This is a genomic window from Pseudomonas sp. ZY71 (assembly GCF_036542145.1).
Classification (GTDB): Bacteria; Pseudomonadota; Gammaproteobacteria; order Pseudomonadales; family Pseudomonadaceae; genus Aquipseudomonas; species Aquipseudomonas koreensis_A.
The window spans coordinates 6,190,322-6,301,907 of record NZ_CP144274.1 but is presented as its reverse complement, the minus strand read 5'-3'; the positions used below and the strand labels follow the sequence as shown (position 1 = coordinate 6,301,907).

Genomic DNA, 111,586 nt, shown 5'->3' with positions numbered 1-111,586 from the left:
AAACGTGAATCGACTCGTCAACACCGGCGGTTTTCACCACGCAGCCATCGAGGGCGATGTTGCCGTACAGCACGGCCAGGCCACCTTCTTGCGAATAGGCGTGCTCGAAGCTGCGGATGCAGCCGTTTTCACGGTCGTCATCCAAAGTTTCCCAGCGGGTCGACTGGCTGAACGCCGTCTGCGTCGGGATACCGGCAGGGCCGGCCTTGAAGAAGTGATGCACCGCTTCATCGGTGGTCTGGGTAATGTCCCATTTGGCGATGGCTTCTTCCATGCTGCGGCTGTGCACGGTCGGCAGGTCGGTGTGCAGCAAGCCGCCACGGGCCAGCGAACCGAGGATGCTGAAGATGCCGCCGGCGCGGTGTACGTCTTCCATGTGGTACTTCTGGATGTTCGGCGCGACTTTGCACAGCTGCGGAACGGTGCGCGAAAGACGATCGATGTCGCGCAGGTCGAAATCGATTTCCGCCTCTTGGGCAGCAGCGAGCAAGTGCAGGATGGTGTTGGTCGAACCGCCCATGGCGATGTCGAGCATCATCGCGTTCTCGAACGCCTTGAAGTTGGCAATGTTGCGCGGCAATACCGATTCGTCGTTCTCGCCGTAGTAGCGTTTGCACAGTTCGACGATGGTACGGCCGGCCTGCAGGAACAGCTGTTCGCGGTCGCTGTGGGTGGCGAGGGTCGAACCGTTGCCCGGCAATGCCAGGCCCAATGCTTCGGTCAGGCAGTTCATCGAGTTGGCGGTGAACATGCCGGAGCACGAACCGCAGGTCGGGCAGGCACTGCGCTCGTACTCAGCGACTTTCTCGTCAGAAGCGCTTTCGTCGGCGGCGATTACCATGGCATCGACGAGGTCGAGACCGTGGGACGCGAGTTTGGTCTTGCCGGCTTCCATCGGGCCGCCGGAAACGAAGATCACCGGAATGTTCAGGCGCAAGGCAGCCATCAACATGCCCGGGGTGATCTTGTCGCAGTTGGAAATGCACACGATGGCGTCGGCGCAGTGGGCGTTGACCATGTACTCGACGGAGTCGGCGATGATTTCGCGGCTCGGCAGCGAATACAGCATGCCGTCGTGACCCATGGCGATGCCGTCGTCCACGGCGATGGTGTTGAATTCTTTCGCTACACCGCCGGCGCGTTCGATTTCGCGGGCGACCAGTTGGCCTAGATCCTTCAGGTGCACGTGGCCCGGTACGAACTGGGTGAAGGAGTTGGCAATGGCGATGATCGGCTTTTTGAAGTCGTCATCTTTCATCCCCGTGGCGCGCCACAATGCGCGGGCACCGGCCATGTTGCGGCCGTGGGTGGATGTTTTCGAGCGGTAATCTGGCATGGAGCACTCCGGGCGGCTAATCAGGTATCAAAAGGGAGTGAGCTTCTATTGACGTCTGGAACACTCAGAAATGACCGTGTGTCCGTGAAGTTGCCGATGACGTTGCGGGATCGCCGCTGGTCTCAGCCTGAGCTCATAAACCCGCCGGGGGATGAATGGCGATGAATCAGCCGATTCTACACCGCTGGCGTCTGGAGGGAATGGCGCAAAGCATTGTTCCAGTGCAGACGGCGTGTGTGGGATGACGACCGGCGGGTTTAATCACCGCCGGCCTGTGCAACGACATTGGCCTCTACGTTTCTTGCGCGGCGGCTGAGTCGGTTGTTGAGCACCAGCGCTGTCGCGCTCAATAGCACAAAGCTGTAGCCCAGCGTTGATTGCAGATTGGCCGGACTGAGGCTGATCAATGCGCTGATAAGCCCGCCACAAATAAAGATGATCGTGCTGCCCGCCGAGGCCGAGGTGCCGGCGTTTTCAGGAAACAGGCCCATGGCCCGAGAGGTGGCGGCGGGACGGGCGATGGTGGTGCCCGCCGTGCAGATCAGCATCGGAATCAACACAGTGGCCGGCGCCAGCGCATGATTGGCCGCCAGGTACAGCATCGCCAGTCCCGACAGCAGTATCAGGCTCAGTCCGGTGAGGATTTGCTGAACCGGCGTGATGCGTCGATTCAGCACGGCGGCAAGGATGCCACCGACAACGTAGGCAGCACCGTAAACCAGCAGGATCAGCGAAAAGTCATAAGGCGCGAGCTGCAATTGATCCATGAAGATCAACGGCGAAATCACGATGAAGGAGAAGTGGCAGGCGAAGGCAAACGCTGAAATCAGCCAGTAACCGACAAATTCGAAATCCCCCAGCACGCGGCGGTAGGACTGAATGAAACCGAGGCGCACGCCACTGTTAGCCGGTCGGCTGTTCGGTAAAAACAGCCAGGCCTTGATCAACACCGTTGCGGACAGCGCGGTAAACACCCAGAAGCTGCCGCGCCAGCCGAGTGTGGCCTGCAGAAAGGTGCCCGCCAGCGGTGATACCGAGATGAATATCCCGGTGGCGGTGACCATCAGGATCCGCAAACGATCGCGTTCCTCACCTTCGAACAGATCCTGCACCAGCGCCTGGGACAGCACGAAACATCCACAGCCCAAGGCCTGCATCACTCGAAAGACCAGGAACAGCGAGTAATCGGAGGTCATCACGCAACCGAGCGCGCCAAGCATCGATACGCTCATGCCGGCGAGTAACAAGCCCTTGCGCCCGATCACGTCCGAGAGTGGGCCGATCAGGACCTGAGCAAATGCGATCCCCACGGCGAACAGACTGATTGACAGTGCGATGTCTGCCGGTGAATGGCGAAAGTGCGTCGCCAGTGCCGGAAAGGAAGGAAGCAGCACATCCAGTGGAAACACGCCCAACAGCACCATGGCCAGTAACAGGCTGACAGCGGCGCGGCGTTGTCGGGTGGCTGCCACGGATTTTCCTTTATCCATCGATCAGTCCTGCCTTGGCGAAAAGTTTCTGGTTATGGGGAAGGGCAAAAAAACCGGCCTTGCGCAGTGCATCCAGCGTAGCGATGGAACCTGATCGTGCACGTGCACGATTGGCGTGCACCGTTGCCATGCTGCCGACAATTTCCATCACGTCGCTGTCAGCAATGCCGGCTCCACGCAAGCTCTGTTGTAGCCAGCGTTCGTCCGCCTCGAAAAAAATTCCGATGATTTCCAGCAGTGTTCTGCTCGTAAAGGTGCGCTGGCGGCTGTTCATCGACAGCCAGAAGTAATGGAACGCTTCGGCGAAGTAGCGACTGTGGCGGGCTTCGTCGGCCAGATGGTCACGCAGCATGTCGTTGACGCTGGACACCAGACTGTCTCGGCAGACGTCCAGCAGCTCCCGGGCAATGATGGTTTCCGAGACGAAACCCAGCAGAAACCATGCCAGTGCCCGGCTCTTTTCTGGCGTGCGGGCAATCAGCGCATTCAGGCGGGTGATGCGCTGCGGAGTCGCCGGCCGTCCGGTGATTCCATAGAAATTGGCGATCTGCTCAGCGAGCCGATTGGAGAACAGCGCGTGGTAACCCTCGTCGGTGTAGAGCTGCAGCGCCGCGTGCTTCATCGGCAGAGGCACATAAATGGGCAGTTCCCGGTGCACGATGACTTCCACGGCACGATTGACGATGCGGTGTTCGAGCAGGGTGGTGTAATCGAGAAAGTGCACCAGGTGGTTGGCTGACAGCCGGTGCAACACATCGCGCCCCGCCGCCTGAATGGCCGGATGTGCCAGATAAGGCAGAAACGCCGGTGGAAACCAATGGCGGGTTTGCAGTTGCAGCGGCACATCGTCGGGCAATTGATAATCATGGGTACTGCTGCGCACGGAGGCACGGCTGTCCCAGTCTCCCAGGGTGAATTTGAGCGCCCAGGACACCGGTGCTTGATCTGCGTCGGTAATCGACTGGGTCATGCTTGCCCCTCGCGCAACAGATCGCGCATTTCGTGACACATCACTTGCCCGTCGCTTTCTCCACAGCCAACAAAAAACAGCGGCTGTTCAGCGCTGCCCTCGATATTGAGGAGTGCTTCGACCTGCTGGTCGGCAAACGCGCCGGTCAGCCAGGTATTGAGGCCCAGTGCTGTGGCGACCAACTGGAAGGTTTGCGACAGGTGACCGGCCTCGACGAAGGCCATGCGATAGGCGCGCGAGTGTTCGTACTTCCACCAGAGCCGGTCGAAACGGGCGGTGATGAACAACCCCAGCGGCAGGTTGTTGATGAAATGCTGACCGCCGAGCAGGTGGCCCAGCGCTGGTTCAGGTAATGGACTGACCCGGCTCAAGGTATGGTCGGCCGGATGGTAGACATAGATGCCGGGATCCAGGCCGTCGACGTTCTGCACCAGCAGGAAGCCTTCGCAAGCGTTCAGGCCGCCGGCGGAAGGACTGCTGCGACGAGCGCTGAGTCCGACGGCGATACTGTCGTCGCGATCATTGTCACGTTCGTGGAGATAACCGAGGGAAAGGTAGAGCAGGGTGCCGACGTCATTCAGCGTTATTGCTGCGCCTGTGTAGCTGCGGCAGGTTTTGCGCTGGAGCAGAACATTTCCAAGGCTGTCGTCATTCAATGCGCACGGCGCGGGCAGGGCGATACGCTGCTCGGGTGCGGGCGTCGGGCGGGCTGTAGTGGGCTGAGGGGTGGCCAGTACCTCGTTGCAGTGCGCCAGATATTGTCTGGACCACTCGTGAATATTCTGTGGGGTATGTTCGCAGGGAATGTTTTGCGTGCCGATGTGATAAATCTTCGACAGTTCATCCCAACCCCATTGCGGACTGTCTATTTTTGAAATGGTTAGAATGCCCGCGCTTAATAGTTGTGTGTCTATTATGTTGTGGGTGTCGAAAAGTTTCGGGTTGTGGATTAGTTGTGCAAGTCGATTGGCATAATCCAGATCGAGTTCATGCTGTGTATGGTTTTTATAGTTCCACACAATTTGCCCGGGTGAGCGCGGCAATATAAATAAGTAAGGGTTGATGTACATATCTGTCAGTTCACTCTGGAAAAAGTCAAAAGGACGCCGGGGTGCCGGCACTTCCCAGCGTCCTGACTTACTTAGCGGGCTTTAGGGGCAACCAGAAAAGCCAGGTTCGCGATTTTTTTACTTTCCAGAGAAATACTTTTCATGATGTGAACTCCTTGTTCATTGATGGTTGAAGTCACCTCGTGGTGACAACTTCATAATAGTTTGTAATGGATTATTGGCAAGCGGATATTAAGTAGGAAATTTCCAGTAATTTTGTCGGAGTAATCTTTAGCTGGAAATGCACTTGTAGGGTAAGTTTCAGTGATTAAAGGATGTAAGGAAATATCCTGCACGTCAGCAAGAAAATAATTGTAGGAAGTCTTGAGGAATAGCGAAGAGGCAGGGCTGCGTGCAAAAAAAAGGGAGCCTGCTGGCTCCCCTCATATCCGCGTGTATCAGCTGTTGGGCAGCAGGCGGCAGGTGATGCTCTTGATGTAGCGCGTTTCGGCGATGGCCGGGTGTACCGGGTGATCCGGGCCCTGACCGCCACGCTCGAGCAACTGGATGTTGCGATCCAGATGACGGGCGCTGGTCAGCAGGATGTTCTGCAGGTCATCTTCCGGCAAGTGCATCGAGCACGATGCGCTGACCAGGATGCCATCCTTGTTGAGCAGGCGCATGGCTTGCTCGTTCAGGCGGCGGTAGGCGCCTTCGCCGTTTTTCATGTCTTTCTTGCGTTTGATGAATGCCGGCGGATCGGCAACGATCACGTCGAAGCGTTCTTCGCTGGCTTTCAATTCTTTCAGGGCTTCGAAAACGTCGCCTTCGATGCAGGTCATCTTGTCGGCGAAGCCGTTCAGCGCGGCGTTGCGCTCTACGCCGTCGAGGGCGAAGGCCGAAGCATCGACGCAGAACACTTCGCTCGCGCCGAACGCGGCAGCCTGCACGCCCCAGCCACCAATGTAGCTATAGAGGTCGAGGACGCGTTTGCCTTTGGCGTAAGGGGCCAGGCGGGCGCGGTTCATGCGGTGGTCGTAGAACCAGCCGGTTTTCTGACCCTGAATGACCGGGGCTTCGAACTTCACGCCGTTCTCTTCCAGCGCCACCCACTCCGGCACCAGGCCGAACACGGTTTCGACGTAGCGGTTGAGGCCTTCAGCATCACGGGCCGCGGAGTCGTTCTTGAACAGGATGCCGCTTGGCTTGAGCACTTGGGTCAATGCCGCGATCACGTCATCTTTATGTGCTTCCATGGTCGCCGAGGCGATCTGGACCACAAGGATGTCGCCGAAACGGTCAACGACCAGGCCTGGCAGTAAGTCGGAATCGCCGTAGACCAGACGATAGAACGGCTTGTCGAACAGACGCTCGCGCAGCGACAAAGCGACGTTCAGGCGGTGCACCAGCAGCGACTTGTCCAGCGACAGCTTGATGTCGCGCGACAGCAGGCGGGCGCAGATCAGGTTGTTCGGGCTCATCGCTACAATGCCCAGCGGCTTGCCGCCGGCGGCTTCGAGGATGGCTTGATCGCCGGCCTGGAAGCCGTGCAGAGGGGTGGCGGCTACATCGATTTCGTTGCTGTAGACCCACAGGTGACCGGCGCGCAGGCGACGGTCGGCGTTGGCTTTGAGGCGCAAGCTAGGCAGGGACATGACGTCGCTCCGGAAAAAAGAGCGGGAGTATAGCGTGTTGCGACTTGTGCCGGGTTTGATGAGCGATGAAACGCTGATGGCCCTTTCGCGAGCAAGCTCGCTCCCACAGGGGATTTGTGGCGGACACAAGACCAATGTGGGAGCGAGCTTGCTCGCGAAGCGGTTTTGACTTCTACGCCGACAGTGCGTCGATCAGCTCTTTGTTGAACGCCGGAATATCATCCGGCTGACGGCTACTGATCAGGTGACCATCCTTGACCACTTCTTTATCGACCCAATTGGCTCCGGCATTGACCAGGTCGTCCTTGAGCGTCTTGTAACTGGTCATGGTTTTGCCGTTGACCAGCCCCGCCGAGATCAGCAACCAGCCGCCATGGCAGATCACCGCAATCGGTTTGCCGGCCGAGGCGCCGGTCTTGACCAGGTGCTGGGCATCCTGATCGATGCGGATGGTGTCGGAGTTCTGCACGCCGCCCGGCAGGACGATCGCGTCGTACTGTTCGCTGCTGGCGCTCTGGAAGGTCTGATCGACCTTGAAATCATCCGCCGGTTTGTCGTGGTTCCAGCCTTTGACCTTGCCGGCCTCGGTGGAAAGGATGTCGACCTGGGCGCCGGCTTGCTCCAACGCTTGCTTGGGACCGGTCAGTTCGACCTGCTCGAAACCGTCTGTTACCAAAAAAGCGACGCGCTTGCCGTTGAGGGAAGTGGCCATCGATAAGCTCCTGAGTCTGTGGGAGTTTGCCGCCGCAAGGGATCGGAGTGATCCGTTGGGCATTACAGATTCCGAAGCCGTGGCCTGAATGAAAGTTCCTGACAATTGCCCACTGGTGTGTCGTCGCGCGGTTTTTAGAGGTTAGAATCGCCGCCTGTCCCAGAGTGTGTACTTATGTCCCAAGAGCTGACCACCGAACAGATTCAACAATCGCTGCAAGGCATCAGTGTGCCTGCGCAACCGCAGATCATGGTGGATCTGCAAATGGAGCAGTACATGCCCGACCCCGACCTGGAGGTGATCGCCAAACTGATCGCCCAGGATCCAGGGTTGTCCGGCTCGCTGCTGAAAATCGTCAACTCGCCGTATTACGGTCTGAGCAACAAGATCACCTCGATTCAGCGCGCAGTGAACCTGCTGGGCAGCCGATCGATCATCAACCTGATCAACGCGCAGTCGATCAAGGGCGAGATGAACGACGACACCATCGTCACCCTCAACCGTTTCTGGGACACCGCCCAGGACGTGGCGATGACCTGTCTGACGCTGGCCAAACGTATCGGTACTCAAGCCGGCGACGAGGCTTACGCCTTGGGTCTGTTCCACGATTGCGGCGTGCCGTTGATGCTGCAGCGGTTCCCCAATTACATGACGGTTCTGGAAAAGGCCTACGCCAATGCCGGCGCCGAATGTCGCGTAGTGGACACTGAGAACAGCGAGTTCAACACCAACCACGCCGTGGTCGGCTACTACACCGCCAAGTCCTGGCGCTTGCCGGAACACGTCAGTGCGGCGATCGCCAATCACCACAACGCCTTGGCAATTTTCAGCGATGAGTCTTCGCGCAACAGCCAGATGAAAAACCTGCTGGCGATCCTGAAAATGGCCGAACACATTTGCGCTTCGTATCGCGTGCTGGGCAACCAGACCGAAGATTTCGAATGGAACGCCGTCGGCCCGCTGGTACTCGACTATGTAGGGCTGTCGGATTACGACTTCGAAACGCTCAAACAAACGATCCGCGACCTCGGCGCGCATTGATTCGAGGACGCCATGCCTGAACTGCCGGAAGTCGAAACCACCCGTCGCGGGATTGCCCCGCATCTGGAAGGCCAGCGCGTCAGTCGGGTGATCGTGCGTGATCGGCGCCTGCGCTGGCCGATCCCGGAAGACCTCGATGTGCGCCTGTCGGGGCAGCGCATCGTGCTGGTCGAGCGTCGTGCCAAGTACCTGTTGATCAACGCCGAAGTCGGCACGTTGATCAGTCATTTGGGCATGTCGGGCAACTTGCGTCTGGTCGAGGTCGGCTTGCCGGCGCTCAAGCATGAACATGTCGATATCGAGCTGGAATCGGGGCTGGCCCTGCGCTACACCGATCCGCGACGGTTCGGCGCGATGTTGTGGAGCAATGATCCACTCAATCACGAACTGCTGATTCGTCTCGGCCCGGAACCACTGACCGATCTGTTCGATGGCGAGCGCTTGTTCCAGCTGTCGCGCGGGCGTTCGATGGCGGTCAAGCCGTTCATCATGGACAACGCAGTGGTCGTGGGCGTCGGCAATATCTATGCGACCGAAGCGCTGTTTGCTGCCGGGATTGATCCGCGCCGCGAGGCGGGAGGGATTTCCCGGGGGCGATACCTGAAACTGGCGATCGAGATCAAACGCATTCTTGCCGCTGCCATTGAGCGTGGCGGGACGACGTTGCGTGATTTCATCGGCGGTGACGGTCAGCCTGGCTATTTCCAGCAGGAGCTGTTTGTCTATGGCCGTGGCGGCGAACACTGCAAGGTCTGTGGCACTGGCTTGCGTGAAGTGAAGCTGGGCCAGCGTGCCAGTGTGTTCTGCCCGCGCTGCCAGAGCTGAGGCAAAAAGCTGAAAAAGTCCTACGGTCTATAGTGAGTTGTCTCACTGTTCAGCCCGAAGGATCGTGCCATGAAGTCCTTGCAAGTCCTCTTTGTTGCGCTGCTGCTGTGTTCCAGTCTGGCTGTTCAGGCCACGGAAAACGGCAGCGGTGACCCGCGCTACACCATCCAGAATCCACCGGCCTACGCGATGATCGGCGACTTGCTGATTGCCCGACCTTTATTGGTGGTGGCGACGGTGATCGGTGCGGGGGCGTTTGTCGTGTCGTTACCGTTTACCGCGCTGGGTGGCGGGATTGGCGATGCCGGGCAGGCGTTGGTGGTCGATCCGGCGAAGGCCGCTTTTGTACGGTGCCTGGGGTGTATCGGGGAGGGGTTTGAGCAGCGTGAGTGAGCTGATCAGGGTTTAACTGTGAGGCTGACGGCCTCATCGCGAGCAGGCTCACTCCTACAATTGAAATGCGTTCCAATGTAGGAGTGAGCCTGCTCGCGATGGCGTCGGTACAGGCGCTGAAAAATCAGGCCTTGCCGGTAATCTTGCGGTACTTCTCCATCAACTGTTCTTCAGTCTCCGGATGCGCCTCGTCCAGCGGAATGCAATCCACCGGGCAGACCTGTTGGCACTGTGGTTCGTCGTAGTGGCCGACGCACTGGGTGCACAGGTTGGGGTCGATCACGTAGATCTCTTCGCCCTGGGAGATGGCGGCGTTCGGGCACTCGGGTTCGCAGACGTCGCAGTTGATGCAATCGTCGGTGATGATCAGGGACATGCTAACTCCAGCCGGGGCGGCAGGCCCGGGCGCTATAAATCAATGCGCGCAATTGTGCCGCATTGGCGCGCGCAGTGCACGCTGCTGCGATCAAGGGCTGTAATCAACAGCCAGGATCGCAGCCCGAGCCTTCGGCAGCTCCTACTTTTTAAAGCGTAGGGTCAGCGCGTCAGCCACGGCCGGGTGGACGAACTTGCTGATATCGCCGCCCAGCGCAGCAATTTCCCGTACCAGCGTCGAGGAAATGAACGAATAACGCTCGGACGGGGTGAGAAACAGACTCTCCACATCCGGGGCCAATTGGCGGTTCATGTTGGCCAGCTGGAATTCGTATTCGAAGTCCGACACCGCACGCAAACCACGCAGGAACACGTTGGCGTTCTGCTCTTTGGCGAAATGCGCGAGCAGCGTCGAGAAGCCGACCACTTCCACGTTCGGCAGGTGTTTGGTGACCTCGCGAGCCAGTTCGACCCGTTGTTCCAGCGGGAACAGCGGGTTCTTTTTCGGGCTGGCAGCGACCGCAATGATCACGTGGTCGAACAGGCGCGAGGCGCGTTCGACCAGATCGCCATGGCCCTTGGTAATAGGGTCGAAGGTACCTGGGTACAACACTCGGTTCATCGCGTCGTCCTGGCGGGAGTCCGTTGGGGAGTCGGATGGTATCGCAGCCGTCCCGGTCGGCCAAGTCGCCTGTTGGGTAAGAAAGCACTATAGACGATGGCAATAATCGGTTTTTTCACGGGTTTCTCAGCCGATCGACGAGGGATGTCGCCAGTTGCGCAGTGAGGCCATACACCGACAGCTGCGGGTTGGCGCCAATGCTGGTGGGGAACAGCGAGCCGTCGTGAATCGACAGATTAGCCAGTTGATGATGCCGTCCGAGACTGTCGGTGACCGCGCTTTTCGGGTCTTCGCCCATCGCGCAGCCGCCCATGACATGCGCGCTGCCGAGCCGGGTGCGATACAGCTCAAGGCTCAAACCATCGATCAGCGTGCGCGCTTCGGCCAGGGTTTTCACGTAACGGGCGTCGGCGTGCATCGGCATCACCGATTTTGCGCCGCCGGCGAACTGAATCTCGGCCATGACCTGAAAGGCCCGGCGCAGGCCTTCCCAGGCGTAGGGCGAAACCTGATAGTCGAGCACCGGCGAACCATCGCCACGTAATTCGACTGCACCACCGGTGCTGTCCGGGTGAAAACCGTCGCGCAGCAAGGCCAGCATGGCGTGGGTGTGTGGCAGGTCAGCCATGTGTTGCGCGCTTTCCTCGCCAAAGCCGCCGAGCAGGGTGGCCGCCAGTGCCGGGTGCAGCGGTGGTACTTCAAGTTTGAAGGCCATCGGCCCGGTGGTGCCGTCCTTCCATTGGAAATGATCGGAATAGATCGACTGCGGCGCCCCGTAAAACGGGTTGATGACTTCGTCGAAGCGCGCGGCGGACATGTTCACCGGGTGCAGGAAGGTACGTTTCCCCAGGGTTTTATGCGGGTCCGGAGCGTCCGAACGCAGCAATAGCGCCGGGCTGTTGATGCCGCCGCCGGCCAATACGTAATGCCGCGCCTTGACGCTGATCTTGCGCCCGGTCGGTTCGACGCAGCGCTCATCCATCGCCACGCATTGCAGGCCAGTGACTTTGTCGCCGTTGATCAGCAGTTTCTCCGCGCGAGCGAGATAAAGCAGCTCGCCGCCCTTTTCCAGGGTCGCCGGAATGGTCGTGACCAGCATCGATTGCTTGGCGTTGGTCGGGCAGCCCATGCCGCAATAGCCGAGGTTCCAGCAGCCGCGCACATTGCGCGGGATCACGTGCCAGCTGTAACCGAGGTGTTCGCAGCCTTTGCGGATCACATCGTTGTTGGCATTGGGCGGGACCATCCACGGCGCGACGCCGAGGCGCTGCTCCATTTTCTCGAACCACGGCGCCATCTCGGCGGGGCTGTGGCCTTTGACGTTGTGTTCCTTGGCCCAGTGTTCGAGGGTCGGCTCCGGGGTGCGAAAACTCGAGGTCCAGTTGATCAGCGTCGTGCCGCCGACCGCGCGCCCTTGCAGGATGGTGATCGCGCCGTCCTTGCTCATGCGGCCGATGCCTTCCTGATAGAGGCTGCTGTAGGCCTGGTCTTCAAGCATCTTGAAATCGGAGCTGGTTTTCAGTGGGCCTTCTTCGATCAGCAGGACTTTATAGCCAGCGGCGCTGAGGATTTCCGCCGTGGTGCCGCCACCGGCGCCGCTGCCGATGATTGCTACGTCGGCTTCCAGGGTGAGGTCGTCGCTCAACTGTGCGCCGTTGTAGGTTTTCCAGCCTCGGGCGAGGCCTTCGCGGAACGGGTCGGGTACGGGCATCGGTCAGGTTCTCTTGTTTTTGTTGTTCTGGCGGGCCTCATCGCGAGCAGGCTCACTCCTACATTTGGAATGCGACCCCCTGTAGGAGTGAGCCTGCTCGCGATAGGTGCGACTCAGTCTCAGACCGAAGGCGGGCCGGGATAACCGCAATGCGCCCAAGATTCTGCGCGGGTATACCAGGCCATCATCACCATCTGCTGCAACGAGCTATGCCCCATACGCAACAAACTCAATGAACTGTTCTCCCAACGATCAAGAAAATGCCGCATCGCTTCGGCACTGGCATTTTCCCAACTGCCCCAGATCCCGGTGAGTGGCCCGCGCGTCACCGCCATGCCGAGGACGTCGAACAGCTGCCGGGTGAGTTTGAGCATTTCCGGCGACAGGTGATTAAGGCTGTAGTCCAGCGACTTGAGCGTGCCATCGACAGCGGCCGGCATCTTTTCGGCCACCACGGCGCCGTCGAGCATCACCGGAATCAGTGCGCGCAGAAACAGCAGATCGCCGTCACGCAACGAGACAAAACCGTTGGCCGCGACGCTCGACGAGCAGCCGCTGAGGCTGGCGCCGAGTCCGGCGGTGGCGAGAAACGCCGTGGCGCCGAGGCTGAACTTCAGCAGGCCACGGCGCGACAGTGCGGGTGTTTCGGTCAGGCTTGGGTGCATTATTTTTATTACCCGGCGGTGACGAAGGTTTAGCGAATGAACAGCTTCTGGATCAGTTTCTGAATCGATGTGCCGTAAGGCGGGTAAATCAGTCGGGCGGCGTTGAACCGCTGTTTGATCAGCACGCCTTTGGCTTTGCTGAAGGTCAGGAAGCCTTCGTGACCGTGGTAGTGGCCCATGCCCGAAGCGCCGATACCGCCGAACGGCATATCGTCCTGAGCCACATGCAGCAACGTGTCGTTCAGGCACACGCCGCCGGAATGGGTTTGGTGCAGCACCCGGTTCTGTTCGCGTTTGTCGTAGCCAAAGTAGTAAAGAGCCAGAGGACGTGGCCGCTGATTGATGTAAGCAAATGCCTGCTCGAGATCCTGATACGGCACGATCGGCAGCAGCGGGCCGAAGATTTCGTCCTGCATCACGGTCATCTCGTCGCTGACATTCAGCAGCACACTGTGCGGCATGCGTCGGCCCTGGCCCTGTTCGAACAGCGGAATCAACAGCGCGCCCTTGCTGGTCGCGTCGCTGACGTAGCCGTTGAGCCGCGCCAATTGGCGTTCGTTGATGATCGCCGTGTAGTCCGGATTGTCGGTCAGTGTCGGGTAAAAACCCTGCACCGCCTGGCGATAGGCTTCGACGAAGCCACCGACCCGATCTTCCGGCACCAGCACGTAATCCGGGGCGACGCAGGTCTGCCCGGCGTTGAGGGTTTTGCCGAAGGCGATGCGCTCGGCGGCATCCTTGAGCGGTACGTCGCGGGAGACGATGGCCGGCGATTTGCCGCCCAGTTCCAGTGTCACCGGGGTGAGGTTTTCGGCGGCGGCGCGCATCACGTGTTTGCCGATGCTGGTGGCGCCGGTGAACAGCAAGTGATCGAAGCGCAAACGGGAAAACGCCACGCCGATGTCGGCTTCACCGAGCACCACGCAGACCAGGTCTTCGGGGAAAATTCGCGCCAGCAACTCTTTCATCAGCAAGCCGGTGGCCGGGGTCGATTCGCTGAGTTTGAGCATCACTCGATTGCCCGCCGCCAAGGCGCCGACCAGTGGGCCGACGGCCAGATACAACGGGTAATTCCACGGCACGATGACGCCAATCACGCCGAGTGGCTGATAGACCACTTTTGCCGAAGCAGGCTGGAACGCCATGCCGACCTTGCGCCGCGAAGCTTTCATCCAGCCTTTGAGATGGCGGCTGGCGTAGTGAATGCCGTGCAGGCTCGGCATCAGCTCGGCGAGCAGGGTTTCATCGGCGCTGCGGTGACTGAAATCGGAGCTGATCGCCGCGATCAATGCCTGACGCTCGTTGCTGAGCAAATCACTCAGTGCCTTGAGCCATTGCTGACGCTGGGCGGCGGGTGGCATCGGATTGGCGGCATACGCGGCCCGCTGCGCCTCGAACAACCGGTCCAGCTCGGCCAGCGGTTGTTGCAGCGTTTGCAGGTAAGCAATGTCGGCAGTCATGGTCTGCTCCGGATTTATTGTAGTGATGAACTTTTTAGAGTCTATGCTCTAGAAAGTCAAATGACTTCCTTGCACAGCATTGTTTTATCCATTTCCGGTTAGGTCGTAAGATGCCCCCCAACGCACTCTGAATTAAAGCTCAAGCCATGGCCCCACGAATAAAAACCAGCGAGCGTATCGTGCTGAACAGCCTTGAGCTGTTCAATCAGCAGGGCGAGCGCAGCATCAGCACCAATCACATTGCCGCCCACATGGAGATTTCTCCGGGCAATCTGTACTACCACTTCCCCAACAAGCAGGCGATCATCGCCGTCTTGTTCAGTGAGTACGAAAGCCTCGTGGACAGCTTTCTGCGCCCACCGCAGGGGCGCGCGGCGACGGTCGAGGACAAGCGTTTCTATCTCAAGGAATTGCTCTCGGCGATGTGGCGCTACCGCTTTCTGCACCGCGATCTGGAGCATCTGCTCGACAGCGATCCGGAACTGGCCGCCCGCTATCGGCGTTTTTCCCAGCGTTGCGTGATTCAGGGCGCGGCGATCTACGAAGGTTTCGTCGCTGCCGGGATCCTCGACATGGATCGCGTGCAGATCGAATCCCTGACCCTCAATGCCTGGATCATCCTGACGTCGTGGGTGCGCTTCCTGTGCACCACCCGTGAAAACTCCAACCACCTCAGCGAACAAGCCATTAAACGTGGCGTGTATCAGGTGCTGGTGCTGGAAGCCGGGTTTGTCACTGAGCAGGCGCGAGACGAGGTCAATGCGTTGTTCGAGGAGTTCTACGTGCCGCTGGCCCAGGCCCTCGAAGACGTGAAATAAACCGTTCTGTTGAAATCCCTCAGGAGCCCGCTATGCCGATTGCGCAACTGATCAGCCCCGAAGCACTGGATGCCCGCAAGGCGCAGCCGGGGCTGGTGATTCTCGATTGTCGTTTTGCCCTCGAAGACCCGGACTACGGTCAGCGCAGCTATGCAGAAGGGCACATTGCCGGGGCGAGCTTCGCCGATCTTGAGCGAGACCTCAGCGGTAAAGTGGTCAAAGGCGTGACTGGCCGTCACCCGTTGCCCGAGCCGGCGGCGTTGATCGAGCGGCTGCAAGCGTGGGGCATCAACGCTGACAGCGACGTGGTTTTGTACGATGACGGTCCCGGTGCCTACGCGGCGCGGGCGTGGTGGTTGCTGGCGTGGCTGGGCAAGCGCGATGGCGTGTTCATCCTCGATGGCGGGCTCAAGGCGTGGCATGCGGCGGGGCTGCCGCTGAGTCTGGATGCGCCGACGGTTACCCGTGGCAATTTCAGTGGTCAGCCGGATATGAGCCTGCTGCTCAGCGCCGAGCAATTACAACAGCGCCTCGGCCAGCCAACGCTGACATTGATCGATGCCCGGGGCTTACCGCGTTTCAAGGGCGAGGTCGAGCCGATCGATCCGATTGCCGGGCACATTCCTGGCGCGCAATGCGCGGCATTCACCGACAACCTCGGCAGCGATGGGCGATTCCTGCCGGCGGATCAGCTCAAGCAGCGTTTTGCTGCGAAGCTCGGCGAGCGTTCGCCAGCGGATCTGGTTGCTTATTGCGGTTCTGGCGTGACGGCGTGTCACAACCTGTTTGCATTGTGTCTGGCGGGTTATCCGCTCGGATCGTTGTATGCCGGGTCGTGGAGCGAATGGATCAACGAACCGGCTCGCGGCATCGCCACTGGCGAATAGTCACCACACATCCCTGTAGGAGTGAGCCTGCTCGCGATAGCGGTGTGTCAGTCACCTTTACCTTTACTGACACACCGCTATCGCGAGCAGGCTCACTCCTACAAGGGAACGGCGTTGTCTGAAGGAAATTGTCGGGCGCTGCGGTACGCGGCGGGTCCGACGCCATATGCCTGCTTGAACTGCCGGCTCAAATGGCTCTGGTCGGCAAACCCCAATTGTGTGGCGACCTCCACGGGCAGGCAGCCGTGCTGCAGAAGTGCCCGCGCCTGGGCGATGCGTTGCTGCATCAGCCAGGTGTGCGGCGGCATGCCGGTGGCGCGGCGGAACACTCGGGCGAAATGGAAGGGCGACAGATTGACCGCCGCCGCCAGCTCTTCCAGTGACGGTGGCGCTGCCAGTTGTGCGTGCAGCAGTTCTTTGCCCAACAGCACTGCGCGGTGTTCCTTGCCAGCTCGACCGGGCACTGGCACCGCTGCATGGCGCTGCAACAGCCGCAACATCATCTCGCGCCACACCGTTTGCTGTTGCAGTGCGGTGGCCGGGCTTTCCAGCAAACGGTGCAACTGCGCAAAGCCGTTGACCAGATCCGCATCGCGATACAGTGTGGCGCCGAACGCCGGCAGGTTGCTGGTAGACAGTTCAAGCTCATCCAGCAGCGAAACGATTTGCGCGGTATCGGGATAAAACGCCCGATACAGCCAGCCGTCCTCGGTGCCCTTGTGCCCGGTGTGCAGCTCGTCCGGATTGATCAACACCAGTGTGCCGCTGCCAGCCAAATGTTCGGCGCCGCGATAGCGATAACGCTGGGCGCCGGCCATGATCATGCCGATAACGAATCCGTCATGCACATGCGGGGCGAAACGATGCTCGATGTAGCGTGCCGACAACAACTCGACCCCGGCCAGTGGCGCGGTTTGCCAGAAACGGATCGACTCGCCCTGATCGCTCATGCGGGCACGCGAGCCAGCCACTGCGGAATGCGTCGTTCCAGATAGTAGCCGGGCTGACGAATCGAGCCGTCGACGAAGCCGACATGTCCGCCACGTGCCTGCAGTTCGAAGGCAGTCGAGGCCGACAGCTCACTGGCCTGCGGCAAGCTGTGCGGGAATACGAACGGATCGTCCGCCGCCTGAATGATCAGGGTCGGCGTGCGGATTTCGCCGAGGAAGTAACGGCTCGAAGCGCGGCGATAGTAATCCTCGGCATCATTGAAACCGTGCAATGGCGCGGTTACCCGGCCATCGAAATCCCAGAAGGTGCGCATGTTTTCCAGCGAGCCAAGGGCTGCCAGCGCGGCGAGTCCGTCTTCGCGACCGTCATGCTGAAACTGCCGTTGCTTGTTCTTGATGTAGGCGACCATCTCGCGCATGAAGTGCGCTTGATAGACCTTGGAAAATCCCTGGCCGATGCGGTCGGCGCATTGATCAAGGCGAAACGGCACCGATACCGCCACCGCGCCGAGTACGCCACTGGCGCTACCGGTTTCCCCAAGATGTTTGAGCAGCACGTTGCCGCCCAACGAATAGCCGACGGCATACAACGGTGCCAGCGGTCGTTTCGCGCGCAGGTGCTTGATGGTTTCGGCGAGGTCCTCGCTGGCACCGGAATGGTAGCTGCGCGGGAGCAGATTCGGCTCGCCCGAGCAGCCGCGCCAGTTCAGCGCGACACTGGCCCAGCCTTGATCGGCCAAGGCCTTTTGGATACCCGCTACATAAGGCGAATTGGAAGAGCCGGTCAGCCCATGCAGCACCAGCACCAGGGGCGCATCGGCGGTGTGCGGGCCGTGCCAGTCGAGGTCGAGGAAGTCGCCATCCTCAAGCCACAGGCGTTCGCGTTCACGCTCGATATGCACGGTTTTGCGCCACAGCGGTCCCCACAAGGTTTGCAGGTGCGGATTGCCGAGGCCGAAGGCGGGGGTGAAGCGTTCTGACGAAGGGGGCACGATGGTTCTCGATGCAGCGCGGCGACCCTGTTGGAAGGGGCGCCGCCTATTCAGGCCGGTCGGTTAACCGGCGATCTCTGCCGTACGTTGCCACAGCGCGTAGTAAACCCGGCCGGATTTCTGTTCGCGGTGCAGGCGCCAGTTGCCCGGCAGGCCCAGCGTCGATGGCGCCGTTTCGCTTTCAGTGTAGATCCACGAGTCGGGCGCCAGCCACTGACGCTCTTCGAGCAAGGTGCAAACGGTTGGCAGCAGGTTCTGGTTGAACGGCGGGTCGAGGAATACCAGATCGAATGCACTGGCGGTCTGGGTTTCCAGATAACGCAGGGCATCAGCCGTTTGTACCTGACCGTTGGTGCAGCGCAGGGTGCCGAGGTGTTCTTTCAGGCTGGACACCGCAATGTTGCTGGCGTCCAGCGCTTGACCCATGGCGGCGCCACGCGACAACGCTTCGAGAAACAGCGCGCCGCTGCCGGCGAACGGATCAAGCACCTTGGCCCCTTCAACGTACGGTGCGAGCCAGTTGAACAGGGTTTCACGCACGCGATCCGGCGTCGGGCGCAGGCCCGGCGCGTCGGGGAAGCTCAGCTTGCGGCTGCGCCATTGGCCGCCAATGATGCGCAACTGGTTCACGCCGTTGTGGACGTTATGCGCAGGCTTTTTAGGGGTACGAGTCGCCATTAATGCTCCGGAACCCCGAGCGGTTGCTCGGCAGGTTTATCAGATGGGGCCGGTAACGGCTTTTGCGGCACGGTTGGACCCGCGGTGACGATGACCATTTTGTCCGTGCTCAGGTGTTTGTTCAGGGCGTCGCGGACTTGTTCCACGGTCAGGCTTTGCGACTGACGCATGAAGTCATCCAGATAGCTCAGCGGCAGATTATAGAAGCCCATCGCGCCGAGTTGGCCGACGATATCGGCATTGCTCGCGGTGGACAGCGGGAAGCTGCCGGCCAGCTCGCGTTTGGCGTCGTCGAGTTCTTTCTGCGTCGGCCCGGTTTTCAGGTAGTCGGCGAGCACGTCCTGCACCAGTTTCAGGGTGCCTTCGCTCATTTCCGCGCGGGTCTGCAGGTTGATCATGAACGGGCCGCGTGCCTGCATCGGGCTGAAGGCCGAGTACACGCCGTAGGTCAGGCCACGTTTCTCACGCACTTCGCTCATCAGGCGCGTGCCGAAACCGCCGCCACCGAGGATCTGGTTGCCCATCGACAGCGCCGCGTAATCCGGATCGTCCCGATCGATACCCAGTTGCGCGATCATCAGATTGGTCTGCTTCGACGGGAACTCGATGTGGTTGATGCTGGCCTTCGGTTCCTGCGGCTGAGCGATCTTCGCCAGCGCCGGGCCTTTCGGCAGGGCCGAGGAGACCTGATTGGCAATCGCCTCGGCTTCGGTGCGAGACAGGTCGCCGACCAGCGCGATCACCACGTTGCCGGCCGCGTAGGCCTTGGCGTGGAATTCACGCAATTGCGCGAGGGTGATCTTCGGCACGCTTTGCGGATTGCCGTCGCTCGAATGCGCGTACGGGTGATCGCCGTACAGACGCTTCATCAGCTCAAGGCTGGCGAGTTTGCCGGGGTTCTGTTTCTGGTATTCGAAACCGGCGAGCATCTGGTTCTTGATGCGCGCGAACGAGTCGGCCGGGAAGGTCGGTTTGCCGATGACTTCCGAGAACAGCTTCAAAGCAGGCTCGCGCTTGTCGGCAGCACTCAGGCTGCGCAGCGAGGCCAGCGCCATGTCCTTGAACGCACCGTTGCCGAAATCCGCACCCAGGCCTTCAAAGCCCTGAGCGATGGCGCCGACGTCTTTGCCGGCGACACCTTCGTTGAGCATCGCGTTGGTCAGCACCGCCAGACCCGATGCGCTGCCGTCCTGGCTGCTGCCAGCGGCGAAGATCAGGCGCATGTCGAACATCGGCAGCTCGTGGGCTTCGACGAACAACACCTTGGCGCCCTCGGCGGTGTTCCAGGTCTGTACGTCGAGCTTGCGGCTGGCCGGGGCCTTGCCGTCGAGTTCGGTGAGTGATTGCAGCTTCTGGCCGGACTTGGCGTTGTCCAAGGCTTCGCTGGCATTGCTGTCAGCGCCTGGCGTCAGGTACAGCGCGGCAGAGCCGATCACCGCTACGGCGATCAGGCCAAGCAGCAGGCGTGGGGATTTGCGCTTACTCATGAGTCGTCTCCAGTGGCAGGACGTGGGCGACGCTGAGACGTTCGCGGGTGAAATACAGCTTGGCGGCGTTCTGGATGTCTTGCGGGGTCACACTTTCCAGATCGGCGAGTTCGGTGTCCATCAGCTTCCACGACAGACCGACGGTTTCCAGTTGGCCAATCGCCGTGGCCTGGCTGGTGATCGAATCACGCTCGAAGACCAGACCGGCAATCACTTGCGCACGCACGCGCTCCAGTTCTGCGGCGGACGGCGCGGTGGTTTTCAGCTGTTCCAGCAGTTTCCACAGACCGGCCTCCGCTTGCGCCATGGTCTTTTTCTTCTGCGTGTTCGGGGTTGCCGACAGGGTGAACAGGCTGTCGCCACGGGTGTAAGCGTCGTAGCTCGACGAACCGCCAGAGACCAGCTCTTCGCCGCGCTCCAGTTGCGTCGGGATGCGCCCGCTGTAACCACCGTCGAGCAGCGCCGAGATCAGACGCAGAGCGTTGACCGAGCGCTTGTCTTCAGCCGTGGCAATGCTCGGTACGTTGAAGCCGAGCATCAAGCTAGGCAGCTGCGTTTGCACATGCAGGGTGATCTGGCGTTCGCCGGGTTCGGCCAATTCCAGTGGTTTTTTCGCCGGCGGCACGTCGCGCTTGGCGATCGGGCCGAAATAGCGCTGGGCGAGGGTTTTCACTTCGTCCGGAGTAACGTCACCGACTACGACCAGCGTGGCGTTGTTCGGCACATACCAGGATTGGTACCAGTGGCGCAGTTCTTCGACCTTCATGCGGTCGAGGTCGGCCATCCAGCCAATGGTCGGCGTGTGGTAGCCGCTGGCCGGGTAAGCCATGGCCTTGTAGCGCTCGTAGGCTTTGGACATTGGCTTGTCATCGGTGCGCAAGCGGCGCTCTTCCTTGATGACTTCGATTTCCTTGGCGAACTCGTCGGCCGGCAGGCGCAGATTGGCCATGCGGTCGGCTTCCAGTTCAAAGGCCACGCCCAGACGGTCGCGAGCCAGCACCTGGTAATAAGCGGTGAAGTCGTCGCTGGTGAAGGCGTTCTCTTCGGCGCCCAAGTCGCGAAGGATCAGCGACGCTTCGCCGGGGCCGACTTTCTCGCTGCCCTTGAACATCATGTGCTCAAGCGCGTGGGACAGACCGGTCTGGCCCGGGGTTTCGTAGCTGGAACCAACCTTGTACCAGACCTGCGACACCACCACTGGCGCGCGATGGTCTTCGCGCACGACGACCTTGAGGCCGTTGTCGAGGGTGAATTCGTGGGTCGGTTGCGGGTCGGCCGCCAAGGCCGAAAGGGGCAGGCAGACTGTGCTGAGCAGCAGGCCTGCGGCGCGGCGGGCTAGAGCATTCATTCGTTTTTTAACCTGTTGGGCTGCCCGCTTGGTCTTAGCGTCGGCGGGCGAGAGGGTGCTAGGATACTGATCCGTTTTACTGGCGACCACGCCTATCAGGTTTTCAGACCTGATCCGGCTGAATGGGTTTGCGGCAGAAAGCTGCGGTTTATCGACTAAACTTCGCTTTTTCGCCGAATTTGCCGGTTTAGTCCTTCGTTTATACGATTCTTTGGGGTGCCGCTGGCGCCTCGACAAAATGTTGCGCGTGAACAAGCTGGATGAAACACAGTCTGTTCTGCATCGAATATTTATTTGCCGGGGCGCCCTTATGGCGCGTCGCTACCGTGAGATAGCCGTCCTCCATGTTTGGTTCCAACGACGACAAGAAGACCCCAGCTGCGGCTGGCGAGAAGAAAAGCCTGTTCGGATGGCTGCGTAAGAAACCGCAGGAACCCGTCGTCGAACAGCCGCCGGTGATTCCTGAGCCAGCCCCTGCGCCGGCTCCAGTCATAGAAGAAGAGCCGGCACCGATTGTGCTGCCGATTGCCGAGCCGGTGCTGCAGCCGGTTGAGCCAGAACCCGAGCCCGAAGCGCCTGTGGCGGCTGAACTGCCGCTGACCCCGGCGGCCGAGCCGTGGCTGACTTTGCCAGTGGCGGAAGAGCCGGTGGCGTTGGTTGAAGAGGCTGCGCCGCACGTTACGCCAGTGATTCCTGCGCCTGCTGCGTTTGTGTCCGAGGTGGCGCCGGTGCCTGTGGTTGAACCGGTTGTCGAGCCTGCGCCGGTTGTTGCAGAGCCTGTGGTTGCTGAACTTGTTGTTCCTGAGTCTGTTGCTCCGGTGGTTGTCGCCCCCGTTGCCCCGGTCATTCAACAACCCGAGCCTGCACCTGCATCTGCACCGGTTGTCGCTGCTCCTGTTACTCCAGTTGAAGTGATTGCCGAGGCCCCCGTCGAAGCCCCGCGCACCGAAGAAACCAAAGCCGGTTTCTTCGCCCGTCTCAAGCAAGGCCTGTCGAAAACCAGCGCCAGCATCGGCGAGGGCATGGCCAGCCTGTTCCTCGGCCGTAAAACCATCGACGACGATCTGCTTGATGACCTCGAAACCCGTCTGCTCACCGCCGACGTCGGTGTCGAAGCCACCACGCAGATCATCCAGCGCCTGACCCAGAAGGTCGCCCGCAAAGAGCTGGCCGATGCCGACGCGCTGTACAAATCCCTGCAGGCCGAACTGGCCGCGATGCTCAAACCGGTGGAACAACCGCTGAAGATCGTTTCGCAGAACAAGCCATTCGTGATTCTGGTGGTTGGCGTCAACGGCGCCGGCAAAACCACCACCATTGGCAAACTGGCGAAGAAGCTGCAACTGGAAGGCAAGAAAGTCATGCTCGCCGCCGGTGACACCTTCCGCGCCGCCGCTGTGGAGCAATTGCAGGTCTGGGGCGAGCGCAACAAGATCCCGGTGATCGCTCAGCACACCGGCGCCGACTCGGCTTCGGTGATCTTCGACGCCGTGCAGGCCGCCAAGGCCCGTGGCATCGACGTATTGATCGCTGACACCGCCGGTCGTCTGCACACCAAAGACAACCTGATGGAAGAACTGAAAAAGGTTCGCCGGGTCATCGGCAAGCTCGACGCCGACGCCCCGCACGAAGTGCTGCTGGTGCTCGACGCCGGTACTGGCCAGAACGCCATCAACCAGGCCAAGCAATTCAACCAGACCGTCGAACTGACCGGTCTGGCGCTGACCAAACTCGACGGTACCGCCAAGGGCGGGGTGATTTTCGCCCTGGCCAAGCAGTTCGGCCTGCCGATCCGCTACATCGGCGTCGGTGAAGGCATCGACGACTTGCGCACTTTTGAAGCCGAACCCTTTGTCCAGGCACTGTTTGCCGAGCGGGAGCGTTCATGATTCGTTTCGAACAGGTCGGTAAACGCTACCCGAACGGTCACGTCGGCTTGCATGAGCTGAGCTTTCGAGTCCGTCGTGGCGAGTTCTTGTTTGTCACCGGCCACTCCGGTGCCGGTAAATCCACCCTGTTGCGCCTGTTGCTGGCGATGGAACGCCCGACCAGCGGCAAACTGCTGTTGGCCGGGCAAGACCTGAGCACCATCAGCAACGCGCAGATTCCGTTCCTGCGCCGACAGATCGGCGTGGTGTTCCAGAATCACCAGTTGCTGTTCGATCGCACGGTGTTCAATAACGTCGCCTTGCCGCTGCAGATTCTTGGCTTGTCCAAGGCCGAAATCGCCAAGCGTGTCGATTCGGCGCTGGAGCGCGTGGCACTTTCGGATAAAACCGATCTGTATCCGGGCGACCTGTCCACCGGTCAGCAACAGCGTGTCGGTATTGCCCGCGCGATCGTGCACCGTCCGGCCTTGCTGCTGGCGGACGAACCGACCGGTAACCTCGACCCGCGTCTGGCGGCGGAAATCATGGGCGTGTTCGAAGACATCAACCGTCTGGGCACCAGCGTGCTGATTGCCAGTCACGACTTGGCCCTGATCGCGCGTATGCGTCACCGCATGCTGACCCTGCAACGCGGCCGATTGATTGGCGACGGGGAGGCCGGCGAATGAGTGCGACTCGCAGTCCGAAGGTTTCCGAACGCGTGGCCCCGAAAGCCGCCGATCCGCAGCCGCCAAAGAAGAAAAAGCACGACGAGGACGATGGTCCTGACTTCGCCACGCTGTTCCGTGCCTGGGTCGAAAGCCATCGCGCCAGCCTGCTCGACAGCCTGCGTCGTTTGGGCAAACAGCCGATTGGCAGCTTCTTCACCTGCATGGTCATGGCGGTCGCGCTGAGTCTGCCGATGGGGCTTTCGCTGTTGCTTAACAACGTCGAACGTCTTGGCGGTTCGTGGCAGCGGGCGGCGCAGATTTCACTGTACCTGCAACTCGACGCCAGCCCTGAGCAAGGCGAGTCGTTGCGTGAACAGATCAAAGGCATGCCCGGCGTAGCTGATGCTGAATATGTCGGTCGCGATCAGGCGCTGGAGGAGTTCCAGCAACAGTCCGGACTGGGCGAAGCCCTGCGTGAGCTGCCGGAGAACCCGTTGCCGGGCGTGGTGCTGGTCACCCCGAACGAAGTCGACAAGCCAACGCTGGAAGCATTAAGACAAAAACTTTCCGAGTTGCCCAAGGTACAACAGGCGCAACTTGATCTAGTCTGGGTCGAGCGTCTGGCCGCCATCCTCAAGCTTGGCGATCGTTTTGTCTTCGGTCTGACGGTGCTTTTGGTTTCTGCATTACTTTTGGTGATAGGCAATACCATTCGTCTTCATATTGAAAACCGCCGCACCGAGATAGAAGTGATTAAACTCGTCGGCGGCACTGACAGCTACGTGCGTCGTCCCTTCCTTTATATGGGCGCGTTGTATGGCTTCGGTGCGGGACTGTTGTCCTGGGGTGTATTGGCGTTCGGCCTGAACTGGCTGAACGATGCGGTGGTTGGACTGGCCGGCTTGTACGGCAGTGATTTCGCGCTGGCCGGAGTGCCAGTTGCCGACGGTCTGTCGCTCTTGCTTGGCGCGGTGCTGTTGGGTTATATCGGTGCATGGATTGCAGTCGCACGCCATCTCAGGGAGTTGGCGCCGAAGTAGAATCTTTTTTGCGCGTGATTGACCTTGCGGTTTTTTTGGGAACTTGCACTTGAATTCCCGGTCAATTTTTCGCAGTGCCGAGAGGCACGAGTATGTAAGTGGGAGGTTTTTTCGTATGACCAATTCTTTGCAACCTGCGTATGCGTTGGTTCCGGGTGCGAACCTGGAAGCTTACGTGCACACCGTCAACAGCATTCCATTGCTGACGCCGGAGCAGGAGCGTGAACTGGCCGAGAGTCTCTACTATGAGCAGGATTTGGGGGCGGCTCGGCAGATGGTGCTCGCCCACCTGCGTTTTGTCGTACACATTGCCCGTAGCTATTCCGGCTACGGTCTGGCTCAGGCTGACCTGATCCAGGAAGGTAACGTCGGCCTGATGAAGGCCGTGAAGCGCTTCAACCCGGAAATGGGTGTGCGTCTGGTGTCGTTCGCCGTGCACTGGATCAAGGCGGAAATTCACGAGTTCATCCTGCGCAACTGGCGCATTGTGAAAGTCGCGACCACCAAGGCCCAGCGCAAGCTGTTCTTCAACCTGCGCAGCCAGAAGAAGCGTCTGGCGTGGCTGAACAACGAGGAAGTCCACCGTGTGGCGGAAAGCCTCGGCGTTGAACCGCGTGAAGTGCGCGAGATGGAAAGTCGCCTGACCGGCCATGACATGGCCTTCGACCCGGCCGCGGAAGCGGACGACGACAGTGCTTTCCAGTCGCCGGCCAACTATCTGGAAGACCACCGGTACGACCCGGCGCGTCAACTGGAAGATGCCGACTGGAGCGACAACTCCAACAGCAACCTGCACGAAGCGCTGGAAGTGCTGGACGAGCGCAGCCGTGACATCCTCTACCAGCGCTGGCTGGCAGAAGAGAAAGCCACGCTGCACGACCTGGCGCAGAAGTACAACGTGTCGGCCGAGCGAATCCGTCAGCTCGAGAAGAGTGCGATGAACAAGCTCAAGTTGTCGATCGCCGCATAACCGGCGCCTCGGCAATAAAAAACGCCCCGATCAGCGATGATCGGGGCGTTTTTCATTTCTGCTTCAACACAAAACCATTGTAGGAGTGAGCCTGCTCGCGATAGCGGTGTGACAGTCAGCATTGCCGTCACTGATGCACCGCTATCGCGAGCAGGCTCACTCCTACATTTCGATCCTCGGTGTTATCGCGACCACGGTGCCCGCCGTGAATCATTGAGCCCCAGCAAATAGCTATCCCCACCCAACTGACTCATCTGCTGCCGAATCCACCCGGCCCGACGCGACACATAAGCGGTCGGATGGCTGGCACTCCAGACACGCGGATTGGGTAGAACGGCAGCCAGATAACTCGCCTGCTGCCGTGACAACGATTTCGCGCTCACACCAAAGTGATGGCGGGCTGCGGCTTCGGCGCCAAACACCCCGTCATCCCACTCGACGCTGTTCAGGTACACCTCAAGAATCCGCTGCTTGGGCCAGAACACTTCGATCAGCGCGGTAAACCAGGCCTCCAGGCCTTTACGCAGGTAGCTGCGACCGGCCCACAGAAACAGGTTTTTCGACACTTGCTGGCTCAAGGTGCTGGCCCCGCGAATCGAGCCGCCGAGCTCGTTATGGGCGAGGGCTGCCTGAATCGCACTGAAATCAAAACCCCAATGCTCAGGAAACTTCTGATCCTCGCCGGCCATGACCGCGACTTTGAGGTCATCGGAGATTTCGTCCCACGGCTTCCAGGTGCGCTGCAGATCAATTGGCTCGCCATCGACCCAGGATTCGACCTTACGCTCGACCATCAACGCCGTACCCGGCGGCGGCACGAAGCGAAACACCAGCACCAGCAAGACGCTGCCACCGGCGAACCAGAGCAGGGCCTTCGTGAGACGACGGAAAATAGTACGCAGCATAGAGATGGCTTGGCCGAACCGGTGGAGCGGGCCATTATACAGACCCTGCCGATCGCGTCTGACTGGAGTTCCCAATGCTGCGTGGCTTTTTGATGCTGGCTGCTTTTTTCGGTTTCACCGGAGTCGCTTTGGGCGCATTTGCCGCCCATGGCCTGAAAAATCGCCTGACACCCGAGTACCTGGCGATTTTCCACACCGGCGTGACCTATCAACTGGTGCACACCTTGGCGCTGTTTGGTGTGGCGCTGTTGGCCACGCAGATTCAGGGTCGGCTGGTTGCTTGGGCCGGCGTGTCGTTCACCGTCGGCATTCTGTTGTTCTCCGGCAGCCTGTACGTGCTGACCATGACCGGCATCAGCAAGCTCGGCATCATCACCCCGTTCGGTGGTCTGGCATTTCTGGCCGGATGGGTTTGCCTGGGGCTCGCCGCCTGGCGCTTGCAACCAACCGCTTGACGCTTGGTACTGACCTTTAGGTCATGATCGGGCTAGAATGCCAGCCCCTAAAAATGATGGCGGCGTTGCGCATGCGCATTCAGTTGAACGGTGAATCCCTTGAACTGCCCGACGGCGAGACCGTTGCGGCCCTGATCACCCGTCTGGAACTGACCGGACGCCGGGTGGCAGTCGAACTCAATCTGGATATCGTCCCGCGCAGCCAGCATGCCGACACCACCCTCAACGACGGCGACAGCGTTGAAGTGGTGCACGCCATCGGCGGCGGCTGATCGCCCGGCCCGCAAGGGCACAGAATTCTGCAAGACCCTCACTCCTAAAGAGGATTTCCCATGAGCATCGTTCGTAGCGACAAGCCTTTTGTTCTGGCCGGTCGTACTTACCAGTCGCGTTTGCTGGTCGGTACCGGCAAGTACCGTGACATGGACGAAACCCGTCAGGCCATCGAAGCCTCGGGTGCCGAGATCGTCACCTTCGCCGTGCGCCGTACCAACCTGGGCCAGATCGAAGGCGAGCCGAACCTGCTCGACGTGCTGTCGCCGGAGCGCTACACCTTCCTGCCAAACACCGCCGGTTGCTACGACGCCATCGAAGCCGTACGCACCTGCCGCCTGGCCCGTGAGCTGCTCGACGGCCACAATCTGGTGAAGCTGGAAGTTCTGGCCGACCAGAAAACCCTGTTCCCCAACGTGATCGAAACCCTCAAGGCCGCGGAAACGCTGGTCAAGGAAGGCTTCGACGTGATGGTGTACACCAGCGATGACCCGATCATCGCCCGGCAACTGGCGGAAATCGGCTGCATCGCGGTCATGCCACTGGCCGGTCTGATCGGTTCCGGTCTGGGGATCTGCAACCCGTACAACCTGCAGATCATCCTCGAAGAAGCCAAGATTCCCGTGTTGGTCGATGCCGGTGTTGGTACTGCCTCCGACGCGACCATCGCCATGGAACTGGGTTGCGATGCGGTGCTGATGAACTCGGCGATCGCCCACGCCCAGCAGCCGGTGATGATGGCTGAAGCCATGAAACACGCCATCGTTGCAGGCCGCTTGGCCTACCTCGCTGGCCGTATGCCGAAAAAACTCTATGCCAGCGCCTCTTCGCCGCTGGATGGTCTGATCAAGTAAGAGCCATTGATGACTGAATCGAACGACACGCCTATCCAGACGGAAGAAGGCGACGAGCGCCAACACCGCCGCATCAAGAGTTTCGTGATGCGCGCCGGGCGCATGACCGAAGGCCAGCAACGCGGTCTGGATCAAGGTGCGCCGCTGTACGTGCTGCCGCTGGCCGACGCGCCGGTGGATTACGATCAAGTGTTCGGCCGTTCGGCACCGCGCTCGCTGGAGATCGGTTTCGGCATGGGCCACTCGCTGCTGGAAATGGCCGCGGCGGCGCCGGAGCAGGATTTCATCGGCGTTGAAGTGCACCGTCCGGGTGTCGGCGCGCTGCTCAATGGCGTGCTGACTCAGGGCCTGACCAACCTGCGGGTCTACGATTGCGACGCGATCGAAGTGCTCAACCGCTGCATCGCCGACAACAGTCTCGATCGCCTGATGCTGTTTTTCCCGGATCCGTGGCACAAGAGTCGTCACCACAAGCGTCGTATCGTTCAGGCCTCGTTCGCCGAACTGGTGCGCAGCAAGTTGAAGGTTGGCGGCATTCTGCACATGGCCACCGACTGGGAGCCGTACGCCGAATACATGCTGGAAGTGATGAACGTTGCCCCGGGCTACCGCAACCTCGCCGAAGACGGCAAGTGCGTACCACGCCCGACCGAACGCCCGATCACCAAGTTCGAACGCCGCGGCGAACGACTGGGCCATGGCGTGTGGGACCTGAAGTTCGAAAAACAGTCCTGAGTATCACGCGGTAAAAAATGTAGGAGTGAGCCTGCTCGCGATTGCGCACTGACAGTCACCGAAGAGGTTGAATGTCAGACCGCTATCGCGAGCAGGCTCACTCCTACAGTCGTTTTGGGGTGTTTGCGGGATCAGCGACGATCGGCAACTACGCCGATGAGGACGAGGACTACCAACAATACCGGCGCCAGGCTGTAGTTGTTGAACTGGCTCAAACCCTTGATCACCCAAGGCGTGGCGTAGATCAGCGCCGCGCCGCTGCCGATCACGCACAGCAGCGACATCAGCGGTATGCGCAGGGCGCCGGCGATGCTGCCCAGGCGTTGCTCGACCCAGCCTTTGAAGTCGGCGCCGAACAGCACCAGCAGGCAGCCGACCAGCGCCAGGGCGATTTCCGAGAGGTTGCTGCGGCTCCAGCGGGAGACGGTGGCGAGCAGGTCGAGTATCAAATCCATGGGTTTTTCCTTGGGACTGAAGTTGAGAGTTGGGCTCAGCTCAGAAACTGTTGCAGCAAGTCGTTGAGAAACAGCTGTCCGCGCTCGGTGGCCGCCAGACGTGACGGTTCGACCTGCAACAGACCGCTTTGTTCTGCCGCTGCCCGGCCTTCGGCGAGGCTCTCCAGCGACAGCCCGGTACGCTCCGGATACAGGCGCGACTCGACGCCTGCGGTCAGGCGCAAGGCGTTCATCAGAAACTCGAACGGCATCTCGTCGTTGGTCAGCGCTTTTTCGCCAGCCTGAAAGCTTTTCGCCGGGTTGAGATAGTCCTTCGGCAAACGGGTCTTCCAGGTACGCACGATGCGCCCGTCCGGGTGGCTGAGCTTGCCATGCGCACCCGCGCCGATGCCGATGAAGTCGCCAAAACTCCAGTAATTGAGGTTATGCCGCGCCGGGCGCCCGGCCTGTGCATAAGCCGACACTTCGTATTGCGCGTAACCATGCTCGGCCAACAATGCCTGCCCGGCTTCCTGAATGTCCCACAGCGTGTCGTCTTCCGGCAGCACCGGTGGCTGGTTCCAGAACACCGTGTTCGGCTCCAGCGTCAGCTGATACCAGGAAATATGCGTCGGATTCAGTGCGATGGCCTGGCGCAGATCGCTCAAGGCATCGTCCAGCGATTGATCGGGCAAGCCATGCATCAAGTCGAGGTTGAAGTTATCGAACCCGGCCTGCCGCGCCATCCCGGCAGCACGCACTGCTTCGTCACCGTTGTGAATCCGCCCCAGCGCCTTGAGCTTTTCCTGCTGGAAGCTCTGGATGCCGATCGACAGGCGATTGATCCCCAGCTTGCGATACGCGACGAACTTCTCTTGCTCGAAGGTGCCCGGGTTGGCTTCCAGGGTAATTTCGATGTCGTCAGCAAACGGAATGCGCTGTTCGACGCCTGCCAGCAACCGCCCAAGCGCTTCGGCGCTGAACAGGCTTGGCGTGCCGCCACCAAAGAAGATCGAGCTGATTTCACGCCCATAAACAGCGTGCAGATCCTGATCGAGATCGGCCAGCAACGCGTCGACGTATTCCTGCTCCGGCAAAACCGGGCTGGCAGTGTGCGAGTTGAAATCGCAATACGGGCATTTGCGCACACACCACGGGATGTGGATGTACAGCGCCAAGGGCGGCAGCGTTGGCAACGGCGCCCGAGGCGAAGAAGCGGCGCCGCCGACAATCAGCGACGACGCGGAAGAGTCACGGGTCATTTCAAGCCCAGACGCTGGCGCAGCAGATCCATTGCACGGGCGCGGTGGCTGATCTGGTTCTTGTCGGCCGGGCTCAGTTCGGCGCTGGACACCTCACGTTCCGGCACCCAAAACAGTGGGTCATAGCCGAAGCCGTGCTCGCCGCTGGCGGCGGTCAGAATCCGTCCGTGCCACAGGCCTTCGCAGAGGATCGGCAACGGATCATCGGCGTGACGCACCAGCGCCAGCACGCAAACGAATTGCGCGCCGCGCTCGGCTTCCGGTACATCCTTCAGTGCGTCGAGCAGTTTGGCGTTGTTCGCCGCATCGCCCTTGCCGTCGGCATAGCGCGCCGAATAGATGCCCGGCGCGCCGCCGAGGAAATCCACTGCCAGACCGGAATCGTCGGCCAGCGCCGGCAACCCGGAAATCCGTGCGGCATTACGTGCCTTGAGAATAGCGTTCTCGACGAACGACAGACCGGTTTCTTCCGGCTCGACCTTGCTCCACTCGCCAATCGAGCGCAGTTGCACCGATTCGCCGAGCATGGCCTGGAGTTCTTTGAGTTTGCCGGCGTTATGGCTGGCCAGTACGAGCTGCTTGATGTTCATCATTCGCCGGGAAAGAGTTCTTGGTTGAAATTGATGGTGTTGATCTTGTCGCCGTTCTGCACCTTGATTTCAAAGGTGCGGGTTTCCTGCTGTTCCACCGGGTACTGGGCGATGTAGTAGATCGCACCTTGTTCGGTGATCTGGCGGAAATTCAGCGGCACGCTCTGGCTGGTCAGGTCTTTGACCGTGCCGGTGACGTTGGCGATCAGCGGTTTGCCGTCCTTGATCACCGAGACATTGATCACGCCCTGATTCTTGCTGCGGATCAGCTCCGCCGCCTTGGCGATGTCCGGTTGCAGGAACGTCGAGTTGAAGGTGTTGTAGTGCACCGTGATGTCGCCAAAGGTTTCCTTGCGCTCACCCTTGATGACGTCGGCCGCCAGAGCGCTGGTGCTCAGGCAGGCAGTCAATAACAACAACGCTAAACGACCCATGATCGTGCTCCTCGAAATGACGGGATTCAGACCGCGACTTTGTGGTCTGCAAGCTGCGGGCTGCTGACGCGGTAGATACCGATCTCACCTAACAGATTAGGCCATAGCTTACTGGCCCACCCGTGACGGTGCTGTTGATCCACGGCAAGCCGATCAATGACCTTCGCATCACGTTCGCGGCAAAGTTCTTCAAAGTCTTCGAAGGTGCAGAAGTGAATGTTCGGCGTGTTGTACCAGGTGTACGGCAGAAACTCGGAGACCGGCATGCGACCCTTGCTCGCCAGATACCAGCGGCAGCGCCAGTGACCGAAGTTCGGGAAAGTGATGATGCATTGACGGCCGACGCGGAGCATTTCGTCGAGGATCTTGTCCGGGTAGTGCACGGCTTGCAGGGCCTGGGTCATGACGACGATGTCGAAACTGTTGCTGGCGAAGTTGCCCAGTCCCTTGTCCAGATCCTGCTCAATGACGTTGACGCCTTTGGCCACGCACTGGGCGATGTTGTCGGCGTCGTTTTCAAGGCCATAACCGGTGACATTCTTGTTGTCGCGCAGCCAGGTCAGCAACTCGCCGTCACCGCAACCGAGGTCGAGGACGCGGCTGCCGGCGGGGATCCATTCCTGGATGATTTCCAGATCAGCTCTCATGGCTTTCTCACAACGTGATGCGGTTCATGTAATTGCCGAACGCCTGCAAGTAGCGAGGGATCGGAATCAGAAAGGCGTCGTGGCCCTGCGGTGCGTCGATTTCCAGATAACTGACGTCTTTGCGCGCCGCCATCAGCGCGTCCACCAGTTCTCGCGAACGGGCCGGGGAGAAGCGCCAGTCGGTGGTGAACGACATCACGCAGAACCTGGCCGTGGCGTTCTCGAAGGTTTTTGCCAGGTTATCGTCGAAGTTCGCCGCCGGATCGAAGTAGTCCAGTGCCTTGGTCATCAACAGATAAGTGTTGGCGTCGAAGCGTCCGGAGAACTCTTCGCCCTGATAACGCAGGTAGCTTTCGACCTGGAACTCGACACTGTGGAAGTCGTAGTTGAGCTTCTCGCTCTTGAGGCCACGGCCGAATTTCTCGCCCATCGAATCGTCGGACAGGTAAGTGATGTGCCCGACCATGCGCGCCAGCATCAAGCCGCGCTTGGGGATCACGCCCGCTTCCTGGAACGAACCGCCGTGGAATTCCGGGTCGGTCAGGATCGCCTGACGCGCGACTTCGTTGAAGGCGATGTTCTGCGCCGACAACTTCGGTGCCGAGGCGATGGCCAGGCAATGACGCACGCGATCAGGGTAGGTGATGGTCCATTGCAACGCCTGCATACCGCCGAGGCTGCCGCCAATCACCGCCGCCCACTGGCCGATGCCGAGCAAGTCCGCGAGACGCGCCTGGCTGTGCACCCAGTCTTCCACGGTAAGCACCGGGAAGTCGGCGCCGAACGGTTTGCCGGTCTCCGGGTTGATGCTGCTCGGGCCGGTGGAGCCGTTGCAGCCGCCGAGGTTGTTCAGGCTGACCACGAAGAACTTGTTGGTGTCGATCGGTTTGCCCGGGCCGATGCAGCTGTCCCACCAACCGGGTTTGCGGTCGTCGACGCTGTGATAACCGGCAGCGTGATGATGGCCGGACAAGGCGTGGCAAATCAGCACGGCGTTGCTCGCTTGCGCGTTCAGCGTGCCGTAGGTTTCGTAGATCAGGTCATAGGCGGCCAGCGAACGACCACAGGCCAAGGCCAGCGGTTCGCTGAAGTGCGCGGTTTGCGGCGTCACCAGACCAACAGAATCGGGGGGAAAGGCAGTTGGCATCGACCCTGCTCTCGTTGAAATGAGGCGTAAGTCTAAAGACCGGGGGGGTTAGCGGCAAGCGGCCCTCACCCTAGCCCTCTCCCAGAGGTAGAGGGGACTGACCGAGGTGTTCTTTTGAGCTACGCCGACCTGATCTATCGAGTCGAACTCAGGTTTTGAAAACCACCCAAATCGGCTCCCTCTCCCGGAGGAAGAGGGGACTGACAGGGGTGGATGTTCGAGATACGCCGACGTGGGATATCGAGTCGAACTCAAGTTTTGAAAACCACCCAAATCGGCTCCCTCTCCGGGAGGAAGAGGGGACTGGCTGGGGTGGATGTTCGAGATACGCCGACGTGGGGTATCGAGTTGAACTCAAGTTTTGAAAACACCATAGATCGGCTCCCTCTCCAGGGGGAGAGGGCTGGGGTGAGGGGTACAGGCGCCGCAAAACTCAAGACAAGCGCCCAACCAACCCCGGCAAATCCGGCAACTTCTTCGGCGAGCAGATCCTCACCCGCTTCTGCCGGTTCAACTCGCCACTGAGCAAACTGACCTGGCTCTTGGACACCCCAAACGCCTTGGCCAGAAAGCCCATCAGATAAGCATTGGCCTTGCCCTCGACCGGCGGCGCGGTCAGGCGGATCTTCAAACGATCGCCGTGCAGCCCGGCGAAGTCATCGCTGCGGGCTGCCGGTTGCAGGTGACACTCGAGGATCAAGTCGTCACCGTCCCATCGAAACCAGCTCACATCAGCAGACGGAGGATTTCCGGCATCATCGTCATCGCCGCCAGATTGTTGATCACCAGCATGTCGATCAGCTTCAGCGCGAGGAAGGCGAAGATCGGCGACAGGTCCAGGCCGCCGAGATTCGGCAGAAAGCGGCGGAACGGCGCCAATGCAGGCTCGCAGATCTGGTTGACCAGTTCAGCGCCCGGATTGTGGCTGCCCGGTGCAACCCACGACAGAATCACGCTGATGATCAGGGCGAAGAAGAAGATCTTCAGGAACAGCGCGGTCACGCCGATCAGCGACCAGATCAACAGTTGCAGCGGATTACCGGTGGTGCCGTAAGTCAGCAGCAGGGTCAGCGCCATCAGCGCCAGTTGCACCAGAATCGCCAGCACCAGCGAAGACATGTCCAGACCGAACAGGCTCGGAATGATCCGGCGCAGTGGTTTGAGCAGCGGCTGGGTCGCTTTGACGATGAACTGGCACAGCGGGTTGTAGAAGTTGGCCCGTACCAGTTGCAGAACGAAGCGCAGCAGCACGATCAGCAGGTACAGGCTGCCGAGGGTTTGCAGCACGTAAACCGCTGCAGTGTTCAATCCAATCATGTAAGGCTCCTTATTTGCCCAGTTGTTCGGCCATTTCGGCCGAGCGGTGCGCGGCGGCGCCGAGTGCGGTTTCGACCAGGGCTTCAAAGCCATTGGCCTGGAATGATTTGATCGCGGCTTCGGTTGTGCCGTTTGGCGAGGTCACACGGCGCCGTAGTTCGGCAGCGTCAACGTCGCTGGAGACGGCCATATGCGCGGCGCCCAGTGCGGTCTGCAGGGTCAGTTGTTCTGCGATGTCTTTCGGCAGGCCGAGTTTGACGCCGGCGGCGGTCATGGCTTCGATCAGCAGGAAGAAGTACGCCGGGCCGGAGCCGGACACAGCGGTCACGGCGTCGAGTTGTTGTTCTTCTTTCAGCCACAGGGCGATACCGACGGCGGACAGCAGTTCTTCAGCTTGCTGACGTTGCTCGGCGGTCACTTCGCTGGTCGCGTACAAACCGCTGACACCTTGCCGCAGCAGCGCCGGGGTGTTTGGCATGCAGCGCACGATCGGCTGCTCGCCAAGCCACGCGGTCATGCTCGCGCAAGTGATGCCAGCGGCAATCGACACCACCAATTGATTGGGCTTCAGGCTTGGGCGAATGGCCTCGCACACGGCTTTCATCGCCTGCGGCTTGACCGCCAGCACGATCACATCGACGCCGTCGATGGCCTGGGCGTTGTCGGCGAAAGTTTCGATGCCGTGTTCGGCACTGACTTTGGCGCGAGTTTCTTCGCCCGGATCGCTGGCACGGATGTGTGCAGCTTCCAGACCTTTGGCGCGCAGGCCGCCGATCAAACTGGCCGCCATGTTGCCCGCACCGATAAACGCAATACGTGTGTTGCTCATGTGTGGTCCTTATCTGGAAACGTTCAAGATTGGGAATAGTCGCGGGCGCCAAACAGGGCCGTACCGATACGAACCCAAGTGGCGCCTTGGGCGATGGCCGACTCAAGGTCGTGGCTCATGCCCATGGAAAGTGTGTCGAGCGGCAGATCTAGGCTCGCTTGCAGCTTCTGCACGGCGGCGAAGGCCGCGTCTTGCTCGGCGCGATCTTCAGTCGGCTCGGGAATTGCCATCAGCCCACGCAGCTTCAGCCGGGGCAGGGCGCTGATGGCTTCGGCCAGCGCCGGCAGATCAGCCGGGGTGCAGCCAGATTTGCTGGCCTCACCGCTGACGTTGACCTGAATGCAGATATTCAGCGGCGGCAGTTCAGCCGGGCGCTGTTCGGACAAGCGTTGAGCGATTTTCAGGCGATCCACGGAGTGCACCCAGTCGAAATGCTCGGCGATGGCGCGAGTCTTGTTCGATTGAATGGGGCCGATGAAGTGCCAGATCAAGGGCAGATCCGCCAGTTCGAGCTGTTTGCCCAGGGCTTCCTGCAGGTAGTTCTCGCCAAAGTCACGCAGGCCGGCGGCATACGCTTCGCGCAGGGCTGCGGCGGGTTTGGTCTTGCTCACGGCGAGCAACTGGACGCTGTTTTCAGGACGGTGTGCGGCTTGGGTCGCGGTCTGGATGCGCGAACCAACCTGGAGAATGTTGTCTGCTATCGTGGACATCAAGAGGCGCCGGCGGTCTGAAGGTTCGCGGCATTCTACTGGAATTGAGGAGCGCTATGGATATCACTGAACTGCTGGCCTTCAGCGCCAAACAAGGCGCTTCCGACCTGCACCTGTCGGCCGGTCTGCCGCCGATGATCCGTGTCGATGGCGATGTGCGGCGGATCAATCTGCCGGCGCTGGATCACAAGCAAGTGCATGAGCTGATCTACGACATCATGAACGACACCCAGCGGGTCGACTTCGAGAAACATCTGGAAACCGACTTTTCCTTTGAAGTGCCGGGTGTGGCGCGTTTCCGGGTTAACGCCTTTAACCAGAACCGTGGCGCCGGCGCCGTATTCCGTACCATTCCGTCGAAAGTGCTGAGCATGGAAGACCTCGCCATGGGCGACGTCTTCCGCAAGATCACCGATGCGCCGCGCGGGCTGGTGCTGGTCACCGGGCCGACCGGTTCCGGCAAGTCGACCACGCTGGCGGCGATGATCGATTACCTCAACACCCACCGTCATCACCATATCCTGACCATTGAAGACCCGATCGAATTCGTTCACGAATCGCGCAAATGCCTGATCAATCAACGCGAAGTCCATCGTGATACCCGCAGTTTCGCCACGGCTTTGCGTTCGGCGTTGCGTGAAGACCCGGACGTGATTCTGGTCGGCGAGATGCGTGACCTGGAAACCATTCGCCTGGCGCTGACCGCAGCCGAAACCGGGCATCTGGTGTTCGGCACGCTGCACACCACCTCAGCGGCGAAAACCATCGACCGGGTGGTCGACGTGTTCCCCGGTGACGAGAAGTCGATGGTGCGCTCGATGCTGTCGGAGTCGTTGCTGGCGGTGGTCTCGCAGACGCTGATCAAGAAGATCGGCGGCGGGCGGGTGGCGGCGCACGAGATCATGCTGGGCACGTCGGCGATCCGTAACCTGATCCGTGAGGACAAGGTCGCGCAGATGTATTCGGCGATTCAGACCGGTGGGTCGTTGGGCATGCAGACACTGGACATGTGCCTGAAGGATCTGGTGACCAAGGGCTTGATCAGCCGCGAACATGCGCGGGAGAAGGCGCGGACACCGGATAATTTCTGAGAGAGATTTTCGATGTTCTCACCGGCCCTTTCGCGAGCAAGCTCGCTCCCACATTTGATTGCATTCCTTCAATTGGAATGCTTTCACCTGTGGGAGCGAGCTTGCTCGCGAAGAGGGCGGTACTGCTTGAGCAGATTACGGATCAGTCAGCTCAGCGCTGAACCACGCGCATCTGGCTTTGTTCTTTCGGCAACACACGCTTGGCAACCACGTAATGCTGCTGCCAGTACGGCTTGTTCAGCGTATCGATGCTCACCGCTTTGCCACGACGAGGCGCGTGGATGAAGCGGTCGTTACCCAGGTAGATGGCAACGTGGTTGACCCGACGGCTCTTGATGTTGAAGAAAATCAGATCGCCCGGCTTGAGATCCTTGCGCTCGACTTTCTCGCCGTGGCCGCTGGCCATGGCGTTCGAGGTGCGTGGCAGGTCGAACGTAGCGTCGTTGAACGCGTATTTCACCAGACCGCTGCAATCGAAGCCTTTACTTGGGCTGCTGCCGCCCCAACGATAAGGTGTACCGAGGACGTTTACCGCACGGCTCAGCACATTGCTGCTTTCCTTGCTCGCCATCGGTGGCACCAGCTTGCTGTGGCTCTTGCTGCTCAGCGTGGTGGTTTTGCTTTTGCTGCTTTTGCTCGAAGGAGCCGAAGCATGGGATTTAGGGGTAAAGCCGTTAACGTTGGGAAGACGTTGCTCACGATTGGTGGCGTGGGCGGCCAGTGGCATTAATAGGCAGATGGTTAGCCATGTCTTGAAAAATGGTCGCATTAGGCGTGGCTCTTCAGTGATAGCGCGCAACTTTATAACAGAGTTTTTTTTCATTCCGAGTCCGTTGGTCGATTCAGTTGGCGGCCAACGGAACCAAATAAGCGGCAAATGGACGCAATTGTCGGACAGAAGTCAGGTGCTATAAGGCTTTGACGGTAGCAACGGTAACATTTGCCGTACGTCGGCTACCTGTAAAAAAGTCACAAAGAATTCAAGAATATTTATCTATCGCGTGAATCGAGGTCTTCATGAACCCCTATCAACAAGTTGTTCAGCAGCAAGATACGCACAGCAAAATCATCGGCTATCTGCTGTGGATTTTCGGTTTTACCGGCGCCCACCGTTTCTACTACGGTAAACCGGTGACCGGGACGATCTGGTTCTTCACCTTCGGTTTGCTCGGCATTGGCTGGCTGATCGACCTGTTTCTGATCCCGGCAATGGATCGCGAAGCGGATCTGCGTTTTACCGCCGGGCCGATCGAGTACAACGTGGCGTGGATTCTGCTGACGTTCCTCGGAGCATTGGGCGTGCACCGGATGTATCAGGGCAAGTGGATCAGTGGCCTGATCTATCTGCTGACGGGCGGGTTGTTCTTTCTGGGGGTGCTGTATGACTTCTGGACGCTGAATGATCAAGTGTCGGTGCGTAACGCCGAAGGCAGAGGCGCCTTCCAGTAAGTCTTCGCGAGCAGGCTCGCTCCCACACTGGATCTGTGAACGACACAAATCCCCTGTAGGAGTGAGCCTGCTCGCGATCGGCTCAACGCGGTATCAAGCCTGGTGGCTGATCCGCCCATCCACCAGCGTGTAGCGAACCACGCCCGGCAAAGTGTGGCCAATGAACGGGCAGTTCTCACCCTTCGACAACCAGTTCTCACCAGCCACCGTCGAAGCCTGCGGATCGAACAGCACGATATCCGCCGCACCACCCACCGCCAGTTTGCCCGCCGGCAGACGCAGCGCTTCAGCCGGGCCAGCGCTCAGGCGCGCCAGCAAGGTCGGCAAATCAAGCAACCCATCCTCCACCAGCGTCATCGCCAACGGCAGCAACAGCTCAACACTGCTGATGCCCGGTTCGGTCGCGCCGAACGGTGCCAGTTTGGCGTCACGCTCGTGCGGCTGGTGATGGCTGGAGATCGCCGATACAACACCGGACTTCACCGCTGCACGCAAACCATCGCGGTCAGCACGCGTACGCAGCGGTGGCTGCACGTGATACAGACTGCTGAAGTCGATCAATGCTTCGTCGGTCAGAATCAGCTGATACAGCGCGACATCCGCCGTCACCTTCAAACCACGCGCCTGCGCCTGAGCGATCAGGGCCACGCCGCGAGCGCTGGTCAACTGACTGAAATGCGCGCGCACGCCAGTCTGCTCGACCAGCAACAGATCCCGGGCCAAGGCCACGGTCTCAGCGGTTTCCGGAATCCCCGGCAGACCGAGGAAACTGGCCACCGCGCCTTCATGAGCCAAACCACCTTCGGCCAGATCGTGATCCTGTGAGTTGAAAATCACCGTCAGGTCGAAGGTCGCCGCGTATTCCAGCGCCCGGCACAGGGTGCGGGTGTTGCGGAAGCTTTCGAGACCGTTGCCGAACGCCACACAACCAGCGTCGCGCAGCGCCACCAACTCAGCCAGTTGCTCGCCGTCCAGACCTTTGCTCAGCGCGCCAATCGGGAACACCTTGGTGTTGCCGGCTTCGCGTGCGCGGTCGAGGATCAGTTCGGCCACAGCGGAGGTGTCGAGCACCGGTTTGGTTTTCGGCGGGCAGCACAGGCTGGTCACACCGCCGGCAGCCGCGGCGCGGGTTTCGCTGATGATCGAGCCTTTGCGGCTGTAACCCGGCTCGCGCAGGGCTACGTTCAGATCAACGAGGCCCGGAGCGGCAACGAGGCCTTGGGCATCAATGGTTTCAACTGCCGTGAAACCCGCTGGGGCCGCGCCGAGGGCGACGATCTTGCAGGCTTCAACGTGAATGTCGGTGATTTGATCCAGGCCGCTGCTTGGATCGATGACGCGTGCGCCGAGAATGCTGAGCTTCACTGGGCGTTCTCCTGCTCGAATTGGCGCTGGGCCGTTTGCCCGCTCATGGCCATGGACAGCACGGCCATACGAATGGCAATGCCGTAGGTCACCTGATTGAGGATCACCGAGTGCGGGCCGTCGGCCACTGCTGACTCGATCTCCACCCCCCGGTTGATCGGCCCCGGGTGCATGACGATGCAATCGGGTTTGGCCCCGGCCAGGCGCGCGGTGGTCAGGCCGAACAGGCGGTAGAACTCGCCTTCGCTCGGCAGCAGGCCGCCGGTCATGCGTTCACGCTGCAGGCGCAGCATGATCACCACGTCGACGTCTTTCAGGCCTTCGGTCATGTCGGTGTAAACCTTCACGCCGTATTGCTCGATGCCGATCGGCAGCAGGGTTTTCGGCGCGATCACGCGGATGTCCGGGCAACCGAGGGTTTTCAGCGCAAGCATGTTCGAGCGCGCCACCCGCGAGTGCAGGATGTCGCCGACGATGGCCACCGAGAGGTTTTCAAAGCCGCCCTTGTGCCGACGGATGGTGAGCATGTCGAGCATGCCCTGCGTCGGGTGCGCGTGACGGCCGTCGCCGCCGTTGATGATCGCCACTTGCGGGCAAACATGCTCGGCGATGAAGTGCGCGGCACCGGAATCACCGTGGCGTACGACGAACATGTCGGCGGCCATGGCTTCGAGGTTGCGCAAGGTGTCGAGCAGCGTTTCGCCCTTGCTGGCCGACGAGGTCGACACGTTCAGGGTGATCACGTCTGCCGACAGTCGCTGGGCGGCCAGTTCGAAGGTGGTGCGGGTGCGCGTGGAGTTTTCGAAGAACACGTTGCACACGGTCTTGCCGCGCAGCAACGGGACTTTCTTCACCGCCCGGGCACCGACTTCGAGGAACGAGTCGGCAGTGTCGAGGATTTCCGTCAGCAACTCGCGGCGCAGGCCGTCGAGCGATAGGAAGTGGCGCAGCTGGCCCTGATCATTGAGCTGCAGCGGGCGCTTGGTATCTAGAGGCGTCATCGCGAGGGGGACTCTCAATAGGGCGGATTAAAGGTTGAAGTCTTGCAGTTCGAGCGTCAGCGGCTCGGGGCCGGACAGCTTGACCCGTTCGTGAGCGGCCAGCGACAACGTCGCGCCAACCACGTTCGGGCGGATCGGCAGCTCGCCGGCGTCCAGGTCCAGCAGGCAGACCAGGGTCACGCTGGCCGGACGGCCGTAGTCGAACAATTCGTTCATGGCGGCGCGGATGGTGCGACCGCTCATCAGTACGTCGTCGATCAGCACCAGATGCTGGCCTTCGATCTCGAAGGGCAGGGCGGACGGGCGCACTTGCGGGTGCAGGCCGTTCTGGCTGAAGTCGTCGCGGTAGAAAGACACATCCAGCGTGCCCAGTGGCGCGTCGCTGCCCAATTCCTTGAGCAAGGCCTGTGCGACCCAGATGCCGCCAGTGCGAATGCCGATGTAACGCGGTTCAGTGATGTCACGCTGGGCAAGGTGCGCCTTGAGGCGGGTCGCCATCTGGCTGATCAGATCGGCGGGATTTGGCAGGCTCATGGTTGCTCCTTGTTGGGGGCGAGTCGGGTCCGTGGACGCAACTCGGTTTTTCACTCAAAAGAAAAGCGCCGAAGCGCTTGTCAGGATTCAAACAATGCAGTGTTTTCATCGAGCCAGCCCTGCAACAGCAGAGCGGCGGCGATGGCGTCCACCGGGTTGTCGCGGTAACTGCCCTTCTGACCGCCACGGACCAGACGCTCGCCTTTGGCCTCGAAGGTGGTCAGGCGTTCGTCGTGGGTATAGAAGGGCACATTGAAGCGGCCATTGAGGCGGCGGGCGAATTTTTCCGCGCGCAGGCACATTTCGCTCGGCGTGCCGTCCATGTTCAGCGGCAGGCCGACGACCACGGCGTCGGGTTTCCATTCCTTGAACAGCGCTTCAACCTGATTCCAGTCGGGAATGCCGTTTTGCGCTTTCAAGGTGCACAGCTCGCGGGCCTGGCCAGTAATCACCTGGCCGACCGCGACGCCGATCTGTTTGGTGCCGTAGTCGAAGCCGAGAATCAGGCGCAGGGCCATCAGGCGTGACCTGCCTGGCTGGTCAGCAGGCTGAGGTTGATCCCCAAATGCCTGGCCGCCGCTTCGAGGCGCAGTTCGCTGCTGGTGTTGAACAGGATGTCGGCGTCGTACGGGCAGTTCAGCCAGGCGTTGTCGGCGAGTTCCGCTTCCAGTTGCCCGGCTTCCCAACCGGCGTAACCGAGGGCAATCAGGCTTTTCGCCGGGCCGACGCCGTCCGCGATGGCGAACAGCACGTCCTGCGAGGTCGACAGGGCCAGATCGCCGTCCAGTTGCGCGGTGGCCTGGAAAGTCTTGCCCGCCGGGTGCAACACGAAACCGCGATCGGTCTGCACCGGCCCGCCGATGAAGATCGGTACGTGCTGGCAAAGCGCTGGCGGGTCGATGTCCGGGCGCAATTGCTCGAGGATGTCGGCCAGATTCAGCTCTTGCGGCCGGTTGACCACAATCCCCATAGCGCCATTGGCCGTGTGCTCGACGATGTAGGTCAAGGTGTGGGCAAAGTTCGGGTCGGCCATGTGTGGCATGGCGATCAGGAATTGATGCTTGAGGTAGCTGGGGCTGACGTTTTTCATGTGCGCTAGTGTGGCGTTCGGGGGGCGAACTGACAAGCTGGAGATGCTGACAACAACACAGATCCATTGTAGGAGTGAGCCTGCTCGCGATAGCGGTGTGCCAGAATCGAAATTGTTGACTGATACACCGCTATCGCGAGCAGGCTCACTCCTACAAGGGGTTGCGGTGTGTCAATTGCTCGAGAGCTTGTCGCCCCGGGCAAATTTCCAGGTACGAATGATTTCCAGACGGTCGATATCCGACAAGTCCCCGGTAAACGGGGCAAACGGTGCCGCCAGTCGGACGATGCGCTGCGCCGCCTGATCCAGCAGCGGCTGGCCGGAAGATTCCAGCACCAGCACTTCATACAGCGAACCGTCGCGATTGATCGAAACCATCAGGCGCAAATTGCCGTAGATCTGCTTGCGCCGTGCTTCTTCGGGGTAATTGAGGTTGCCGATCCGCTCGACCTTCTTGCGCCAGTCGTCCTTGTACCAGGCACCCTTGTCGCGCATGGTCGATGCCGCGCTCAAGCGGTGAATACGCGGGCGTTTGGCGTACAGCTGTTGTTCCTTGGCCAGTTCCGCTTCGAGGCTGGCGATGTCGCTGGACAGCTGCGAGCTGTCGAATTCCGGCGCATCAACCGTCGGTTTGACCTCGGTTTTGCTTTCTTCTTTCTTGGTCGGTGCTTTTTTCGGCTTTGGCGCGACGGTGGTCACCGCAGCCTTCGGCGCGGCCTCCTGCACTTCCGGTTTGGCGGCCGGTGGCGGGGTGACTTTTTTGACCTGATTGTCCTGGAACGGCGCCACCTCAGTGGTTTTGGGGATCGCCTTCTTGTCCAGCGTGCCGCTGCCTTCCTGATGTTCTTGGGCGAGAAAGTCAGCCTTCTCCGGCTTCTTTTCGCTCTTGAAGGTAGCGAGGGTTATTTCCAGGGTTTTGCTGATTTGCTTGGGCTCGACCATCGTGAAGCCGACGCCGAGCAGCAGCGCCAAATGGATCAGCGCCGCGAGAAACAGGGTAAAACCGAGGCGATCGGCCGGGCGCACGCCACGGTGGGCGAGTTCTGCGGGCAGATCGGACGGGAGGGTCATGACAAGAAAACCAACATCGCGTTTTTCAGAGGCTGCGCATGATAACGCAATGTTGGTTTCACGCCTTGGGCTTCACGCTTCAAGCGACAGACTGCATGTGACGTGCATCATGCTTGTGGCAATTTGCCGGCGGCTTGCAGCTTCTTGGCGATGGCATCCATGAGCATGCCGCCAATGTCAGTGCCGAAGGCATTGTCGATTTCACGGATGCAGGTCGGGCTGGTGACGTTGATTTCGGTGAGGCTTTCGCCGATCACATCGAGACCAACGAACAGCAGGCCTTTCTCACGCAAGGTCGGGCCGACTTGAGCCGCGATCCAGCGATCCTTTTCAGTCAGCGGGCGCGCTTCACCACGGCCACCGGCCGCGAGGTTGCCACGGGTTTCGCCCTGCGCCGGAATCCGCGCCAGGCAGTAATCCACCGGCTCACCGTCGATCATCAGGATGCGTTTGTCGCCGTCCTTGATTGCCGGCAGGTAAGCCTGGCCCATGATCTGCTGGCCACCGAGGGCGGTCAGGGTTTCCAGAATCACCGACAGGTTCGGATCGCCCGCGCGGTGACGGAAGATCGACGTGCCGCCCATGCCGTCCAGCGGCTTGAGGATCACGTCGCCATGCTTGGCGGCGAACTCACGCAGCACGTCGGCGCGGCGGCTGACCACGGTTGGCGGTGTGCACTGCGGGAACAGCGTGGCGAACAGCTTTTCATTGCAGTCGCGCAGGCTCTGCGGCTTGTTCACCACCAGCACGCCAGCGGTTTCGGCCTGTTCAAGCAGGTAGGTGGAGTAGACGAACTCCATGTCGAACGGCGGATCCTTGCGCATCAGGATCACGTCCAGATCGCTCAGCAGGTTGTCCTGCTCGGCGTCCAGTTCGAACCACTTTTCCGGGTTGGCGAAGACTTTCAGCGGCTTCATGCGCGCCCGTGCCTGACCTTCAGCCTGATACAGGTCGCGCTGTTCCATATAGAACAGTTCCCAGCCACGCTTCTGCGCGGCCAGCAGCATGGCCAGCGAGCTATCCTTTTTATAGGAGATGCTGGCGATAGGGTCCATGACAATCCCGACGCGAACGCTCATTGGGTTTTCCTCGAAAATTGGCTACCGGATCGGTATTGAAAAAGTGCCGCCAGAGTGGCGCCGGGCGGGTTTTCGGTCAAGGAAAAACCCGTCGATAGATTGCATCTGGAGACTGTGCTAAAAAGACTGCCAAGCGGTGCTGGCCCTTGAACATCAAGGGTTTCCAGCCATTACTCATCGCAAAACGGACAATTTGATTCGCAAAGGCGACGGTAGAGCCCTCTTATGGAACAGCAGTCCAGCGCCTTGAAGGTCATGGTGATCGACGACTCGAAAACGATTCGTCGCACTGCCGAAACATTATTGAAGAATGTCGGCTGCGAAGTGATCACGGCGATCGACGGTTTCGATGCGTTGGCAAAGATCGCCGACAACCATCCCGGGATCATTTTTGTCGACATCATGATGCCGCGTCTGGATGGTTATCAGACCTGCGCTTTAATCAAGAACAACAGCGCGTTCAAAGCCACGCCGGTGATCATGCTGTCATCGCGTGACGGACTGTTCGACAAGGCCAAGGGGCGGATTGTCGGTTCTGATCAATTTTTGACCAAGCCTTTCAGCAAGGAAGAACTGCTCAACGCGATCCAGGCCCACGTACCGGGCTTCGCCGCCGTTTTGCCGCAGTAAGACACGTACAGAGACACGCGGCCAGCGGGCCGGGGGTCGACAAGAAAAATGGGGAAAACCATGGCACGTATCCTGATCGTCGATGATTCGCCGACTGAAATGTACAAACTGACCGGCATGCTCGAAAAGCACGGCCATGAAGTGCTGAAGGCCGAAAACGGCGCCGACGGCGTAGCACTGGCCCGTCAGGAAAAACCTGATGCGGTACTGATGGACATCGTCATGCCCGGTCTCAATGGTTTTCAGGCCACCCGCCAGTTGACCAAGGATGCCGACACCAGCCACATCCCGGTGATCATCATCACCACCAAGGATCAGGAAACCGACAAGGTCTGGGGCACCCGTCAGGGCGCCAAGGACTACCTGACCAAACCGGTCGACGAAGACACCCTGATCAAGACCCTGAACAACGTGCTCAAAGGCTGATCGCGCGACCATGAGCGAATCGCTGACCGCGTTCGAACTGCTCTGGCAGATCGACCAGCGCTGCCGCTTGCTGGCGGCGGACCTGCCGTCGCAACCGGCGCGCCAGGATCGCTGGAGCGGCATCGGCTTTCGCCTCGGCGAGCATTGGTATGTGGCGCCGATGGGCGAAGTCAGCGAAGTGCTCCACGAGCCGCGCTTCACCCAGTTGCCCGGGGTCAAGCCGTGGGTCAAAGGCGTGGCTAACCTGCGCGGGCGGCTGTTGCCGATCATGGATTTGTGCGGATTTTTCGGCCATGAACTGTCGCCGCTGCGTAAACAGCGCCGGGTATTGGTGGTCGAGCATGGCGATGTGTTTGCCGGGTTGATGGTCGATGAGGTGATTGGTCTGCAGCATTTCGAGCAGGACAGCTTCGAACCGATCTCGATCAGCAAGCGCCAGGGCTCCAAGGCCGAGTTCGTCAAAGGCTACTTCCGCCGTGAGCAGAACTGGCGGGTGTTCAGTTTGTTTGCGCTGGCCAAATCCCCGGTGTTCATGAGCGTCGCGATATAGCCGTTACAACAAAGATCCCTTGTAGGAGTGAGCCTGCTCGCGATTCAGGCACCGCGGTGTATCAAGCACACCGCGTTATCGTTCAATCGCGAGCAGGCTCACTCCTACAAGTTCTACCGGTGAGCTTCAAACAGGCGAGGACCGATGACAAAAGCAAAAACAGGCAAGCCGGCGGAAGGCTCGCGCAGTCGCTCGCAGATCATCGTGCTGTTCATCGCACTGATCGTGTTCATCATGCTGCTGTTCGCCAACTTCGCGTACCTCAATACCCAGGCGAACTACGACAAACAGTACATCGGCCACGCCGGTGAACTGCGCGTGCTCTCGCAACGCATCGCCAAGAACGCCACCGAAGCCGCCGCCGGCAAGGCTGCCGCGTTCAAGCTGCTCAGTGATGCGCGCAACGATTTCGCCCAGCGCTGGGGTTACCTGAAGAAGGGTGATCCGGCCACCGGCCTGCCTCCCGCCCCGGCTACCGTGCGCCCGGAAATGCGCGCCGTGCAGCTCGACTGGGAACGCCTGCTGAAAAACACCGACGCGATTCTCTCCAGCGAACAGACCGTGCTGTCGCTGCATCAGGTCGCCGCGACCCTGGCCGAAACCGTGCCGCAGTTGCAGATCGAATACGAAAAAGTTGTCGAAATCCTCCTGCAACGCGGCGCCCCGGCGGCGCAAGTGGCGATGGCTCAGCGTCAATCGTTGCTGGCCGAGCGCATCCTTGGCGCGGTCAATACCGTACTCGCCGGCGACGAAAACTCCCAGCAAGCCGCCGATGCCTTCGGCCGCGACGCCACCCGTTTCGGCCAAGTGCTCAACGGCATGCTGCAAGGCAACCCGACCCTGAAAATCAGCCAGGTCGAAGACCGCGACGCCCGTGCCCGTTTGAGTGAGATTTCCGAGCTGTTCCAGTTTGTCTCCGGCTCCGTCGATGAAATCCTCGAGACCTCGCCGGAGCTGTTCAAGGTTCGTGAATCGGCGAGCAATATCTTCAGCCTCTCGCAAACCCTGCTCGACGAAGCCTCGCACCTGGCCACTCGCTTTGAGAACCTTGCCGGTGGGCGCAACACCGACACCATCGGCGGTTACGTCCTCGGTTTGCTGGCGCTGGCCTCGATCATCCTGATCGGCATGGTCATGGTTCGTGAAACCAACCGGCAACTGCGTGAAACTGCCGAGAAGAACGAGCGCAACCAGAACGCGATCATGCGTCTGCTCGACGAAATCGAAGACCTCGCTGATGGCGACCTCACCGTGACCGCCTCGGTGACCGAAGACTTCACCGGCACCATTGCTGACTCGATCAACTATTCCGTCGACCAACTGCGCGATCTCGTCGCGACGATCAACCTCACCGCCGGCCAGGTCGCCGCTGCGGTGCAGGAAACCCAGGCCACCGCCATGCACCTGGCGCAGGCCTCGGAACATCAGGCCCAGCAGATTTCCGAAGCCTCGACAGCGATCAGCGACATGGCCGAATCCATCGATCAGGTCTCGGCCAACGCCGCCGAGTCTTCAGCGGTCGCCGAGCGCTCGGTGGAAATCGCCAACAAGGGCAACGAGGTGGTGCACAACACCATCCACGGCATGGACAACATTCGCGAGCAGATTCAGGACACCGCCAAACGCATCAAGCGTCTGGGCGAGTCGTCGCAGGAAATCGGCGACATCGTCAGCCTGATCGACGACATCGCCGACCAGACCAACATCCTCGCCCTCAACGCGGCGATTCAGGCGTCGATGGCCGGTGATGCCGGGCGCGGTTTTGCCGTGGTCGCCGATGAAGTGCAGCGGCTGGCCGAACGCTCGTCCGCCGCCACCCGGCAGATCGAAACCCTGGTGCGGGCGATTCAGACCGACACCAACGAAGCCGTAATTTCCATGGAGCAAACCACCACCGAAGTGGTGCGCGGCGCGCGACTGGCGCAGGATGCCGGTGTGGCCCTGGAAGAAATCGAAGGCGTGTCGAAAACCCTCGCGGCGCTGATTCAAAGCATCTCCAACGCGGCGCAGCAGCAGACGACGTCGGCCGGGCAGATTTCCCTGACGATGAACGTGATCCAGCAGATCACCTCGCAGACTTCGTCCGGCTCCACGGCCACCGCCGAAAGCATCGGCAACCTGACGAAAATGGCCAGTCAGTTACGGCGTTCGGTGTCCGGCTTCACCTTGCCGGCGGCGACAGATAAAGCGTGAGTGGAGTGGTTATGGGTGATCGGCACGACTATGTGGCCCTCGAATGGGTCAAAGGCGAAATTGCCGAAACGCTGAAGCTGGCGCATCAGGCGATTGAAGCCGTGCTCGATGATCCGCAGGCCTTTCCCGGGCTGGACGAGTGCCTGGATTACATCCATCAGGTCCACGGCAGTCTGCAGATGGTCGAGTTCTACGGCGCAGCGCTGCTCGCCGAGGAAATGGAGCATCTGGTCGAAGCCTTGCAGCACGAGCGCGTCAGCCATCGCGACGAAGCCCTGCACCTGTTGCTGCAAGCGCTTGGGCAATTGCCGATCTACCTCGACCGCGTGCAGAGCGCCCGCCGTGATTTGCCGCTGGTGGTGCTGCCGCTGATCAACGATCTGCGCAGCGCCCGTGGCGAAAGCCTGTTGTCTGAAACCAGCCTGTTCAGCCCGCAGTTGCCCGACTTCCCGCCCCTGAGCGCCGAAGCACTGGCGCTGCTCGAGCCGGCAGAGCTGGCGAACGTGCTGCGCAAATTGCGTCAGATGCTGCAAATGGCCTTGGTCGGTTTGTTGCGCGAGCAGGATGACCAGACGCATCTCGAGTATCTGGCGAAAGTCTTCACCCGCCTCGAAACGCTGAGCGGTGATTCGCCTTTGAGCCCATTGTGGCAAGTCGCCTCAGCGCTGGTCGAAGGCATGCGCGAAGGCGTCATCGCCAACAGTCCGGCGCTGCGCAGCCTGTTCAAGGATGCCGACAAAGAACTCAAACGCCTGCTCGATCAGGGCATGGCCGGCCTCAACCAGCCGCCACCTGCGGAGCTGCTGAAAAGCCTGTTGTTCTATATTGCCAAAGCCGAACATCCCACCGGGCAGATGCTGACCATGAAAGATCGCTACTCCCTGGACGACGCGTTGCCCGACAGCGCGATGGTCGACGAAGAACGCGCGCGCCTGGCCGGCCCCGACCGCGATGCGATGCGCTCGGTGCTGGCGGCATTGTGCGAAGAGCTGGTGCGGGTCAAGGAACGCCTCGACCTGTTCGTGCGCAGCGACCGCCAGCACACCTCGGATCTGGAAAGCTTGCTCGCTCCATTAAGGCAGATCGCCGACACCCTCGCGGTGCTCGGTTTCGGCCAGCCGCGCAAAGTCATCATCGATCAATTGGCGGTGGTGCTCAGCCTCGCCCAGGGCCAGCGTGAACCGAATGACGCGATCCTGATGGACGTTGCCGGTGCGCTGCTTTACGTCGAAGCGACGTTGGCCGGAATGGTCGGCACCGTCGAGCCGGAAAGCCCGGAAGATGCGCGCCTGCCGACCACCGACCTGACGCAGATCCATCAGATCGTGATCAAGGAAGCGCGCATCTGCCTGCAACAGGCCAAGGACATGATCGTCGACTACATCGACGCCGATTGGGATCGCCAGCACCTGCAAGCGTTGCCGGCGTTGCTGACTCAGGTGCGTGGCGCACTGGCGATGATTCCGCTGAACCGGGCGGCGAGTCTGGTCGAGGCCTGCAACGGTTTTATCCGCGAACATCTGCTGCTCGATCCGCATGAGCCGGGCTGGGAGCAACTTGATCATCTGGCCGATGTCATCAGCAGCCTCGAGTATTACCTCGAGCGCTTGAGCGACGACCCACAGGCCCCCGGCGAACAATTGCTGGATGTCGCGCAGAAGTCCCTCGCCAGTCTGGGTTTCTTTCCCGATGAACAGCCCGGCGCCCAGCATGTACCGGTGCTCGAAGACGTGCTCAGCCCCAGCGAAGCGCTGGTGATGCAGGACATGCAGGCGCTGGACGACCCCGATATTGTCCAATCGTTGGCTGAGGTCCTGGCCAGCCCGGTTTCGGCGCTGAATCCACCGGCCCTGATCACCCCGGGCAGCCTGATGCCGCCACCGGCCGATGAAGAACCGGTCGACGACGAATTGCGCGAAGTGTTCCTCGAAGAGACCGACGAAGTCCTCGAAGTCCTCCACGAATATCTGCCGCGCTGGACCGCCAATCCGCAGGACCGCGATGCGCTGACCGAACTGCGCCGTGCCTTCCACACCTTGAAGGGGAGCGGGCGCATGGTCCGCGCGCTGATTCTCGGTGAACTGGCGTGGTCGGTGGAAAACCTGCTTAACCGTGTACTCGAACAAAGCGTCGAACCGGGCGCGGTGGTGCCACAACTGCTCACCGACACGGTGCTGTTGCTGCCGGAACTGATCAATGAATTCGCCACTAACAGCCAACGTCAGCGCAGCGATGTCGATCAACTCGCCGCCCGCGCCCACGCTTTGGCCAAAGGTGACGAGCCGCTGGCCGCCGAAGACCTCGACGACGTTGCCGCGCTCGATCCGTTGTTGCTGGAGATCTTCCGCAACGAAGCGGAAACCCACCTCGCCAGCCTCAACCGTTTCCTCGATCAGGCCGCCGAGCATGTGCCGTTGCAGGCCAGCGACGAGTTGCAGCGCGCACTGCATACGCTCAAGGGCAGTGCCTCGATGGCCGGCGTATTGCCGATTGCCGAACTCGCTGCGCCGCTCGATCAACTGGCCCGCGAGTTCAAGGCACATCAATTGCCGCTGGACCTCGACGAAGTGGAATTGCTGCTCGAAGCCGAGGGCCTGTTCCGCGTCGGCCTGCGTCAGCTCAAGCACGATCCGCTGGCGCCGATTGTCGGTGCGCAGTCGCTGATCAAACGCTCGGAAACCCTGCTCGCCGAGCGTCTGGAATCGATCCTCAGTGCGCCGAATACCGGCCTGCGGATCAAGCGCGATCCGCAACTGATCAACAACTTCCTCGCCCAAGGCATGGACATCCTCCTCGACGCCGAAAACCTCTTGCAGCGCTGGCAGCAACATCCCGGCGAGCGTCAGGAACTCAGCGCCTTGCTGGATGAACTGACCACCCTCGGCGAGGGCGCACACATGGCTGATCTGCTGCCGGTCGACGTGCTGTGCGAAGCCTTGCTCGATCTGTATGGCGCGGTGGAAGAAAGCAGTCTGGCGGTCAGCGAACGGTTTTTCCAGGAAGCGCAAAACGCTCACGAAGCGCTGATCAACATGCTTGACGAACTGGCGGCCGGGCAAGAAGTCACGCCACAGCCAGAGCGGATTCGGGCCCTGCATGATCTGCTTGATGAGAGCCTCGATCCGTCGTCGATGGGCCTGATTCGTAGCGATGGCAGCCGCACCCTGAGCATCCGTGAACTGGGCAGCGCCACCGCCGAGTTGCAGCAAAAGGCAACGGCGCTTGAACCCGATGACGAGATTGTCGAGATCTTCCTCGAAGAGGCGATCGACATTCTCGACAGCTCCGGCCAAGCCCTGCAGCGCTGGCTGAGCGACCCGGACAACGCCGCGCCGCTGTCCTCGTTGCAGCGCGATTTGCACACCCTCAAGGGCGGCGCGCGGATGGCCGATGTCGAGGCCATTGGCGATCTGGCCCAGGAGCTGGAAAGCCTTTACGAAGGTCTGGTCGATCGTCGCTTCAACTACAGCGAAACCTTGAGGCGTCTGCTGCTCAAGAGTCATGAGCGTTTGGCGCTGCTGCTTGAACAACTGCAACAACATCAGCCACTGACCCCGGCGCAGGATTTGATCGAAACCCTGCGTCAAGTGCGTCAAGGCCAGACCGTCAGCGAAACGCCCCAGCCAGCGGCCGATCATGACAGCGCTGGCCACGATCCTGAACTGCTGGAAATCTTCCTCGAAGAAGGTTTCGACATCATCGAAAACTCCGGCGCCGCGCTGCTGCGCTGGCAGGCCGAGCCTGGCAATCGTCAGGAAGTGGAAACCTTGCTGCGCGATCTGCACACCCTCAAGGGCGGCGCGCGGATGGTCGAGATCGGCCCGATCGGCGACCTCGCCCATGAGCTGGAATACCTTTACGAAAGTCTTTCCAGCGGCGCTTTGCAGCCATCGGCTGAGCTGTTTGCGCTGGTGCAGCGCGGCCATGATCGCTTGGCGCAAATGCTCGATGGCGTGCGCGCCGGGCAACCGTGCCCGCCGGCGGATCGGTTGATCAATGCGATCCAGAATTTCAGTCATCCGGTAACGGTCGAAACACCGCCAGCGTTGCCGCTGCCCGCCAAGACCGAACCTGCACCGCCGGCTGCCGAGGCTGGCGCGGACATGGTCAAAGTCTCCGCCGAACTGCTCGATGAGCTGGTCAATCTGGCCGGTGAAACCTCGATCTTCCGTGGCCGTATCGAACAGCAGGTCAACGACGCACAGATCGCTCTGAATGAGATGGAAACCACCATCGAGCGCATGCGCGATCAGTTACGCCGCCTCGACACCGAAACCCAGGGGCGAATTCTCAGCCGTCAGCAAGTCGATGCCGAACGTCTCGGCTATGAAGAATTCGATCCGTTGGAAATGGATCGCCATTCGCAGTTGCAGCAACTGTCGCGGGCGCTGTTCGAATCCGCCTCCGACTTGCTCGACCTCAAGGAAACCCTCGACCGCCGCAATCACGACGCCGAGAACCTGTTGCAGCAACAGGGCCGCATCAATACCGAATTGCAGGAAGGTCTGATGCGTACGCGCATGGTGCCGTTCGAGCGCATGTTGCCGCGCCTGAAACGCATCGTTCGCCAAGTCGCTGAAGAGCTGAATAAAGACGTCGCGTTTGTCGTCGGTAATGCTGAAGGCGAGATGGATCGCAACGTGCTGGAGCGCATGGCCGCGCCGCTGGAACACATGTTGCGCAACGCCGTTGATCATGGTCTGGAGTCTGCCGAGGTGCGGCTGGCGGCGGGTAAACCGGCGCAAGGGCAGATCAGCCTCGATCTGTCGCGCGAAGGCGGCGACATTGTTTTCGACATTCGCGATGACGGCGCCGGTGTGCCACTGGAGGCGGTGCGCAAGAAGGCAATCAAGCGCGGCATGCTCGCGCCGGAAGCCGAGATCAGCGACCGCGACGTGTTGCAGTTCATCCTTCAACCGGGGTTTTCCACAGCGGAAAAGATTACGCAGATTTCCGGGCGCGGCGTCGGCATGGACGTGGTGCACGAAGAGGTGCGGCAGCTCGGCGGCAGCATGAGCATCGATTCGGTGCCGGGGCAGGGTGTGCATTTCCGTATTCGCCTGCCGTTCACCGTGTCGGTCAACCGTGCGCTGATGGTGCAGTGCGGTGAGGATCAATATGCGATTCCGCTGAACACCATCGAAGGCATCGTCCGCGTGTTGCCGAATGATCTGGAAGGGCACTTCCGGGTTGATCCGCCGCGTTACCAGTACGGCGGCCAGACCTATGAACTGTGCTACCTCGGCGAACTGCTGAAAACCGCGCCACGGCCGAAACTGCTCGGCCAGAACCTGCCATTGCCGGTGCTGCTGGTGCACTACAACGACCGGCGCATCGCGGTGCTGGTCGACACCATGGCCGGCACCCGCGAAATCGTGGTCAAGAGCCTTGGCGCACAATTCGCGGCGGTGCAAGGCGTGTCCGGCGCGACGATTCTTGGCGATGGTCGGGTGGTGCTGATTCTCGATTTGCTCGCACCGATCCGCGCGATGCAGGCGCGGGTTGCACAGCCGCCGTCACTGCCGGAAATCGACAGCGAACCGCACAAACCGCTGCTGGTGATGGTGGTCGACGACTCGGTCACCGTGCGCAAGGTCACCAGCCGTTTGCTCGAACGCCACGGCATGAACGTACTGACCGCCAAGGACGGTGTCGACGCCATGCTGCTGCTCGAAGAACACATGCCCGACCTGATGCTGCTCGACATCGAAATGCCGCGCATGGACGGCTTCGAAGTCGCCACCCAGGTACGCAACGACGAACGCCTGCAACACCTGCCGATCATCATGATCACCTCACGCACCGGGCAGAAACACCGCGACCGCGCGATGGCCATCGGCGTCAACGACTACCTCGGCAAGCCGTATCAAGAGTCGGTGCTGCTTGAAAGCATTGCCCAGTGGAGCAAGAAACATGCATGAGCGCCGGCATAATCAGCGCAGCAGTCAGCTGACCGGGTTGCTGCTGCCGTTGGCGGATCGCAATTTGATCCTGCCTAACGTCGCTGTCGCTGAGTTGATTGATTACCAGGCCAGCGCCTTCGATCTGGACACGCCGCCGTGGTATCTGGGGCGGGTGAAGTGGCGTGAGCGGCATATTCCGCTGCTGAGTTTTGAATCGGCGTGCGGGCAGAAAATCGTCATTGGCGAGCGGGCGCGGATCGTGATTTTGAATGCGCTGGGCGGGTTGCCGGAGTTGAAGTTCATTGCGCTGCTGGTGCAGGGGATTCCGCGGTCGTACAAGCTCGACAGTCAGTTGAGTTACGTCGATGTGCCGTTGTGTGCGCTGGAGCAGGCGGCGGTGCAGGTGGGGGAGCAAGTGGCGAAGGTGCCTGACTTGCTTGGGCTGGAGAAGTTGTTGGTGGATGCTGGGCTGGTCCACTGATCCAGAATTTTCATTGGCCTGACTGGCCTCATCGCGAGCAGGCTCACTCCTACAGTTGGAATGCATTCCCCTGTAGGAGTGAGCCTGCTCGCGATAGCGCCTGCGGCATCCACCAAAATCCGACAGACAAATCCTCAATCCCCGCAGCGCAATAAACGCATCCAGGCACATCTGTTTAAAGACACCCGGTGTTACGGCTCCCTGGCCTACAAATCCTTGCGCCGCTGCCTACGCATGCACCAGAATCCGCCGGCTTGTGCGCCCTCGGCATGCTGCGTAACTTGATTCCGTCACTGATTTCCAGTGATCGGGTTTAGCAGCCCGTGGTTAATCTAAGGGTGCACATGCATCATCGTCAGGCTCAGCCTGCATTCGATGGCGGCTGTGCGCAGGGCGCTTCGGCGCGCCGGCTTCCTTAGGTTCCCCGGTCTGCTAACCTGCGTTCAGCTGCCACCCCTTCTTTTAGCAGAGAAGCGGTTCCAGCTTAATTTCGGAACCTGAAGATGATTAAACCAACGCCTAACCCCCCGCTCGCAGACCCGGCCTCCCCCTACGAATCCCCCGATTCGAAGAAATTCCACGAAGCCGCCGAGCGCGCCCTCGACCATTACCTCGGCCCGACCAACGCCGACCTGATGGCCACGCCCTACACCCCCAACACGTTGTATATGGCCAATCCCAATGCCGACACCGAATCCCTGCTGGCGGACGCCAGTGAAACCCTCGGCTCGGCTACGGTGATGCTCAACAACCATGCGGCAATGGTGGAAGGTACGCACCGCAAGACTGTGCAAGGTATTGCGCAGGTGGTGATGGTGGCGGAGATGGCGGTCAACCGCTTGTTGGATAGGTTGGTGCCGACGGAGTGATTTAAAAGCTGACCCTCACCCCAGCCCTCCCGAAACGTCGGACCGCCCGTAGGGAGAGGGGGCCGACCGAGGTGTCTGGCGTTGTACATCGACCTGAAAAACCGAGTCGATTATGGGTTTGGTAAAGCGAGTCGATTATGGATTCGGTAAAGCACGATCAGGTCGGCGCAATTCCCGAATATCCCCCAATCGGTCCCCTCTCCCTCCGGGAGAGGGCTAGGGTGAGGGTGCTCTTGATCGTTACCCTGAGCGTAACGATTCACCACCGCGCTTGATTGATGCCCCCACCCCACACGCCTACCTTAGCTCCACGACAGCGAACCCCGTGGAGTGAGCATGACAACAACAATTTCCCCCGACTCGCGCTGGACGCGACGGCGCGATGAGAAGCAGCGCCGCCTCGACAAGGTGCGCGGGCTGGCCGACGGTGTGGTGTTGCCCACCGACAAGATCGTCGCCGCGCTCGAAGCGCTGATCCATCCCGGCGACCGTGTGGTGTTGGAGGGCAACAACCAGAAGCAGGCGGACTTCCTCTCGCGCTCGCTGGCCAAGGCCGACCCGGAAAAGCTCCACGACCTGCACATGATCATGCCCAGCGTCGGCCGCTCCGAGCACCTCGACCTGTTCGAACGCGGCATCGCCCGCAAACTGGATTTCTCCTTCGCCGGCACCCAGAGCCTGCGCATCAGCCAGTTGCTGGAAGACGGCCTGCTGGAAGTCGGCGCGATTCACACTTACATCGAACTCTACGCCCGGCTGGTGGTGGACCTGATCCCCAACGTCGTGCTCTCGGCCGGTTTCATGGCCGACCGCGCCGGCAACATCTACACCGGCCCCAGTACCGAAGACACCCCGGCATTGATCGAACCCGCCGCATTCAGCGACGGCATCGTCATCGTCCAGGTCAACCAATTGGTCGACGACGTCAGCGAACTGCCGCGCGTCGACATCCCGGCGTCGTGGGTCGATTTCGTCGTGGTGGCGGACAAGCCGTTCTACATCGAACCGCTGTTCACCCGCGACCCACGCCACATCAAACCGGTGCACGTGTTGATGGCGATGATGGCGATCCGTGGCATCTACGAAAAACACAACGTGCAATCGCTCAACCACGGCATCGGTTTCAACACCGCCGCCATCGAACTGATCCTGCCGACCTACGGCGAATCCCTCGGCCTCAAAGGCAAGATCTGCCGCAACTGGACGCTCAACCCGCACCCGACTTTGATCCCGGCGATCGAGAGCGGCTGGGTCGAAAGCGTGCATTGCTTCGGCACCGAACTGGGCATGGAAAACTACATCGCCGCGCGCCCGGACGTGTTCTTCACCGGTCGCGACGGCTCGCTTCGTTCCAACCGGATGTTCTGCCAGCTCGCGGGGCAATACGCGGTGGACCTGTTTATCGGCGCGACCTTGCAGGTCGATGGCGACGGTCATTCCTCGACCGTGACCCGTGGCCGCCTCGCCGGTTTCGGCGGTGCACCGAACATGGGCCACGACCCGCGCGGTCGCCGTCACGGCACCCCGGCGTGGCTGGATATGCGTCATGACGATTCGCAGCAACCGATGCTCGAACGCGGCAAGAAACTCGTGGTGCAAATGGTCGAGACCTTCCAGGAGGGCGGCAAACCGACCTTCGTAGAAACCCTCGACGCGGTCGAAGTGGCGAAGAAAAGCGGCATGCCGCTGGCGCCGATCATGATCTATGGCGACGACGTCACTCACCTGCTCACCGAAGAAGGCATCGCCTACCTGTACAAGGCGCGCTCGCTGGAAGAGCGCCAGGCGATGATCGCCGCGGTCGCCGGTGTCACCGCCATCGGCCTGCGCCACAACCCGAAAGACACCGAACGCATGCGCCGCGAAGGCCTGATTGCCTTGCCCGAAGACCTCGGCATCCGCCGCACCGACGCCACCCGCGAACTGCTCGCAGCGAAGAGCGTGGCCGATCTGGTCGAGTGGTCCGGCGGCCTGTACAACCCGCCCGCGAAATTCAGGAGCTGGTAATGCACGCATTTAACCTGCAAGCGAAACCGCTGTCCCTGGCTGATCGATTGGCTGATCTGGCGGTGGACGCCTTGATCGACGAAGCCGATCTGTCGCCGAAACCGGCGTTGGTCGACCGTCGCGGCAACGGCGCGCACACCGATCTGCACCTGGGCCTGATGCACGCTTCGGCGCTGTCGTTGTGGCCGGCGTTCAAGGAGATGGCTGAAGCGGCGGTTGCAATCGGTGAAGTCGATTCAACGTTGCGCGAAGCGATTGGCCGCATCGGTCGTGAAGGCGAGCAAGCCATGCTTTCGACCACCAACGGCGTGAACACCCATCGCGGCGCCATTTGGGCGCTGGGATTATTGGTGACGGCCGCTGCACTGGAACCGCAATCTTCCAGCGCCAACGCGGTATCTCTGCGCGCCGCGCGCCTAGCCTTACTAGATGACCGCTACGCACCAAAACCACTGAGCCACGGCGCCCAAGTCGCCCTGCGTTACGGCGCCCGTGGCGCTCGCGAAGAAGCGCAACTCGGCTTCCCTTCGGTGCTGCAACGCGGCCTGCCACAACTCAAACGCAGCCGCGCCAACGCCAGCGGCGAACAGAACGCTCGCCTCGACGCCTTGCTCGCGATCATGACGAATCTGGCCGACACCTGCGTGCTCTACCGCGCGGGCGAAGAGGGTTTGCAGGCCATGCAACACGGCGCGCAAGCGGTGCTCGACGCCGGTGGCAGCGCCAGCCTCAGCGGGCGTCGTCGCTTGCACGAACTGGATCAACAACTCATCGCATTGAATGCCTCGCCCGGTGGCGCCGCCGACTTGCTCGCCGCCACGCTGCTGCTCGATCGCATCGAGCGCGACGGCATCCTTCAGGGAGCGTTTTGATGGAAACCCTATCGTTTGAATTCCCCGCCGGGCAGCCGCCACGCGGGCGCGCGCTGGTCGGTTGTGTCGGCTCGGGTGATCTGGAAGTGCTGATCGAACCGGGCCTGGCCGGCAAGCTGACAATCAATGTTCAGACTTCGGTCAACGGCGCGCAGCTGCGCTGGCAGCACCTGTTTGCGCGGATGTTCGACGGCACCACGCCGCCGGCGATGGCCATCGATATCCACGATTTCGGCGCGACGCCGGGGGTGGTGCGTTTGCGTCTGGAACAAGGTTTCGAGGAGATCGGCCATGACTGACAGCGCAGCGCTTTTGAACAAACACAGCTTCGTCGAACTCGGCGCGCGACAACGGGCGAAAGCCTTGCTCGATGCCGGCAGTTTTCGCGAATTGCTCGACCCGTTTCAACGGGTGATGTCGCCGTGGCTTGAACGTCAGGGCGTGGTGCCGCAGGCCGATGACGGCGTGGTGATCGCCAAGGGCAGCCTCGACGGTTTGCCGGTGGTGATTGCCGCGATTGAAGGCGCGTTTCAGGGTGGCAGCCTTGGCGAAGTCGGCGGGGCGAAGATTGCCGGCGCGCTGGAATTGGCGGCTGAAGACAACCGCAAAGGCATCCCGACCCGCGCGGTGCTGTTGCTGGAAACCGGCGGCGTGCGCTTGCAGGAAGCCAATCTCGGGCTGGCGGCGATTGCTGATATTCATGCGGCGATTGTCGATTTGCAGCAGTACCAACCGGTCGTTGGCGTGGTGGCGGGTAGCGTTGGTTGCTTTGGCGGCATGTCGATTGCGGCGGCGCTGTGCAGCTATTTGCTGGTGACTCAGGAAGCACGCCTTGGTTTGAACGGCCCGCAGGTGATTGAACAGGAAGCGGGGATCGAAGAATACGATTCTCGCGACCGGCCATTCATCTGGAGCCTGACTGGCGGCGAGCAGCGGTTCGCCAGTGGTCTGGTGGATCGTTATGTCGCAGACGACGTGGCGAAGATTCGTCAGCAGGTCGGCGAATTGCTGCAGCAAGGTTTGCCGGCGCAACCGCGTAGCCAGCGCGCCGACTGGTTCCTGCAACGCCTGAGCAGTCTGAACACTGACCCGCAAATCGAACCGTCGGTGGTTCGCGATCTGTATCAAGGAGAGCGCTCATGAGCGGTTATTCGCTGCGTGGTTTGAACTGGTTCAACGCCTTGAGCGCGGGCGCTAAGAGCGTTGAAGGGTTGCCGCCATCGTTGAAGGTTGCTGACGGTGACTTAGGGCGTTTTATCGCTGTAGTCGCTGATCCGGACAATCGTTTTCCTCGCGCTCGTAATGGCGAAGTCGGCTTGCTCGAAGGTTGGGGTCTGGCCAAGGCTGTGGATGATGCGATCAGCGTTGATCGCGATAAAGCGCAAAAGCGCCCGATCATCGCCATCGTCGATGTGCCAAGCCAGGCTTACGGTCGTCGCGAAGAAGCCCTCGGCATTCATCAGGCGCTGGCCGGGGCGGCGGACAGTTATGCCCGTGCGCGTTTGGCCGGGCATCCGGTGATTGCGTTGTTGGTCGGTAAGGCGATGTCCGGGGCGTTTCTGGCGCATGGTTATCAGGCCAATCGTTTGATCGCGTTGCGTGATCCCGGCGTGATGGTGCATGCGATGGGCAAGGCGTCGGCGGCGCGGGTGACGTTGCGTAGTGTTGAAGAATTGGAAGCGCTGGCCGCCAGTGTGCCGCCGATGGCGTATGACATCGACAGTTATGCGAGTCTCGGATTGCTCTGGGAAACCCTGTCGGTGGAGCAGATTGAACAGCCGACGGCGGAGGATCTGGCGCGGGTGAACGAGTGCCTGAAACAGGCCATTAGCGATGTTTCCAGCACTGACTTGAGCAATCGCCTCGGCGCGAAAAATCGCGCTGCCTCCAGCAAGGTTCGTGAACTGCTGAGGGCGCAGTGGTGAATACGCCTCTGGCCCACGATCTGCTCTGGGGCATGACCCCGGCGCAGTTGCCGGCGGATGCGCCGCAGTGGGCAGTCGAGTCATTGGCCGTCGGGCAACCGGTGGTGGTGCGGCGGGCGCTGAGCGAGGAAGGTTTGGTCGCGGTCGGCGTACGAGGAGTGTTGCGCGAACAGCGGCTGGCAGCGTTTATGGCGGTCGATTCGATTGCCTGTCGAGTCAGCCCCGAGGCGCTTTGTCATGTCGATTGCGAGCGTGATTTGCCGGTCATGCACGCGCTCAAACAACTGCGGCCAATGCTCGACGATTGCGGTTGGATCTGGGGTGTCAGCGGCAGTGTCGGGTTTGAATTGGCCAGTGGTTTTACCGCGATGCACGCGGCCAGCGATCTCGATCTGATTCTGCGTACGCCGCAGCTGATCACGCGTAATCAGGCACGCAAACTCGTGGAGCTTTTCGATCAAGCCCCGTGCCGGGTCGACTTGCAATTGCAGACGCCGTTCGGTGCTGTGGCTTTGCGTGAATGGGCCAGCGGATCTGCGCGCGTGCTGCTGAAAAATGCCCATCAGGCTTGCCTGGTGATCGATCCATGGAACCCGCAGGAGCAGGCAGCGTGAGCAGTCTGCTGGTGTTCCCCGGCCAGGGTGCGCAGCAAGCGGGCATGCTTCAGCGTTTGCCCCGCGAGACCTTGGTCGAGGCCAGTGATGTGCTTGGCGAAGATGTTTTGTTGCTGGATTCTGCTCAAGCATTGCGCACGACAAGGGCGGTTCAACTCTGTTTGCTGATCGCCGGAGTCGCTGCTTCTCGGCAATTATTGCAGGACGGACTCACGGCGGATTACGTCGCCGGCCTGTCCATCGGCGCTTACCCGGCAGCAGTGGTTGCCGGCGCTTTGAGCTTCAGCGATGCGTTGCATCTGGTCAGCCTGCGCGGTGAGTTGATGCAGCAGGCTTATCCACAAGGCTACGGCATGACCGCGATTATCGGCCTGCAGTTATCCACAGTCGAAACGCTGCTGGCGCAGGTACACAGCGCAGATTCGCCGGTGTATCTGGCCAATATCAACGCCGACAACCAAGTGGTGATTGCCGGTAGCGACGAGGCCATGCAAGCGGTGGCTGAACTGGCGCGCAGTCGTGGCGCCGGTCTGGCAAAACGTCTGGCGGTAAGCGTGCCGTCGCACTGCCCGCTGCTGGACGAACCGGCGGAAACCCTCGCCGAAGCCTTCGCCAAGGTCGAGCTGAAAACCCCGAAAGTCACTTACTTGAGTGGCAGTCGCGCGCGTCCGGTGATCAAACCTGAAGCCCTGCGCGACGACCTCGCCTTCAACATGTGCCGCGTGGTGGATTGGCGCGGCACCGTACAAAGCGCCTACGAGCGCGGCGTGCGTTTACAGATCGAACTGCCGCCCGGTGCGGTGCTGACCGGGCTGGCGCGCCGGGTGTTCGAGCAAGGCACCGTGACTGCCTTCGACAGTGCGCGCCTCGACACCCTGCAAGCGCTGTTGCGTGAGGAGGGTAGCCGCCAACTCTAAACCGCCGCGACTCAAGCTTCGAACAACAAAAACAACATTCGACGATGCACTTTGAGGACTACAACAATGATTATTTACGGTGTGGCGCTGCTCGCGATCTGTACGCTGGCAGGGGTGATCATGGGTGACATGCTCGGCGTGTTGTTGGGCGTCAAATCCAATGTCGGCGGGGTCGGCATCGCCATGATCCTGCTGATCTGCGCGCGGTTGTGGATGCAGAAGCGTGGCGGCATGACCAAGGAGTGCGAGATGGGCGTCGGCTTCTGGGGCGCGATGTACATTCCGGTGGTGGTGGCGATGGCCGCGCAACAGAACGTTGTCACTGCGCTGCACGGCGGCCCGGTCGCGGTGTTGGCGGCGATTGGTTCGGTGGTGGTTTGTGGCTGCACGATTGCCTTGATCAGCCGCACGCATAAAGGCGAGCCATTGCCTGATGAACCGGCGGAAATCTCCCCGGTCGGCACCCCAGTAGGAGGCCGCTGATATGTGGGATCTCATCGAGAAAGGTCTGGAACACAACGGGCTGGTTACCGCATTCGCCTTCGTCGGCGTGATCATGTGGGTGTCGGTGGTTCTGTCCAAACGCCTGACGTTCGGACGCATTCACGGTTCGGCGATTGCCATTGTTATTGGTCTGGTACTGGCCTGGGTCGGCGGCACCATGACCGGCGGGCAGAAGGGCCTGGCGGATCTGACGTTGTTCTCCGGTATCGGCCTGATGGGTGGGGCGATGCTGCGTGACTTTGCGATTGTGGCCACCGCGTTTGAAGTGCAGGCGACCGAGGCGAAGAAGGCCGGGATGATTGGTGTGGTTGCGCTGCTGCTGGGCACGATTCTGCCGTTTATTGTCGGCGCGTGCATGGCCTGGGCGTTCGGTTATCGCGATGCGGTGAGCATGACCACCATTGGCGCGGGCGCGGTGACCTATATCGTCGGGCCGGTGACCGGTGCGGCGATTGGCGCGACGTCGGATGTGATGGCGCTGTCGATTGCCACCGGGTTGATCAAGGCGATTCTGGTGATGGTCGGCACGCCGGTCGCGGCGCGCTGGATGGGCCTGGATAACCCGCGTTCGGCGATGGTGTTTGGTGGGCTGGCCGGGACTGTCAGCGGCGTTACAGCTGGGTTGGCGGCGACGGATCGGCGGTTGGTGCCTTATGGGGCGTTGACGGCGACGTTCCATACCGGGCTTGGGTGCTTGCTTGGGCCATCGCTGCTGTTCTTCATTGTTCGCGGGATTGTGGGCTGAAGATCAAGAGCCCCTCACCCTAGCCCTCTCCCGGAGGGAGAGGGGACTGACCGAGGTGTTTTGGCGTTATACATCGACCTGAAAGTCCTGAGTCGAACTCAGGCTTTGAAACCCATGGAGATCTGCTCCCTTTCCCCCTCGCCCCCTTGGGGGAGAGGGCTGGGGTGAGGGGGTAGGCTCTTGATCTGCTGTTAATCCGCCAACTGCCGATTCGCATACATCCGACACTCCGCCAACAACGCCAGCAAATTCGGATCCCTCTCCTTGGCCTTCAAAAACACCACCCCAATGTGCTGCTGCAACCGATACTTCTCCTGCAACGGGATCAGCTTCACCCGATTCTCATACACCGCCGCAATCCGCCCTGGCAGCAACGCATAACCCACCCCCGAACTGACCATGCTCAGCAGCGTGAAAATGTCATTCACCTGCATCGCCACTTTCGGCTCGAACCCCGCCTGCTTGAACACCCGGTTACCGTCCTGATGCGTAGCAAAGCCCTGGGTCAGCGTGATAAACGTTTCATCGCGCACTTCGGCCAGATCCACCTCGCTGCGCTGGGCGAACTTTGAATCCGCCGGTGTGGCGAGGAAGATGTCGTCGGAGAACAACGCAATCTGCTCGCAATCCGGGTCGTTGATGCTGTCGTCCAGCGACACCAGAATCGCGTCGACTTCCATGTTCTTCAGCTTGTACAGCAGGTCGATATTCGAGCCGAGGATCAGGTCGATGTTGAGTTCGCTGCGGCGGATCTTCAGGCCCATGATCAGTTGCGGTACGGTTTTCACCGTCAGCGAATACAGCGAGCCAAGCTTGAAACGTTCAGCCGAGAACCCGGCGGCTTCGCGAGTCAGGCGCACGCTTTCGACGACGTCGTTGATCAGCTTCTGCGCGCGCTCCTCCAATACATAGGCACTTTCCAGCGGCGTCAGGTTGCGGCCTTCGTGCTTGAACAGTGGGCAGCGCAGGGCGCTTTCCAGCGAGTGAATCGCGCGGTGCACGCTGACATTGCTGGTCTGCAGCTCGGCAGCAGCACGGGCGAGGTTGCCGGTGCGCATGAAAGCGAGGAACACCTCGAGTTTTTTCAGGGTCAATTCTTCGTCGATCAGCATGGCGCGGACTCTTTTTGGAATGCGTCGATTGTGCCTTGAAGATCAAAAGATCGCAGCCTTCGGCAGCTCCTGCATTGGAATGCGTTCGAAGGTAGGAGCTGCCGAAGGCTGCGATCTTTTGATTGCGCTTTTACGCTCAAGGCCCGAGCCTTGCGCGCTGCGGTAACGAATGTGAGGTGAGCAATACATGTATCACGGAGAAAAACTCAACGCCTGGACCCATCTGGTCGGGGCAGTGGCAGCGTTTATCGGCGGCGTCTGGATGCTGGTGATCGCCAGCCTCGACGGCAGCCCGTGGAAGATCGTCAGTGTGGCGATTTACGCGTTTACCTTACTGGTGCTCTACAGCGCATCCACCGTGTACCACAGCGTGCGCGGGCGCAAGAAAGCGATCATGAAGAAGGTTGATCACTTTTCGATCTACTTGCTGATTGCCGGCAGCTATACACCGTTCTGTCTGGTGACCCTGCGCGGGCCGTGGGGCTGGACGTTGTTCGGGATCGTCTGGGGGCTGGCGTTGATCGGCATTCTGCAAGAGATCAAACCGCGTTCGGAGGCGCGGATTCTGTCGATCGTGATTTACGCGGTGATGGGCTGGATTGTGTTGGTGGCGGTGAAGCCTTTGATTGCGGCGCTGGGTACGACAGGGTTTGCCTGGCTGGCGTCGGGCGGGGTTTTGTACACGGTGGGGATTATCTTTTTTGCCCTTGATCACCGGTTGCGGCATGCGCACGGGATCTGGCATTTGTTCGTGATTGCCGGGAGTTTGCTGCACTTTGTCGCGATTCTGTTTTATGTCCTCTAGAGACGCCACCATCCCCCTGTAGGAGTGAGCCTGCTCGCGATTGCGTCCGGTCAGTCAACAGTGTTTTTGACTGATAGACCGCTATCGCGAGCAGGCTCACTCCTACAGGGGAACGTATTCCAATTGTGGATTTAGAAGTCACCCCAAAGCTGTTGAGCCACAGCCAGTGCAACCACCGGCGCCGTTTCGGTGCGCAACACGCGCGGGCCGAGGCGGGCGGCGTGGAAGCCGTTGCCTTTGGCTTGCTCGACTTCGGCGTCAGTCAGCCCACCTTCCGGCCCGATCAGGAAGGCCAAAGTCGCGGGTTTGGCATGACTCACCAACGGCTCGGCCACCGGGTGCAGCACCAGCTTCAACTCGGCTTCGGTCTGTTTGATCCAGTCCGCCAACAACACTGGCGGATGAATCACCGGCACCCGCGAGCGCCCACATTGCTCGCACGCGCTGATCGCCACCTGACGCCAGTGCAGCAGGCGTTTGTCGGCGCGTTCGTCCTTGAGACGGACTTCGCAGCGGTCGCTGAAGATCGGCGTAATTTCATTCACGCCCAGCTCGGTGGCTTTCTGAATCGCCCAATCCATGCGCTCGCCTCGGGACAGGCCCTGGCCGAGGTGAATGTGCAGCGGCGATTCGGCCTGACCGGCGAATTGCTCGTCGATCTGCACGGTCACGCGCTTCTTGCCGACTTCCAGCAGGGAACCGCGAAACTCATTGCCGGAACCGTCGAACAGCTGCACCGCATCGCCCTCGGCCATGCGCAGCACGCGGCTGATGTAATGCGCCTGGGCCTCCGGCAATTCGTGTTCGCCGGTGCTCAGCGGGGCGTCGATAAAGAAGCGGGACAGTCTCATTTCGGGTCTCTGGAAAGATGTGAATCAGGTGGATCGGTGTCGACTTCATTCGCGAGCAAGCTCGCTCCCACATTTGGAATGCATTCCCCTGTGGGAGCGAGCTTGCTCGCGAACGCGGTCATTAAAACACCGCAAATCTCAAGCAAGCCGAATCAGCCCGGATCGCGGAAACCAGGATGGAAGTCTTTCGGCACGGCCACGCTTACGCTGTCACGGGTGGCAATGTCGATGCCTTCGCTAGCCACTTCGGCGAGGAAGTCGATCTGCTCCGGGGTGATCACGTACGGTGGCAGGAAATACACGACGCTACCGAGCGGGCGCAGCAGCGCGCCACGCTCCAGCGCATGCTGGAACACCTTCAAACCACGACGCTCCTGCCAAGGGTAGGCCTGTTTGGTGGCTTTATCCTTGACCATCTCGATGGCCAGGACCATGCCGGTCTGGCGCACTTCCGACACATTCGGATGATCGACCAGATGCGCCGTCGCCGAGGCCATACGCTGGGCCAGCGCTTTGTTGTTCTCGATGACGTTGTCCTGCTCGAAGATATCCAGCGTCGCCAGTGCCGCCGCGCACGCCAGCGGATTGCCGGTGTAGCTGTGTGAATGCAGGAACGCGCGCAGGGTCGGATAGTCGTCGTAGAAAGCGCTGTAAACCTCGTCGGTGGTCAGGCACGCCGCCAGCGGCAGATAGCCGCCGGTCAGGGCTTTCGACAGGCAGAGGAAGTCAGGACGGATGCCGGCCTGTTCACAGGCAAACATCGTCCCGGTGCGACCGAAGCCAACGGCGATTTCGTCGAGGATCAGGTGCACGCCGTAACGGTCGCAGGCCTCGCGCAGCAAGGTCAGATACACCGGGTGATACATGCGCATGCCGCCGGCGCCCTGAATCAGCGGTTCGACGATCACTGCCGCGACGCTGTCATGATTATCAGCCAAGGTCTGTTCCATGGCGGCGAACATGTTGCGCGAATGCTCTTCCCAGCTCATGCCTTCCGGGCGCCCGTAGCAATCCGGGCTCGGCACCTTGATGGTGTCCATCAGCAGGGCTTTGTAGGTTTCGGTGAACAGCGGCACGTCGCCGACCGCCATCGCCGCCATGGTTTCGCCGTGGTAGCTGTTGGTCAGGGTGACGAAGCGCTTCTTGTTCGGTTGGCCGCGGTTGAGCCAGTAGTGAAAGCTCATTTTCAGCGCGACTTCGATGCAGGACGAACCGTTATCGGCGTAGAACACCCGATTCAGGCCTTCCGGCGTCATCTTCACCAGACGCTCGGACAACTCGATCACCGGTTGATGGCTGAAGCCGGCCAGAATCACGTGCTCGAGTTGATCGACCTGATCCTTGATGCGCTGGTTGATCCGCGGGTTGGCGTGCCCGAAAACGTTGACCCACCACGAGCTGACCGCGTCGAGGTAGCGCTTGCCTTCGAAGTCTTCGAGCCAGACACCTTCGCCGCGCTTGATCGGGATCAGCGGCAGCTGTTCGTGGTCTTTCATCTGGGTGCAGGGATGCCACAACACCGCGAGGTCGCGTTGCATCCACTGATTATTCAGGCCCATTTACAGTCTCCTCGAGGCGGCTCGCGTCAGGCGCGGGCAAACAATCGCGCAAGCCTATGCAATGCGTCGCGCGGGGACAACCCATTGTGTCGATTGAGCTACTTTGTATGAGCCGATAGACGTCGCTGGCGGCGTTTTGATGGCTAACGTATTCTTCGCGGTTCTTTGGGTCGTCTGACCCGCAAAAGTGCTTTTTCCTACGTGTATTTCCGGAGTTCGCTGAATGTCTGTCGGTTGGCTGCGCGCCTGTGCGCTGGTGATGTTGGGGCTGTTCAGCGTTACAGCGCTGGCCAAGGATAAAACTGCAATCGTGATCGGCGGCGGCCTGTCGGGCCTGACCGCCGCTTACGAACTGCAAAACAAAGGCTGGCAGGTCACCCTGCTGGAAGCCAAGCCGAGCCTGGGCGGTCGCTCCGGTATGGCCACCAGCGAGTGGATCGGCAACGACAAGACGCAGCCAGTGCTGAACAAGTACGTCTCGACCTTCAAACTCGGTACCACGCCTGCGCCGGAATTCGTGCGGACCCCGGGCTACCTGATCGACGGCGAGTATTTCTCTGCTGCCGATCTGGCGACCAAGCAGCCGGCCACCGCCGATGCTCTGAAGCGCTATCAGAAAACCCTCGACGATCTGGCACGTTCGATCGACGATCCGCAAAACCCGGCGGCGACCAGCACCCTGCACGCGCTGGACCAGATCACCGTATCGAGCTGGCTCGACAAGCAGAACCTGCCGGCCACCGCGCGTCAGCTGATCAACCAGGACATCCGCACGCACTACGACGAGCCTTCGCGTCTGTCGCTGCTGTACTTCGCTCAGCAGAACCGCGTGTATCGCGGCATCTCCGACCGTGACCTGCGCGCTTCGCGTCTGGTCGGCGGCAGCCAGGTGCTGGCGCAGGCGTTCGTCAAACAGATCAAAACGATCAAGACCAACTCGCCGGTGTCGGCGATCGTTCAGGACAAGGACGGCGTGACCGTCAAGGTCGGCAGTGTTGGCTACCAGGCTGACTACGTTGTGCTGGCCGTGCCGCTGCGTGCACTGAACAAGATTGCCCTGACGCCGGCGCTGGATGCCCAGCACATGGCTGCGATCAAGGGCACCAACTACGGCTGGCGCGACCAGATCATGCTGAAGTTCAAGACGCCGGTGTGGGAAAGCAAGGCGCGCATGTCCGGCGAGATCTATAGCAACACTGGCCTCGGCATGTTGTGGATCGAGCCTGCGCTGAAGGGCGGCGCCAATGTGGTGATCAACCTGTCCGGCGACAATGCCCGCGTGATGCAGGCCTTCGGCGACAAGCAGATGGTCGATCAGGTGCTGATTCGTCTGCACGCGTTTTATCCACAGGCCCGTGGCTCGTTCACCGGTTATGAAATCCGTCGCTACAGCACCGACCCGTCGATGGGCGGCGCGTATCTGGCGTTCGGTCCAGGCCAGATCAGCAAGTTCTGGCGCCTGTGGGAACGTCCGCTGCAACGCGTGACGTTCGCTGGCGAACACACCGACACCCTGTACCCGGGCACCCTGGAAGGTGCATTGCGCACCGGTCAACGTGCGGCCAGTCAGGTTGAAGATCTGGCGGCGGGCAAATCGTTCGAGCCCGCCAAAGTGGTTCCGGCCGCTGCAGCGGCAGGCGCGGCGGGTGCCGTGGCGGCGAAGAAGGGCAACTTCTTCACTAATCTGTTCGGCGGTTCGGATGACGAGAAGAAGCCTGAGCCTGTGAAGGCGCCAGAGCCGGCTCCAGCCCCGGTAGCACCAGCGCCTGCGCCGGCCCCTGCGCCGGCCCCGGTGGAAGCGCCGAAGCCAGCGGCCCCGGTGAAAGCCGAACCGGCGAAGAAAGCAGCAGCCAAGCCAGCGGCGAAGAAGCCTGCAGCTAAGACTGAGGCTAAAAAGCCTGCGGCAAAACCGGCAGCGAAGAAGGCCGAACCGGCGAAGAAGCCTGCGGCCAAGCCGGCAGCCACCACTGAGACCAAGGCGCAGTAAGCCTTTGCTTCAATAAAAAACGCGGCCATACCACGGGCCGCGTTTTTTTTTGCCAAAAGCGCGCACTTCAATCCTTGCCGGTGCAGTCTCAAGGCTTACCTTTGCGCAGGACACTTCCCACAAAACAATCAGAACAAAACGATAGCGGGTGCCTGATCTCCAACTTTATGCTTGAAAAAATTGGAGGCGCTTGATGAAAAGGCTAATGGCAATACTTCTGTTGATGACACTTTCTGGTTGTGCCAATGGGCGTTTCTTTCCTGGGGGTTACGGCGCTGAACTTGCTCATCAATGCAAGATAGATCCCTATAGTGCTGATTGTTTACAGCCGCCAGCAGTTTTCAAAAACTAATCAATCACAAACATTCGGGCCTGTTAAAAGTCCCATTTGAAGAACTCCGTGCCGTTCGGCAACTTCCTGAGCCATCTTTGCTTGGGTTTTCGAATTCGTCCGGGTACAAATCCGAAGCGGGCCCAGCGCAGATTCCCGTTGCGCTGATCGTAGATGACCAGGTTGCCATCGTCCTGGAGCGTCATGTACGTGTTGTACCAGAGCGATTTGTCGAGGCTGTGAGTGCTTTCAGCAATCCATAGGCGCCGTCGGGAAGGGTCGTAGAGAAAACCGTTATTGCTGATGACAAACTGCAGTGGCTCACGCATCTTTTTTGGATGCAAAGTTAAACTGTAAGGCTGATTGCTATCGGCAATCCACAATACCGTTTCACCGTCATTGATCACAAGATTTCCATCGCCCTGCAATATAAGGCGAAATCTACCGTTTTCGGATTGCAGATATTGGCCTGGGCTCAGGGTCTGGTTTGGCGGTAACTCGGAGGTACCACTTGCTTGAAAGGGGCTGTAACGAAGAGCCATGTTGTTGACCTTTTCAAAGAATGATTGAGTCATCATTTGATCAGGTGCAGACGTACAACCAGCGATACATAGTTATCGATTGGGAATTTCTCTGGCGACGACCTTCCCGTGATCGCCACCCGTTCCAGGGAGCGTCGGATCAGCCCGCGAGAATCGAGCAGCATGGCCCGAGCGCTGTGCGGACAAATCGCCTTTAATCTTTCCTTAACACGCCACTTCCAGACTCTTGATCGTATTTCTCGATATTTCAAAGCGAAATTTTCCGCTTTAATTCGATAGATAACTCGCTAGTCTTGGTTCGCAGTTCTCACAGGATTTGGGCAATGCAGCTACGTAACTCTTCTTCGCGCTATGGTTGGGTCAGCATCTTCATGCACTGGGGCGTGGCGCTGGTGGTCTTCGGGCTGTTCGCGTTGGGTCTGTGGATGGTCGGGCTGGATTACTACAGCAGCTGGCGCAAAGAGGCGCCGGATCTGCACAAGAGCATCGGACTGGTGCTGCTGGGTGTGATGGTGTTGCGGGTGCTGTGGCGCTTTATCAGCCCGCCGCCGCCGACGCTGCAAAGCTACAGTCGCATGACCCGTATCGGCGCCAAGTTCGGCCACGGGTTTCTGTATCTGGCGCTGTTCGCTGTGATGCTTGCCGGTTACCTGATTTCCACCGCAGACGGTGTCGGGATCCCGGTGTTTGGCCTGTTTGAAGTTCCTGCACTGGTTTCCGGGCTACCGGATCAGGCAGATACCGCTGGGGTGATTCATCTCTGGCTGGCGTGGGCACTGGTAATTTTTTCCGGTCTCCATGCGTTGGCAGCATTGAAGCACCACTTTATCGATCGTGATGCGACCCTGACGCGAATGCTCGGTCGCAAAGCCTGAAATTCAACCTCGACTCAAAGGAAAAGAAAGCATGTTGAAAAAGACTCTGGCCGCTCTGGCAATCGGTTCTGCACTGCTCTCGGCCCAGGCCATGGCAGCGGACTACAAAATCGACAAGGAAGGTCAGCACGCCTTCGTTGACTGGAAAATCAGCCACTTGGGTTACAGCTTCATCCACGGTACTTTCAAAGACTTCGACGGTACGTTCTCGTGGGATTCGGCCAAGCCTGAAGCCAGCAAGATCTCGGTTGATGTGAAAACCGCCAGCCTGTGGTCGAACCACGCTGAACGTGACAAGCACATCGCCAGCAAAGACTTCCTCGACGTGGGCAAGTTTGCTGATGCCAAGTTCGTCTCCACCGCCGTTAAATCGACCGGTGAAAAAACTGCTGACGTGACTGGCGACCTGACCCTGCACGGCGTGACCAAGCCTGTAACCTTCAAAGCCACATTCAACGGCGAAGGCAAGGATCCATGGGGCGGCGAGCGTGCTGGCTTCAACGCCAAGACCACCCTGAACCTGAACGATTTCGGGATCAAGGGCCCAGGTCCTACCTCGCAAACCGCGGATCTGGACATCTCGCTGGAAGGCGTGAAAGTTAAATAACTTTCGCACCCGACACACAAAAACGCCCCCGGTCGAAAGGCCGGGGGCGTTTTTTATTGCCTGCGACACACACACATCCCTTGTGGGAGCGAGCCTGCTCGCGAAGGCGGCGGGTCAGTCAGCAATGATGTTGGCTGAATGACCGCTTTCGCGAGCAGGCTCGCTCCCACAGGGGATATGCGGTGATTCAGGGGTATTTTTGGCGCGATAAAAAATGCCCCGGCTCTTGCGAGTCGGGGCATTTTTCATTGCAGCGTCAAATCAGCGATTGCGGGTCAGCAGCGCTGGTTTTTCGCCACGCGGGCGGCTTGGCAGTTGATCGAGCTGCTCAGGCGTCGGGAAGCGGTCTGCCTTCGACTCTTTGTGCATGATCTTCGGGCCGTTGCTGCGCGGGTTCTGCACGGCTGGCTCGCTACGAGGCTGATCGTCACGGGCCGGACGGCGGTTGCGCGAGGACGAGGCGGAGTCGTCGCGACGACTCGACTGACCATCACGCGGTGCGCCGTTGCGCGGGCCGCCGCTGCGTTTGGCTGGCGGAGTGCCGGTGCTCGAGCCGTTGCTGTTGCGCGGACCGTTCTGACGACCCTGCGACTGACCGCCGCGTGGTGCGCCCGAACCTGCGCCAGCACCTTGAGCCGGTGCGCCTGGACGACGGCCGCGACCGCCAGCCGGGGCAGGCTTGGGCACGTAGTCAACGCGGTTACCGAAGTTATCCACATCGTCGTCGAGGAACTCGTCCGGTGCACGATCAGCCGCCGCACGTGGCGGTTGGCTCGGGCGCTGTTCGCGGGCTGGAGTGCCTTCGCGCGGCTTCTGCTGACGGGCAGGGCGCTCGCCACGTTCACCGGCCGGCTTCTCTTTGCCCTTGTCCTTGCCTTTGTCTTTACGACCGCCGCCACCGCCGCCGCCATTCGGCCCGTCGCCGCGTGGGCCACGTGGATTGCGCGGGTTACGCACGTCCGGACGCTCACGCACTTCCGGCTTCTCGGCTTCAATGGTGCTCGAATCGAAGCCCATCAGGTCGCCGTCGGCGATTTTCTGCTTGGTCATGCGTTCGATACTTTTCAGCAGTTTTTCTTCGTCCGGGGCAACCAGCGAAATCGCCTCGCCCGAACGACCGGCACGGCCGGTACGGCCGATACGGTGAACGTAATCTTCATCGACGTTCGGCAGTTCGAAGTTGACCACGTGTGGCAACTGATCGATGTCCAGACCGCGTGCGGCGATGTCGGTCGCGACCAGGATGCGTACCTGGTTGGCCTTGAAGTCGGCCAGCGCTTTGGTGCGCGCGTTCTGGCTCTTGTTACCGTGGATCGCCACCGCCGGCAGGCCGTGTTTGTCCAGGTACTCGGCCAGACGGTTGGCGCCGTGCTTGGTACGGGTGAACACCAGCACCTGTTCCCACGCGCCGGCGGTGATCAGGTGCGCCAGCAGTGCACGCTTGTGGCTGGCCGGCAGACGGAAGACGCGTTGTTCGATGCGCTCGACCGTGGTGTTCGGCGGCGTCACTTCGATGCGTTCCGGGTTGTGCAGCAGCTTGCCGGCGAGGTCGGTGATGTCTTTGGAGAAGGTTGCCGAGAACAGCAGGTTCTGACGCTTGGACGGCAGGCGCGCGAGGACTTTCTTCACGTCGTGCACAAAACCCATGTCGAGCATGCGGTCGGCTTCGTCGAGGACGAGGATTTCCACGTGGGACAGGTCAACGCTGCCCTGGCCGCAGAGGTCGAGCAAACGACCCGGGCAGGCGACGAGCACGTCGACGCCACGGGACATGGCCTGAACCTGTGGGTTCATGCCGACGCCGCCGAAGATGCAGGCGCTGACGAATTTCAGGTCACGGGCGTAGATCTTGAAGCTCTCGTGAACCTGGGCCGCGAGTTCGCGGGTCGGGGTCAGGACCAGTACGCGCGGTTGGCGCGGGCCATGACGCTGGGATTTGTCCGGGTGACCATTGGGGAACAACCGCTCCAGGATCGGAAGGGCGAAACCGCCGGTTTTACCGGTACCTGTCTGTGCCGCAACCATCAGGTCGCGACCTTGCAACACGGCGGGAATGGCCCGCTGTTGCACCGGAGTAGGCTCGGTATAGCCCGCATCTTCGATGGCGCGGACTAAAGCCTCGGAGAGACCGAGGGAAGCAAAGGACATGAGTAATCCTGTTTTAGTTAGGGCTTGGCCCAATGGGAGTCTTGCCTGGCGCGAATGGCGTTTAAGAGGACGCAATCCCGTCCGGTCCTGCTGCGGTTCCGAAGGCACGTCTGGAGCGCTCGCGCGGGCTGCAAAGCTGCGCTGTAGCGGGTCGAGAGGCCTGTTACGGTTCCGGGCGTCCGGGCGTGAGCCTGGCGGGAACGCCGGAGTATAACAGAGCAATCACTGCGCGCTGCTTTCCTGCTGCTCAACGGTTTTGCGGTTGGCCGTGACTGAGTTCAGTGAAGGGCTGCCGGCGGGCGCAGCGCCGTAGCGTGCGCTCAGCTCGGCGTAGGCCGGTTCGCGCTTGAAGCGCTTGAGTTCGGCGCCAAACCGCTGCACCAGCAAATCCATGCCGGCATTGCGCCGAACCGCGAGAAACTGGCTTTGACGGCTAATGACGGTAGGGTTTTCAGTGATTTGATCGCGAATATTCAGCTCATCGAGCAAGTGCTGGCCAACGCGGCGATCAGTAATCAGCAAGTCTATGCGACCGCGCACCAGTTTGCCGAAGTTGGCTTCGTGGGTCGGTGCCGGTTCACGGCTAAACAACGTTGATTCGCGGAAATCGGGGCTGTACAGATAACCCGGCGAAGTGCCGATGGTCAGGCCTTTGAGCTCTTCCAGTTTGCTGAACGGGTGCGGCCGGTCATTGGCGTAGAACATCACGAACTCGACGTCCGACAGCGGTTCGCTCGGGTAGAGCAGGGTGGCGTCGCGCTCGTCGCTGTGAAAGATATCCAGCGCGCCGTCGGCCTGACCGGTCTCAAGCATCGACAGGCAGCGCTTCCACGGCAGGAATTGCCATTCGACTTCAATGCCCAGACGCTTGAAGACGATGGCCGTGGTTTCATAGTCCAGCCCGAGGTTCTTGCCGCCTTCCTCATACACATAAGGCGCCCATGGCTCGGTGACAATACGCAGCTTTTCGCCTCGAGCGGCGAAGCTCAGGCAAGCAAAAACCAGCACGGCGAATAACTGCGTGATCAAAGGCATGGCTTGAGATTACGACGAGAAACGCGAAAGAGCCAGAAAGTGCCTGCACAAGCTCTGTTTCGGGCCTTTAAACGCAAAAAATCGCAGCCTCAACAACCCTTGTAGGAGCTGCCGAAGGCTGCGATCTTTTGATCTTGCTTGTCGCTTTCAGCTTGAAGCTTGTAGCTGCTTCAACGCGGCAACTTCAGGTTATTCCAGATCGCCAGACTAGGCTCAGCCTGGTTCATGGAATAGAAGTGCAGCCCCGGTGCGCCGCCCTGCAACAGGCGCTCGCACATCTCGCTGACGACTTGCTCACCAAAGCGCTGAATGCTTTGCGTGTCATCGCCGTAGGCTTCCAGTTGCTTGCGAATCCAGCGCGGGATTTCCGCACCGCAGGCATCGGAGAAGCGCGCGAGTTTGCTGTAGTTGGTGATCGGCATGATCCCCGGCACGATCGGCAGATCGACACCCTGCGCCTGCAAACGGTCGACGAAGTAGAAGTAGCTGTCGGCGTTGAAGAAGTACTGGGTGATCGCGCTGTCGGCGCCGGCACGGGCCTTGCGGATGAAATTGGCCAGATCGTCTTCGTAGTTGCGTGCTTGCGGATGCATCTCCGGGTAAGCGGCAACTTCGATGTGGAAATGATCACCGGTTTCTTCACGAATGAATTCCACCAGTTCATTGGCGTGACGCAGCTCACCGCTGGTCATGCCCATGCCGGACGGCAGGTCACCGCGCAGGGCGACGATGCGCTTGATGCCGGCGGCCCTGTACTCGTTCAGCAGGCCGCGCAGGTCGTCCTTGCTGTCGCCGACGCACGACAGGTGCGGAGCGGCCGGGATTTTGACTTCGCTTTCCAGTTGCAGAACGGTGTTGAGGGTGCGATCACGGGTCGAACCACCAGCGCCATAGGTGCAGGAAAAGAAGTCGGGATTGTAAGTGGCCAGCTGACGGGCAGTGGCGAGCAGTTTTTCATGCCCAGCATCGGTCTTGGTCGGGAAGAACTCGAAGCTGTAGCGACGGTCTTGGGACATGGTCATACCCTTGGAAACAAGAACCTTCGAGGCGCTGCAATCCCGTGTGGGAGCGAGCCTGCTCGCGAAAGCGCTGGGTCAGACAACACGGATGTTGAATGTTGAGACGCCTTCGCGAGCAGCCTCGCTCCCACAGGGAGAGCGAGCAAGCGCCTGTTAGTAGCGGTAAGCGTGCGGCTTGAACGGGCCTTCGACGGTCACGCCGATGTAGTCAGCCTGTTGCTTGGTCAGTTGAGTGACCACGCCGCCGAAGCCGCGAACCATTTCCAGGGCCACTTCTTCGTCGAGTTTCTTCGGCAGTACTTCAACAGTCAGGCGCTCGGCTTTCTGCGCTGGCGACAGGTCGGCGTACTTCTGGCCGAACAGGAAGATCTGCGCCAGTACCTGGTTGGCGAACGAACCGTCCATGATGCGGCTTGGGTGGCCAGTGGCGTTGCCCAGGTTTACCAGACGGCCTTCGGCCAGCAGGATCAGGTAGTCGTCGTTCTGCGCGTCGAAAGCGCCCGGGCCGGTACGGTGGATCTTGTGTACCTGTGGCTTCACTTCTTCCCATGCCCAGTTCTTGCGCATGAAAGCGGTGTCGATTTCGTTGTCGAAGTGACCGATGTTGCAGACAACAGCGCGCTTCTTCAGGGCTTTGAGCATGTTCGCGTCGCAAACATTGACGTTACCAGTGGTGGTCACGATCAGGTCGATCTTGCCCAGCAACGCTTTGTCGATGCTTGCTTCGGTGCCGTTGTTGATGCCGTCGATGAACGGCGAAACCAGTTCGAAACCGTCCATGCACGCTTGCATGGCGCAGATCGGGTCAACTTCGGAAACCTTAACGATCATGCCTTCCTGACGCAGCGACTGAGCGGAGCCCTTGCCCACGTCACCGTAACCGATGACCAGCGCTTGCTTGCCGGACAGCAGGTGGTCGGTGCCGCGCTTGATCGCGTCGTTCAGGCTGTGACGGCAGCCGTACTTGTTGTCGTTCTTGGACTTGGTCACCGAGTCGTTGACGTTGATGGCCGGGATTTTCAGCTCGCCCTTGGCCAGCATGTCCAGCAGACGGTGTACGCCGGTGGTGGTTTCTTCGGTCACGCCGTGAACGCGATCCAGTACTTGTGGGTACTTGTCGTGCAGCAGCTGAGTCAGGTCGCCGCCGTCGTCGAGGATCATGTTGGCGTCCCATGGCTGGCCATCCTTCAGGATGGTCTGCTCCAGGCACCACTCGTACTCTTCTTCAGTTTCGCCTTTCCAGGCGAAAACCGGGATACCGGCAGCAGCGATAGCGGCAGCAGCCTGATCCTGAGTCGAGAAAATGTTGCAGGACGACCAGCGTACTTCGGCACCCAGGGCAACCAGGGTTTCGATCAGCACGGCAGTCTGAATGGTCATGTGGATGCAGCCGAGGATCTTGGCGCCTTTCAACGGCTGTTCGCCGGAGTACTTGCGACGCAGACCCATCAGAGCCGGCATTTCCGATTCGGCGATGATGGTTTCGCGACGGCCCCAGGCCGCCAGGGACATGTCGGCAACTTTGTAATCGTTAAAATCTGCAGGCGTGATAACAGCGCTCATGAAGAGCCTCCATTCGTAATGTATGCGAATGGGCGCCGTTGTGCGTTTAGTGTCTGGCCTGAGCCAGTCAACGCCCCATCCGAGCCTGACAGGTTGAACCTGCTGCAGCGCCCCTCGGACAGGTGGCGGGAAAACGGTAGCAAGTGAACGTTACCGTTTTGAAACGGGGGCGATTATAGCCGTCTAGACTGATCTTCCAAAGGGTTTCTGTCGGCCAGATGAAGATCGTTAATGACGACCATAGTCGAAGCCGCATGGAGCCTGACCGCTCAGTCTGCCAAGATACCGTCCATCGTTCGGCAAGACACTCAGGAGTGAAGATGAATTTCCACACCCGCAAATGGGTAAAACCCGAAGACCTCAACCCCAACGGCACTCTGTTCGGTGGCAGCCTGTTGCGCTGGATCGACGAAGAAGCGGCGATTTACGCGATCGTCCAGTTGGGCAATCAGCGCGTGGTGACCAAGTACATTTCCGAAATCAACTTCGTCAGCGCCTCGCGCCAGGGCGACATCATCGAACTGGGCATCACCGCCACCGAGTTCGGCCGCACCTCGATCACCCTGACCTGCGAAGTGCGCAACAAGATCACCCGCAAGAGCATTCTCACTGTTGAGAAGATGGTGTTTGTAAACCTCGGTGAAGACGGTTTGCCGGCACCGCATGGGCGCACTGAAATCAAATATGTGAAAGACCAGTTTCAGGAAGATGAGTTAGTTACCAAGTGACATCAGCGTCGGCTTCATCGCGAGCAGGCTCACTCCTACAGGTACAGCGCAGTCCATGTAGGAGTGAGCCTGCTCGCGATGACGGTTTCAAAGTCAGCGAAGAATCATCTGCCCACTGAACAGCCATGAACCGCCGGGGTCGTAGGTAAACACCACCCCCACGGTTCCCACGCCATGACCACCCCCACTGACGGCAAAACCCCCGACCTCTCGGCCAAAGAGCAGCACGAAGTCGAGAAAAACCAGCCGCCCCGTGCGGCCGTTCTGCACGAAATCATCCGCTCTCAGGGCGATCAGGAGCTGGAGCGCAGTATCGCCGCACTCTGGTGGTCGGCGCTCGCGGCCGGGCTGACCATGGGCCTGTCGCTGATGGGCATGGGCCTGCTCAATTCGCGCCTGCCCGACGGTGATGAATTCAAAGTGATCGCCAGTTTCGGTTACTGCGCCGGGTTCCTCGCGGTGATCCTCGCCCGCCAGCAACTGTTCACCGAAAACACCCTGACGGCAGTGCTGCCGGTCATGACCAAGCCGACCCTGCAAAACTTCGGACGGCTGATCCGCCTGTGGACGGTGGTGCTCGTTGGCAACCTGTGTGGCACGATTCTGGTCGCGTACGTGATGCTCGAACTGCCGATCTTCGACAGCAAGACGGATCATGCCTTCCTCGAAATAGGCCGCAAGGTCATGGAGAACCATGCCAGCCAGATGTTCGCCAAAGGCATCGTTTCCGGCTGGATGATTGCCACCATGGTCTGGATGATCCCGTCCATGGAGAGCGCGAAGATGTGGATCATCATCCTCATCACCTATTTGATGGCGCTCGGCGATTTCACCCACATCGTGGTGGGTTCGGCGGAGGTGTCGTATCTGGTGTTTGCCGGTGAGTTGCCGTGGAGTGATTTCTGGATGGTCTTCGCGGGGCCGACGCTGGCGGGCAACATCATTGGTGGCAGCTTTATCTTTGCGCTGATCAGCCATGCGCAGATTCGAAGCGAGAGCGGGGCGCCGAAGGAGTCTGCGGATCAGGCCGAGAAACCGGATCCGCAGGAGATCAAAAAATGATCAGTGGTGAGCAGGTTCGCTGGTGGTCGCGGGCTCGTTGCGCGTCGCGTGCTTGACCAGTTTGCCGATGGTCAGCCCCTGCAACAGGATCGACGACAGCACCACAATGTAAGTGATGCTCAGCAACAGATCACGCTCCGGGCCCAGCGGCAGGGCCAGCGCCAGTGCCACCGAGACACCGCCGCGCAAACCGCCCCAGGTCAGAATCCGGATCGTGCCGGCGGGCACTGTCCGCCAGCGGCGCAGCAGCAGAATCGCCGGGGCCACCGTGAGCAGGCGCGAGAGCAGAATGGCTACCGCCAATACACTCGCCGCCGCCACGTGCAGCCAGTTGAACGGCAGCAGCAACAGCTCCATGCCGATCAGCGCGAACAGCAACGCGTTGAGCATGTCATCGAGCAATTCCCAGAAACCGTCGAGATAGCGGCGGGTCATGTCGTTCATCGCCAGATTGCGCCCGAGGTTGCCGATGATCAGACCGGCCACCACCATCGCGATCGGCGCGGAAACGTGAATCTCCGTGGCCATCGCCGAACCGCCAATGACCAGCGCCAGCGTCAGCATCACGGTGATCTGATGCTGCTCGACGCTCTTGATCATTCGATAGACCAGATAACCGATCAGCCCGCCGAACAGCACACCGCCGATGGCTTCATGAACGAACAACATGGCGGTGGCGCTGACGGTCGGGGTTTCGCCGAGTTGGGCGATGCCCAACAATACTGTGAACACCACAACAGCTGTGCCGTCGTTGAACAGCGATTCGCCAACGATGGTGGTTTTCAGCGGCTTCGAGGCGTTGGCGGTACGCAGCACGCCGAGCACCGCGATCGGGTCGGTTGGCGAAATCAGCGCGCCGAACAGCAGGCAATACAAGAAGCTCACGTGCCAGCCGAACAGGGCAAAAATGTAATAGGCGAGGCTGCCGATCACCGCCGTGGCAATCAACACGCCGAAAGTCGCCAACAGGCCGATGGGCCAGCGGTAGCTGCGCAAGTCATTCAGGTTGACGTGCAAGGCGCCGGCGAACAGCAGGAACGACAGCATCCAGTTCATCAGCAGATCGCCGAAGTCGATCTGACCGATCAGTTGCTGCACGCGTTCTTCGAGACCGGGGTAGCCGAGCACGCTCAGGCCTTGCAGGATCAGCGAGAACAACAGTGCGGTAACCATCACGCCGATGGTCGGCGGCAGACCGATGAAACGGAAGTTGACGAAGGTCAGGAGGGTGGTGAGGCAGATGAAAGCGGCGACAAGTTCAAGCATCCGGGGTCCTTTGGATGAGGTGTGGAAGATAGCGCACCGAATCTTTGGCGCAGGGGTTTGATGGGTTGAGTCAGGATCGGGACACAGTTGATGGTGTGATGAGATCAAGAGCCCCCTCACCCCAGCCCTCTCCCTTAGGGAGAGGGGGAAAGGGGGCAGATCTTCAAGTCTTTCAGGGGCTGAGTTCGGCTCGAAATTTCAGGTCGATGTAACTCGAACATTCAACACGGTCAGTCCCCTCTCCCTCTGGGAGAGGGTTAGGGTGAGGGCTAGCCGGACACATTGACCGCAGCCGCCTCACGACGTTGCAGATAAATAAACAAAAGCGCCGTCAGCACCGTCAACACACCGACCAGCGCACCGGTCCACGGCAAGTCCGCCAGATCCGCGCCACTGGCAACTACCAGCCCGCCGATCCACGCACCCGCCGCATTACCGAGGTTGAAAGCGCTTTGATTCAAGGTCGAGCCGAGGTTCGGCGCTTCATGGGCCTGATCGATGATCAGCAGTTGCAGAATCGGGCACAGCGCAAAGGCAAAAATCCCCCACAGCACCAGCGTGATCGCCGCCGGCACCACCGAGTGACTGGTCTGGCTGAACGCTGCCAGAATCACCACCACGGCCAAGGCCACACCGACCAGCGACGGCAACAAACGGCTATCGGCCAGACGTCCGCCGAGCATGCTGCCGCCGGTCAGGCCGACGCCGAACAACAGCAGCATCACCGTTACCCCGTGTGGGCTGACGCCGGTGATGTCTTGCAGGATCGGCGCGATATAAGTGAAAACGCTGAACAGGCTGGTCGACGCCAAAACACTCATGCCCAGCGCCAGCAGCACGTTGACCTTACCCAGCACTTTGAACTCGCTGGCGAGGTTGGCCTTGTCCATGGGGATGTGTTTCGGCAACCACAACCACTGCGCGAGAGCGGCGATCACACCAATCACCGAGACCGCCCAGAAGGTCGAGCGCCAACCGGCGTACTGACCCAACGCTGTTCCCAGCGGCACGCCGAGAACATTGGCCAAGGTCAGGCCGGTGAACATCATCGCAATCGCCTGCGCGCGTTTGTTCGGCGCGACCAGTCCGGCGGCAACTACCGAACCGATTCCGAAAAATGCTCCGTGACACAGCGCCGTGACCACGCGGGCGGCCATCAGCGTCGCGTAGTTCGGCGCCAGTGCACATAGCACGTTGCCGAGGATGAACATCAGCGTCATCCCCAACAAGGTCGCTTTGCGCGGCATGTTCGCGGTGCCGATCGCCAGGATCGGTGCGCCGAACACCACGCCCAGCGCGTAACCGGTAATCAACAAACCCGCGTGGGGAATGCTCACAGAAAGATCGCGGGCAACATCGGGCAGCAGGCCCATGATGACGAATTCAGTGGTGCCGATGCCGAACGCGGCAACAGCGAGGGCAAGCAAGGCGAGTGGCATGCGCAAGGTCTCTGTCGGTAGTCTTGACGCTTTGATCAGGCATACGCAGGCCGACGACCGCTCTCTATGGAGGGCGGTGCAGGCAGGAATTATTGGTGTTTTTCTGTGCGCAACTGAGTGCGGCGTGGTCACTTGCAGTATAAACAGCTGCTGACACATCGCGAATCAATAATCTGACTATTCGACGATTCACTGTAGGAGCTGCCGCAGGCTCGGGCCGCGTTCGGACGATCTTTTGATCTTGCTGTTAAAAATCAAAAGATCGCAGCCTGCGGCAGCTTCTACATGGGGACTCATAAAAATAAGGGGTAAGACGTGCTGGCGACGGGGTTGGTATTGATGGCGGCGCTGTTGCATGCGACGTGGAATACGTTAATCAAGTTCAGCGCCGAGCGGTTGCTGGTGGTGGCGTGCATGGACACCGTGGCGCTGCTGGTCGTCGCTATCGCGTTGCCATTCGTGAGCTTGCCGCCCATGGAAATCTGGCCGTGGATTCTGGCGTCGGCAGCGTTTGAATTGCTGTATCGCTACCTGCTGATTCAGGCGTATCGGGTCGGCGATCTCGGGTTGGTCTATCCACTGATGCGTGGTTTGTCGCCGCTGGTAGTGCTGGCGCTGACCCTGATCTTCGCCGGTGAAGTGCTCACCACGCAGCAAATCTTCGGCATCATGCTGATCCCGTTCGGTATGATTTGTCTGCTGTGGCAGGGCGGCGGTGGCAAGCATTTGCCGTGGTCGATGCTGCCGGTGGTGGCGCTGATCGGCCTGTGTATCGGTTGCTACACCTACATCGATGGCCAGGCACTGCGGCGCTGGTCGCATCCGCTCGATTACCTGGTCTGGGTCACGCTGCTCAGCGCCTGGCCGTTTCCGTTGCTGGCGTGGGTCGCCAAGCGTCCGGCGTTCATGTTGTTCTGGCGTGAGCAATGGAAGCTGGGGTTGGCGGTGGGCGTCTGCGTATTGGCCAGCTACGCTCTGGTGCTATGGGCGATGCAATTGGGCTCGATTGCCGAGGCGGCGGCATTGCGTGAGATCAGCGTGATTCTGGTGGTGCTGTTCGGCATGCGCTACTTGAAAGAACCTTTCGGCCGTCCGCGGCTCTTAGCCTGTGGGTTGGTACTGATCGGCATGCTGGTGATGAAGTTCTAACGGCCCGCGAATTCTACAACTCGAAAAAAGGACGGCGTTATGACGGTGGCTCTGTGGTGTGTGTTGATTGCGATTTTTCTGCCGTATGTCTGCACTGGCGTGGCGAAAGCCGTGGGCGGTTACCGGTTGAGTGACAACCACGATCCGCGTGACTTTCTTGAAAGCCTCAACGGTGTGGCCCGTCGGGCGCACGCGGCGCAACTGAACAGCTTTGAAGTGATGCCGGCGTTTGCAGCGGCGGTGATCGTTGCGCACCTGGTGGGAACCGCGCAGTTGGTGACGGTCAATGTGCTGGCGGTGATGTTTATTACCAGTCGCCTGCTGTACATCATCTGCTACCTGGCGGACTGGGCGATCCTGCGTTCACTGGTCTGGTTTGTGGGGATGGGGCTGATTGCTTCGTTCTTCTTTGTGTCGGTCTGATTATTTTACTGGTGTTGCTGATGGCCTCATCGCGAGCAGGCTCACTCCTACATTTTGGAATGCGTTCCCCTGTAGGAGTGAGTCTGCTCGCGATAGCTATCTGATTACCTCAGCAGATTCCAAGGCTTACTTCTTCTCTGTATCCGCCACCTGCGGCACTTGCGGCAACGCCGCGCCTTTTGGCCAGAGCATCCAGATCTGCCCTTGTTGTTTCATATCCCCGGCCAGTTGCCCGGCCGCATCACCGGTGCCCCAGAACAGATCCGCGCGAACTTCGCCGGCAATCGCGCCGCCGGTATCCTGTGCCGCGACCGGGCGGACCAGTGCAGTGCCATCCGGTTTAGTGGTTGATAGCCACAACAGACTGCCCAACGGAATCACATTGCGATCCACCGCCGCGCTGTAGCCGGCAGTCAGCGGCACGTTCAGCGAACCGCGCGGGCCTTCATTGCTGTCCGGGTTGCGGGTGAAGAACACATAGCTCGGATTGCTGCCGAGCAGCTCCGGGATGCGCGCAGGGTTGGCTTTTGCCCAGTTGCTGATCGCGTTCATGGTCACGTCTTCTTTCTTCAGCTCACCTTGCTCGACCAGCCAGCGCCCGATAGGGCGATACGGATGGCCGTTCTGATCGGCGTAAGCGATGCGCAACTGTTTGCCGTCCTGGGTTTGAATTCGCCCGGAACCCTGGATCTGCAAAAACTGCAGATTCATCGGATCGGTCAGGTAGGCAACCACGGGGGCTTTCACGCCTTTGGATTCGATGGTGGCTGCATCGTCGTAAGGCTTGAGCACGCGACCTTCGAGGCGACCGCGCAGACGCTTGCCTTTCAGTTCAGGGTAAATACTGTCCAGCGAGACGATGATCATGTCTTCCGGTACGCCATACACCGGCACATTGGCCGCGTCGGTGGGCGTCAGGCTGCCGGGGTAGACCGGCTCGTAGTAGCCGGTGATCAAACCGTTGGGGTTGTCGTTTTCAGCGCGTAGGCCGTAGACATCGAGATTCTGTTTGAGAAACGCACGAATCTCGGAGGCGCTCTGCGGAACATTGGCCGCTGCTGCGCAGGTAGTGCTCCAGACCGCATCTGCCTTGAGTCGGGTGCACGCGCTGCGCCACGAACCGAAACCGGCGACCAGGTCGCTATCGGATACCGCCGGCAAGGCTTCCCAGGTGGCGCTGGAATAAGTGGCCAGCGCGTGGGTTTTTGGCTTGGCGGTTTCGCCACCGGTGCAGCCGGCGAGAATTGCCAACACTGGAAGGGTGGCTATGAGCGGGTGAAACCAGGCCTTGAGACGGCTGTTCATGGAGTGATTCCTGTGCCGGTTGTCTGAGTGCTCCATGCGCTCGAACAACCCGTATTTTTAATAGGGCTATTGGTGTTTGGCGGTGACGCGAGGATACTGGCCGCCGAATTCCGTGACCTGAAGCCACCATGACTCTTAAACGCATTGCTGTTGTATTGCTGGCCTGTCTGACCTTGTCCGCCTGTGGCGGTGTCGATCCGAATTCTCCGCTGGGCCAGCGCAAGGCCATTTTCAAACAGATGCTCAAGACCGGCGAAGACCTGGGCGGCATGTTGCGTGGACGCATTCCGTTCGACGGGCCGAAGTTCGCCGAAGGCGCGGTCAAGCTCGATGCGTTGTCCCATGAACCGTGGAAGCATTTTCCGCAGGTTCGCGAAGAAGATCACACCAGCGCCAAGGACGATGTCTGGCAGAAGCAGGCGCAGTTTCAGGAAATGGCCCGCACCCTTGAAGCGGCCACCGGTGAATTGGTGATCGCCAGTCAGGTTCAGCCATACAAGGCCAGCAACCTTGGGCCGGCGGTGCAGAAAGTTGAGGATGCCTGCAGCGCTTGCCATAAACAGTTTCGCGATCATTGATATTTAAAAGATCGCAGCCTGCGGCAGCTCCTACCCTGATCAATGCAGGAGCTGCCGCAGGCTGCGATCTTTTGATTTTTACTTATCGATTTCGTCCAGCGCATCCTGCAGTTCTTTGCGCGACTCGGCCAGTTTGTCTTTGCGCTTGTTGATCTTTTCCGGGTCGCCTTTCTTCATGGCTTTGTCGAGATCCGCCTGACGCTTGCTCACTTCGTGCTTGGCTTCGAGCACCTTGTTTTCGCGTTCTTTCTTCAGGCCCGCGTCGGTGCAATGCTCGGTCACTTCACGCAAGGCCGTTTCCAGGCCGGCCTGCTGATCGGCATTGCCGCGCGACTTGGCCTGTTCGATCTGGTTCATGATGCCTTGCTTCTTGGCTGCGCAGCCGGTCAGGCCCGGGGCGTCTTCGTCGGCCATTACGGGCGCGGCCATCATGCCGCAGAGGGTGAGCATGGCGAGCGGTGCAAGAAATTTCATAAAAGCTCCATGTGCAAAGGCAATCGGGTCGGTCAGGCACTGCGCTGTTGGAGCGCTTGGGCTACCGATGGGTTCCCGGCGCGCCGGGATTGCGTAGTCAGAAACCGTCGATTCCGGCGGCATGTAAGGTTTCGCTCAAAGCCAGTACCTGCGGATCGCGAAAGAATGCGCTCAGTTGCGCCGCACGTCCCGGGCCGATACCGGCTTCGGCCTGCCATTGTTCGGTGTCACGTTGTGCCAGCGCCTGCCATGAGTCAGGCAGTTGTGCCTGACCTGTCGGTGGTAAGCCCAGGGCTTTGAGCCATTGGACGAAGGGCCGTTGGCGCGCGCTGTGAAAACTGTTCATCAGGCGTTCGCTGCTGCGTTCGCCGAAGCCGGCAATGTTAGCAAGCTCTGGCGCGTCGAGGGTCAACCAATCCAGCAGGTTATTCACGCGGCGTGTATCGAGAAGTTTCTCCCAGGTGCCACGACCGACATGTTGCATCGCCAGCCCGTTTTTACCGCTGAGCCAGGTCAAGCGGGCGAGAAACTGGCTTTCACAACCGTGGGTCGGTTGCCAGCAGCTCAGGGCGTGGAAGTCGTCGGCGTTGGGGATGTTGAGGTCTGTGCGTTCGGCGGCGCGCAGCACCACGCTGTCGAGCCGTGGAATGGTCAGGCCGGCGAGGCTGATTGCCACTTGGTCGCCGGGACGGATATCCAGATCTTGCCAGCGTTTGAAGGAACTGGCGCTGACCCGTTTGATTTCCCGGTCATCGAGCATGACGGGTTTGAGTTCGAGTACTGGCGTGATACGCCCGGTGCGCCCGATCTTGAAGTTGACCTTGCGCACTTCGGCCAGCGCTTGAGCAAAAGGATACTTCCACGCAACTGCCCAATACGGAGCGCGAGCCTGCCAGCGCTCGGCGGGTGGTCGTTGGCTCTGGCGCAGTACCACGCCGTCAGTGGCAAAGGGCAGGGGTGAGCGATACCAGTGATCGCGCCATTGCTGCGCGGCAGCAAAGTCGGCGACAGGATGACTGTACGGTTCAATCGTGGCGAAACCCAGCGTCGCCAACGTGGCGACTCGCTCGGGCAATTGCGCTGGGCCTTGTGGCCAGTCCCAGACGAACAGTCCGATACCGGCGGCTTGCGCGGCATCCAGGGTTTTGCGTCCCATCAGTCCCGCGACGGTGGAGCGAGCGTTAACGCTGCCGGATCGAGCTTGCACGTGCTCGTTCAAGCGCCAATAGAGTTCGCCCTGCACCAGCATATCCAGCGGTTGTGTCAGGCGTTGAGGAATGGCGCCGATCTTCTGCGCTGATGGCGTCCAGTCTTGCCCGTGAACCCCGTCACCGCGACTGATGACCTGTTGCAAAACGCCGGCGCGATAAATCAGCGTCACCGCAACGCCGTCGACTTTGGGTTGTACCCAGACATCCTTGCGATCGCGTAGCCACGTTTCCACGGCCTCGGTTTTATGCAGTTTATCCAGGCCGGTATGGGCGATGGGGTGCGCGTTTGAGCCTGAAACTGTGCGCAAAGGATCGGGTGGCGAGGGCACTTTGAAACACGCTCGCCACTCGTTCAGTTGCGCAAGGGATTGGTCGTAGAGTTCGTCGGCAATCAGTGAGCGGCCTTCGCGGTGGTAAGCGTCGTCCCATTGGTCGATCTGCTTTTGCAGGGCGGTGATTTCGCTTTTTGCATGAGTGGCTGGCCAGTTCGGGCAGTCAGCGTGGGCGTTGAGGGCCGTACAGGCCAGGAAGAAAACCGACAGCAGGCGAAGCGTGACAAGCATCGTGAGCGTCCTTGCTCAGGGGGAATGCTTGAAGGTTAGAAGACAATATGTGGCCCGGTCGGTGGGGTGTTTTGCGGGGTGTTTCTGCTCAGAATCACTTGTCGGGCACGCCGGCCTCTTCGCGAGCAGGCTCGCTCCCACAGGGATGTATTTAAGGCATGAAAAAGCCCCGCACGGTGCGAACCGTGCGGGGCTTTTTGTGCAGCCGGGAAGTTCTTACAGACCCGCAGCGGAACGCAGGGCGTCGGCGCGGTCGGTTTTTTCCCAGGTGAACGTGGTGAAGGTGTCTTCGCCAACGGTCTTGGTCTCTGGCGTGCGACCGAAGTGGCCGTACGCTGCAGTTTCCTGGTACATCGGGTGCAGCAGATCGAGCATGGTGGTGATTGCGTATGGACGCAGGTCGAACACTTCACGCACCAGTTTGACGATCTTGTCATCACTGATCTTGCCGGTGCCGAAGGTGTTCAACGAGATCGACGTAGGCTGAGCTACACCGATCGCGTAGGAAACCTGGATCTCGCAACGCTCGGCCAGGCCGGCCGCGACGATGTTCTTGGCAACGTAACGGCCAGCGTAGGCAGCCGAACGGTCAACCTTCGATGGATCTTTACCGGAGAACGCGCCGCCGCCGTGACGGGCCATGCCGCCGTAGCTGTCGACGATGATCTTGCGACCGGTCAGACCGCAGTCACCTACCGGGCCGCCAATGATGAACTGGCCGGTCGGGTTGATGTGGAACTGGGTGTCTTTGCTCAGCAGTTCGGCAGGCAGCACGTGCTTGACGATCAGCTCCATCACGCCTTCGCGCAGGTCTTTGTACGACACTTCAGGGTTGTGCTGGGTCGACAGAACTACAGCGTCGATACCGACAACCTTGCCGCCTTCGTAACGGCAAGTCACTTGCGACTTGGCGTCCGGACGCAGCCAAGGCAGCAGACCCGATTTACGGGCTTCGGCCTGGCGCTGTACCAGCTGGTGCGAGAAGGTAATCGGTGCTGGCATCAAAACGTCGGTTTCGTTGCTGGCGTAGCCGAACATCAGGCCCTGGTCGCCGGCGCCCTGATCTTCAGGCTTGGCACGGTCAACACCCTGGTTGATGTCCGGGGATTGCTTGCCAATGATGTTCATCACGCCGCAGGTCGCGCCGTCGAAGCCGACGTCGGAGCTGTTATAGCCGATGTCGAGAATCACGTTACGCACGATCTCTTCCAGATCGACCCAGGCGCTGGTGGTCACTTCACCGGCAACGATGGCCACGCCAGTCTTGACCAGAGTTTCCACGGCAACGCGTGCGTGTTTGTCCTGGGTAATGATGGCGTCCAGCACCGCATCGGAAATCTGGTCGGCGATTTTGTCCGGATGCCCTTCGGACACGGACTCGGAGGTGAAGAGGGAGTATTCGCTCATCTCGATGTTTTCCTGAATTTACCGATGGTGAGTGTCGCCAGTCGGTCGCTGAAAATGGCGAACCTGGATCTGGAAACCATTACGTAAGCCTACATAGAGGCTTTCCCCGGGAACGAGTCCCGCAGCGGTGGCCCAACGGGCCAAATCGTCCTGTTCAAACCCCAACCACAGATCACCGCAGGCCTCCCTGGCCCAACTCTGGTTGTGGCTACATAACTCTGTCACGAGCAGGCTACCGCCCGGTTGCAGCAGGTCGGCCATGTGCTTGAGCGCATCGGCCGGCGCGGCGAAATGGTGCAACACCATGTTCAACACCACGCAATCGGCCTTGAGGCTGGTGCCATTCAATGCATCGGCCAATTGCAGGCTGACGTTAGCCAGCTGTTCACGTTCGCATACCTGACGCGCCAGTTCGAGCATCGCCGGGCTGTTGTCCAGCGCGGTTACGGTGCCGAAGCGACGGGCCAGTTCCGGCAGAAAAGCACCATCGCCGGGGCCGACTTCAATGGCCGTGGCAGCACCATCGAAGTTCAGTTTGTCGAGCAGGGCCAGCACGCTGTCACGGTACTGCGGCAGGCCTGCGATCAAGTCTTGCTGGGCGCGAAATTTCTCCGCGACCCGGGCGAAAAAGTCCTGACTGGCCGCGGCACGTTGGCCGTGAACCTGCTCGATGCGCGCTTGCACGTCGTCAGGCAGATCCAGATTGTCGACTTCTTCTAACAATGCCGCGTGCAACTTGCCGCCGAGCAGTTCGGTGTGGGGCAGGGCGCGGCGATAGAAAATCGCGTTGCCTTCGCGGCGCGTCGCCACCAGGTCGGCTTGTGCCAGTACCTTGAGGTGATGACTCATGCCGGACTGACCGATGCCGAAAATCTGCGCCAGCTCGAGAACACCGAACGAATCGTTGGCCAGCGCGCGCAAGACATTCAGCCGCAACGGATCGCCGCCGGCCTTGCACAGGGCCGCCAGCTCGTCGCAATCGTCATGGCGAATGGAAGGCACGCGTAAATTCATAGGGCCGCAGTCTAGTGATGGGGGGAATTCATCGCAAGGCCAATATCAAAAAGTTTTGATATTGCTCGATCAATGGCGCTTTTTATTGCACTTCTCACTCACCGGTTAACTCTACAAACGAGTAGCGGAAAGGTTTCACCAACAGAAAGCGCCGCTATCCATTGGAAAAACGCCCCTCGATGACTATCTGTCATTGCCCCGAGGCGCTCCGGTGAGGGAAAATGCCCTCCTTTTTTCCGTTTCGACTTACCAGAACCCAGGAGATCAGCGATGCCTAGCCGTCGTGAGCGTGCCAACGCCATTCGTGCCCTCAGCATGGATGCCGTGCAAAAAGCCAACAGCGGCCATCCCGGTGCCCCAATGGGTATGGCAGATATTGCCGAAGTGCTTTGGCGCGACTACCTCAAGCACAACCCGAGCAATCCATCGTTCGCCGACCGTGACCGCTTCGTGCTGTCCAACGGCCATGGCTCGATGTTGATCTACTCGCTGCTGCACCTGACCGGTTACGACCTGTCGATCGAAGACCTCAAGCAGTTCCGTCAACTGCACAGCCGCACTCCAGGTCACCCGGAATTCGGTTACACCCCGGGCGTTGAAACCACCACCGGCCCACTGGGTCAGGGTCTGGCCAACGCCGTCGGTTTCGCCTTGGCTGAAAAAGTCCTGGCGGCGCAGTTCAACCGTCCGAGCCACAATATCGTCGACCACCACACCTACGTGTTCCTGGGCGATGGCTGCATGATGGAAGGCATTTCCCACGAAGTTGCTTCCTTGGCCGGTACGCTGGGTCTGGGCAAGCTGATCGCTTTCTACGATGACAACGGCATCTCCATCGACGGCGAAGTCGAAGGCTGGTTCACCGATGACACGCCGAAGCGTTTCGAAGCCTACAACTGGCAAGTGATCCGCAACGTTGACGGTCATGATCCGGAAGAGATCAAGACTGCCATCGAGACTGCGCGCAAGAGCCCGCTGCCGACCCTGATCTGCTGCAAGACCACCATCGGTTTCGGCTCGCCGAACAAGCAGGGCAAAGAAGACTGCCACGGCGCTCCACTGGGCGACGCGGAAATCGCGCTGACCCGTCAGGCGCTGAACTGGAACCACGGCCCGTTCGAAATCCCGGCTGACATCTATGCCGAGTGGGATGCCAAGGAAAAAGGTCGCGCGGCCGAAGCCGAGTGGGATCAGCGTTTCGCTGCCTACTCCGCTGCGTTCCCGACCGAAGCCAACGAACTGGTGCGTCGTCTGAGCGGTGAGCTGCCAGCTGACTTCTCGGAAAAAGCTTCTGCTTACATCGCTGAAGTTGCGGCCAAAGGCGAAACCATTGCCAGCCGTAAAGCCAGCCAGAACACCCTGAACGCATTCGGCCCGCTGCTGCCGGAACTGCTTGGCGGCTCCGCTGACCTGGCCGGTTCCAACCTGACCCTGTGGAAAGGTTGCAAAGGCGTCAGCGCTGAAGATGCCAGCGGCAACTACATGTATTACGGCGTGCGCGAATTCGGCATGACCGCGATCATGAACGGCGTGACCCTGCACGGCGGCCTGGTGCCTTACGGCGCGACCTTCCTGATGTTCATGGAATATGCGCGCAACGCCGTACGCATGTCGGCGCTGATGAAGAAGCAAGTCATCCACGTCTACACCCACGACTCCATCGGTCTGGGCGAAGACGGCCCGACGCACCAGCCGATCGAGCAATTGACCAGCCTGCGTACCACACCGAACCTCGACACCTGGCGTCCAGCCGATGCCGTTGAATCTGCCGTGGCCTGGAAAAACGCTCTGGAGCGCAAGGACGGCCCATCGGCGCTGATCTTCTCGCGTCAGAACCTGCAGCATCAGGAACGCGATGCCGGCCAGATTGCCGACATCAGCCGTGGCGGTTACGTGTTGAAGGACTGCGCAGGCGAGCCTGAGCTGATCCTGATTTCGACCGGTTCGGAAGTGGGTCTGGCGGTTCAGGCTTACGACAAACTGACCGAGCAAGGCCGCAAGGTGCGTGTGGTTTCCATGCCGTGCACCAGCGTGTTCGACGCTCAGGACGCCGGCTACAAGCAAGCCGTGCTGCCGTTGCAGGTCAGCGCGCGTATCGCCATCGAAGCGGCTCACGCTGACTTCTGGTTCAAGTACGTGGGTCTGGAAGGTCGTGTGATCGGCATGACCACTTACGGCGAATCGGCTCCGGCTTCGGCACTGTTCGAAGAGTTCGGCTTCACCCTGGAAAACATCCTGGGTCAGGCGGAAGAACTGCTGGAAGACTAAGTCCGACAGTTGTGTTGTCCGGGCTGACGCCTTCGCGAGCAGGCTCACTCCTACAGGGTTTTACGTTGCCCGTGTAGGAGTGAGCCTGCTCGCGATAGCGTCGGTTCAGACAATAAAGAGCTTTCTGATTCACCACGGTAATCGAGAACCCCATGCCTCAACCGCGTCCCTACAAAGTTGCACTCAACGGCTACGGCCGGATTGGTCGTTGCGTCTTGCGTGCGTTGTTTGAGCGAGGCGAAGAAGCCGGGTTTGAAATTGTCGCGATCAACGATCTGGCGGACATGGCCAGCATCGAATACCTGACACGCTTCGACTCCACCCACGGCCGTTTTCCGGGCGAAGTGCGAGTAGACGGCGATTGTCTGCATATTAATGGCGACTGCGTGAAGGTCCTGCGCAGTGCCACCCCCGAAGACATCGATTGGGCGTCACTCGGCGTCGATCTGGTGCTGGAATGCTCAGGTGCCTATAACACCCGTGCCGACGGCCAGCGCTTTCTCGACGCTGGCGCGCCACGCGTGTTGTTCTCGCAGCCGATGGCCAGCGAGGCAGATGTCGACGCCACCATCGTCTATGGCGTCAATCAGGATTGCCTGACCGGCGACGAACTGCTGGTGTCCAACGCCTCCTGCACCACCAACTGCGGCGTGCCGCTGTTGCGTCTGCTCGACAAGGCGATCGGCCTCGATTACGTGTCGATCACCACGATTCACTCGGCGATGAACGACCAGCCAGTGATCGACGCCTATCACCACGAAGACCTGCGCCGCACCCGATCGGCGTTCCAGTCGGTGATCCCGGTGTCCACTGGTCTGGCGCGTGGCATCGAGCGCCTGCTGCCGGAACTTGCCGGGCGAATTCAGGCCAAAGCCGTACGCGTGCCGACGGTCAACGTGTCCTGCCTCGACATCACGATGCAGACCGCCACGGCGACCGACGCCAATGAGGTCAACCGGATCCTGCGCGAAGCCGCCACCAATGGCCCGCTCAAAGGCCTGCTGGCCTATACCGAGTTGCCGCACGCCAGCTGTGATTTCAACCATGACCCACATTCGGCCATCGTCGATGCCAGTCAGACCCGTGTTTCCGGCCCTAAGCTGGTGAACATCCTGGCCTGGTTCGACAACGAATGGGGTTTTGCCAACCGAATGCTGGACGTTGCAGAACACTATCTGCAAACAGCAACTTCAAAAAAACCGTAGGAAGTGCGACCCATGACCGTGTTGAAGATGTCCGACCTCGATCTGCAAGGTAAGCGCGTATTGATCCGCGAAGACCTCAACGTCCCAGTCAAGGACGGTGTTGTCACCAGCGACGCGCGTATCCTGGCTTCGCTGCCGACCATCAAGCTGGCCCTGGAAAAAGGCGCGGCCGTGATGGTCTGCTCGCACCTTGGCCGTCCGACCGAAGGCGAGTTCTCCGCCGAGAACAGCCTCAAGCCGGTCGCTGACTACCTGAGCAAAGCGCTGGGCCGCGAAGTGCCGCTGGTGGCTGATTACCTCGGTGGCGTTGACGTCAAGGCTGGCGACATCGTGCTGTTCGAAAACGTGCGCTTCAACAAGGGCGAGAAAAAGAACGCCGACGACCTGGCCCAGCAATACGCCGCCCTGTGCGACGTGTTCGTGATGGACGCTTTCGGCACCGCTCACCGCGCCGAAGGTTCGACCCATGGCGTGGCCAAGTTCGCCAAAGTCGCCGCTGCTGGCCCACTGTTGGCCGCTGAACTGGACGCACTGGGCAAAGCCCTCGGTGCTCCGGCACAACCAATGGCGGCTATCGTTGCCGGCTCCAAGGTCTCGACCAAACTCGACGTGCTGAACAGCCTGAGCCAGATCTGCGATCAACTGATCGTCGGCGGCGGCATCGCCAACACCTTCCTCGCGGCGGCCGGTCACCCGGTTGGCAAGTCGCTGTACGAACCGGATCTGCTCGACACCGCGCGTGCCATCGCTGCCAAAGTCAGCGTGCCACTGCCGGTTGACGTAGTGGTTGCCAAGGAATTCGCTGAAACCGCAGAAGCCACCGTCAAGCTGATCGCTGACGTCGCGGCGGACGACATGATTCTGGACATCGGCCCGCAAACCGCGGCCAACTTCGCCGAACTGCTGAAATCGTCGCAAACCATTCTGTGGAACGGCCCGGTCGGCGTGTTCGAATTCGACCAGTTCGGCAACGGCACCAAAGTGCTGGCTCAGGCCATTGCTGAAAGCTCGGCATTCTCCATCGCTGGCGGTGGCGACACTCTGGCTGCGATCGATAAATATGGCGTGGCTGAGCAAATCTCCTACATTTCCACCGGTGGTGGCGCGTTCCTCGAATTCGTCGAAGGCAAAGTGCTGCCAGCTGTTGAAGTCCTGGAAAGCCGGGCCAAGGCCTGAGGCCGCCCGTTTGGCCAGGCAAGGAGTGTTTTCATGGTCAAGTCGTTAGCGCTGTTGTTGCTGACCGGTACGCTGGCGGCCTGCGGGAGTAACCCGAAGGCCGAAGCCACGCCGGCACCGAGCGAGTCGCAGAAGGGCTGCTATCAGGCCGACTGGCAGGCCGAAACAAACCCGGTGCTGAACAAGCGCTCGGGGCCGGACGGCCTGGACAAATACGAGACGCAAACCCCGGCCAAGGAACATGGTTGTCCTTGACGGGTCTGACTCTTTAACTCAGGGCTGGCGGCGTGCGCCGTCAGTCGAGGAACACGGATGAAAGGCTTGATCGCCATTGCGGCGTTGGCATTGTTGGGCGGTTGCGCGCAGTTGAACCTGTTTCAGTCGTCTGCTCCGGCGGATAACTGGACGACCTGGACCTGCGACAGCCAGGCCAAAGTGCTGTGGCGTTACGCCGATGCCGGCCAGAAAGAAGTCGACGTTCGACTGGGTGGCGGTGATCAGGTCTATCGCCTGAAAGAAGAGCCGGGCGCCTCGGGCACGCTGTACAGCGACGGCATGCTGGCGTTTCACGTCAAGGGAGAGGAAGGCCTGGTTTACTGGGTCGCCACCAATGACCTGATCGGCCGCGGCTGCAAGGCGCAGTAATTGAAACACCACAGGCCCAATGTAGGAGTGAGCCTGCTCGCGATAGCGGTATGACAGTCACTGCAATATTGACTGCAAGATGGCTATCGCGAGCAGGCTCACTCCTACAGGGGTTCTGTGCAGTTCTCAGGATTTTGCTTTATCGAATCACCAGACCGGGCCTCAACCCCCGATCTGCAATCACTTGAATAGCCGCCGCCGCTCCGGCAGGCTGGCACGATTAACGACCCTCAACCGGGAGAGACACACACAATGGCACTTATCAGCATGCGCCAGATGTTGGACCACGCAGCCGAATTCGGCTACGGCGTTCCAGCCTTCAACGTCAACAACCTTGAGCAGATGCGCGCCATCATGGAAGCCGCTGACAAGACTGACTCCCCGGTGATCGTTCAGGCTTCGGCCGGCGCCCGTAAATACGCCGGCGCGCCTTTCCTGCGTCACTTGATCCTCGCCGCGATCGAAGAATTCCCGCACATCCCGGTGTGCATGCACCAGGACCACGGCACCAGCCCTGACGTCTGCCAGCGCTCGATTCAACTGGGCTTCAGCTCGGTGATGATGGACGGCTCGCTGGGCGAAGACGGCAAGACCCCGACCGACTACGACTACAACGTCCGTGTTACCCAACAAACTGTAGCCATGGCGCACGCCTGCGGCGTTTCGGTAGAAGGCGAGCTGGGCTGCCTGGGTTCGCTGGAAACCGGCATGGCCGGTGAAGAAGACGGCATCGGCGCCGAAGGCGTTCTGGATCACAGCCAAATGCTGACCGACCCGGAAGAAGCCGCTGACTTCGTCAAACGCACCCAGGTCGATGCCCTGGCCATCGCCATCGGCACCAGCCACGGCGCCTACAAGTTCACCAAGCCACCAACCGGTGACGTACTGGCGATCGACCGCATCAAGGAAATCCACAAGCGCATCCCGAACACCCACCTGGTGATGCACGGTTCCTCGTCGGTGCCACAAGAGTGGCTGGCGATCATCAACCAGTACGGTGGCGACATCAAAGAAACCTACGGCGTACCGGTTGAAGAAATCGTCGAAGGCATCAAATACGGCGTACGCAAAGTCAACATCGACACCGACCTGCGCCTGGCCTCCACCGGCGCCATGCGTCGCCTGATGGCCACCAACCCGAGCGAATTCGACCCGCGTAAATTCTTCGGCGCCACCGTGACCGCGATGCGTGATGTGTGTATCGCTCGTTATGAAGCGTTCGGCACTGCCGGTAATGCTTCGAAGATCAAACCGATCTCGCTGGAAGCGATGTACCAGCGTTATCTGAAGGGTGAGTTGAACGCCAAGGTTAACTGAGCCTGAGCGTTAAATTGCGATGATAAAAAAACCGCCGAGAGGCGGTTTTTTTTAATCGATTTTTAGGTAAACGCATCTTTACGTGGCTCTGCAATTAAGTAATTCAGAAAAAACCAAGTTCGTATTTGCCTTTGGCTGCGGCAATAAAACTAACAATTATCTGGGCGTGGCCAGTGCGGATAATCGATGGATTGGAAAAGAAAGTCCAATCAAGCGTCAAAGTGTGTATAGGCGCTGTACTGGCTGGTCCTCCTATCAACTGACGATATACATTCCAGAGTGTCCAGTATTCGAGTGTTTGCATGCAAATAAAAATCGAACTTGAATCGGAAGAGTTGATCAGGAAAGTCGATCTCCGATTTGATACGAGGTGCGGGCGCGACGAGCATATTTTTTACGGGTTTCCCTTTAAGCGACGTAGAAGTGATGCTAGAGAATGCTGGTCACGCTGCGGTTAAAATGATTGGGAAAGATTGCTCATGATCAAACTCCTTTGTTGTCAGGGTTATGCTGTGAACAGTCGCTCACTGTGTGACGTTTACGGCGCGATAGCTTTCATGTATGTGATAAAGGACACATAAGTTGGGCCGCCTGGAGTTGTGGCGACAAAGCTGAATTCTAGAAGGCCCGGGCCGAGCCCGAAGCGCATAGGCGCCCATAACTGAAATCTGAATTGCCCATTCTTGTTAGGTAAAATAGTAAGAGATTGATTTACAGTAGAGCCTGGGGGGTAGTGTTCTCGACTGTTATATCAACAATGGTGCCCGTGATGAATTTTGGATTTGTTTCTTCAACGGTATAACCATCAAAAAATTTTGTGAGTCCAAAGGTTGTGTATTCAATGGAATTTTGGTTGTCATAGTCTATACCAACCACACCTCGTGCAGTTACATCGGTGTTGTTCCCGTCGAGGAGCGTGATTCTGGGGGCACGGTGAGCTTTATAGATTGGGCTGGGCATAGGGCACCTCAAATATTTCAAGAAAGTATTCAATGGATGATTGTGGAAGTCTTTTACGCGCCACAGGAGACTTTGTGGTTTATCAGATTCTGAACCACAGCCTGCTTCGTTCAGGCGGTAAAGCCGGCTGCTCTTCTTTGGCGGGGCTTACATGTCGGAACTGGATATTCATAAGTAAGGCCAATTTTGGGTTCCTTATTGATATTATGGATTGATGGTTTTAATGGGGTTGATGGGAAAGAGGGCAGCCACATTGGTGGATTTGATTTGTGCTGCCCTTGTTGTTTCTCCTATAGGTCAAGGAATCAAGAGTGGTAATGTCTGTGGAGGTGCACCGAAAGGGTTGTCACGGAATTTAATTGCTACACCAAAAACCACCTCACCAAATGGATACGCCTTCGGTTGGTTTGGTTTTTTTTCCTCGGCCAGGATATAAGCTTTCTCCTCTTTATCAATTCCTAGAACTAATTTCTTGATCGCTTTGTCCTTGTCAAGGACGGTGGCGTATTCCCCTTCTTTAAGCAGAGTGACTTGTATTTCAGTGGTTCCGATTATCATTTTACTTGCCTCTTTGACGTCTGTTAAATGGTTACGTATGGTCGCATGGCTGGTGGAATATTGGCGTATACAAAGTCTTTTAACTCTATGGCGTCGCGAAGTTCGGGCTCAGAGAAGTTTGTGGATGGGATGTTAGTGTCGTTATTATGAAGGGGGTCCAAGACTATGAAAAAAGTATGGTCCGCTGGTGCCACCCGGATTAGCTGAGAGTTATACCGATCCCTTAATATAAGCTGTTCGTTGAGATGGTCGAACTCAGCAAGTTCCCCTACAACTCTCTCCCCCCCACTCGCCGGATAGGCAGCAAGCGGCATTCCAAGTTCAAGTTCAAGTTCCAGTTCAAAGGGAGCGGGCTCAGGTACTTTTAATACCTGCTCGATACGATTTGCGAAATTAACGCCTTTAGAGAGAAATCCCATTTGATTCACCAATTGCGGCTGTATGGAGACCTCATTCTTAAGCCCGCGCGATAATTGGTCTACTGTCATAAATGACAGGTTTTTAGTCTATTTTCTTATTAATAATTTTTTTCTGATTTCGATTGGTTTTATTTAAGAACAAAATTGAACCCCTAAAAGGCGCTGTTATATCGATCAGGATGCATTGCGGTAAAAACTGTTCCTTTTAAGTTAAGAAAGGTTAATCAAGCGTTATGATTAAAATACACATGCGCCGATGTCTTATATTGCAAAATCTTCTAGATTACCTGTCATTTCTATCAGGTGGCAGTAGAACAGTTTTGAGTTACTCTTGAGCGGCGATAAGCGAGTGTGACGTTGGGCTCGATTGTTGCGAAGGTCTGAGTAGAGACGGCATATCTGAAAACGGGTACATTCATTTGATAGAGATAGAACAGTGGGGAGGACCAGTGGGATAATATTTGCAAGGGGACAGATTTATTTAAATCCGTTCCTTTCTCTCGCTGCTACACTTGCTCCGTTACAAGGACGTAGGGAACTATATGCCAAGAATGGCACGCATTTTATTACCAAACTACCCGTACCCTATCGTCCAGCGTGGCCACAACAAGCAGGTGGTATTCGCCGCCCCAGAAGACTTCCGGTGTTACGTCAGCGACTTGAAATAACTCAAGCATGTGTTTGGTGTAAAGGTCTAAGCCTTCTGCTTAATGACTGATCACGTCCACCTGCTCCTCGCCCCAGGAAAAGACACATCCGGACTAGAGAAGTTGATGAAAGGTCTGGCTGGCCGTATGACGCGTTATCGCAAAAAGCTCGAAGAACGCTCGGTTACCCTGTGGGAAAGTCGATACAAATCCCGCGTCGTCGAAACAGACACCTACTTGCTGGCCTGTAGCCGATACATCGAACTGAACCCGGTACGTGCGCAGATGGTTGATCGCGCGCAAGATTACCCCTGGTCCAGCTACCCCTTAAGACAAAATGAGAATGCAGAGCATATTTGGATAGATAAAAGCCCAGGATTCGAAGGACTGGGCTTGACCCATTCCGACCGCCTGGCTCGCTACAGCGAATTCATGGGGCAAGCGACTCCAGCTTCGTAACTGCAACTGATAAGACAAGCACTTCAACGCGGGCAATTGACTGGGAGTCCACGTTTCACGAACGAAATTGAAAACATCACTGGGATTCGGGTTTCACAACGACCTAGAGGACGTCCCGAGAAATAATAAAGGTACCTACTAAAAGCAAAGGGGATAATTTAATAAATCTGTCTCGTTTGTTCATTTTTTCATTTTGCTACTTTTAAATAGCACAAAAGGGATAGCTAAATATCTATCCCATTTTTACATCGTGCCAGTATCATGTAACCTGATAAGCTCTGGGACTTGAAACTCCCACTACTTTCCCTGCCGCATTAGAGTGAATAAAGTTCAATTCATATTTGCCGGGCGTCGCCGCCAGATTCGAAATCCAAAGCTCAAACCAATATATACCACCGTAACTATCAATACACGCTTGCAACAGTGGCTTATCCAGCTTCCGAGTGTGAACGACGCTTGTCGATAACGTAGTTTTATTTACGAGTAAAAAATCCAATGTGTCATTAATCCTTGTAGAATTGAACAGATAACATCCAAGTGCGTAATAATTGGGGTTCGGTATCGCTGTACCAATTGCCTGTAAGATTGGCGGAATTTTTATCAATCGTGCGCCAGATGTGACCGCTGGTGAATAAATAGTTGGCATCGCCAGTGTTGGCGAATTAGTAGAAGGGGGAGGAGGGAAGGATGTTGCAGGAAGTATTTCAGTATAAGTCGGCATTAGCTATTCTCCTATCAAAACACATAACCATGTGCACTTCCATAACCTACACTTCGAAAAAAGATAGCGCACCTGTTAGAAATTACAGTTTTTAATACGAAATAAATCTATAAATCACAGCGTTTAGATCATCAAACAATCAGAAATCAGTTTTCTCTACAATCGTTTGAAGGGGACCGTTCCTGAGGGATACCCACAATCTACTCCAACAACTGCGCCTGTTGATGTACCTCGGCTCGCAAGGCGCGCTCAAGTCTCTCCGAGGTTTTTTCGAGAGTTTGAGCCGCGTCCACTGCGCCAGTATTCCAAGCCCAGTCGCCACAGCGACAACACCCGTCGGCGTTTAAGACTATTGCTTGGGCATAAAGGGGACAGATTTATTAAATAAATCATCAATGGTGAGTTGAACACCATGGTTAACTAAGCCTGAGTGTTGAAATGCTTTAAAAGAAATCCGCCGTGAGGCGGATTTCTTGTGGCGTTATCAGACAAATATTTCCGCTAGCTCTTCAAGCGTGGACATCGCTAACGGAACGACGGTGAGTTCGCAATCCAGAGCGGCAATAACACGTGCATAGGCGTTCATGCCCACGGAAAGGGCGCCTTTCTCTATCGCGATGACTTTGTATCGCGTCACTCTCGCGAGGTCGGCGATTTGCGCTTACGTTAGTCCGCGCTCCCTACGTTTTATGTGTAATTGCGCGGCGAGGCGGCTCATTAATAGAACGTGATCCATGTACTGTCTCTGTAACTTTCAAAGTTAAATGTGGCGTAAACCCTACATTTGATCGTTATGAGTCCGCTCGCACGCGTATGCGTCTACTCAATCTCCCAGACCCTTTTTCAAGCTGCTTGCGCGGCCTTCTCCAGAGTGCACTTCACAGAGCACAGCTAGCTGAATGGCACCTGTAAAGGAAGTTTGGAAGATTTTTCGACGAAAAAGTCCTTTATCAGTGACTATTCCTTCAGTTCCACGTGATCCAGTGCCTGATTCACCGCCAGTTCACCGAGCATGACCACTTGCGCAATGCCCAGGGCAGTCTTGCGGTGTGAGGTGTCGAGCATGGCTGCGAAGTTGTTGAGCATTTCGCTGGCTGAACCGAGGGTTTCGCTGGCGTTGGCCAGCAGGGATTCGGTGTTGTACTTCGGGTTGGCGAGGTACATGGGCTCGGGTTTATGCGTGCTGGCCATGATGAAGGCGGACGGTTTGAGGTAATGGTCGAGGGCGCGCTCGGCAGCGTCGTTGAGTTTTTTGGAATCGAGGGATTCGTAGGGGGATGCGGGATCTGTTTCTGGCGGGTGTGGCGTTGATTTAATCATTAGCTGAAAACTCCTGATGGAGCCGCTTCGTCTTCTCTACTAAAAGAAGGGTGGCAGCTGTGCGCAGGTTAGTAGACCGGGGAGTATTCAGCATTGACCGGCGCGCCGAAGCGCCCTGCACACAGCCACCATCAAGTCGGACAGCAATGACCGACGGATGCGCTTTGCACATAACTGAAAAACACCACGGGCTACTAAACCCGATCACTGGAAATCAGTGACGCGAATCAAGTTACCGATGGCCCGCCAGGTGCACAAGCCGGCGGATTCTGGCGTAGTGGTAGGCAACGACGCAAGCTGTTGTAGGCGTCCGGAAGTAACGGCCGAGGAAATTAAACGGGTCGTTTAAATAAAGCGTCTGCCTGGGTGTAATCCGAATTCGAGAGCGTTCAACCAAGTATCCAGTTTTTGGCTGGATAAATGATCAGGTTTGTTTATTAAGCTCCTAAAAAGACACTGGATATATTTTTTAGGTATAAAAACCTGTCAGATCTTACAGGTGTGGAAAGTTCATTGGCGATCTACCGTGGGCGCTCAGTTATCTTTCAGGATGGAAAAAATGCAAAAGGACAAAAGAGTTACCAGTGTTGGTGTTGGCGACGTTCAAATGTTTCTGGCGATTCCCGAGGGCGAAAGCTTTACCGTCTCAATTCGTGGTAGAGAGTTTTTGGAACACAGTGGAGAATATTTTAATTTCAAATTTTTTCAGTATGTAGGCAGGAATGAGTTCTATATTGGTTCCTCCTTCCGCAAAAACCTTCCGCTTAACGAACCGCACAATTTGGGTGACCCCGGCGCAGCTGCCCACGTACATCTGGAGTTGGACGGGATTGATAATTCAAGGAGTGCCAAGGGCTTTGTTTGTTTGGAGCGAGGCGGAGATTATCCTAAGGGTGTGATCTATTGTGCTGAAGAAAAAGCATTTTCTTTGATTGCGATGTTTGATTTTAAAAGTCGCTGATCTTCATCTTTGATGCGCTATCAGTATCATTCGGCAGACTTTAAAAAGTCTGCCGATTTTGGTTTTAGATCATCGATAACTGATGCTCAGGTCGGTGTTCTGTTATTTGTCATGATCAATATCCAGCTTACTGAACGTCACCTGGCCTCCCTCACTCGTGTACCCGGTGTTGTCCTGCACATAAACCCCAGCCTTGAAATACAGCGGCTTGTTGCGCCACGTCGCGCTGATCTGTGAATCCCACTGATAACCCGCCGCGCTCACGCCCAATGCACCGCCGGGGCTGAGGTGGATAAGGTAGTTGAATTCTCGATCTAGTTTGATCCCGGTCGCCAGGGTGATAACCCGGCTCTCATCCTCGTCCGGGTGCATGCGCACCTTGATCACCAGGTTGCCGGTTTCAGTTTTGGTCTTGTACTGATATTCAAGTTTGACCATCGGCTTCTGGCTTTCGTAGGCGTGAATCTGGCCAATGACGATCTTGCCGGAGCTAGGGACTTTGTTCACCGTGACGGTCGCGCGCAACGAATTGTCGGCGTCCGGGTAATACCAATTGCGCAGCGTGCCGTTGCTGTAGGTCTCGCGCAGTTCAGTGCGCGGATAAATGGCGTTTTCGGTTTTCGACCCGGTAACCGGTGACCAGAAGAACAAGGTGCCGGTGTCGGAATGGAAGTACTGATCTTTGAAGCCGTTCACCAGTTTGGAGGTTTCGACGGTGTATGGCGGGCTGCCAACGGGAACGCTGAGGTTCCAGGTTGCGAGATCGATCATGTCGGTTCTTCCACTCAAGTTTCACTGCACGCACGTGCCAGAAGCTCTAGCCCGCACGTTTTGGGGCGGCCTTTATAAGCGTAGAGGGATTTTTTGTTAATGCCCGTTTGGCAGATGATTGACGTCAACATCCTGTCGAAATGCCATCTCTGCCGGTTTCCGGGGGCTTCAGCGGTGACCGTTAGTCGGCAAATTCACGCTTTGGTTAAATGATGGCCTGATGACAGCTTCTGCTTTCTTGGATCCAGTACTAGAGTGAAGCCTCAGTATGTGTGCGGTTTTTACCGGAAACCGACCGAAAGTCCCGACAAGAGAAGCAGCATGGAATGCGCGCAACCCCCGCCAGGTGAAGGCAGCTCTGTCCTTTTGATCGTTGATGATTACCCTGAAAATCTGATCAGCATGCGCGCGTTGCTGCAGCGTCAGGATTGGCACGTCCTCACCGCAGCCTCCGGATTCGAAGCGCTCAATATTCTGCTCTCCCACGACGTCGATCTGGTGCTGCTGGACGTGCAGATGCCGGGCATGGACGGCTTTGAAGTGGCGCGGTTGATGCGTGGCAGCCAACGCACGCGCCTGACGCCGATCATCTTTCTGACCGCCAACGAGCAATCCCAGGACGCCGTGATCAAGGGCTATGCCAGTGGCGCGGTGGATTACCTGTTCAAACCGTTCGACCCGCAGATCCTCAAGCCCAAGGTGCAGGCGTTGCTGGAACACCAGCGCAATCGCCGCGCCTTGCAGCGCCTGAGTCATGACCTGGAAGTGGCGCGCGCCTTCAATGCCTCGGTGCTGGACAACGCCGCCGAAGGCATTCTGGTGGTGGGTGAGGACGGTTTGATCCGCTTTGCCAATCCGGCGATTTCGCGGTTGCTGAATGCGCCGGTGAAGGAGCTCGAAGGTAAGGAGTTTCTCGATTTTCTACAGAAGCCGCACATTCCGCTGTGGGCCGATTCCGAGTTTTATGCCGGCTACAAACGTGGCGAGACGCTAAGGCTGCACGACGCCTTGCTGCGTACTGCGCCCGGCCAGCAGGTGCCGGTGGCGCTGTCCTGTGCGGCGTTGCCTGCCGAGCAACACGCGATGGTGGTGACCGTTCTGGACATGTCGGTGGTGCGCCACTTGCACCAGCAGCTCGAATTTCAAGCGGTGACTGATCCACTGACCGGTTTGCTCAACCGTCGCGGGTTTTACCAGACTGTTGAAAATCTGCTGCTGCGTGGTGAGCGCAGCGATAGCAGTTGGGTGTTGCTGTATCTGGATCTTGATGGCTTCAAACGGGTCAACGATTCACTCGGTCACGATGCCGGCGATCGTGTACTGCGCTGGGTCTCCGAGCAGTTAAAAGCCTGCCTGCGACCGTTCGACATCCTCGCGCGGATGGGCGGGGACGAGTTCACAGCATTGCTGGATCTGGAATTCCCCGAGCAAGCGGCGAAGATTGCCGAAAAGCTCATTGAGCGGGTGTCGATCTGTCAGCAGATCGAAGGGTTGGACATCGCGCTGGGTGCCAGCATCGGCATCGCCACTTACCCGGACTGCGGCTCTAACCTTGACGGATTGCTGCGTGCCTCCGATATCGCGATGTACGAGGCCAAACGCGCCGGACGTCAGCAATATCGCTTTTATGATCATGAAATGAATGGCCGGGCGCGCTCGCGGTTGATGCTCGAAGAGAGTGTGCGTGCCGCCATCGAGAATCGCGATTTCAACTTGGTGTATCAGCCGCAAGTGGCCATCGACACTGGCCAGATTCGTGGTTTTGAGGCTTTGCTGCGCTGGCAACATCCAAGTGTCGGTGATGTTCCGCCGGGATTGTTCCTGCCGCTGCTGGAAGAGGCGCGGCTGATCAGCCGCCTCGGCAGCTGGATTTATCATCGCGGCGCCGGTCAGCGCAAAGCCTGGGAAACCTTGTTTGCCGAAGATCTGGTGCTCGGCGTGAGTTTGAGCAACACCCAGTTCAGCCTGCCGAATCTGGTCACCGAGTTGCGGCAAGTCATGGAGCGACATTCCTTGCAGCCTCGGCAACTGGAGGTCGAAGTCACTGAAGAAGCGTTGATGCAAAACCCCGACGAGACTCGCAAACAGTTGCGTTTGCTGCGCAATCTTGGGGTGCGCGTGGCGCTGGATGACTTCGGTTCCGGGCCGTGTTCGCTGGCGCATCTGCGCGATCTGGAACTTGATACCCTGAAAATTGATCGCCATCTAATCGCCCGATTGCCGGACTCCAAACGGGACGCCTCACTGGTCAGCACGGTCATCAGTCTGTGCAAACAATACGGTTTGCTGGTGATCGCCGAAGGTGTCGAAACCATCGAGCAATACCAATGGCTGCAAGCCCACGGCTGTGAATACGTGCAAGGTTTCCTCGTGGCCCGTCCATTGATCGCTGAGGACGCCGCAAGCTTTGCCGAACCGTTTGACTGGAGCGCGCTGCCCGGTTGAATTCGCTACACTGGCGCACCTTTTTCGAACCGTGTCGCTCGTCCATGACTGTGTTGAAGTACCTCCAGGCCTATCCCGCGCAATTACAGGATCAGGTGCGCCAACTGATCGCCGAAGGGCGTCTGGGTGAATACCTGAATCAACGCTATTCGGGGCGCCACGACGTGCAGAGCGACAAGGCCTTGTACAGCTACGCGCTGGACCTGAAACAGGAATACCTGCGCAACGCGCCGGCCATCGACAAGGTGCTGTTCGACAACCGCCTCGATCTGACCCACCGCGCCCTCGGTCTGCACACCACGGTGTCACGGGTGCAGGGCGGCAAGCTCAAGGCCAAGAAAGAGATTCGTATCGCCTCGTTGTTCAAGGACGCCGCGCCGGACTTTCTGAAAATGATCGTCGTGCATGAACTGGCGCACTTCAAGGAATCGGATCACAACAAGGCGTTCTATAAATTGTGCGAGCACATGCTGCCGGGGTATCACCAGGTCGAGTTTGATCTGCGCGTGTACCTGACGTGGCGGGATATGCAGGCTTAACAGTACGCAACCAGGAAGGTGGGGATGGACGTCAGCAAGACCAAAAGCAGTTTCTACCGCCGCTTGTATGTGGCGTACCTGATCGACAGCGGTCTGGCGCCGAGTGTGCCGACGCTGACCGAAGTGACCGGCATGCCCCGACGCACGGCGCAGGACACGATTGCGGCGTTGGCGGATCTGGATATCGTTTGTGAATTCGAGCAGGAAGAGGGCGCGCGCAACCATGCCGGACGCTATCGGATTCGCGAGTGGGGAGCGATTGATCGCGGGTGGATCGAGCGTAATTTGCGGCAGATCAAGGCTGTGCTTGAGTATCCCTGAAAGCCCCTCACCCCAGCCCTCTCCCAGAGGGAGAGGGAGCCGATTGGGGGATATTGGAGAGGTACGCCGACTTGAGCGAATTCCTCTGAATCCATAATCGACTCGGTTTTTCAGGTCGGCGGATAGTGCGGAACACCTCGGTCAGTCCCCTCTCCCCGAGGGAGAGGGAGCCGATTGGAGGATATTGGAGAAGTTCGCCGACTTGAGCGAATTCCTCTGAATCCATAATCGACTCGGTTTTTCAGGTCGATGTCTGACGCAAGACAACTCGGTCAGTCCCCTCTCCCAGTGGGAGAGGGTTAGGGTGAGGGCTGTTCAGGCACGACGCATCCCAATGTGCGGAATGTCATCCTCCAGATATTCTTCACCCGCCACAACAAACCCGTACCGACCGTAATACCCCTGCAAATGCGCCTGCGCTGACAGATAGATCGGCACTTGTGGCCAATGCTTCTCCGCCTGTTTCAACGCCTGCTCCATCATTTCGTGCCCCAGCCCTTTGCCGCGCCCTTGCGGTGCGGTAATCACGCGGCCGATCACCACGTCGCCGCCCTGGGATTCCGGATCCAGCAGGCGCAGGTACGCCATCAACTGGTCATCTTCCCAACCCATCAGGTGATAGGTATCGCCTTCCAGATCCTGACCGTCGAGGTCCGGATAGGCGCATTTCTGTTCGACCACGAACACGTCCGAGCGCAGTTTCAACAGCGCGTACAGCTGCTCCTTGCCCAGATCACTGTGATGTTTGCAGACCCACTCGATTGTCATGTGCCGATTCCTTGAACGTGTCGCCCGATACTAAGCGCCTGCGGCAAAGATGTCTTTATGGCGTAAGAGTCTGTGACAAAGGTCAAAATGCCATCATTCCTTTCTCGCAGCCCCGGCGACTTTGTGTAATCTGCAGGAGAGCCCTGTGCACTGGCTGCAATGAGCTAATGTTAGGGCCTGGGTTTTGCCGGTAAGGGGCCTTGGGGTTTTGACTGAAAACATGCTGGGCAACTCGCCCGCTAAGGATTTTCAAGCATGCCGCGTTTGCATCGAGCCTTTGCTTTGACCGGATTGCTCTTGCTGGCCCCGACCGCCGCAGCGGACAAGCTGCGGCTGGTGTTTGATATCTGGCCACCCTTTACCGACGACACGCTGGTCAACGGCGGACTGGCCACCGACATCGTCACAACTGCGCTGGCCCGGGCCGGTTATGCCAGCGGTTACGAACAGGTGCCTTGGGCGCGGGCGCTGCTTGGCGTTGGCGAGGGCCGCTACGATGTATTGGTCAACGCTTGGTACAACGACGAACGGACCAGGCTCGGCCAGTTTTCCGGTGAATACCTGCTTAACCGCATCCGCTTTCTCAAGCGCAAAGACACGCCACTCGAGTATTCAAATCTGCAGCAACTGCACACCTATCCGATCGCTGTGGTGCGCGGTTACGCCTATTCGGCGCCGTTCGATGCCGACACGGCGTTGCAGAAAGTCCCTGTGCATAATTTCGCCATGGCCGTGCGCATGCTCGCAGCGGATCGGGTCAAGCTGACGCTGGAAGATGAGTATGTGGCCAAGTATTACCTGGCGCGGGAATCCGCCAAGGTGCGCAATTCGGTGGAGTTTTTGCCCAAGCCGTTGAGTGAGAACAGCCTGCATATATTGGTGAGCCTGAAGAATCCGCAGCATGAGCAGATTGTTGCAGGGTTTGATAAGGCGATTGCGGCGATGAAGGCGGATGGGAGTTATGACAAGTTGTTGAGGCAGCATGGGATGTGAGCGTTGATCCGCAATTTACTGTGTGGCTGATGGCCTCTTCGCGAGCAAGCTCGCTCTCACATTTGTTCTGTGTTGTTCACAAATCCTATGTGGGAGCGAGCTTGCTCGCGAAGGCATCCTGTCAGCCAGCGCTGATCTCATTGGTGTCCTTGATCAGGTGCGCCGCCAACGTCCGCAACGGCCCCAACTGCCGGCAAATCAACGCCAGTTGCGTCTGCACCAACCGCTGCCCCTCATCAATCTCATCCGGCATCTGCTCCAGCTCATTGGCCAGCGCTTCTTCTTCATCACTCTGAATCGCCACCGGCTGCTTGTTCGCCAGCCCTCGGGCGATTTCATCGATGCTCGTTGCCAGTTTCACCCCGGCGCCATCAATCAAATGCTCACGCACATCCGCCGGCAACTGCGTCTCGCGATGCGCGCCGAGCCCTGACAGATAACTCAACAAGGTGTGCGACAACACCAGAAAGCGGAAACCGACATCCGCTTCCTTGCGGAAATGGCCCGGCTCCATGAGCATGTTCGCCAGCGTGGTCGACAGCGCCGCATCGGCGTTGTGCGCGTTGCGTCGGGCCAGACGATAGGCGAGGTCGTCGCTCTTGCCGGCGGCGTATTGCTGCATGATCTGGCGCAGGTAGATGCTGTTGCAGGTCAGGGTGTTGGCCAGCACTTTGTTCAGGCGTCGGCCCTGCCAGTCCGGCAGGAACAGGAATACCGTCAGGCCGGCAATCAGGCTGCCGAGCAAGGTATCGAACAACCGTGGCAGGAACAGTCCGTAACCGTCGCCGACCTGATTGAAGCAGAACAGCACCATGATGGTGATCGCCGCTGTCGCCAGGGTGTAGCGGGTGGTGCGGTTGGTAAAGAACACCACGCCGGCGGCGATGGCGAAACACGACTGCACCAGTGGGCTTGGGAACAGATCGAACAGCGCCCACGCCACGGTCAGGCCGATGGCGGTGCCGAAAATTCGCTGACCGAGTTTGCGCCGCGTCGCGCCGTAGTTCGGCTGGCAGACAAACAGGGTGGTGAGGATGATCCAATAGCCCTGCGACGGGTGAATCAGATGCACCATGCCGTAGCCGATACTCAGCGCCAATGGCAGGCGCAGGGCATGACGGAACAGCAAAGACGTCGGCGTCAGTTGCGTACGCAGACGAATCCAGACGTCCTTGAGGTTGCGCGGCGAGCGGTCGAGCAGGCTGCTGTCGGTCGCATCGGCCAAGGCGTCGGGGTTGCTCGCGTCGCTAAGTAAGCGGTCGAGGGTGCCGAGGTTGGCCGCCAGGGCGCGCAGCGAGCGCAACAATCCGCGCCACGCCGGATTGCTCTGGATGCGCAGGTGTTCGAGGGAGGCGTCGAGGTCGCTCAGGGCTTCGGCGAAACTCGCGTCATAAATAAATGGCTGGCGCATCTGGATCGATTCGGCCAGAGCGCGGCAGGCCTTGCCTTGCTGGCGCAACAGGCGTTGGCAGCGGAACAGCACGTCGCTGTGGAAGAACGCTTCGGCCAGTGCGTTGTACGGATAGTGCGAAGAACTCGCGCGTTCGTGGATGTCCTGAGCAAGGAAGTACAGCTTCAGGTAACGGCTGACTTTCGAGCCGGGGCGGCCGTTGCCGACGCGGTGCAGGATGATTTCCTTGGCACTGTTCAGCGCCGCCACCACGCGACCGTTTTGCTGGGCCAGTTCCAGACGTCGCGCTTCGACGTCCATCTGCCGGATCGGTTCGAACAGCGACGATTTCAGCTTCAGGTAAAAACCCAGTTCGCGGAACAACCGCGCCAGACTCTGCTGCACCGGCTGGTTGGAAAACATCGCCTGCCACAGCACCGAGAGCAAGCCGTACCACGCCGCACCGGCCACCAGCAGCATCGGTTCGTGCCAGAAATCGGTGACCGCGCCGCCGCGCTGATCAACGCCGATCATCGTGTACACCGACAGAATCAACGTCGCCGAAGCAATCGCCCCATAACGCTCGCCGAGCGCACCGAGCATGGTCAGGCCGAAACTGGCCAGCGCCAAAGCAATGGCAAACACAATGGGGTAGGGGAAGAGCAATTCCACCGACAGCGCGGCGATGCTGAAACACACCAGCGTCACCGCGAGGGCATTGAGGCGGCC

The 111,586-nt window shown here is 59.3% G+C and carries 109 protein-coding genes, 3 pseudogenes and 1 riboswitch (2 of these 113 cut by a window edge); of the genes and pseudogenes, 52 read left to right on the top strand and 60 right to left on the bottom strand.

Features of this window, described 5'->3' with window-relative positions; genetic code table 11:
• The 6 genes from ilvD to VY732_RS28040 all read right to left on the bottom strand — a co-directional run.
• A protein-coding gene (gene ilvD / locus VY732_RS28065; protein WP_008088424.1) for a dihydroxy-acid dehydratase crosses the window boundary here: on the bottom strand, positions 1-1,336 show its 5' portion. 506 nt of this gene lie to the left of the window's left edge; only the first 1,336 of its 1,842 coding nucleotides appear in the window; the start codon lies at positions 1,334-1,336; its stop codon lies beyond the left edge, outside the window.
• Between the two features lie 257 nt (positions 1,337-1,593).
• A complete protein-coding gene (locus VY732_RS28060; protein WP_331692948.1) occupies positions 1,594-2,826 on the bottom strand; it encodes an MFS transporter in 1,233 nt (410 codons plus the stop codon).
• Positions 2,819-3,796 carry a diiron oxygenase gene (locus VY732_RS28055; RefSeq protein ID WP_123593585.1) on the bottom strand — a complete coding sequence of 326 codons (978 nt, stop codon included), beginning with the start codon at positions 3,794-3,796 and terminating at the stop codon, positions 2,819-2,821. Before VY732_RS28055 ends, VY732_RS28060 begins: the two co-directional genes overlap by 8 nt.
• A complete protein-coding gene (locus VY732_RS28050) occupies positions 3,793-4,866 on the bottom strand; it encodes a SagB family peptide dehydrogenase (protein WP_077574924.1) in 1,074 nt (357 codons plus the stop codon). Before VY732_RS28050 ends, VY732_RS28055 begins: the two co-directional genes overlap by 4 nt.
• 437 nt (positions 4,867-5,303) lie before the next feature.
• On the bottom strand, positions 5,304-6,500 hold the full coding sequence (locus VY732_RS28045) for a class I SAM-dependent rRNA methyltransferase (protein WP_077574923.1): 1,197 nt from the start codon (positions 6,498-6,500) through the stop codon (positions 5,304-5,306).
• Between the two features lie 172 nt (positions 6,501-6,672).
• Complete coding sequence (locus VY732_RS28040; RefSeq protein WP_077574922.1) at positions 6,673-7,212, bottom strand: type 1 glutamine amidotransferase domain-containing protein; 540 nt, start codon at positions 7,210-7,212, stop codon at positions 6,673-6,675.
• A gap of 228 nt (positions 7,213-7,440) precedes the next feature.
• On the opposite strand from VY732_RS28040, the gene VY732_RS28035 reads away from it, so the two are divergent.
• The 3 genes from VY732_RS28035 (at position 7,441) to VY732_RS28025 (ending at position 9,471) form a co-directional block, all read left to right on the top strand.
• The gene (locus VY732_RS28035) at positions 7,441-8,253 is read left to right on the top strand and encodes an HDOD domain-containing protein (RefSeq protein WP_177412531.1); all 813 of its coding nucleotides are present in this window, start codon (positions 7,441-7,443) and stop codon (positions 8,251-8,253) included.
• A 12-nt stretch (positions 8,254-8,265) separates the two neighbouring features.
• Positions 8,266-9,078, top strand: a complete 813-nt coding sequence (mutM, locus tag VY732_RS28030; protein WP_007913582.1) for a bifunctional DNA-formamidopyrimidine glycosylase/DNA-(apurinic or apyrimidinic site) lyase — start codon at positions 8,266-8,268, stop codon at positions 9,076-9,078.
• 69 nt (positions 9,079-9,147) lie between these two features.
• Complete coding sequence (locus VY732_RS28025; RefSeq protein ID WP_116028419.1) at positions 9,148-9,471, top strand: multidrug transporter; 324 nt, start codon at positions 9,148-9,150, stop codon at positions 9,469-9,471.
• Between the two features lie 124 nt (positions 9,472-9,595).
• On the opposite strand, the gene VY732_RS28020 is transcribed toward VY732_RS28025, so the two are convergent.
• From VY732_RS28020 to VY732_RS28000, 5 genes are all read right to left on the bottom strand, one after another.
• Positions 9,596-9,847: a YfhL family 4Fe-4S dicluster ferredoxin gene (locus VY732_RS28020; RefSeq protein WP_003195146.1), complete on the bottom strand. Its 252-nt coding sequence runs from the start codon at positions 9,845-9,847 to the stop codon at positions 9,596-9,598.
• Positions 9,848-9,988: 141 nt separating this feature from the next.
• Positions 9,989-10,468, bottom strand: coding sequence for a pantetheine-phosphate adenylyltransferase (gene coaD / locus VY732_RS28015; protein WP_003229157.1), 480 nt, complete (start codon positions 10,466-10,468; stop codon positions 9,989-9,991).
• Between the two features lie 115 nt (positions 10,469-10,583).
• Positions 10,584-12,179, bottom strand: coding sequence for a GMC family oxidoreductase (locus VY732_RS28010; RefSeq protein WP_331692907.1), 1,596 nt, complete (start codon positions 12,177-12,179; stop codon positions 10,584-10,586).
• A gap of 119 nt (positions 12,180-12,298) precedes the next feature.
• A complete protein-coding gene (locus VY732_RS28005; RefSeq protein WP_212620838.1) occupies positions 12,299-12,844 on the bottom strand; it encodes a twin-arginine translocation pathway signal protein in 546 nt (181 codons plus the stop codon).
• Positions 12,845-12,873: 29 nt separating this feature from the next.
• On the bottom strand, positions 12,874-14,304 hold the full coding sequence (locus VY732_RS28000; RefSeq protein WP_331692905.1) for a coniferyl aldehyde dehydrogenase: 1,431 nt from the start codon (positions 14,302-14,304) through the stop codon (positions 12,874-12,876).
• 146 nt (positions 14,305-14,450) lie between these two features.
• On the opposite strand from VY732_RS28000, the gene VY732_RS27995 reads away from it, so the two are divergent.
• On the top strand, positions 14,451-15,122 hold the full coding sequence (locus VY732_RS27995; RefSeq protein ID WP_007913599.1) for a TetR/AcrR family transcriptional regulator: 672 nt from the start codon (positions 14,451-14,453) through the stop codon (positions 15,120-15,122).
• 32 nt (positions 15,123-15,154) lie between these two features.
• Positions 15,155-16,009, top strand: a complete 855-nt coding sequence (locus VY732_RS27990; RefSeq protein ID WP_331692903.1) for a sulfurtransferase — start codon at positions 15,155-15,157, stop codon at positions 16,007-16,009.
• 98 nt (positions 16,010-16,107) lie between these two features.
• Here VY732_RS27990 and VY732_RS27985 read toward each other — a convergent pair whose 3' ends face one another.
• The 5 genes from VY732_RS27985 to VY732_RS27965 all read right to left on the bottom strand — a co-directional run bounded on the left by VY732_RS27985 (position 16,108) and on the right by VY732_RS27965 (position 21,464).
• A complete protein-coding gene (locus VY732_RS27985; RefSeq protein ID WP_137217450.1) occupies positions 16,108-16,959 on the bottom strand; it encodes an AraC family transcriptional regulator in 852 nt (283 codons plus the stop codon).
• Positions 16,956-17,951 carry a hydrolase gene (locus VY732_RS27980; RefSeq protein ID WP_331692901.1) on the bottom strand — a complete coding sequence of 332 codons (996 nt, stop codon included), beginning with the start codon at positions 17,949-17,951 and terminating at the stop codon, positions 16,956-16,958. Before VY732_RS27980 ends, VY732_RS27985 begins: the two co-directional genes overlap by 4 nt.
• A gap of 63 nt (positions 17,952-18,014) precedes the next feature.
• Complete coding sequence (rsmD, locus tag VY732_RS27975; RefSeq protein ID WP_116028413.1) at positions 18,015-18,629, bottom strand: 16S rRNA (guanine(966)-N(2))-methyltransferase RsmD; 615 nt, start codon at positions 18,627-18,629, stop codon at positions 18,015-18,017.
• Entirely contained in the window at positions 18,629-20,116 is a 1,488-nt protein-coding gene (locus VY732_RS27970) for a M16 family metallopeptidase (protein WP_331692899.1), read from the bottom strand. Before VY732_RS27970 ends, rsmD begins: the two co-directional genes overlap by 1 nt.
• On the bottom strand, positions 20,109-21,464 hold the full coding sequence (locus VY732_RS27965) for a M16 family metallopeptidase (RefSeq protein WP_141126259.1): 1,356 nt from the start codon (positions 21,462-21,464) through the stop codon (positions 20,109-20,111). Before VY732_RS27965 ends, VY732_RS27970 begins: the two co-directional genes overlap by 8 nt.
• Before the next feature lie 344 nt (positions 21,465-21,808).
• Here VY732_RS27965 and ftsY point away from each other — a divergent pair, with 344 nt between their 5' ends.
• The 4 genes from ftsY (at position 21,809) to rpoH (ending at position 26,013) form a co-directional block, all read left to right on the top strand.
• Complete coding sequence (gene ftsY / locus VY732_RS27960) at positions 21,809-23,353, top strand: signal recognition particle-docking protein FtsY (protein ID WP_331692897.1); 1,545 nt, start codon at positions 21,809-21,811, stop codon at positions 23,351-23,353.
• Positions 23,350-24,021, top strand: coding sequence for a cell division ATP-binding protein FtsE (ftsE, locus tag VY732_RS27955; RefSeq protein ID WP_008065082.1), 672 nt, complete (start codon positions 23,350-23,352; stop codon positions 24,019-24,021). The genes ftsY and ftsE overlap by 4 nt, the downstream gene beginning before the upstream one ends.
• On the top strand, positions 24,018-25,043 hold the full coding sequence (gene ftsX / locus VY732_RS27950; protein ID WP_077574909.1) for a permease-like cell division protein FtsX: 1,026 nt from the start codon (positions 24,018-24,020) through the stop codon (positions 25,041-25,043). The genes ftsE and ftsX overlap by 4 nt, the downstream gene beginning before the upstream one ends.
• Positions 25,044-25,158: 115 nt before the next feature.
• The gene (gene rpoH / locus VY732_RS27945; protein WP_007913617.1) at positions 25,159-26,013 is read left to right on the top strand and encodes an RNA polymerase sigma factor RpoH; all 855 of its coding nucleotides are present in this window, start codon (positions 25,159-25,161) and stop codon (positions 26,011-26,013) included.
• 182 nt (positions 26,014-26,195) lie between these two features.
• Here rpoH and mtgA read toward each other — a convergent pair whose 3' ends face one another.
• Entirely contained in the window at positions 26,196-26,918 is a 723-nt protein-coding gene (gene mtgA / locus VY732_RS27940) for a monofunctional biosynthetic peptidoglycan transglycosylase (protein ID WP_007913618.1), read from the bottom strand.
• A 74-nt stretch (positions 26,919-26,992) separates the two neighbouring features.
• On the opposite strand from mtgA, the gene VY732_RS27935 reads away from it, so the two are divergent.
• The 4 genes from VY732_RS27935 (at position 26,993) to trmB (ending at position 29,235) form a co-directional block, all read left to right on the top strand.
• A complete protein-coding gene (locus tag VY732_RS27935; RefSeq protein ID WP_077574908.1) occupies positions 26,993-27,373 on the top strand; it encodes a DUF423 domain-containing protein in 381 nt (126 codons plus the stop codon).
• A 71-nt stretch (positions 27,374-27,444) separates the two neighbouring features.
• Positions 27,445-27,645: a sulfur carrier protein ThiS gene (gene thiS, locus VY732_RS27930; protein ID WP_161986536.1), complete on the top strand. Its 201-nt coding sequence runs from the start codon at positions 27,445-27,447 to the stop codon at positions 27,643-27,645.
• Between the two features lie 60 nt (positions 27,646-27,705).
• The gene (locus VY732_RS27925) at positions 27,706-28,500 is read left to right on the top strand and encodes a thiazole synthase (RefSeq protein ID WP_077574907.1); all 795 of its coding nucleotides are present in this window, start codon (positions 27,706-27,708) and stop codon (positions 28,498-28,500) included.
• A gap of 9 nt (positions 28,501-28,509) precedes the next feature.
• Positions 28,510-29,235, top strand: a complete 726-nt coding sequence (gene trmB / locus VY732_RS27920) for a tRNA (guanosine(46)-N7)-methyltransferase TrmB (protein ID WP_077574906.1) — start codon at positions 28,510-28,512, stop codon at positions 29,233-29,235.
• Positions 29,236-29,366: 131 nt separating this feature from the next.
• Here trmB and VY732_RS27915 read toward each other — a convergent pair whose 3' ends face one another.
• The 10 genes from VY732_RS27915 to VY732_RS27870 all read right to left on the bottom strand — a co-directional run bounded on the left by VY732_RS27915 (position 29,367) and on the right by VY732_RS27870 (position 36,605).
• Positions 29,367-29,690: a DUF3392 domain-containing protein gene (locus VY732_RS27915; protein WP_034153666.1), complete on the bottom strand. Its 324-nt coding sequence runs from the start codon at positions 29,688-29,690 to the stop codon at positions 29,367-29,369.
• Between the two features lie 35 nt (positions 29,691-29,725).
• Complete coding sequence (gene hemW, locus VY732_RS27910) at positions 29,726-30,931, bottom strand: radical SAM family heme chaperone HemW (protein WP_331692890.1); 1,206 nt, start codon at positions 30,929-30,931, stop codon at positions 29,726-29,728.
• Positions 30,928-31,524 carry an RdgB/HAM1 family non-canonical purine NTP pyrophosphatase gene (gene rdgB / locus VY732_RS27905; RefSeq protein WP_123593596.1) on the bottom strand — a complete coding sequence of 199 codons (597 nt, stop codon included), beginning with the start codon at positions 31,522-31,524 and terminating at the stop codon, positions 30,928-30,930. Before rdgB ends, hemW begins: the two co-directional genes overlap by 4 nt.
• On the bottom strand, positions 31,521-31,955 hold the full coding sequence (locus VY732_RS27900) for a DUF4426 domain-containing protein (protein ID WP_077574902.1): 435 nt from the start codon (positions 31,953-31,955) through the stop codon (positions 31,521-31,523). Before VY732_RS27900 ends, rdgB begins: the two co-directional genes overlap by 4 nt.
• A 26-nt stretch (positions 31,956-31,981) precedes the next feature.
• Positions 31,982-32,602 carry a methionine biosynthesis protein MetW gene (metW, locus tag VY732_RS27895; protein WP_007913638.1) on the bottom strand — a complete coding sequence of 207 codons (621 nt, stop codon included), beginning with the start codon at positions 32,600-32,602 and terminating at the stop codon, positions 31,982-31,984.
• A 7-nt stretch (positions 32,603-32,609) separates the two neighbouring features.
• Positions 32,610-33,749 carry a homoserine O-succinyltransferase MetX gene (gene metX, locus VY732_RS27890; RefSeq protein ID WP_123593598.1) on the bottom strand — a complete coding sequence of 380 codons (1,140 nt, stop codon included), beginning with the start codon at positions 33,747-33,749 and terminating at the stop codon, positions 32,610-32,612.
• Between the two features lie 433 nt (positions 33,750-34,182).
• A complete protein-coding gene (locus VY732_RS27885) occupies positions 34,183-34,479 on the bottom strand; it encodes a DUF167 domain-containing protein (protein WP_150793219.1) in 297 nt (98 codons plus the stop codon).
• Positions 34,476-35,066 carry a YggT family protein gene (locus VY732_RS27880; RefSeq protein WP_331692886.1) on the bottom strand — a complete coding sequence of 197 codons (591 nt, stop codon included), beginning with the start codon at positions 35,064-35,066 and terminating at the stop codon, positions 34,476-34,478. Before VY732_RS27880 ends, VY732_RS27885 begins: the two co-directional genes overlap by 4 nt.
• A 10-nt stretch (positions 35,067-35,076) precedes the next feature.
• Complete coding sequence (gene proC, locus VY732_RS27875; RefSeq protein ID WP_331692885.1) at positions 35,077-35,895, bottom strand: pyrroline-5-carboxylate reductase; 819 nt, start codon at positions 35,893-35,895, stop codon at positions 35,077-35,079.
• 23 nt (positions 35,896-35,918) lie between these two features.
• Complete coding sequence (locus VY732_RS27870) at positions 35,919-36,605, bottom strand: YggS family pyridoxal phosphate-dependent enzyme (RefSeq protein ID WP_331692883.1); 687 nt, start codon at positions 36,603-36,605, stop codon at positions 35,919-35,921.
• A gap of 56 nt (positions 36,606-36,661) precedes the next feature.
• On the opposite strand from VY732_RS27870, the gene VY732_RS27865 reads away from it, so the two are divergent.
• The gene (locus tag VY732_RS27865; protein WP_007953348.1) at positions 36,662-37,696 is read left to right on the top strand and encodes a type IV pilus twitching motility protein PilT; all 1,035 of its coding nucleotides are present in this window, start codon (positions 36,662-36,664) and stop codon (positions 37,694-37,696) included.
• Between the two features lie 151 nt (positions 37,697-37,847).
• On the opposite strand, the gene VY732_RS27860 is transcribed toward VY732_RS27865, so the two are convergent.
• On the bottom strand, positions 37,848-38,465 hold the full coding sequence (locus tag VY732_RS27860) for a C40 family peptidase (RefSeq protein WP_016985978.1): 618 nt from the start codon (positions 38,463-38,465) through the stop codon (positions 37,848-37,850).
• Positions 38,466-38,713: 248 nt separating this feature from the next.
• Here VY732_RS27860 and VY732_RS27855 point away from each other — a divergent pair, with 248 nt between their 5' ends.
• Complete coding sequence (locus tag VY732_RS27855) at positions 38,714-39,145, top strand: NINE protein (protein ID WP_038358817.1); 432 nt, start codon at positions 38,714-38,716, stop codon at positions 39,143-39,145.
• Positions 39,146-39,238: 93 nt separating this feature from the next.
• On the opposite strand, the gene VY732_RS27850 is transcribed toward VY732_RS27855, so the two are convergent.
• The 7 genes from VY732_RS27850 to gshB all read right to left on the bottom strand — a co-directional run bounded on the left by VY732_RS27850 (position 39,239) and on the right by gshB (position 45,285).
• Positions 39,239-40,510, bottom strand: a complete 1,272-nt coding sequence (locus tag VY732_RS27850; protein ID WP_116028402.1) for a dihydroorotase — start codon at positions 40,508-40,510, stop codon at positions 39,239-39,241.
• Complete coding sequence (locus VY732_RS27845; protein WP_007913665.1) at positions 40,507-41,511, bottom strand: aspartate carbamoyltransferase catalytic subunit; 1,005 nt, start codon at positions 41,509-41,511, stop codon at positions 40,507-40,509. Before VY732_RS27845 ends, VY732_RS27850 begins: the two co-directional genes overlap by 4 nt.
• A gap of 27 nt (positions 41,512-41,538) precedes the next feature.
• A complete protein-coding gene (gene pyrR, locus VY732_RS27840) occupies positions 41,539-42,045 on the bottom strand; it encodes a bifunctional pyr operon transcriptional regulator/uracil phosphoribosyltransferase PyrR (RefSeq protein ID WP_064116261.1) in 507 nt (168 codons plus the stop codon).
• An 80-nt stretch (positions 42,046-42,125) separates the two neighbouring features.
• Positions 42,126-42,563, bottom strand: a complete 438-nt coding sequence (gene ruvX / locus VY732_RS27835; RefSeq protein WP_007913667.1) for a Holliday junction resolvase RuvX — start codon at positions 42,561-42,563, stop codon at positions 42,126-42,128.
• Positions 42,563-43,135, bottom strand: a complete 573-nt coding sequence (locus VY732_RS27830; protein WP_016985971.1) for a YqgE/AlgH family protein — start codon at positions 43,133-43,135, stop codon at positions 42,563-42,565. The genes ruvX and VY732_RS27830 overlap by 1 nt, the downstream gene beginning before the upstream one ends.
• A gap of 171 nt (positions 43,136-43,306) precedes the next feature.
• The gene (locus tag VY732_RS27825) at positions 43,307-44,206 is read right to left on the bottom strand and encodes an energy transducer TonB (RefSeq protein WP_038358807.1); all 900 of its coding nucleotides are present in this window, start codon (positions 44,204-44,206) and stop codon (positions 43,307-43,309) included.
• A 107-nt stretch (positions 44,207-44,313) separates the two neighbouring features.
• A complete protein-coding gene (gene gshB, locus VY732_RS27820; protein ID WP_123593602.1) occupies positions 44,314-45,285 on the bottom strand; it encodes a glutathione synthase in 972 nt (323 codons plus the stop codon).
• A gap of 225 nt (positions 45,286-45,510) precedes the next feature.
• Here gshB and pilG point away from each other — a divergent pair, with 225 nt between their 5' ends.
• From pilG to madM, 16 genes are all read left to right on the top strand, one after another.
• Positions 45,511-45,915, top strand: coding sequence for a twitching motility response regulator PilG (pilG, locus tag VY732_RS27815; protein WP_007913673.1), 405 nt, complete (start codon positions 45,511-45,513; stop codon positions 45,913-45,915).
• A 60-nt stretch (positions 45,916-45,975) separates the two neighbouring features.
• Entirely contained in the window at positions 45,976-46,341 is a 366-nt protein-coding gene (gene pilH / locus VY732_RS27810) for a twitching motility response regulator PilH (protein ID WP_007913674.1), read from the top strand.
• Between the two features lie 10 nt (positions 46,342-46,351).
• Positions 46,352-46,891, top strand: coding sequence for a chemotaxis protein CheW (locus VY732_RS27805; RefSeq protein ID WP_007913675.1), 540 nt, complete (start codon positions 46,352-46,354; stop codon positions 46,889-46,891).
• A 144-nt stretch (positions 46,892-47,035) separates the two neighbouring features.
• Positions 47,036-49,084, top strand: coding sequence for a methyl-accepting chemotaxis protein (locus VY732_RS27800; protein ID WP_093429842.1), 2,049 nt, complete (start codon positions 47,036-47,038; stop codon positions 49,082-49,084).
• 11 nt (positions 49,085-49,095) lie between these two features.
• Complete coding sequence (locus VY732_RS27795) at positions 49,096-55,005, top strand: Hpt domain-containing protein (RefSeq protein ID WP_331692875.1); 5,910 nt, start codon at positions 49,096-49,098, stop codon at positions 55,003-55,005.
• A complete protein-coding gene (locus VY732_RS27790) occupies positions 54,998-55,468 on the top strand; it encodes a chemotaxis protein CheW (RefSeq protein ID WP_331692873.1) in 471 nt (156 codons plus the stop codon). Before VY732_RS27795 ends, VY732_RS27790 begins: the two co-directional genes overlap by 8 nt.
• A 503-nt stretch (positions 55,469-55,971) precedes the next feature.
• The gene (locus VY732_RS27785; protein WP_077574893.1) at positions 55,972-56,337 is read left to right on the top strand and encodes a DUF6124 family protein; all 366 of its coding nucleotides are present in this window, start codon (positions 55,972-55,974) and stop codon (positions 56,335-56,337) included.
• Between the two features lie 336 nt (positions 56,338-56,673).
• Positions 56,674-58,344, top strand: a complete 1,671-nt coding sequence (gene mdcA, locus VY732_RS27780; protein ID WP_007913685.1) for a malonate decarboxylase subunit alpha — start codon at positions 56,674-56,676, stop codon at positions 58,342-58,344.
• Positions 58,344-59,216, top strand: a complete 873-nt coding sequence (locus tag VY732_RS27775; protein WP_331692870.1) for a triphosphoribosyl-dephospho-CoA synthase — start codon at positions 58,344-58,346, stop codon at positions 59,214-59,216. Before mdcA ends, VY732_RS27775 begins: the two co-directional genes overlap by 1 nt.
• A complete protein-coding gene (locus VY732_RS27770; RefSeq protein ID WP_007913697.1) occupies positions 59,216-59,515 on the top strand; it encodes a malonate decarboxylase subunit delta in 300 nt (99 codons plus the stop codon). Before VY732_RS27775 ends, VY732_RS27770 begins: the two co-directional genes overlap by 1 nt.
• A complete protein-coding gene (locus VY732_RS27765) occupies positions 59,508-60,359 on the top strand; it encodes a biotin-independent malonate decarboxylase subunit beta (protein WP_331692868.1) in 852 nt (283 codons plus the stop codon). The genes VY732_RS27770 and VY732_RS27765 overlap by 8 nt, the downstream gene beginning before the upstream one ends.
• Positions 60,356-61,141, top strand: a complete 786-nt coding sequence (gene mdcE, locus VY732_RS27760) for a biotin-independent malonate decarboxylase subunit gamma (RefSeq protein WP_331692866.1) — start codon at positions 60,356-60,358, stop codon at positions 61,139-61,141. Before VY732_RS27765 ends, mdcE begins: the two co-directional genes overlap by 4 nt.
• Positions 61,135-61,755, top strand: coding sequence for a malonate decarboxylase holo-ACP synthase (locus tag VY732_RS27755; RefSeq protein WP_331692865.1), 621 nt, complete (start codon positions 61,135-61,137; stop codon positions 61,753-61,755). The genes mdcE and VY732_RS27755 overlap by 7 nt, the downstream gene beginning before the upstream one ends.
• Positions 61,752-62,672, top strand: coding sequence for a malonate decarboxylase subunit epsilon (gene mdcH, locus VY732_RS27750; RefSeq protein ID WP_331692863.1), 921 nt, complete (start codon positions 61,752-61,754; stop codon positions 62,670-62,672). The genes VY732_RS27755 and mdcH overlap by 4 nt, the downstream gene beginning before the upstream one ends.
• 66 nt (positions 62,673-62,738) lie before the next feature.
• A complete protein-coding gene (gene madL / locus VY732_RS27745; RefSeq protein ID WP_038358777.1) occupies positions 62,739-63,155 on the top strand; it encodes a malonate transporter subunit MadL in 417 nt (138 codons plus the stop codon).
• Position 63,156: 1 nt separating this feature from the next.
• A complete protein-coding gene (madM, locus tag VY732_RS27740; protein ID WP_077574887.1) occupies positions 63,157-63,921 on the top strand; it encodes a malonate transporter subunit MadM in 765 nt (254 codons plus the stop codon).
• A gap of 191 nt (positions 63,922-64,112) precedes the next feature.
• Here the strand turns inward: madM and VY732_RS27735 are convergent, their stop codons facing one another.
• Positions 64,113-65,033, bottom strand: coding sequence for a LysR family transcriptional regulator (locus tag VY732_RS27735; protein ID WP_077574886.1), 921 nt, complete (start codon positions 65,031-65,033; stop codon positions 64,113-64,115).
• 187 nt (positions 65,034-65,220) lie between these two features.
• Between VY732_RS27735 and trhA the strand changes: the two genes are divergently transcribed.
• Positions 65,221-65,838, top strand: coding sequence for a PAQR family membrane homeostasis protein TrhA (trhA, locus tag VY732_RS27730; RefSeq protein WP_047596560.1), 618 nt, complete (start codon positions 65,221-65,223; stop codon positions 65,836-65,838).
• A 131-nt stretch (positions 65,839-65,969) separates the two neighbouring features.
• Here the strand turns inward: trhA and VY732_RS27725 are convergent, their stop codons facing one another.
• Positions 65,970-66,689, bottom strand: a complete 720-nt coding sequence (locus VY732_RS27725) for a 16S rRNA (uracil(1498)-N(3))-methyltransferase (RefSeq protein ID WP_212620857.1) — start codon at positions 66,687-66,689, stop codon at positions 65,970-65,972.
• Positions 66,690-66,841: 152 nt separating this feature from the next.
• Positions 66,842-68,248 carry an adenosylmethionine--8-amino-7-oxononanoate transaminase gene (locus tag VY732_RS27720; protein ID WP_331692860.1) on the bottom strand — a complete coding sequence of 469 codons (1,407 nt, stop codon included), beginning with the start codon at positions 68,246-68,248 and terminating at the stop codon, positions 66,842-66,844.
• Positions 68,249-68,471: 223 nt separating this feature from the next.
• Between VY732_RS27720 and VY732_RS27715 the strand changes: the two genes are divergently transcribed.
• Complete coding sequence (locus VY732_RS27715; RefSeq protein ID WP_331692859.1) at positions 68,472-70,235, top strand: flavin monoamine oxidase family protein; 1,764 nt, start codon at positions 68,472-68,474, stop codon at positions 70,233-70,235.
• A 375-nt stretch (positions 70,236-70,610) separates the two neighbouring features.
• Here the strand turns inward: VY732_RS27715 and VY732_RS27710 are convergent, their stop codons facing one another.
• Positions 70,611-71,108, bottom strand: coding sequence for a hypothetical protein (locus VY732_RS27710; RefSeq protein WP_331692858.1), 498 nt, complete (start codon positions 71,106-71,108; stop codon positions 70,611-70,613).
• A 323-nt stretch (positions 71,109-71,431) separates the two neighbouring features.
• On the opposite strand from VY732_RS27710, the gene VY732_RS27705 reads away from it, so the two are divergent.
• Entirely contained in the window at positions 71,432-71,983 is a 552-nt protein-coding gene (locus VY732_RS27705; RefSeq protein WP_077574882.1) for a cytochrome b, read from the top strand.
• A 31-nt stretch (positions 71,984-72,014) separates the two neighbouring features.
• Positions 72,015-72,590 (top strand): YceI family protein, encoded by a 576-nt coding sequence (locus tag VY732_RS27700; protein ID WP_007913714.1) that lies wholly within the window; start codon positions 72,015-72,017, stop codon positions 72,588-72,590.
• Positions 72,591-72,851: 261 nt separating this feature from the next.
• Here VY732_RS27700 and VY732_RS27695 read toward each other — a convergent pair whose 3' ends face one another.
• From VY732_RS27695 to ahcY, 4 genes are all read right to left on the bottom strand, one after another.
• Positions 72,852-74,738, bottom strand: a complete 1,887-nt coding sequence (locus VY732_RS27695) for a DEAD/DEAH box helicase (protein WP_137217425.1) — start codon at positions 74,736-74,738, stop codon at positions 72,852-72,854.
• A 222-nt stretch (positions 74,739-74,960) separates the two neighbouring features.
• Positions 74,961-75,773: a substrate-binding periplasmic protein gene (locus tag VY732_RS27690; protein ID WP_116028383.1), complete on the bottom strand. Its 813-nt coding sequence runs from the start codon at positions 75,771-75,773 to the stop codon at positions 74,961-74,963.
• 170 nt (positions 75,774-75,943) lie between these two features.
• The gene (metF, locus tag VY732_RS27685) at positions 75,944-76,789 is read right to left on the bottom strand and encodes a methylenetetrahydrofolate reductase [NAD(P)H] (RefSeq protein ID WP_331692857.1); all 846 of its coding nucleotides are present in this window, start codon (positions 76,787-76,789) and stop codon (positions 75,944-75,946) included.
• Positions 76,790-76,945: 156 nt separating this feature from the next.
• A complete protein-coding gene (gene ahcY, locus VY732_RS27680; protein WP_007913721.1) occupies positions 76,946-78,355 on the bottom strand; it encodes an adenosylhomocysteinase in 1,410 nt (469 codons plus the stop codon).
• A 23-nt stretch (positions 78,356-78,378) separates the two neighbouring features.
• A riboswitch (S-adenosyl-L-homocysteine riboswitch) is annotated at positions 78,379-78,477 on the bottom strand.
• A gap of 198 nt (positions 78,478-78,675) precedes the next feature.
• Here ahcY and VY732_RS27675 point away from each other — a divergent pair.
• Together VY732_RS27675 and VY732_RS27670 are read left to right on the top strand one after the other, a co-directional pair.
• Complete coding sequence (locus tag VY732_RS27675) at positions 78,676-79,083, top strand: acyl-CoA thioesterase (RefSeq protein ID WP_016984776.1); 408 nt, start codon at positions 78,676-78,678, stop codon at positions 79,081-79,083.
• 174 nt (positions 79,084-79,257) lie between these two features.
• Positions 79,258-80,145, top strand: coding sequence for a formate/nitrite transporter family protein (locus VY732_RS27670; RefSeq protein ID WP_116028381.1), 888 nt, complete (start codon positions 79,258-79,260; stop codon positions 80,143-80,145).
• On the opposite strand, the gene VY732_RS27665 is transcribed toward VY732_RS27670, so the two are convergent.
• Both VY732_RS27665 and VY732_RS27660 read right to left on the bottom strand, forming a co-directional pair.
• Positions 80,146-81,411, bottom strand: a complete 1,266-nt coding sequence (locus VY732_RS27665; RefSeq protein WP_077574864.1) for a cation:proton antiporter — start codon at positions 81,409-81,411, stop codon at positions 80,146-80,148.
• Between the two features lie 269 nt (positions 81,412-81,680).
• Positions 81,681-82,850 (bottom strand): MFS transporter, encoded by a 1,170-nt coding sequence (locus tag VY732_RS27660; protein WP_077574863.1) that lies wholly within the window; start codon positions 82,848-82,850, stop codon positions 81,681-81,683.
• 315 nt (positions 82,851-83,165) lie between these two features.
• Between VY732_RS27660 and VY732_RS27655 the strand changes: the two genes are divergently transcribed.
• Together VY732_RS27655 and VY732_RS27650 are read left to right on the top strand one after the other, a co-directional pair.
• Positions 83,166-83,999: an EamA family transporter gene (locus VY732_RS27655; protein WP_212620862.1), complete on the top strand. Its 834-nt coding sequence runs from the start codon at positions 83,166-83,168 to the stop codon at positions 83,997-83,999.
• 39 nt (positions 84,000-84,038) lie between these two features.
• The gene (locus tag VY732_RS27650) at positions 84,039-84,422 is read left to right on the top strand and encodes an MAPEG family protein (protein ID WP_077574861.1); all 384 of its coding nucleotides are present in this window, start codon (positions 84,039-84,041) and stop codon (positions 84,420-84,422) included.
• Between the two features lie 126 nt (positions 84,423-84,548).
• Here the strand turns inward: VY732_RS27650 and mltA are convergent, their stop codons facing one another.
• On the bottom strand, positions 84,549-85,727 hold the full coding sequence (gene mltA, locus VY732_RS27645; protein WP_331692854.1) for a murein transglycosylase A: 1,179 nt from the start codon (positions 85,725-85,727) through the stop codon (positions 84,549-84,551).
• Positions 85,728-85,855: 128 nt separating this feature from the next.
• Between mltA and VY732_RS27640 the strand changes: the two genes are divergently transcribed.
• Positions 85,856-86,305, top strand: a complete 450-nt coding sequence (locus VY732_RS27640) for a c-type cytochrome (protein WP_116028377.1) — start codon at positions 85,856-85,858, stop codon at positions 86,303-86,305.
• Positions 86,306-86,383: 78 nt separating this feature from the next.
• Here VY732_RS27640 and VY732_RS27635 read toward each other — a convergent pair whose 3' ends face one another.
• The 4 genes from VY732_RS27635 to VY732_RS27620 form a co-directional block, all read right to left on the bottom strand.
• Complete coding sequence (locus tag VY732_RS27635) at positions 86,384-86,779, bottom strand: DUF1090 domain-containing protein (RefSeq protein WP_331692851.1); 396 nt, start codon at positions 86,777-86,779, stop codon at positions 86,384-86,386.
• Positions 86,780-86,876: 97 nt separating this feature from the next.
• The gene (gene ligB / locus VY732_RS27630; protein WP_331692849.1) at positions 86,877-88,553 is read right to left on the bottom strand and encodes an NAD-dependent DNA ligase LigB; all 1,677 of its coding nucleotides are present in this window, start codon (positions 88,551-88,553) and stop codon (positions 86,877-86,879) included.
• A 216-nt stretch (positions 88,554-88,769) separates the two neighbouring features.
• The gene (metK, locus tag VY732_RS27625; protein WP_016987231.1) at positions 88,770-89,960 is read right to left on the bottom strand and encodes a methionine adenosyltransferase; all 1,191 of its coding nucleotides are present in this window, start codon (positions 89,958-89,960) and stop codon (positions 88,770-88,772) included.
• Positions 89,961-89,978: 18 nt separating this feature from the next.
• On the bottom strand, positions 89,979-90,974 hold the full coding sequence (locus VY732_RS27620) for an ArsR/SmtB family transcription factor (protein WP_077574856.1): 996 nt from the start codon (positions 90,972-90,974) through the stop codon (positions 89,979-89,981).
• 270 nt (positions 90,975-91,244) lie between these two features.
• Between VY732_RS27620 and tkt the strand changes: the two genes are divergently transcribed.
• The 6 genes from tkt (at position 91,245) to fba (ending at position 97,585) form a co-directional block, all read left to right on the top strand.
• On the top strand, positions 91,245-93,242 hold the full coding sequence (tkt, locus tag VY732_RS27615) for a transketolase (RefSeq protein WP_137217420.1): 1,998 nt from the start codon (positions 91,245-91,247) through the stop codon (positions 93,240-93,242).
• 152 nt (positions 93,243-93,394) lie between these two features.
• The gene (epd, locus tag VY732_RS27610) at positions 93,395-94,447 is read left to right on the top strand and encodes an erythrose-4-phosphate dehydrogenase (protein ID WP_331692846.1); all 1,053 of its coding nucleotides are present in this window, start codon (positions 93,395-93,397) and stop codon (positions 94,445-94,447) included.
• 12 nt (positions 94,448-94,459) lie between these two features.
• The gene (locus tag VY732_RS27605; protein WP_331692843.1) at positions 94,460-95,623 is read left to right on the top strand and encodes a phosphoglycerate kinase; all 1,164 of its coding nucleotides are present in this window, start codon (positions 94,460-94,462) and stop codon (positions 95,621-95,623) included.
• Between the two features lie 33 nt (positions 95,624-95,656).
• Positions 95,657-95,878 (top strand): hypothetical protein, encoded by a 222-nt coding sequence (locus tag VY732_RS27600; RefSeq protein WP_007913756.1) that lies wholly within the window; start codon positions 95,657-95,659, stop codon positions 95,876-95,878.
• Between the two features lie 57 nt (positions 95,879-95,935).
• The gene (locus tag VY732_RS27595; RefSeq protein WP_016987235.1) at positions 95,936-96,268 is read left to right on the top strand and encodes an MliC family protein; all 333 of its coding nucleotides are present in this window, start codon (positions 95,936-95,938) and stop codon (positions 96,266-96,268) included.
• A 252-nt stretch (positions 96,269-96,520) separates the two neighbouring features.
• The gene (gene fba, locus VY732_RS27590; RefSeq protein ID WP_007913760.1) at positions 96,521-97,585 is read left to right on the top strand and encodes a class II fructose-bisphosphate aldolase; all 1,065 of its coding nucleotides are present in this window, start codon (positions 96,521-96,523) and stop codon (positions 97,583-97,585) included.
• A gap of 711 nt (positions 97,586-98,296) precedes the next feature.
• Here the strand turns inward: fba and VY732_RS27585 are convergent.
• From VY732_RS27585 to VY732_RS27575, 3 genes are all read right to left on the bottom strand, one after another.
• The gene (locus VY732_RS27585) at positions 98,297-98,545 is read right to left on the bottom strand and encodes a hypothetical protein (RefSeq protein ID WP_331692838.1); all 249 of its coding nucleotides are present in this window, start codon (positions 98,543-98,545) and stop codon (positions 98,297-98,299) included.
• 297 nt (positions 98,546-98,842) lie between these two features.
• Entirely contained in the window at positions 98,843-99,103 is a 261-nt protein-coding gene (locus VY732_RS27580) for a hypothetical protein (protein ID WP_331692836.1), read from the bottom strand.
• Positions 99,104-99,126: 23 nt separating this feature from the next.
• Positions 99,127-99,591, bottom strand: a complete 465-nt coding sequence (locus VY732_RS27575; RefSeq protein WP_331692835.1) for a hypothetical protein — start codon at positions 99,589-99,591, stop codon at positions 99,127-99,129.
• Between the two features lie 473 nt (positions 99,592-100,064).
• On the opposite strand from VY732_RS27575, the pseudogene VY732_RS27570 reads away from it, so the two are divergent.
• Positions 100,065-100,754, top strand: a pseudogene (locus tag VY732_RS27570) (transposase).
• A 133-nt stretch (positions 100,755-100,887) separates the two neighbouring features.
• Here VY732_RS27570 and VY732_RS27565 read toward each other — a convergent pair.
• The 4 genes and pseudogenes from VY732_RS27565 to VY732_RS27550 all read right to left on the bottom strand — a co-directional run bounded on the left by VY732_RS27565 (position 100,888) and on the right by VY732_RS27550 (position 102,669).
• The gene (locus VY732_RS27565) at positions 100,888-101,349 is read right to left on the bottom strand and encodes a hypothetical protein (RefSeq protein WP_331692834.1); all 462 of its coding nucleotides are present in this window, start codon (positions 101,347-101,349) and stop codon (positions 100,888-100,890) included.
• A gap of 200 nt (positions 101,350-101,549) precedes the next feature.
• A pseudogene (locus VY732_RS27560) lies at positions 101,550-101,706 on the bottom strand (IS4 family transposase); the annotation flags it as partial.
• A 127-nt stretch (positions 101,707-101,833) separates the two neighbouring features.
• Positions 101,834-102,085, bottom strand: a pseudogene (locus tag VY732_RS27555) (helix-turn-helix domain-containing protein).
• Between the two features lie 221 nt (positions 102,086-102,306).
• The gene (locus VY732_RS27550) at positions 102,307-102,669 is read right to left on the bottom strand and encodes a DUF6124 family protein (RefSeq protein WP_034153614.1); all 363 of its coding nucleotides are present in this window, start codon (positions 102,667-102,669) and stop codon (positions 102,307-102,309) included.
• A 559-nt stretch (positions 102,670-103,228) separates the two neighbouring features.
• On the opposite strand from VY732_RS27550, the gene VY732_RS27545 reads away from it, so the two are divergent.
• A complete protein-coding gene (locus tag VY732_RS27545; RefSeq protein ID WP_331692833.1) occupies positions 103,229-103,630 on the top strand; it encodes a hypothetical protein in 402 nt (133 codons plus the stop codon).
• A gap of 102 nt (positions 103,631-103,732) precedes the next feature.
• Here VY732_RS27545 and VY732_RS27540 read toward each other — a convergent pair whose 3' ends face one another.
• The gene (locus VY732_RS27540; protein ID WP_093429873.1) at positions 103,733-104,401 is read right to left on the bottom strand and encodes a polysaccharide lyase family 7 protein; all 669 of its coding nucleotides are present in this window, start codon (positions 104,399-104,401) and stop codon (positions 103,733-103,735) included.
• Between the two features lie 321 nt (positions 104,402-104,722).
• Between VY732_RS27540 and VY732_RS27535 the strand changes: the two genes are divergently transcribed.
• The 3 genes from VY732_RS27535 to VY732_RS27525 are packed head-to-tail and all read left to right on the top strand — an operon-like array spanning position 104,723 to position 107,706.
• Positions 104,723-106,846: a putative bifunctional diguanylate cyclase/phosphodiesterase gene (locus tag VY732_RS27535; protein WP_331692830.1), complete on the top strand. Its 2,124-nt coding sequence runs from the start codon at positions 104,723-104,725 to the stop codon at positions 106,844-106,846.
• A 44-nt stretch (positions 106,847-106,890) separates the two neighbouring features.
• Positions 106,891-107,385, top strand: a complete 495-nt coding sequence (locus tag VY732_RS27530; RefSeq protein ID WP_034153713.1) for a M48 metallopeptidase family protein — start codon at positions 106,891-106,893, stop codon at positions 107,383-107,385.
• A gap of 24 nt (positions 107,386-107,409) precedes the next feature.
• Positions 107,410-107,706 (top strand): winged helix-turn-helix domain-containing protein, encoded by a 297-nt coding sequence (locus VY732_RS27525; RefSeq protein WP_007913779.1) that lies wholly within the window; start codon positions 107,410-107,412, stop codon positions 107,704-107,706.
• Between the two features lie 315 nt (positions 107,707-108,021).
• On the opposite strand, the gene VY732_RS27520 is transcribed toward VY732_RS27525, so the two are convergent.
• Entirely contained in the window at positions 108,022-108,474 is a 453-nt protein-coding gene (locus VY732_RS27520; protein WP_034153611.1) for a GNAT family N-acetyltransferase, read from the bottom strand.
• A gap of 255 nt (positions 108,475-108,729) precedes the next feature.
• Here VY732_RS27520 and VY732_RS27515 point away from each other — a divergent pair, with 255 nt between their 5' ends.
• A complete protein-coding gene (locus VY732_RS27515) occupies positions 108,730-109,467 on the top strand; it encodes a substrate-binding periplasmic protein (protein WP_331692825.1) in 738 nt (245 codons plus the stop codon).
• Between the two features lie 121 nt (positions 109,468-109,588).
• Here VY732_RS27515 and yccS read toward each other — a convergent pair whose 3' ends face one another.
• Positions 109,589-111,586, bottom strand: partial view of a YccS family putative transporter gene (yccS, locus tag VY732_RS27510; RefSeq protein WP_331692824.1) — the 3' portion only. 195 nt of this gene lie beyond the right edge of the window; 1,998 of the gene's 2,193 nt are visible here — the last part of the coding sequence; its start codon lies off the right edge, out of view; its stop codon occupies positions 109,589-109,591.

Excerpts from the sequence above, each read along its gene's own strand:
- VY732_RS28060 (WP_331692948.1), bottom strand. The coding sequence starts at position 2,826 with ATGGATAAAGGAAAATCCGTGGCAGCCACCCGACAACGCCGCGCCGCT.
- VY732_RS28055 (WP_123593585.1), bottom strand. The coding sequence starts at position 3,796 with ATGACCCAGTCGATTACCGACGCAGATCAAGCACCGGTGTCCTGGGCG.
- VY732_RS28050 (WP_077574924.1), bottom strand. The coding sequence starts at position 4,866 with ATGTACATCAACCCTTACTTATTTATATTGCCGCGCTCACCCGGGCAA.
- VY732_RS28045 (WP_077574923.1), bottom strand. The coding sequence starts at position 6,500 with ATGTCCCTGCCTAGCTTGCGCCTCAAAGCCAACGCCGACCGTCGCCTG.
- VY732_RS28040 (WP_077574922.1), bottom strand. The coding sequence starts at position 7,212 with ATGGCCACTTCCCTCAACGGCAAGCGCGTCGCTTTTTTGGTAACAGAC.
- mutM (WP_007913582.1), top strand. The coding sequence starts at position 8,266 with ATGCCTGAACTGCCGGAAGTCGAAACCACCCGTCGCGGGATTGCCCCG.
- VY732_RS28025 (WP_116028419.1), top strand. The coding sequence starts at position 9,148 with ATGAAGTCCTTGCAAGTCCTCTTTGTTGCGCTGCTGCTGTGTTCCAGT.
- VY732_RS28020 (WP_003195146.1), bottom strand. The coding sequence starts at position 9,847 with ATGTCCCTGATCATCACCGACGATTGCATCAACTGCGACGTCTGCGAA.
- coaD (WP_003229157.1), bottom strand. The coding sequence starts at position 10,468 with ATGAACCGAGTGTTGTACCCAGGTACCTTCGACCCTATTACCAAGGGC.
- VY732_RS28010 (WP_331692907.1), bottom strand. The coding sequence starts at position 12,179 with ATGCCCGTACCCGACCCGTTCCGCGAAGGCCTCGCCCGAGGCTGGAAA.
- VY732_RS28005 (WP_212620838.1), bottom strand. The coding sequence starts at position 12,844 with ATGCACCCAAGCCTGACCGAAACACCCGCACTGTCGCGCCGTGGCCTG.
- VY732_RS28000 (WP_331692905.1), bottom strand. The coding sequence starts at position 14,304 with ATGACTGCCGACATTGCTTACCTGCAAACGCTGCAACAACCGCTGGCC.
- VY732_RS27995 (WP_007913599.1), top strand. The coding sequence starts at position 14,451 with ATGGCCCCACGAATAAAAACCAGCGAGCGTATCGTGCTGAACAGCCTT.
- VY732_RS27990 (WP_331692903.1), top strand. The coding sequence starts at position 15,155 with ATGCCGATTGCGCAACTGATCAGCCCCGAAGCACTGGATGCCCGCAAG.
- VY732_RS27985 (WP_137217450.1), bottom strand. The coding sequence starts at position 16,959 with ATGAGCGATCAGGGCGAGTCGATCCGTTTCTGGCAAACCGCGCCACTG.
- rsmD (WP_116028413.1), bottom strand. The coding sequence starts at position 18,629 with ATGGCGACTCGTACCCCTAAAAAGCCTGCGCATAACGTCCACAACGGC.
- VY732_RS27970 (WP_331692899.1), bottom strand. The coding sequence starts at position 20,116 with ATGAGTAAGCGCAAATCCCCACGCCTGCTGCTTGGCCTGATCGCCGTA.
- VY732_RS27965 (WP_141126259.1), bottom strand. The coding sequence starts at position 21,464 with ATGAATGCTCTAGCCCGCCGCGCCGCAGGCCTGCTGCTCAGCACAGTC.
- ftsY (WP_331692897.1), top strand. The coding sequence starts at position 21,809 with ATGTTTGGTTCCAACGACGACAAGAAGACCCCAGCTGCGGCTGGCGAG.
- ftsE (WP_008065082.1), top strand. The coding sequence starts at position 23,350 with ATGATTCGTTTCGAACAGGTCGGTAAACGCTACCCGAACGGTCACGTC.
- ftsX (WP_077574909.1), top strand. The coding sequence starts at position 24,018 with ATGAGTGCGACTCGCAGTCCGAAGGTTTCCGAACGCGTGGCCCCGAAA.
- rpoH (WP_007913617.1), top strand. The coding sequence starts at position 25,159 with ATGACCAATTCTTTGCAACCTGCGTATGCGTTGGTTCCGGGTGCGAAC.
- mtgA (WP_007913618.1), bottom strand. The coding sequence starts at position 26,918 with ATGCTGCGTACTATTTTCCGTCGTCTCACGAAGGCCCTGCTCTGGTTC.
- VY732_RS27935 (WP_077574908.1), top strand. The coding sequence starts at position 26,993 with ATGCTGCGTGGCTTTTTGATGCTGGCTGCTTTTTTCGGTTTCACCGGA.
- thiS (WP_161986536.1), top strand. The coding sequence starts at position 27,445 with ATGCGCATTCAGTTGAACGGTGAATCCCTTGAACTGCCCGACGGCGAG.
- VY732_RS27925 (WP_077574907.1), top strand. The coding sequence starts at position 27,706 with ATGAGCATCGTTCGTAGCGACAAGCCTTTTGTTCTGGCCGGTCGTACT.
- trmB (WP_077574906.1), top strand. The coding sequence starts at position 28,510 with ATGACTGAATCGAACGACACGCCTATCCAGACGGAAGAAGGCGACGAG.
- VY732_RS27915 (WP_034153666.1), bottom strand. The coding sequence starts at position 29,690 with ATGGATTTGATACTCGACCTGCTCGCCACCGTCTCCCGCTGGAGCCGC.
- hemW (WP_331692890.1), bottom strand. The coding sequence starts at position 30,931 with ATGACCCGTGACTCTTCCGCGTCGTCGCTGATTGTCGGCGGCGCCGCT.
- rdgB (WP_123593596.1), bottom strand. The coding sequence starts at position 31,524 with ATGATGAACATCAAGCAGCTCGTACTGGCCAGCCATAACGCCGGCAAA.
- VY732_RS27900 (WP_077574902.1), bottom strand. The coding sequence starts at position 31,955 with ATGGGTCGTTTAGCGTTGTTGTTATTGACTGCCTGCCTGAGCACCAGC.
- metW (WP_007913638.1), bottom strand. The coding sequence starts at position 32,602 with ATGAGAGCTGATCTGGAAATCATCCAGGAATGGATCCCCGCCGGCAGC.
- metX (WP_123593598.1), bottom strand. The coding sequence starts at position 33,749 with ATGCCAACTGCCTTTCCCCCCGATTCTGTTGGTCTGGTGACGCCGCAA.
- VY732_RS27880 (WP_331692886.1), bottom strand. The coding sequence starts at position 35,066 with ATGATTGGATTGAACACTGCAGCGGTTTACGTGCTGCAAACCCTCGGC.
- proC (WP_331692885.1), bottom strand. The coding sequence starts at position 35,895 with ATGAGCAACACACGTATTGCGTTTATCGGTGCGGGCAACATGGCGGCC.
- VY732_RS27870 (WP_331692883.1), bottom strand. The coding sequence starts at position 36,605 with ATGTCCACGATAGCAGACAACATTCTCCAGGTTGGTTCGCGCATCCAG.
- VY732_RS27865 (WP_007953348.1), top strand. The coding sequence starts at position 36,662 with ATGGATATCACTGAACTGCTGGCCTTCAGCGCCAAACAAGGCGCTTCC.
- VY732_RS27860 (WP_016985978.1), bottom strand. The coding sequence starts at position 38,465 with ATGCGACCATTTTTCAAGACATGGCTAACCATCTGCCTATTAATGCCA.
- VY732_RS27855 (WP_038358817.1), top strand. The coding sequence starts at position 38,714 with ATGAACCCCTATCAACAAGTTGTTCAGCAGCAAGATACGCACAGCAAA.
- VY732_RS27845 (WP_007913665.1), bottom strand. The coding sequence starts at position 41,511 with ATGACGCCTCTAGATACCAAGCGCCCGCTGCAGCTCAATGATCAGGGC.
- pyrR (WP_064116261.1), bottom strand. The coding sequence starts at position 42,045 with ATGAGCCTGCCAAATCCCGCCGATCTGATCAGCCAGATGGCGACCCGC.
- ruvX (WP_007913667.1), bottom strand. The coding sequence starts at position 42,563 with ATGGCCCTGCGCCTGATTCTCGGCTTCGACTACGGCACCAAACAGATC.
- VY732_RS27830 (WP_016985971.1), bottom strand. The coding sequence starts at position 43,135 with ATGAAAAACGTCAGCCCCAGCTACCTCAAGCATCAATTCCTGATCGCC.
- VY732_RS27825 (WP_038358807.1), bottom strand. The coding sequence starts at position 44,206 with ATGACCCTCCCGTCCGATCTGCCCGCAGAACTCGCCCACCGTGGCGTG.
- gshB (WP_123593602.1), bottom strand. The coding sequence starts at position 45,285 with ATGAGCGTTCGCGTCGGGATTGTCATGGACCCTATCGCCAGCATCTCC.
- pilG (WP_007913673.1), top strand. The coding sequence starts at position 45,511 with ATGGAACAGCAGTCCAGCGCCTTGAAGGTCATGGTGATCGACGACTCG.
- pilH (WP_007913674.1), top strand. The coding sequence starts at position 45,976 with ATGGCACGTATCCTGATCGTCGATGATTCGCCGACTGAAATGTACAAA.
- VY732_RS27805 (WP_007913675.1), top strand. The coding sequence starts at position 46,352 with ATGAGCGAATCGCTGACCGCGTTCGAACTGCTCTGGCAGATCGACCAG.
- VY732_RS27800 (WP_093429842.1), top strand. The coding sequence starts at position 47,036 with ATGACAAAAGCAAAAACAGGCAAGCCGGCGGAAGGCTCGCGCAGTCGC.
- VY732_RS27795 (WP_331692875.1), top strand. The coding sequence starts at position 49,096 with ATGGGTGATCGGCACGACTATGTGGCCCTCGAATGGGTCAAAGGCGAA.
- VY732_RS27790 (WP_331692873.1), top strand. The coding sequence starts at position 54,998 with ATGCATGAGCGCCGGCATAATCAGCGCAGCAGTCAGCTGACCGGGTTG.
- VY732_RS27785 (WP_077574893.1), top strand. The coding sequence starts at position 55,972 with ATGATTAAACCAACGCCTAACCCCCCGCTCGCAGACCCGGCCTCCCCC.
- mdcA (WP_007913685.1), top strand. The coding sequence starts at position 56,674 with ATGACAACAACAATTTCCCCCGACTCGCGCTGGACGCGACGGCGCGAT.
- VY732_RS27775 (WP_331692870.1), top strand. The coding sequence starts at position 58,344 with ATGCACGCATTTAACCTGCAAGCGAAACCGCTGTCCCTGGCTGATCGA.
- VY732_RS27770 (WP_007913697.1), top strand. The coding sequence starts at position 59,216 with ATGGAAACCCTATCGTTTGAATTCCCCGCCGGGCAGCCGCCACGCGGG.
- VY732_RS27765 (WP_331692868.1), top strand. The coding sequence starts at position 59,508 with ATGACTGACAGCGCAGCGCTTTTGAACAAACACAGCTTCGTCGAACTC.
- mdcE (WP_331692866.1), top strand. The coding sequence starts at position 60,356 with ATGAGCGGTTATTCGCTGCGTGGTTTGAACTGGTTCAACGCCTTGAGC.
- madL (WP_038358777.1), top strand. The coding sequence starts at position 62,739 with ATGATTATTTACGGTGTGGCGCTGCTCGCGATCTGTACGCTGGCAGGG.
- madM (WP_077574887.1), top strand. The coding sequence starts at position 63,157 with ATGTGGGATCTCATCGAGAAAGGTCTGGAACACAACGGGCTGGTTACC.
- VY732_RS27735 (WP_077574886.1), bottom strand. The coding sequence starts at position 65,033 with ATGCTGATCGACGAAGAATTGACCCTGAAAAAACTCGAGGTGTTCCTC.
- trhA (WP_047596560.1), top strand. The coding sequence starts at position 65,221 with ATGTATCACGGAGAAAAACTCAACGCCTGGACCCATCTGGTCGGGGCA.
- VY732_RS27725 (WP_212620857.1), bottom strand. The coding sequence starts at position 66,689 with ATGAGACTGTCCCGCTTCTTTATCGACGCCCCGCTGAGCACCGGCGAA.
- VY732_RS27720 (WP_331692860.1), bottom strand. The coding sequence starts at position 68,248 with ATGGGCCTGAATAATCAGTGGATGCAACGCGACCTCGCGGTGTTGTGG.
- VY732_RS27715 (WP_331692859.1), top strand. The coding sequence starts at position 68,472 with ATGTCTGTCGGTTGGCTGCGCGCCTGTGCGCTGGTGATGTTGGGGCTG.
- VY732_RS27710 (WP_331692858.1), bottom strand. The coding sequence starts at position 71,108 with ATGGCTCTTCGTTACAGCCCCTTTCAAGCAAGTGGTACCTCCGAGTTA.
- VY732_RS27705 (WP_077574882.1), top strand. The coding sequence starts at position 71,432 with ATGCAGCTACGTAACTCTTCTTCGCGCTATGGTTGGGTCAGCATCTTC.
- VY732_RS27700 (WP_007913714.1), top strand. The coding sequence starts at position 72,015 with ATGTTGAAAAAGACTCTGGCCGCTCTGGCAATCGGTTCTGCACTGCTC.
- VY732_RS27695 (WP_137217425.1), bottom strand. The coding sequence starts at position 74,738 with ATGTCCTTTGCTTCCCTCGGTCTCTCCGAGGCTTTAGTCCGCGCCATC.
- VY732_RS27690 (WP_116028383.1), bottom strand. The coding sequence starts at position 75,773 with ATGCCTTTGATCACGCAGTTATTCGCCGTGCTGGTTTTTGCTTGCCTG.
- metF (WP_331692857.1), bottom strand. The coding sequence starts at position 76,789 with ATGTCCCAAGACCGTCGCTACAGCTTCGAGTTCTTCCCGACCAAGACC.
- ahcY (WP_007913721.1), bottom strand. The coding sequence starts at position 78,355 with ATGAGCGCTGTTATCACGCCTGCAGATTTTAACGATTACAAAGTTGCC.
- VY732_RS27675 (WP_016984776.1), top strand. The coding sequence starts at position 78,676 with ATGAATTTCCACACCCGCAAATGGGTAAAACCCGAAGACCTCAACCCC.
- VY732_RS27670 (WP_116028381.1), top strand. The coding sequence starts at position 79,258 with ATGACCACCCCCACTGACGGCAAAACCCCCGACCTCTCGGCCAAAGAG.
- VY732_RS27665 (WP_077574864.1), bottom strand. The coding sequence starts at position 81,411 with ATGCTTGAACTTGTCGCCGCTTTCATCTGCCTCACCACCCTCCTGACC.
- VY732_RS27660 (WP_077574863.1), bottom strand. The coding sequence starts at position 82,850 with ATGCCACTCGCCTTGCTTGCCCTCGCTGTTGCCGCGTTCGGCATCGGC.
- VY732_RS27650 (WP_077574861.1), top strand. The coding sequence starts at position 84,039 with ATGACGGTGGCTCTGTGGTGTGTGTTGATTGCGATTTTTCTGCCGTAT.
- mltA (WP_331692854.1), bottom strand. The coding sequence starts at position 85,727 with ATGAACAGCCGTCTCAAGGCCTGGTTTCACCCGCTCATAGCCACCCTT.
- VY732_RS27640 (WP_116028377.1), top strand. The coding sequence starts at position 85,856 with ATGACTCTTAAACGCATTGCTGTTGTATTGCTGGCCTGTCTGACCTTG.
- VY732_RS27635 (WP_331692851.1), bottom strand. The coding sequence starts at position 86,779 with ATGAAATTTCTTGCACCGCTCGCCATGCTCACCCTCTGCGGCATGATG.
- ligB (WP_331692849.1), bottom strand. The coding sequence starts at position 88,553 with ATGCTTGTCACGCTTCGCCTGCTGTCGGTTTTCTTCCTGGCCTGTACG.
- metK (WP_016987231.1), bottom strand. The coding sequence starts at position 89,960 with ATGAGCGAATACTCCCTCTTCACCTCCGAGTCCGTGTCCGAAGGGCAT.
- VY732_RS27620 (WP_077574856.1), bottom strand. The coding sequence starts at position 90,974 with ATGAATTTACGCGTGCCTTCCATTCGCCATGACGATTGCGACGAGCTG.
- tkt (WP_137217420.1), top strand. The coding sequence starts at position 91,245 with ATGCCTAGCCGTCGTGAGCGTGCCAACGCCATTCGTGCCCTCAGCATG.
- epd (WP_331692846.1), top strand. The coding sequence starts at position 93,395 with ATGCCTCAACCGCGTCCCTACAAAGTTGCACTCAACGGCTACGGCCGG.
- VY732_RS27605 (WP_331692843.1), top strand. The coding sequence starts at position 94,460 with ATGACCGTGTTGAAGATGTCCGACCTCGATCTGCAAGGTAAGCGCGTA.
- VY732_RS27600 (WP_007913756.1), top strand. The coding sequence starts at position 95,657 with ATGGTCAAGTCGTTAGCGCTGTTGTTGCTGACCGGTACGCTGGCGGCC.
- VY732_RS27595 (WP_016987235.1), top strand. The coding sequence starts at position 95,936 with ATGAAAGGCTTGATCGCCATTGCGGCGTTGGCATTGTTGGGCGGTTGC.
- fba (WP_007913760.1), top strand. The coding sequence starts at position 96,521 with ATGGCACTTATCAGCATGCGCCAGATGTTGGACCACGCAGCCGAATTC.
- VY732_RS27585 (WP_331692838.1), bottom strand. The coding sequence starts at position 98,545 with ATGCCCAGCCCAATCTATAAAGCTCACCGTGCCCCCAGAATCACGCTC.
- VY732_RS27580 (WP_331692836.1), bottom strand. The coding sequence starts at position 99,103 with ATGATAATCGGAACCACTGAAATACAAGTCACTCTGCTTAAAGAAGGG.
- VY732_RS27575 (WP_331692835.1), bottom strand. The coding sequence starts at position 99,591 with ATGACAGTAGACCAATTATCGCGCGGGCTTAAGAATGAGGTCTCCATA.
- VY732_RS27565 (WP_331692834.1), bottom strand. The coding sequence starts at position 101,349 with ATGCCGACTTATACTGAAATACTTCCTGCAACATCCTTCCCTCCTCCC.
- VY732_RS27550 (WP_034153614.1), bottom strand. The coding sequence starts at position 102,669 with ATGATTAAATCAACGCCACACCCGCCAGAAACAGATCCCGCATCCCCC.
- VY732_RS27545 (WP_331692833.1), top strand. The coding sequence starts at position 103,229 with ATGCAAAAGGACAAAAGAGTTACCAGTGTTGGTGTTGGCGACGTTCAA.
- VY732_RS27540 (WP_093429873.1), bottom strand. The coding sequence starts at position 104,401 with ATGATCGATCTCGCAACCTGGAACCTCAGCGTTCCCGTTGGCAGCCCG.
- VY732_RS27535 (WP_331692830.1), top strand. The coding sequence starts at position 104,723 with ATGGAATGCGCGCAACCCCCGCCAGGTGAAGGCAGCTCTGTCCTTTTG.
- VY732_RS27530 (WP_034153713.1), top strand. The coding sequence starts at position 106,891 with ATGACTGTGTTGAAGTACCTCCAGGCCTATCCCGCGCAATTACAGGAT.
- VY732_RS27525 (WP_007913779.1), top strand. The coding sequence starts at position 107,410 with ATGGACGTCAGCAAGACCAAAAGCAGTTTCTACCGCCGCTTGTATGTG.
- VY732_RS27520 (WP_034153611.1), bottom strand. The coding sequence starts at position 108,474 with ATGACAATCGAGTGGGTCTGCAAACATCACAGTGATCTGGGCAAGGAG.
- VY732_RS27515 (WP_331692825.1), top strand. The coding sequence starts at position 108,730 with ATGCCGCGTTTGCATCGAGCCTTTGCTTTGACCGGATTGCTCTTGCTG.